The organism is Pseudocolwellia sp. AS88 (genome assembly GCF_030551755.1).
GTDB lineage: Bacteria > Pseudomonadota > Gammaproteobacteria > Enterobacterales > Alteromonadaceae > Pseudocolwellia.
The window spans coordinates 1-115,343 of sequence record NZ_JAUPEC010000009.1 but is presented as its reverse complement, the minus strand read 5'-3'; the positions used below and the strand labels follow the sequence as shown (position 1 = coordinate 115,343).

The window sequence follows — 115,343 nt, the reverse complement described above, 5'->3', positions numbered from 1 at the left end:
TAACTTCTTCATCATCTTTGAGTTGTAAATTCTCGGCAATATCGCCAGTAGCAAGTTCAATTTTTCGAGATAAAGTCTCTGATTTAGGTAATTCAGGCTTATTACCATCAGCTACAATAGGGAAGAATTTATACAAAGCACTTTGGCTAGTGCGTTCTGAAACAAAAGTACCAACACCTTGCTTTCTCTCTAAAATCTTGTCTGCAGTTAATATGTTTAATGCTTTGCGCACTGTACCTTGGCTTACATTAAATTCATCAGCAAGTTGAAACTCATTAGGTAGCATTTCTCCTGGTTTCCAGCGTTGCTCTACGATCAGTTGAGTCACATATTCTTCAACTTGTTTATAAAGAGGCTGGTATGAAGGGCCATTTGAGCTAAGTTTACTTTCGAATTTATTTTTTTTCATTGGTTACTACAAATAGTCCTAGACTGAGTTTATCAAGATAACTTACGGCGATTATATAAACAAATACAATGGAACAATACTATTAAAGCATTATATTATAAATACTTGTTGTCTATTTATCCCTTAATAAAATAATTATTGATAGTTACTCGCTAAAATTACTATCTTTTATGTCTTATATAAGATATCTTTTTTCGAAATAAATTAATAATTGGAGTTTAGCGATGTCTGAATTTAATGTAAACAGTCCTCAATGGAATGATATGAAACAGCTTATCATTATAGGTAAAGCTAGCATCAGTAATAACGTTGTTGAATTCAATACAAATGAGGGAATGATCCGTATTTCTTTATCAAATGCTGGTGTGCGCTTTCAATTAGGCGAAGCAAGACAATACAATTATGAAATGATAAAAAATGCCCCCCTGGTTATCGAAACAGAGTTAGAAAGCTTTGATGATAAATCTATTATTTCAGCAGGTGACTATAAATTAATCATAGAACACTCTCCGTTTAATTTCGTATTAACTAAGCTTGATAAAGTTATTCAATCTACACCAAAAGATGGTCATTTTGTGCGTCAATACCGATTACCTCCTTTAACTAAAATTGAAGACAAATGGTTTATGTCATTTGAGTTAGGTTCTAGCGAGCCTGTTTATGGTTTAGGTGAAAAGTGGGGTAAGTTAGATAAAAGAGGGCAACTAATTCGCTCTTTTAATCATGATGCATTAGGTGTAAATGCTGAAATATCATATAAAAATGTGCCATTTGCATGGAGCCCTTCAGGTTGGGGACTTTTCGTTCATACACCTGCTCCCGTAACTCATGGGGTTGGATTCGCTCCTTGGTCCCAACGCTCATACGGTTTACTTGTAGAAGATAATTACGCAGATATTTTCTTATTACATGCAGACTCTAGTGCTGACATGCTAGATCTGTACACCCATATTACCGGTAAAGCGCCAACGCCTCCTGATTGGAGCTTCGGTGTTATTTTATCTAAAGCATATTACAAAGATGTTCCTGAACTAATGAGTACAGCAAAAGCTGTGCGTGAACATAATATGCCATGCGATGTGATCACCCTTGATGGCCGTGCATGGCAAGATACCGATACTCGCTTTGCCTTTGAATGGGATAAATCTAGATACGATAACCCAGCTAAAGTCATCAACGATTTAAAAGCGATGAATTTTAAAGTGTGTATTTGGGAATACCCAATGATTTCAGTCGAAAACGACTTATTCGATACTTTAGATAAGAAAGGTTGGTTGATTAAAGACAAACGAACTGGAAAATCATTTCAGTATGATTGGGATATGAGTGCGTTTGGTGAGGTACTTACGCCATTACCTAAGTCAGGTATTTTAGATTTTACTCACCCTGAAGCTTACGAGTTTTGGTGTGAAAGCCACAAGCCGTTATTTGATCTAGGTATCGATATGATCAAGGCCGATTTTGGTGAGCAAATAGAAGACGATAACATGCTTGCTCATAATGGAGAGTCAGGCCAAGCGTTACATAATATTTATACTTTACTTTATAACCGCTGTGTATATGAAGCGGCACAACGTTATAGCAAAAATGGTCCTTTCTTATTTAGTCGTTCTGCCTGGATTGGTTCTCAAAATTATCCAAGTCAGTGGGGCGGAGACCCTCAAGCTGATTGGGGTGGATTAGCTGCGAGTATTCGTGGTGGATTATCTTGGGGACTTTCAGGTTCACCATTTTATGCAACTGATGTTGGTGGCTTCTATAAAGATACACGTGATGCAGAACTCTTTGTACGTTGGATCCAGGCAAGTGTGTTTTCAGCTCACATGCGTTTGCATGGTATTGGTCAACGCGAACCATGGGCTTATGGAGAAGCTGCTGAAGTATGTGCAAACCAAGCATTAAAATTACGATATACATTATTACCTTATATTCAGAAAACAGCGCAACAATCTACAGCTTCAGGTTTACCAGTTCAAAGAGCTATGGTTTTAGCTTTTCCTGATGATAAAGCTGCATGGCATTTTGAAGATCAATATATGTTTGGTGATGATTTACTCGTTGTTCCTTGTTTACAGCCGGGTGGACAAGTAGAGTTTTATTTACCTGAAGGCGATTGGAAGATGATGAACGACAATCAAAACCGAAGCTTTACGGGTGGTAAAGTTCATCAACTCACATTAAAGCTTTCAGAAATTGCTGTTTTTGCATTAGTAGGTAAAACAATTCCTTTGGGTGCTGAAATTGAACATACGGATGAAGTAGATTCAATTGCAACTATTACCGAGTATTGGACGGTATAAAGTAAAAAAAATATAAAAATTATAAAAATTATAATAAAAGACACTAACAGCTACACGTTATAACTGTTCACTAAAACAAACATTAAAGAGCAATAAGCTCTAATAAATTTGAACATAAAAAGTTTTAACGGGCTTAGTTAGTGTCTTCACAAACGGGGATTTTTCAAAATGTCATCGATACAAATATTTTCGACACTGGCATCATGTATGTTTTTTATGGGGATAGTTGCATGGATCTCTTACCAAAAAACAAAAGGTGAAACCGATTCAAAAGACGGTTATTTTCTAGCAGGTAGGGGACTAACAGGTGTATTTATCGCTGGATCTATGTTGCTTACTAATTTATCCGCAGAGCAGCTTATAGGGCTTAACGGCTCAGCTTACAAGTTCAACTTAAGTGCTATGGCTTGGGAAGTAACCGCTGGGTTTGCTACTATTGTTATGGCGTTAGTTTTCCTACCTAAATACCTTGCCGGCGCTTTTACTACCTTACCTGAATTTTTAAAATCACGCTTTGATGATTCAGTAAGAAGAATGACCGTAGTCTTATTTATGGTGGGTTATGGGCTAATCACAATCCCTTCAGTGTTATATGCCGGTTCTGTAGCTGTTTTACGCTTATTTGATGTACCTGAATTACTTAATTTAAGTTATGAACTTAGTTTAGTTCTTACTATTGTAATGGTGGGCAGTGTCGGTGCGTTATATGCAATATTCGGTGGCTTAAAAGCTGTTGCTGTGTCAGACACTTTAAATGGTGTTGGTTTACTTATTATTGGTATTCTAGTTCCAGTGCTTGGTTTATCTTTATTAGGAGGGGGAGATATAGGTGCTGGTGTTGATACTATTTTAAATGACCACACCGAAAAGCTTAATGCCATAGGTGGTGAAAGTGATCCTGTTCCTTTTGGAACAATCTTTACCGGAATGATTTTCGCTAACTTATTTTATTGGTGTACTAATCAATATGTTATACAAAGAACATTAGGCGCAAAAAATTTAGCTGAAGGACAAAAAGGTGTTCTACTATCAGGCTACTTTAAATTGTTAGTACCATTTTTAATGATGTTACCAGGAGTTATTGCATTCCACTTATATCAAGGGAAAGAACTACCATCATTCGATTTAGCTTACCCACAATTAGTTAAAGATGTATTGCCAAATTATATGTCAGGTTTTTTCTTAGCCGTATTATTAGGCACTGTTTTTAGCTCATTCAATTCTTTATTAAACAGTGCAGCGACACTTTTCTGTTTAGATGTTTATATGCCATTTAAAAAAGATAAAGTCTCTGACAAACAACTGATTAAGGTCGCCAAAATTGCGAGTGTAGTTATCGCATTATTCTCTTTTATTGTCGCACCTTTATTGATGTTTGCTCCTGAAGGCTTATGGCAAATAATCCGTATATTTACAGGCTTTTATAATATTCCTGTGATTACGATTGTTTTAGTCGGTTTTTTCACTGCTAAAGTACCTGCAATAGCAGCCAAGGTAGTGATCATATTTCATGTAATAACTTATGGAATTTTAAAGTTTGTAATAGAAGTTGATATTAACTTCATCCATATATACGCAATTTTATTTGTTATTGAAGTTAGTATGATGTTGTTAATAGGTCATTTCTATCCACGTGAAGGGGAGATTATTTTCAAGTCCACAGGTTCTGTTAATCTTGTGCCATGGAAATATGCACAACCGGTCGCCATTACTTTAGCGGCTCTAATTGTTCAGTTATATCTACTATTTTCACCTATAGGCTTGGTTGATGGTTTTAGTGTGTATTACTTACCTTGTAGTTTAACTGTGCTACTTCTTAATATTGTTTTTTGCTCTATTGTTATTCAACGATGGAACAGAAAACATGCATTTACAAATAACCTTTCTGTAAACTAAATGATAGGATCTTATAAGAGTTAGCTAGTTATTTTACTTCTAGCTCTTGATATATATACATATTTTATGTGTTTAGTCTTATATAAGATATTAGTTGTTTTATCTATTATAAGCGTGTAATCTAAAATTACAGTGTTGATGATTTAACCAAAATTCAATCACTAGAAAATAATAATACAAATGCTCAAAAGAGCATGAATAACCAAATAAATATAACAATCTATAACAACAAGTAAATCGGGGAACTATATGAACAACAAAAAAAACAAGCTTTCATTAGCGATTGTTTCAGCATTAGCTATCACAAGTATCGCTATGCCAACATTAGCAGAAGAAAGTAAAAAAAATGAAGGTTTAGAAACAATTACCGTTACATCACAAAAGCGTGTTGAACGTGTTTCAGAAATTCCAGTAGCCGTTTCTGTTTTAAGTAGTGATCAAATAGACTCATCTTTTTCAAGCAGCTTCGAGGGCCTTCAAAATTTAGTGCCATCAGTAAGTTTTAAGAAAGGTACAACAAGTCGTAATTCTGCAATTACAATTCGTGGTATTGGTACTATATCATTCAGTGTTGCCGCAGAACCTAGTGTTTCAACTGTTGTAGATGGTGTTGTATTAGGGCGTTCAGGTCAGGCATTTACTGATTTATATGATTTAGAACGTATCGAAGTACTGAGAGGACCACAAGGAACTTTATTTGGTAAAAATGCTTCAGCAGGTGTTGTAAATATTACAACTAAACGACCTTCTGGTGCAACAGAGGGGATGGTTGAAGCAACCTTATTCCAAGGCAACGAATATAAAATCAAAGGTAAACTTCAAGGCGAAATTAATGACAGTGCAGCCGCGAGCATTGTTGTTACTAAATCAGGCTACGACGGTAACTTATACAACGTATATAATAACGAAAATGTAAACGGTTACGATAAACAGGGTTTTAGAGCGATGCTTGATCTAGAAGTCTCGTCTGATACAAAAGCCTTATTTATCTTTGAGAGTGCTGAATCAAATGATGATTGTTGTGCTGATGTGGAAGGATTACCAAGCGGACGTAATCCCGATTCAAAAGCAGCGCCTAATAGCAATGGTATAGTTGATGGTGTTGCTGACTTTGACCTAGACCAACGTTTAGTTGACCATGATTTTGAATCTCGTACTATTGATAATACCACAGCATTTTCAGTTCAAATTGATAAAGAGTTAGGGGATTATACGTTAACTTCAATTACAGCCTACAGAGAATGGGAAAACACTGAATATCGTGAAGGTGATTTTACTTCTATTGCTGGTGACTCAACAGACTTAGTTACTTTCGACAATACCCCTCCATTTCAACTTCATGATGTTGGACCACAAACTTGGCGTCAATTTTCACAAGAAGTACGTATAGCATCACCGTTAGGTGAGGCTGTAGATTGGCAAGCAGGTGCATTCTTTTGGAAAATGGATTCCGAGCGAAATTTTACACGTGATGCAAGTTGCCAGAATAATGGTGGTCAATTAAATGATGCAATTTCAAATTACTTGATGACAACACAAGGTGTTGATGCTCCAACAGATACTGAAGTTTCGGATTTTATCTCGGCTGAAGGTATTACTTGTAATGCTAATGACATTGTTAGTGCTACAGCTTACATGCGAACAGAATTTGTGAACTGGGCATTATTTGGGGATGGTAAATATCACGTGTCTGATGATTTTAGATTATTATTTGGTGCGCGTTATACAAATGACGAGATCGATTTTACTCACACTAGAATAAGTAATGATCAATACGGTCGTCGTGGTGTTGGTGTTAGACCTGCCACAGAAAACACAGATTTCGCTGGTGGCACAGATAACACTAATACTTCATTCAAGTTAGGTGCTCAATACGATATTAATGATGAGAGTATGGTTTATACTACTTGGTCGCAAGGTTATAAAGGTCCTGGTTTTAATGTGTTCTATAACATGGCTGAATCAGATACTGCTCCAATTGCAGAAGAAACGAATGATGCTTATGAAATTGGTTATAAGTATGCATCAAGTAATTTTGTATTTAATGCTGCTATCTTTAAGACTGAAATCGAAGGTTTCCAGGCGAATAACTTTGATAATTCAAGTGGCGTAACACTTACACGTTTAACAAACGCCGGTAATGTTTCGACTCAAGGTATTGAGGCTGACTTTGTTTGGCAAGCATCAGATAACTTAACTATTTCTGGTGGTTTAGCTAAAGTTGACGCTGAAATTGACGAGTTTTTCTGTCCTGTTGGTGAAAGCTGTACAGATCGTTCTGGCTTAGATGTTCCATTTTCACCTGATTTAAAATACTCTCTTGCAACTGAATATGTAACTGAGCTTGAAGGTATGAACATTATTTGGAATGCATCATATGTTTATACTGATGAGCAGGTTGCTACTTTACCTAGTAATATAGGTGAGTTTGGTCCAGAAGTTCAACTACCAGATTACGCCTTATTAAATGCAAGTGTTGCTTTCTCGTTTAACGACGATAAGTACCGTTTCACATTAATAGGTAAAAATCTGACAGATGAGCAGTTCTTCACGAGTTACAGTGGCGATGGTTTCAGGTATCAAGTACCACGTGATGCTGATAGATACTTTGGTGTTCAATTCAGATCGAATTTTTAATGGTTGATCTTTCATCTTAACTAAGCCTGCGAAAGCAGGCTTTTTTTGTTTAAATTGTAATTATTGTTCAGTTAATAATATAGAAAATGTAGTACAGCACTTTTACATAAAGTAAGTAGGAGATTTAAAGCTTTGCTGAGATTAGAAAGATGATGAAGACAGAATTTTATTTATAAAAGATTATTATCTTACAACGTTAAATATTAGATTAGGTTGAGTAATAAAACCAACCGAGCTTAAGTGATGATTATCAGTTCAAGTATAGAGTTGAAAGACCTCAAATTAAGTTACAGAGTAAACAATTACTATAAATTTGGTGGGTACTAAGCCTTTCATCTCGCTCTTGATATTATGTTGATTTTGGAATGAACTCACCATGAAAATCATCGGGTGTTTTGCCATTTACTTGGGCCGATAACCATTCTAAATATGTTCGAATAGGCAAAGCTTCAGAGTAGTAATATCCTTGGCCTATATCACAACCAAAAGCTGATAATGTCGTTTCATCTTGTAACGTGGTTAGTCCCTCAGCAACAACTTCTAAGCCAACACCTTTTGCCATTTTTACGGTAGTTTCTGCTATTACACGGCGTTTTTCATCATTATGAATATTTTCAACAAATTGCTGATCTATCTTTAATTCCTGAAAGGGCAGTTTATCTAAATTGGCTAATGATGAATAACCTGTACCAAAGTCATCAATACTTACTTTTATCCCTAAAGCTGTAAATTTATCTATCACTTGTACAGCATGTTCATTTTTGGCAATGTTAGCGGATTCAGTTATTTCAAAAATAATTTTTTCTGTAGGAACGTTGAATTTGTCCACTATATCTAACATTTCTTGATAAAAGCCTTTAGATGTTAAATTGATGCCACTAATATTAATAGACACCATATGACTTCGGTAGTCTTCCATAATTAATGTATGTTGAGCTAGAGACTGTTCTAAAACCCATAAAGTGATCTTATTAATCAAACCCATATCTTCCGCTACCGGAATAAATATTGATGGAGAAATATAGCCTTTAGTTGGGTGATTCCAACGGATCAAACATTCACTACCACAGACTTTACTGGTTTTTAGATCGACTTGTGGTTGATGATATATCTGTAATTCATTATTACGTAAAGCATGTTGAATATCAGAAGCAAGTTCAAGTAAGAAAGTTGAATTATCTCGAGTATGCGTTTCATAAGTTGCCCATTTCTCAGGCGTGTTTTGGGCTTCTCTGATCGCTAAAATTGCATGTTTAATTAATTGTTTGCTTGTTGTTCCATGTTCTGGGTAATGAGCAATACCAATGACACCGGTTAATGATAAATTCAGATCTTTTATCGTATAGGCTTTACACAGAATGTTTTGTATCGATTGAATAAAAACTTCAGTTGATACTTTAAGCTCATCTAGGTTTACAATAAAACCAATACACTTTCCTTGAATATAACTAAGCTTTTCATTATCAAAGGTAATTGGGCTAATGGCTTTGTTATTATTAAAATATAAGCTTAAGCTCTGGTTAAATCGCTTAAATAAAGCAAATAAAGTTATGTCATCAACATAATGTTGCATGTTTTGAATATGCTCAGGTTGGATAACAATCACACTAAATTTTTCATTATTATCACTAAGTCTCTTTATGGTATTTGTTAAATTTAACTGTCGTGGTAAACCAGACTTAATATGATGACTGAGGTGATGTAACTTGTCTTGTTCATTCTTCCTCATTCTTTCTGTTAATGCTAAAGCGATAAAACCTATTTGTGTAATAACACCGAGAATAAAAGCATTTTTAGCAACAAATGAATACTCCACATAGCCAACTGAAATTAAATATTGAGTGACGGAACCCGCTAAATAAGGAAGCCATGAAATATAATAAAACTTCGCCCAAACAAATTTCTTATTAATGTTTCTAAAAACAACTAATATCCCGAATAGCCAAAGTATAGGTTGTAACCATAGGAAAATAGTTAAGTGGCTAGAGAAGACAAACTGCGCAGCTAAAACTAATACGATAAAAGTTGCGATAAGGGTATAAAACCTTATTTTAAATACCTTATTTGTCATTATTCTATCTTGTAAGAAATACAAAGAAAAAATGATCAAATAAATATTAAGAGCATATTGAAAATATAAACTCTGCTGATTTAGCCATAATTGAAAGTCATTTGAAAACAATAAATAACCAAAACCACTACTCGTTGAAAACACTAAGAAGGTGCAAATTAAGTAAGCTGCATAGGTAAAATTCACTCTATCTTTGAGAGATATATATAAAGCAATATTGTTTTTAGAAATCAGTAAAACTATACCTATAAAGGCACCAAATAGGGCGATAGAAGTATGAATATATCGGTCAAAGTATGCGTAGTCATATATTTTTACAGGAGCAACACGGTTAGTATTTGTTTTAAGTTGAATAAAAAAGGAAAGAGAATCATGTGCGGGTAAGTTAAAAGAAAAATGTGGAAACATGTGCTGAAAAATTGAATTTTCTAATGTTATTTTTTCTATAGGGGCTTTTTGTTTAGTGACTTTGTAATGCGAATGTATATTTTCTGAAAGAGCATCAATATGTAAAATTCTGTTTAGCTTATTGTCGGTTTTATTCGTTATAGTTAACTTAACCCAGTAAAAGTTGTCACTTATTTTATTTGAATCTAGGCGCTCTTTGTTAACAAACAAATGCATGCTCGAAATTGGTGGTTCTAAATCAGGCTGTTGTTCTGCTGTGAGTAAATATTCATATTCAATAGGCGTTTGTGTTGAAACAATACTTGGGTAATCGCCTAAGCCCCATAGATTTTTGGCAACTAACCATAAAACAAGACTTATCGAAGCAATGAAGAAAAATAGAAAGCCAACCTTTATTGTTTTATTGGCCTGTTCTAGAAAAGAGATAACTTGCATGAAAAAGGAAACCTAATACTTTAGAGTTCAATCTAAAAAGTACCTTTTGTAGTGTTTTTATTATTTTAACGATAATAGCGTTTAAAAAGAAATATTGCACGGTGAATTCATATTTATATCATAAAGAAATAGCTTTAGCTTTTAGTTGATAAATGTGGTTCTTGTATCATTTTTTTTAAATTTAGCTCTTCGGAAGGGTTACAGATTTATTGATAATTCTTACTCGTTAAAACGTTTAACAAGTACCTATCCTGAAACACCATGAAGTGATAGTTAAACAAAAACAGATGACTTGATATAAATAAAACGCCTTTATTTGGTAACGCGTATCTATCAAGTTGTTGTTTTTATGATGTTAAGTTTTATTAGGTGATTAGTTTAAGAATATTTACCTATTATATTAGCTTTAATACTAAAGCAGAGAGAAAAGCATCAGGCGAGTTTCTTCTCTGCATATATTTAACTGTCATCTTTGATAAGTATCTCGATTAAGATAAACGTTTAATAATCAAAGGGTGATTATCTATAAAGTGCTGTAGTTTGTTTTTCTCTGCTTCTGTTAAATATAAGCCTCGTTTACTACGTCGCCAAATAATGTCTTCTAACGTTAAAGCCCATTCACTTTCAATTAAATAGTTTACTTCAATCTCGTATAAATCTTTACCAAAACACTGCCCCAAAGATTCTATATTTTTGGCTTCTTTCAAAAATAAATAGGTATAGGTGCCATAACTTCTAACATAACGAGTAATTAAACTCGACGATAACCACGGATATTTATTTTCAATTTCAGCTTGTAAATCTGTTTTATCTTTAAAGTTTCCGCCGGGTAATGCTTTTAATGCTGTCCACTTATCGCCAATATTTCTAAAATAGGGGGCTACTTTATTTACAGCGGCTTCAGATAGTTTTCTGTATGTGGTAATTTTTCCACCAAAAATAGATAAAATAGGCGCTTTATCATCTTCATCACTTAACTCTAATGTGTAATCACGAGTAACGGCTTGGGCAGAGTCAGATTCGTCATCTAGTAAAGGTCTTACACCTGAATAAGTAGTGACAATGTCAGATCGTGAGATTTTCTTCTTAAAGTACTCATTGGTGATATTGATTAAGTAGTTAATTTCATCGTCAGAAATTTTAACGTCTCTTGGATTTTCGTCATATTCAACGTCGGTTGTACCGATAAGAGAAAATTCATCTTCAAACGGTATAACAAATACAATACGCTGATCAGCATTTTGTAGCATGTAAGCTTGCTCTTCATCATGTATACGAGGAACAACAATATGACTGCCTTTTACTAATCGAACTTTCTGAGGCGATTTAATCGTTAGAGCGTCACTAAATAGTTTAGCTACCCAAGGACCTGAAGCATTTACGATAGCTTTGCTTTTAACTGTTTTTTCTTTACCAGTTAAAACATCTTTGAGTACAACAACCCAAAGGTCATTCTCTCTGTATGCTTTAATACATTGAGTGCGCGTTAAAATAGCTGCGCCGTTTTCTTTTGCTGAGATCGCATTAAGAACAACTAATCGAGCATCGTCTACCCAACCATCTGAATATTCAAAGCCCTTTTTAATTGAAGGTACTAAAGCACTATCTTCTAAAAACTTTATGCCTTTAGAAGAAGGTAAGGTAACGCGCTTAGCTAAATTGTCGTACATGAACAAACCGATACGGATCATCCATGAAGGTCTTAAATGTCTTTGATGAGGTAAACGAAAAGCTAAAGGCTTTATAATATGAGGAGCATTCTTAATCAGTGTTTCGCGCTCGGCTAAAGCTTCTCTAACTAAACGGAACTCGTAATGCTCTAAGTAACGTAAACCGCCATGAATAAGTTTGCTGCTATTTGATGATGTTGCAGATGCTAAATCGTCTTGTTCACATAATAGAACATTCAAACCTCTACCTGCTGCATCAGCGGCTACACCTGTACCGTTTATACCACCGCCTATAACAACGATATCAAAGGTATTATCCATTTTGTTCACTCACTTATTTAAATGTGTTACTTAATAATTAAATCATCAAACTATCACTTAATGGCACTTAATGATTTTCGTTAGTGAGTATTTTAATGTTCGTTTGTGTTCGAATGCAAGTAATAAAGAAAATAAATAATATTTAGACATAAAAAATGCAGAACAACTGCATTAATTATAAAGAATAGCTGTGCTCTTACTGGGTTTAATTAAACAACATAAGTTTGAACATTATTAGTTTCTAAAATCTCATTCAAATCACCCGGCGGTACTTCATCGGTAAAGAAGTGATCTATTTGTGAAATATTACCTTGTTTGACCATAGCGTTTCGACCAAACTTTGAATGATCCGTCGCTAATATAACGGTCGTTGAATTTTGTATTATAGCTTGTGCAACTTTAACTTCTCTAAAATCAAAGTCGAGTAAAGAACCATCATTACTGATACCACTAATCCCGATAATGCCGAAATCCATATGAAACTGACTGATGAAATCACATGTGGCTTCACCAATAATACCACCATCTTTATGGCGTACTTCTCCAGCAGCAATAATCACAGTAAAGTCTTCTTTAGCCGATAGAATGGTCGCTACATGAATGTTATTCGTTACTATATTTAAGTTGGAGTGATTAAGCAGAGCTTTAGCAATAGTCTCTGTTGTTGTACCAATGTTAATAAAAACTGATGCGCCATTGGGTATCATACTCGCAACTTGTTTTGCTATTTTTTCTTTAGCATCTAAGTTCATTATTTTACGTGATTGATAAGATGTATTTGCACTACTTGATGCTGCTTCCGCGCCACCATGATGTCTAATAATATTGCCATTTTCAGCAAGTTTATTTAAATCTCTTCTGATGGTTTGCGGTGTAACGTCAAAATGTTGAACTAGGGTATCAATATTCACAAACCCATTATTATGTACAAATTCTACCAACTCAGTTTGGCGTTGATTTAAACTCATTTTGATAGCCTTAATTTGGTCTTTTTAATCGACTATTTATCTATAAATAATCTGTATATTTATTAGTTAATGTATAAGTTAATTACACGCTTAATCACTTAAATAATCATATTCATAAGCAGGTGGCTAAGCGTATTTATCTAACAATAATTATCACATATAAGTATTTTTGTTCACAATTGGTAAATCTTTATAAATGTTCGATATAGAAAATTAATTATTGCTTTAGCGATTTTTTATGTGCATTATCGAATAAATATAACCTATTTACTCAATAAAAGTTATCACAATGTCTAAATATATTTTATCGATAGATCAAGGGACAACAAGTTCTAGAGCCATTTTATTCACTACAAAAGGTCAAGTTTTTGCAGTTGCACAAGCAGAGTTTGAACAACACTTTCCGAAAAATGGTTGGGTTGAACATAAACCTGAAGATATATGGAACACAGTTGTTGATGTTTGTCAGCGTGTTTTAAGTGAGAACAACATCGCTGCTAGCCAAGTGATCTCAATAGGTATAACTAATCAGCGCGAAACTACTTTAGTGTGGGACAAAAAAACAGGTAAGCCGGTATATAACGCGATTGTTTGGCAAGACAGAAGAACTGCAGAATATTGTGATTCTATAAATAGTCCTGAAACCGCTGAATTGATTAATAGTAAAACGGGTTTGTTATTAGACCCTTATTTTTCTGCGACTAAAATTAAATGGATATTAGATAACGTAGAAGGCGCTAGAGAAAAGGCAGATAAAGGAGAATTAGCTTTTGGTACCGTTGACAGCTTTCTTCTATGGCATTTAACCTCAGGTGAAGTACATAGAACTGACGCTACAAATGCTTCTCGTACTATGATTTTCAATATTCATAGTCAAGAGTGGGATGAAGAACTATTAGCTTTGTTTAATATTCCAAATTCATTATTACCTGAAGTGATGGATTCATCGTGTGAGTTTGGACTTTCTTCTCCTGAAATATTAGGTGAAGCCATTCCAATTCAAGGTATAGCAGGGGATCAACAAGCAGCCTTATTCGGACAAGCTTGTTTTGAACAAGGTATGGCGAAAAGTACTTACGGTACCGGCTGTTTTTTAATGTTGAATACAGGAGATAAACCTCTTGTTTCAAAACACCGTTTACTCACTACCGTTGCATATCGACTAAATGGTAAACCTACCTATGCTATTGAAGGTAGTATTTTTATGGCAGGTGCTACCATCCAATGGATTCGAGATGGTTTAAAATTTATAGGTAATGCGAGTGAAGCTGAAGGTATTGTTGAAGGTGTGCCTTTCGACCATGGTGTTGTGTTAGTGCCTGCATTTACTGGTTTAGGTGCTCCTTATTGGGATCCTAATGCTAGAGGTGCAATTTTAGGTTTAACGCGTGATTCAGGTATTAAAGAAATAGTTACAGCAGCATTACAGTCAGTTTGTTATCAAACGAAAGACTTACAAAAAGCCATGGAAAGTGACGGTTTACGTTTAACCAAGTTACGAGTTGATGGCGGTATGGTTGCTAACAACTGGGTATTATCTTTCTTAGCGAATATTTTAGGTGCTGAAGTTGATCGACCTGAAATTATCGAAACTACGGCTTTAGGTGTCGCGTATTTAGCTGGTTTGCAGGCTGGTGTGTTTTCTTCTACTGAAGAGTTAGCCAGTATGTGGCATTGTGAGCGAAAGTTTGAACCAAGTATGTTGCCTAAGCAAAGAAACGATTTGTATAACCATTGGTTAGCGGCTATCAAAAAAGTGCAGAGCTAACCAATGAGTAAAATCATGTAGTCTCTAAAATAGGTTAACTCAATTGTTAACTAAAATTTGAGCGAAATCCTATTTTATCAAAATGAAGCATAAACAAAAAAGCCGTTTTTCCTTACGAAAAACGGCTTTTTAATATTTTCTGACTTAGACTAATTAAAACCAGTTCTATGCGAATAACGACATTACGTCTTCTATTTTGATCATAGATTTTTCGCCAGTTATTCTGTTCTTAACTTCAAGTTCTTGGTTATCTAAATTACGTTCACCAATAACTAATAGCAAAGGTGTTCCGATTAATTCATGATCTGCGAACATTACACCAGGTCTTTCTTTTCTGTCATCAAATATTACTTCAATACCTGCTTGTTGTAATTGTTCGTACATAGCTTCAGCGGTTTCTTTAACTCGTGCTGATTTTGCCATGTTCATTGGAACAATCGCCACTTGGTAAGGTGCGATAGCTGCAGGCCATTTGATACCATATTTGTCATGGTTCTGTTCAATAGCGGCAGCAACAATTCTTGAAACACCAATACCGTAACAACCCATAGTTAATGTTTGGTTTTTACCTTGTTCAGTTAAAACACCACAGTTCATTGCTTCTGCGTATTTTTGACCTAATTGGAAAATATGACCTACTTCAATACCACGCTTGATAATAATGTTACCTGAACCACATGGGCTAGGATCACCTTCAACAACGTTACGAATGTCAGCAACCGTGTATTCTGCACAGTCACGATCCCAGTTGGCGCCAGTAAAGTGAACATCGTTTTTGTTAGCGCCACATACAAAGTCAGCTAAATGAGCTGCACTTCTATCGACAATAACAGGAATGTTTAAACCAACAGGACCAATTGACCCTGCATCACAACCAGCTGCTGCTAATATTTGCTCATCTGAAGCAAAAGTAAGCGGAGACGCAACTAAAGGTAAATGCTCTGCTTTAATTTCGTTTAACTGATGATCGCCTCTTAATACAAGTGCGATAACTGGAGTAGGTTGACCTTTAACTTCTTCACCTAAAACTAGTAATGTTTTAGCCGTTGCCTTAACGTCAACTTTTAAGAAATTAGCTACATCTTCAATAGTTTTAACACTTGGTGTTGAAACCTCAGTTAAATCTTGCGTAGCAGCAGGGCGTTCACCTGTAGGTGCTAAAGCTTCTGCTTTTTCGATATTAGCAGCAAAATCGCTTGCGTCACTAAAGGCGATATCATCTTCACCAGATTCAGCTAAAACATGAAACTCATGCGAAGCTTCGCCACCGATAGAGCCCGTATCAGCAATAACAGGACGGTAATCTAAACCTAAACGATCGAATATTCTGCAATAAGCATCAAACATGATTTGGTAGGTTTTTTCTAAACATTCATCAGTTAAATGAAAAGAGTAAGCATCTTTCATTAAAAATTCACGGCCACGCATAATACCGAAGCGAGGACGTATTTCATCACGGAACTTTGATTGAACTTGATACACGTTTAAAGGGAGTTGTTTGTAGCTGCTAATTTCATTAGCCACTAACTTAGTAATAACTTCTTCGTGGGTTGGACCTAAAACAAACGGACGATTATGACGATCTTTTAAACGTAATAACTCAGGACCATAGTCATCCCAACGTCCAGATTCTTCCCACAAGTCAGCAGGCTGAACCATAGGCATCAAAACCTCTAATGCGCCAGCACGTTCCATTTCTTCACGTACTATGTTTTCAACTTTTCTTAAAACTTTTAAACCAGTGGGAAGCCAAGTGTATAAACCTGAAGCTAAATTACGTACTAAACCTGCACGTAACATTAATTGATGGCTGATAACTTCAGCATTTGCTGGTGTTTCTTTTAGTGTAGAAAGTAAATATTGGCTAGTACGCATGGATTAAAGATTTCCGTTAAATAGACGTGTTAATTTCATAGTGGCGCTATTCTAGCAGGGCACTTTAGTTGGCAAAAGCTATAAATAAATTTTATTAATGTTTTTAATGCTAATACCACGAGTTACAGGGTTATATTCTGTAATGTATTACGTTACATTATTGAAAAATTAGGGGACAAAACAAGGAAAAAATTTATGCCTATAGAAGTAATACAAGCGGATTATCAGAACGAGCAACACACAACAGATTTACTCTTTTTGTTAATTGATTATGCGATGGATGTTATGGGCGGCGGTGAGCCACTTTCTGAGTACACGCAAAAACATTTAATTGGGAATTTAAAACAACAGAGTAATGTTTTTACCGTGTTAGCTTAAGTTGATGGTAAACCCGCTGGTATTGCTAATTGTGTTGTGGGTTTTTCAACGTTTGCCGCTAAACCTTTAGTTAATTTTCATGATGTGTCGGTTGTTAAAGCTTTTAGAAGACAAGGTATAACCCACTTATTGTTTAACAAGGTTGAACAAATCGCTAAAGACATGGGATGTTGTAAGTTAACATTAGAAGTATTGCAAGGTAATGAGGTGGCTAAAGCTGCTTATGAGAAAGAAGGTTTTGCCGGTTACGAATTAGATCCAAAAATGGGGCAAGCTGTTTTCTGGCAGAAGAAGTTATAAATCATTTAAGCTTTTTAGCTGATGCTAGCGTCAAGTTTATATAATAACTTAACGCTAAACCAGCATCAGTGTTCGTGTATGAATTTAGATTAGAAGGCTTTTGCTAGAATGAAATAGGTCTTCTTTTTGGGGGCTTGCCTGGTTCAGCAAAACTATCAATCAATTGTGGGGAATTTGTATTCTCAGGTTTCTTGTTTTGTGTTTTATTTTGAGCTTTGTTTTTACCATTTTTCTTAGCTTTTGTATTACCTTTAGCTTTGATGTTTTCTTGAAGAGATGCCGGTACTTTAACCGGTTTACTCGCAGACAAATTAGAACAAACTACCTGAACTATATCGCCATCAAACTCTATAACATCGTTATCGTATACTTTTTTTCTTTTTTGGAATTCAACTTCACCATTTAAATAAACATAACCTTCACTGATCACTATTTTGGCTTCGCCACCACCTGACACCATATTGGCTATTTTGAGTAATTTACATAGTTCAATGGGTTGATAAGAAATAGTAACAATAGGGTATTCATCAGACATTGGATTTTCTCTAAGATGCTAAATCAGCTTGGAATAAAAATAGCTGTAAAATAATTGCCGTTAGTTTACCACAAAAGCCTAAAACCCATATAAATTAAGATGGGTTATATTAACTGTGTGATTTGCCTTAAAGAAGTTCTTCTATTAAATGTTATAACGGATAATTTTGTGACTTTCACTCGTCTTTATTAAAAATACTTAACTCTCTAATATTCTCAGAGCAATAGCCGCAGCGGATGTTCTATTATCTACACCTAACTTTTTAAATATTTGTTCTAAGTGTTTGTTTACAGTACGTGGGCTCATTTCTAAAATTTGAGAAGTTTCCCAGCTTGTTTTACCGTAGGATACCCAATAAAGCACTTCTGATTCACGCTTGGTAATAGGCAGTTTTACTTTCAAATCTTCAGGTGTTTTTTGAGAACTGGTTTGAACAATTCGTAATAAATGTAGATCGTCCTGCTTACGTTCATACAAAATATTAAAAGGGGTGTTGAATGTTGAGATCATTAAATCTACATTGGTATCAGTATCTAACCAATCTTTTATCTCATCAGCTAATATACTCCAAGGTGTTGGATTGGCTCCCGCAAGCTCTTCTATTATTTCGTGAACTTGTGGTGTGGCCCAAGCTAATCGACCTTGGTTACTTACACAAAATACATTTTTACCTGCATGATCTAAAGCATCGTGAGCACTTAAGGCAAGTTTAGCTGTGTTTACATGGGTTTTTATACGCGCAATAACTTCATCGGGTGATATAGGCTTAGTCACATAATCAACACCGCCAGCGTTAAAACCTTTTACCACATCTTCAACATCGGTTAGTCCCGTCATAAAAATAATAGGTGTATGAGGCAGTATGGCTTTTAATTTTTTACAGGTTTCAAATCCGTCCATTTCAGGCATAACAGCGTCGAGCAAAATAACATCAGGTTCAACTTTTTCAACAATAGACAATGCCTGTAAACCGTTTAATGCCACTAATGCTGTATATCCTTGTGTATTAAGGGCTACATTTAACATCCCTAACGACTCAGGAGAATCGTCTACGACTAAAACCACATCACTCATTTTATTTTTCATCCCTGTTTCTTATTATTGGTTTGATTAATCAGTTCGTTTAAATACTGAGTAATTTTCGGAAAATTACATTGGGCAATATATTCATTTAGCTGAGATTTAACATTATTGGGCAAATGAAACTCATTATCTATTTTATCCATTTGCTCTTTAAAACCAGAAAGATAACCTATTTCAGATATAGCGATTAAAGTTTGATAATGGTCAGCTGTAACGCTCGATCTCGTTTCTACTTCTATCTTTTTAGTGGGTGTTGTACTGATATTATTAATGTTTTCATATTGCCATTCTATATGTAAAAACTGAGCGATTTTTCCTAACAAAGCATCAATATTTACAGGTTTAGCAATATAGCCATTATGAAAGCTTTTGGCTTGTAAGTTAGCATCGGCATCCCTGGCGTTAGCCGACACCATTAAAATAGGCATTACATAGTCAAGACCACGTATTTTTTTAGCCATTTGCCAACCATCCATATCAGGCATTCTTACATCTAATAATAATAAATCAGCCGAGTTGTTTGCCAACACTTGTAAACCAGTTTCAGCATTAGGGGCGAGTAACACCTTAAAACCTAAAGGATTCAATAAATCATTCATCAAGCGATGTTGGTTAGGATCATCATCTACCACTAATATCGTTTTTTCTGGACCTGTATAAGCAACAACTTTTGTTATCGCATATTCTGGCTCTTTAGGGGCTTCTTTAGTTTTTGATAACATTAAACGCAAAGTAAAGGTAGAGCCTTGGTCGATAACACTTTTTAACGTAATTTCACCCCCCATAAGCTCTGCTAACGATTGTGAAATAGTTAAGCCTAAACCTGTTCCACCTATACCTTGAGTATGAGTGTTTCTGATTTGTTCAAAGGGTTTAAATACCAACTCTTGATTTGCTTGCGATATACCGACACCTGTATCGGTAATACTAAATTGAGCCACGTTATTTCTGTAGGTTACATCAAAATTTACCGAGCCTTTTTCGGTATATTTAATCGCGTTTGATATTAAATTAATCAATATTTGTCTAAAGCGTTGTTTATCGGTAGCTACATAAGTCGGTAAATTTTTACTGATGTGGTAAGTAAATGCGATACCTTTTTGAGTAGCTTGCATTTGAAACATATTAACCAGCTGCATAAGGATGGAATTAAGGTTGATATCATCATTTTGCAGCGTAATTTTACCCGCTTCAATTTTAGAAATTTCTAACAAACCTTCAATTAAATCGGCTAAATGTTCACCATTCCTTTTTACTATCGATAAAGTTTCACGTTGCCTGCTTGGTATTGCATTATCTTGGCTAAGTAATTGTGCGTAACCTAAAAGTACGTTTAATGGTGTTCTTAATTCATGACTTAAGCCAGCTAAGTATCGGCTTTTAGCTTCGTTGGCAGATTCAGCCACTTCTTTAGAATTTTGTAAAGCGATTGAGGTCACTTCATGGGCATCAATTTCTATTGCCAAAGCATTGGTTTGTGAGCGTAATTCTTTTAGGGCAGAGCGGTTACTACTTCTTGCTAATATAAAAAGCCAACTCACCACACCAATAATAATTAACAATAAAAAGAATATTTTAATCAGCGTACTGGCGAAAACTTGTTTAATGGTGTCGTCTTCTAAAGGTACTTGTAGATAGATCAAAAACAAGATGCCGGCGCCAATAAAACTTAAACTTAAGGTTACTGCAACAAACTGCATTAAAGGCGTCGTTAAACGTCTTAACAATGCGGTAGTGAGAAATCGACTAAAAAAGTGGTGAGATTGTTTAGCTATAGTTGCCTTAGGTCGACATTTATCACCACATCTCACATCTAAACTACAACATAAAGAACAAATAGCGTTCTTGTAAGCGGGGCAGTAGGTCATATCTTCTTGCTCAAATTCGTTTTCACAAATATGACAAATGGTGGATTTTTTTATCTCAGGTAAGTTGTTATCAACAAGATAGAATTGTCCTTTAGTTAAGTAGCCTATGACTGGAACAAGAATAAAAGGTAAACCAAAGGCAATAAACGAAGCGAGTGCTTTAATGGTTTCTCCATACCAACCAAAATGAGCGGTAAAGCCAACAAAGGTGGCAATAATCATGGAGCCAACACCAACAGGGTTTATATCGTGTAAGCGCGAGCGTTTAAATTCAATGCCTTTTGGGCTGATACCTAATGGTTTGTTAATAATCAAATCAGCAACCACAGAACTCAACCAAGCTAATACAACCACAGAATAAACCGTTAACATTTTCTCAATGGTTTGGTAGATGCCGAGTTCCATTAATAGCAGGGCAATGCCTAAATTAAATAACATCCAAACAACACGACCAGGATGATTATGGGTAACACGTGAGAAGAAGTTAGACCAAGCTAAACTACCTGCATAAGCGTTAGCGACATTGATTTTTAATTGTGAGATCACCACAAAGGTACAAGCAACAATTAAGCTAACATTGGTATTGTCGAATACATAGCTAAAGGCTAAGTTGTACATATGAGCAGGATCTGCGGCTAACGCGTATTCAACACCTTGTTGTAAAGCAAAGTAAGCTAAAAATGATCCTAATAAGAGTTTTAAACCACCAAATATTATCCACCCAGGACCGCCAGCAACTAAAGCTAACCACCATTTCCATGGACTCTTTTTAGGTTTTTCAGGTAAAAAACGCAGAAAATCAACTTGTTCACCAATCTGTGCAACTAAAGCAAGCAACACAGCTGATGCAGAACCAAATAACAATAAGTTAAATGATGAGCCCGTTTCTCCAGCTTTACCTGTAAATTCGAACCATCCTTGTATGTCGGTATCGGCATGATTAAAGACAAAAAATAATGGTAAAACTTGTAATATTGCCCATATAGGCTGAGTCCATACTTGAAACTTACTGATATAAGCAATGCCGTGTGTTACTAGCGGGATCACTGCCACAGCGCTTATCACATAACCTATATATAACGGCATATCGAATAACAGATAAAGTGCCATCGACATAACGGCGGCTTCGAGGGCGAAAAAGATAAAAGTGAAGGAAGCATAAACTAAAGATGCAATGGTAGAGCCAATATAACCAAAACCAGCGCCTCGGCTAAGCAAATCGATGTCTACACCGTATTTAGCTGAATAATAACTAATAGGTAAACCGCTAACAAATATTACCAATACAACCGCTAATATTGCCCAAGCGGCATTAACAAAACCATAATTCAAGGTGACTGCACCGCCTATGGCTTCTAATACTAAAAAGGACACGATACCTAATGCGGTTATCGCTATTTTCCCCACAGAATGCTGGCGTGCTCGCTTAGCCGTAAAACGTAAGGCAAAGTCTTCCATCATCTCGTTAGCAACGAGCTTATTATAGGTTCGGCGTGTGGTTAGTATTTTTTGATTAGATTGCAACTTGTCTATCTTTTTAATAACTGATGAGCGGCACACTAGCATTCTACACAAAAATACAAAATTGAGATATGCGCAGAATTGCGTAGGTTTTTTATAAATTATTGCACTTATATGTATTTGTTGATTTATCTCATTGTTATAGATTGTTTGATATTGAAAATAGCTACGTGAATAAAAATTGTGTTTATGGCCTCTCAATTACTTGGATTTGCGCTTGAATTGGGTCTACAATTATTTTATTACTATAATTTTTTATACAAGCTGATGGGATAAGAATTACATGCAGAGTTTCTTTCGTTTAAAAATACAACACCAATTGTTAACTATTGTTTCCTTGTTGATTATTTTACTTGTTGCTGTCATAGCCGTTGTAAATTATCAATCTTCAAGTCAGCTAGTCATGGAAGATACGAAAAAACGGATGGAATCAGAATTACACAATAGTGCTAATTTACTGTCACCTTCATACAGCTTAAATTTAAGACTCACCCAAGGTGTTGCTGATAATTTAGTTAATAAATTAAGTCCATTATTAACGCTTAATCCTAATGAAACTAATAATATTTTGAAGCAACCATTACAAAACTTAATGCTCAGTAATAACTTATTGGTTGACAACTTTACTGTGATTGATCAGCTAACCGCTGAATACAAAATGCCGATCACAGTGTTTCAAAGAACACAAGATGATGATTTTATTCGAGTGAGTACATCATTAAAAAAAGAAAATGGCGACCGAGCTTACGGAACACTTTTAGGAAAAGAGAAGCATCCAGGTTATCAAACACTCATCAGTGGTAAAAGTTATTATGGAATGGCCAGCTTGTTTGGAAAAAACTATGTTACGGCTTATGTTCCATTAAAAATAAACTCTGACCAATATAACGTTATCGTATTCTCTGGATTGGAAGTAATCGATACCCTAGCAGCAATTAAAGAAGCCACAAATACATTTAATGAGAGCTCTATCGGAACTATGTATTTACTAGATTCTAAATTGAAAATGCTTAACCAGTCTAATAAGCCTGAAAACTTTGAAGAAATTCAGCAACAAGTCAAAAATGGTAACTCAGGACAGTTCTTAGTTAACGACTCTCAATATTTTTATGAAAAAATAGCAGGATACAATTGGACTTATGTAATTGAAGTGCCAATTGCAAGTATGACTAGTATGGCCGAAGTTATTCGTAATAATACAGCGCTTGTGGGTATAGTTGCTGTTTTCCTTACCTTAATTGTTTTAAGCATTCTCACTAAAGCTATATTTAAAGATATAAAACCTACCGTTGAAGCTTTAAAGGAGGTGGGAGATGGTGCCGTCTCAAGTGTTTCTTTAAACTTCAATGAAAACTCTAAAAAAGAAACAGATATTTTAATGGAATCTGTTACATCAATGGCAAATAAAATTCATGCCTTAGTGAGTGAGGTGCAACATCTCACCTCTGAAACAGACAAAACAGCTTCCGCTGTATTAGATAAGTCTAATGAGCAAATTAATATCAGCAGCGATGTCGAAAACCGTGTGCATTCAGTGGTTGTTGCAGTTGAAGAATTGACAGCATCCTTTAGTGATGTGGTTGAGCGTACAAATTCTGCATCACTGGCGGCGAATGAAATTAACAACACATCAAAACAAGCATCACTTACTATGAATAACCTTTCTTCTTATATAAGTAGCACCAAGAAAAATATAGAAGATTCATCTGCTGCTATTCATGAGTTATCTAATAGTGCCAATGAAATATCAACAGTTGCTGAACAAATAGATAGTATAGCTGAACAAACCAATTTGCTTGCCCTTAACGCTGCCATTGAAGCTGCTAGAGCTGGTGATGCAGGGAGAGGATTTTCTGTTGTAGCTGACGAAGTTCGTCAATTAGCCCAAAGAACTCAACAGAACGTTGTTGATATTAAAAATGTTATCGGCAATTTGCAGCAGCAATCTGGCAAAACGGTAAACAGTATAGAGCTAGTTAATAATTCAATTTCAATGGTTGAAGAGGCAACAGAACAAACCTTGTCTGAAATATCAGCTGTATCTGAATCTATTAGTGGTATTAGTGGTCAATTAGAGTCTATAGCTACGGCGACAGAAGAACAGGGTAATGTGACAAATGAAATTGCTCAAATGCAAAATAACTTAGCTGAAAATATGCAGTCATCATCAGCTATAGCCAATGATGTGCAGGCGCTAGCTAGCAAGATCAAAGAAAACAGTGAAAACCTGAATTCAGCAACTAAAGTGTTTAGGTAAATTACTTTTAGGTTTAAATATATGATCTAAGCATTTATTTGTTCAGGTTATATATTTACAACATTATAAATTAAGCCCTTCAATATTTTAAAGTATTACAACTTAAAGCCTAAAATTAAAACTTTGAATTTATCAATTTCCTATAAAGGTTTTATCATATGAACTAATTCGGCTTTGAAACCTAGGTTCTGATAAAAGATATCTGCTTTCTTGTTATTAGCAAAAACTTCTAAGTGTAACAGTCTACAGCCTATGTCTTTTGCCCATTTCTCGCCATGGCCCATCAATAACTTGCCAACCCCTAATCCTTGTGACTTGGGAGATACAGCAAGAAGAGGGACTGTTCCACAAGTTTCGCCTGAAATACTATCTTCATGTGTTCGTACGTGAATAAAACCTAACTTCACTTTATTGCGCTCTGCTATAAGAGTGATATGAGGTTTAGATGTTTCTGCTAGCATTTCAATAATATAGTCATCTTGCATTTTTTGAATGGCTTCATCACTATGCCAATCCAACTGAGCTACTTCTGCCAAGTGAGGTGAAAGCCCCAATATAAATGGATGATCTTCTTCCTGAATTTCTCTTACTGTAATTAAATTTTCCATATTTCCTTTATCTATTTTGACTTTGATAATTAACTCCAGATATTCACAAATAACTGAGTTAATAGGTATTTATCCTTTATATCAGTTTTTTTATAGTTTACCCCTAAACTTTTATTAATACATTTTACTCAGTCTTCGAATTACATTCACACATAACTACGCAATTATGCGTATGCCTTTGCGCGCTTTTACTCATATTAACCCTTTACAAAATACTCAATACTTATCCCATCCTTATTGGGTAAATCAATTGAACAGCTAACGCTTATATTTTCTGGCTGAACAGCTTATTACTTATTTAAGGAGGGGAAACCAACCCGTGTTACTTGTTCAAACATAAGAACTATAGAACACGATATTGAAATACATTAAGGGACGGAAAATATGAACATTTTACAAAAATTAACACCTATCGCTGCAACGGTTTTATTGTCATTAGGTACAGTGTCTGCCGCACAAGCAGATGATTCAATATATACATCAGTAATGGATAACTTAAGCATTTCAGGCTTTATTGATATGTCTTACGTATATTCAGATCCAGATGGTGGTGATTCAGTTAGTGTGTCTGGTATTGACCAAGCAGAAATCGACATTTCTTACGACTTTGGTAACAAGTTAACAGCTACTGTTGATATTGAGTATCAAAACTCAGCTGAAGGTGTAGACCTTGAGCAAGCATTCATTACTTACGCAGTATCAGACAGCTTTAGTGTTAAAGCAGGTCGTTTCTTAAGTTACACAGGTTGGGAAACTGAAGAGCCTACAGGTTTATTTCAATATTCGGGTGCCGGTTATGCGCCTTATTTCTATGGTTACTACCAACAAGGTATTTCAGGTTTATACACGGGTGATGGTTTTAGTGCTGCTGTTTCGTTAGTTAACGATCTTGCGGGTCCTCAGTCAGTTGATTCCGAAGAGATTGGTGTTGAAACCATGTTAGCCATCATGCCATCAGATTCAGTAACCGTTAAAGGCTTTTACTCGTTTGAGAAGTTAGCAGGAACAGACGAAGACACCACATTAGTTAACTTATGGGCGAGCTATGCCAAAGATGCGTTAACTCTTGCTGCTGAATATAACATGTCAGAAAACGCGCCAGCTTATGTTTGGGCAGGTGCCGGTGTTGATGCTGAAGCAACAGGTTTCTTATTAATGGCAAATTACGGTTTTGAAAGCTTTGCATTAACTCTGCGTTACCACGATTGGGAAATTGAAGATGCATCTGGCGCAACCTTTGAAGATGCAAGTGGTTTCACAATTTCTCCAAGTTTCTCAGTTAATGAAAATCTATTAATGGTTTTTGAATACCGCATGGACGAAATCAACGACGTTGATATTAATACTTTCGCTGTTGAAGCCTTAATTACTTTCTAATGAATTTTTAACTAATCATTTCGATTAGCCCGCTTCTGAAACATATATTTGTGTGGGCTTTTAAAAAACATCTTTAACTATCAATAAAACAGGGTATTAAAATGAAATTGAAAAAACTTATCATCGCGAGTTCAATCGTAGCGAGTAGTTTAGTAACTAGCATCTCATATGCTGCCGACACTATCAAAGTGGGCGTACTTCACTCTTTGTCAGGCACGATGGCAATCAGTGAAACAACACTTAAAGATACCGTATTAATGATGATCGATAAGCAAAATAAAGCCGGTGGTATTTTAGGTAAGCAACTTGAAGCCGTAGTTGTAGATCCTGCGTCTAACTGGCCGCTATTTGCTGAGAAAACACGTGAATTATTAGCAAAAGAAAAGGTAGACGTTATTTTCGGTTGTTGGACATCAGTATCACGTAAGTCAGCTTTACCCGTATTAGAAGAGCTTAACGGTTTACTTTTTTACCCAGTTCAGTATGAAGGTGAAGAGTCATCTAAAAACGTTTTTTACACAGGTGCTGCGCCAAATCAACAAGCTATTCCTGCAATTGACTATTTAATGGATGACATTGGAGCACAACGTTGGGTATTAGCTGGTACAGATTATGTTTATCCACGTACAACAAACAAGGTTTTAAAAGCTTACTTAAAGTCTAAAGGCGTTAAAGACGAAGATATTATGGTGAACTACACACCATTTGGTCATTCAGACTGGCAGAGTATTGTTGCTGAAGTTAAAAAGTTTGGTTCAACAGGCAAGAAAACAGCTGTTGTTTCAACCATTAACGGTGATGCAAATATTCCATTTTATAAAGAGTTAGGTAACCAAGGTATTTCTGCTGAAGACATTCCTGTAGTGGCATTCTCGGTAGGTGAAGAAGAGCTTTCTGGTTTTGATACTAAGCCATTGGTTGGTCATTTAGCCGCTTGGAATTACTTTCAAAGTGTTGAGTCTGATGAAAATGAAACCTTTATTGCTGATTGGAAAAAATACATCGGTGATGACAAGCGTGTAACGAACGATCCTATGGAAGCAACTTACATAGGTTTCAACATGTGGGCAAAAGCAGTTGAGAAAGCTGGAACTACAGATGTTGATGCCGTTGAACAGGCGATGATTGGTATTGCTGTTCCTAACTTAACAGGTGGTACTGCGGTGATGAACTCAAACCATCATTTATCTAAGCCAGTATTAATTGGTGAGATTCAAGAAGACGGTCAATTTGAAGTGGTTTGGGAAACACCAGATACCGTTATTGGTGATGCTTGGTCAGACTTTTTACCTAGCTCTAAAAACCTAATTTCTGATTGGACTAGCCCTGTTAAATGCGGAAACTTCGATGTAACTACAGCCAAATGTTCTGGTCAAAACTTCGAATAAAAACGTAATTAAACGCTAATGGGAAGCCTAGCTTCCCATTTACTCAAAGGATTTTTGCTTAGTAACTCTAACCATCAATAAAGAATTTTTTGAGTAAAGTTTTGTCAGCTTATGCGGTTGTTATTTTCTCAACACAGTGCTTATAAAAATTGGCATATAAACATTACACCGTCTTAATTTCATGTTAACTCTTAAGGAAAACGCAATGTTGCGCATATTTTTACTTTTGATTTGTTGTTTCTTAGCTGGGCAAAGTGTTGCTAGCGAAGTAACGGCAAAAGTAAACGACAACGAAGTCGTTAGTGCAGAGGTTACAATAGCCGAACCACAATCAAACGAGCAAGCTCAGTTAATCGCTTTATTTAAAAAGCTACCTACCACTAAGCTTTCAAAAATGCCTTTATTAATTGAACAACTTTCACAAACAAAGGCACCTCAAATCAAAAAAACTTTTAACTCTTTAATGAACGGTGATTTGTATTACTTAAAAAGTAATAAGCAAATAGTGCATGCACAGCTTAACGCAGATAATAAATACGCATTAACTGATGTATTAACTAATACCAAACTTGAAGCTGTAGCAAAAAGCAAAATTAGAAAAGTTAAAACCAATAACCGATTACGTGGAAAAATACGCAGTTTACTCGCACAGTTAGATTTAACTTTCTCAGATAAAACGGTACGCATTGAAGCGGTTAAGCAAATTCTCGACAAACCTAATGACATAGGTATCGAAACCATTAAAAAGTTGATTAACTCAGAGCAAGATGATGATGTTCGTGAGCTAATGTCAGTAACTTTATTGGTTCAACAATTGTTAGAAGGTGAGCACACAGAAAAATTAGCTGCTGTTAAACAATTAAAAACAAGTTTAGAGCCTTCAGTATTAAATGCGATGGCGACAGAACTTTCTAAAGTTGAAAAGCCAGCTTCACCAGAAGACAAAGCTTTAAAAGTCGCGCTAGAAAAAGCAATGGCAGATATCGATGGCAGAAAAGGACTTTTTGAATTTGCTGAAAATCTATTTTTTGGTATTAGCTTAGGTTCAGTATTGCTACTAGCTGCTATCGGCTTAGCTATTACTTTTGGTGTTATGGGTGTTATTAACATGGCACATGGCGAAATGATGATGCTGGGTGCGTACACCACTTATGTGATTCAACAAGCTTTCCCTCAACTAATCGAATATTCGTTATTAATGGCAATTCCTGCTGCTTTCTTAGTATCAGGCCTAGTGGGTGTTGCAATTGAACGTGGCGTTATACGTCATTTAAAAGGTCGCCCGTTAGAAACGCTACTAGCAACTTTTGGTATTAGTTTGATCTTACAACAACTGGTAAGAACCATTTTCTCTCCATTAAACCGTCAAGTACTCGCTCCTGAGTGGATGAGTGGTTCATGGCAAATTAATCCTATTTTCTCGTTAACCTTTAACCGTTTATACATCATCATTTTTTCATTAATGGTTTTTGTTGCCTTGTTGATGATTTTAAAGAAAACCTCATTAGGCTTACATGTACGTGCTGTATCTCAAAACCGCGACATGGCTAGAGCATTAAGTATTAAAAGTGATTGGGTAGATGCTATTACCTTTGGTTTAGGTTCAGGTATTGCGGGTATAGCAGGTGTGGTATTAAGTCAGTTAACTAACGTGGGCCCTAACTTAGGACAAGCTTATATTATCGATTCTTTCTTAGTGGTTGTATTCGGTGGTGTAGGTAACTTATGGGGAACTTTAGTCGCAGCTATGTCACTAGGTGCATTCAATAAATTCTTAGAACCTGTAACCGGCTCAGTACTTGCCAATATTATTGTATTAGTGGGCTTGGTGTTGTTCATCCAGAAAAAACCGAAAGGACTGTTTCCACAAAAAGGGAGATCAGCAGACTAATGAATATTTCAAATAACGCAAAACATTCAACAAGTGTAACGCAACCAATACGTCCATTAATTCAAAAGCTTGCTCAACTTGGGAGTTTACGTGTTGTTATTGGCTTTCTATTGATATCAGCGTTTTACGTAACTTTTTGTAATATCGCTTTTGCAGAAGGATCTTTCTTTCATGTAAGCGACTATACAGTAAGTTTATTCGGTAAATACTTATGTTATGCCTTACTTGCCTTAGCTGTAGACCTAGTATGGGGATATTGCGGAATACTTAGCTTAGGTCACGGAGCATTTTTCGCTTTAGGTGGCTACGCGATGGGTATGTACTTAATGCGTCAAATTGGCGACCGAGGTGTATACGGTAATCCAGACTTACCTGATTTTATGGTATTTCTTAACTTTACAGAATTACCTTGGTACTGGGCAGGATCAGACAGCGTAATTTGGATGATCGCTATGGTATTTATCGGCCCAGGTTTATTAGCTTATGTGTTTGGCTCTTTAGCGTTTCGTTCACGTGTCAGTGGTGTTTACTTATCGATAATGACGCAAGCGGTAACTTATGCATTAATGCTGGCGTTTTTCCGTAACGAAATGGGTTTTGGCGGTAATAACGGTTTAACAGATTTTAAAGAAATACTAGGATTCTCATTACAAGAACCCTCTACAAAACTTGGTTTATTTGTTGCTACCGCGATTGCTTTAGCGATTGGTTATGCCATTAGTGATTACATTGTTAAGTCTAAAATGGGGCGAGTTGTTACAGCCATTCGAGATGCTGAATCACGAGTACGTTTTGTTGGCTTTAAACCTGAACATTACAAACTTTGGATTTATATCGTTTCAGCTATGTTAGCGGGTGTTGCTGGCGCTTTGTATGTGCCGCAAGTAGGTATTATTAATCCAGGCGAATTCTCTCCACTAAATTCTATTGAAATGGTGGTATGGGTTGCAATTGGCGGTAGAGGAACATTATACGGCGCGTTAATTGGTGCCGTAGTTGTAAGTTACGCTAAAACTCGTTTTACTGCGATTATGCCAGAAGCATGGTTGTTCGCTTTAGGTGGTTTATTTGTATTAGTGACTTTGTATCTTCCAAAAGGTATTGCGGGATTATTACCACATTTATTAAGTAATAAAGATAACGAAGACGATAGTTCTAATAGCAAAGGTACGGATAGTAAAAATAATAGAAGCACAGACATTCAAAAAACGGAGGTTCAATCATGATAGTTGATAAAAATGGTTCTCCTTTGCTAGCAGACGAAAACATTAAACCTGATACTCGTCATGGTGTTATTTTATATGTTGAAGACGTGAGTGTCAGTTTTGACGGCTTCAAAGCATTAAACGATTTGAATCTTTACATAAACGATGGTGAATTACGTTGTTTAATTGGTGCTAACGGTGCGGGTAAAACCACCTTAATGGATGTTATTACGGGTAAAACGCGCCCTGATAAAGGTACGGTAAGTTTTGGTCAGCAAGTGGATTTACTGCAATTAAGTGAGGCTGAAATCGCCAGAGCAGGTATTGGACGTAAATTTCAAAAGCCAACGGTATTTGAAGAGTTATCTGTATTTGAAAATATCGAGTTAAGTTTAGCTGGCGACAAAGGAATATGGACGTCACTGTTTCACAAACTTAGTGGAGAGCAAAAAGACCGTATTGCCGAAATACTTTATACCATAGGACTAACTCAAGAATGTTATTACCCTGCTGGACGTTTGTCGCATGGCCAAAAACAATGGTTAGAGATAGGTATGCTTCTAGCGGCTGAACCGCGTGTATTACTTGTTGATGAACCTGTAGCAGGTATGACAGGACAAGAAACTGAACGTACAGCTGAATTACTAACATCGCTAGCAGGTAAGCATTCAGTTGTCGTAGTAGAACATGATATGGCATTTGTTCGCTCTATTGCTAAGCAAGTTACGGTATTACATCAAGGTTCAGTATTGGCAGAGGGCACTATGTCTGAAATCCAATCGAATAAAGATGTTATTCAAGTTTACTTGGGTGAAGACGATGGCGAAGCTAACGGTTCAGACGACATAGAAAAAGCAATGAGTAACACACAGGAGCAAACAGCATGATCGAGTTAACCTCTGTTAATCAACAATATGGCGGTACGCAAATACTGTGGGATTTGAACCTTAAAATAAAAAAAGGATCTCGTACCTGCATCATGGGGCGTAACGGTGTTGGTAAAACGACCTTACTTAAATCCATCATGGGTTTATTACCTATTAGTTCGGGGAGCTTGATCATCAACGATGTTGATGTGGTTAAAAAGGGCGTGGAAACACGACCTGAAATCGGGGTAGGTTATGTACCACAAGGACGTGATATATTTCCGCAACTTACCGTGGAAGAAAACCTAAAGCTTAGCTTAAATTGTAAACGTCAAAAAAGTAAAACCATACCCGAGCATATCTTTACGTTATTTCCTGTACTTAAAGAAATGTTACATCGCAGAGGTGGAGATTTATCAGGTGGTCAGCAACAGCAATTAGCCATAGGTAGGGCGTTAGTGCTTAATCCTGATATTCTGATCCTTGATGAGCCAAACGAAGGTATTCAACCGAATATCGTACAACTTATTCGTGACGTTCTACTTAAATTAAACAAAGAACACGGCATGACTATTGTACTCGTTGAACAAAAATTACCTTTTGCACGTGCAGTAGGCGAAGAATTTCATTTAATGGAAAAAGGCAATGTTATTGCGTCGGGTGAAATGGTAGAGTTGACGGATGAGTTAGTGAGTAAGTATTTATCTGTGTAAACGGGTAAAAATCAAGCGAATCATAAGTCTATAATGATTATAAAAGAAACAAGCAAGGTAGAACCTAGGCAATGGCTGGCTAAATTAGCATTAACGTTTAGTCACAATGCCTACGGTACTCAACTAAAAACAACATCGCGTAAAGGGCCATTATCGGTTCAAAAAGCTTTCTATCCAGAAGGGCAAGAATGCGCACATATCTATTTGCTTCATCCTCCAGCAGGTATTGTTTCGGGTGACGAGCTTAATGTTGAAATAAACATTGAAGAGCAAGGGCATGTTTTAGTTACCACACCAGGTGCTAATCGCTTTTATCGTGCACGTGAAGACCTATCAATCGGTGAAACAAAACAAACACAAATTACTTCATTACATTTAACTAATGAGGCAGTTGCTGAGAACTTCCCACAAGAAACAATCGTATACGAAGGTGCTGACGGTTTTAATACCGTTGATGTGCATATGTGTGACAACAGTACTTACTTTGGGTGGGATATTACTTGTTTAGGTTTACCGAGTTCAAACCAATATTTCGATAAAGGCCAATACACTCAGCTGAACCGTTTGTATTGTGGTGGTACGCTTATTTATCAAGACCGTATAGAAATATCACCTAAGAACCAATTACTTCACCATATGGCAGGGCTTGCCAGTAAATCTGTATTTGGTACATTCCTAATTTATGCACCTTTACAATTAAACGAACTAAAACAGCGTAAAGAAATTATCGAAGTATTACGCGATATTATAGATGCTGAAAATGCCCAAGAACTGATCAGCATTACAGATATTAGAGGTTTGTTTGTTATCCGTTATTTAGGTGAACAAGCACATCAATGTAAAAACTTATTTATTAAATTATGGCAGCATTTACGTCCTCTTGTTATTGAGGCGTCAGCCATTGAACCAAGAATTTGGCATACCTAATTCTTAGCTTACATTTACAAGAATTTAAGAGAAAATTATGGATTTATTACCTAGAGAAAAAGACAAACTCCTTTTGTTCACTGCAGCACTGTTAGCAGAACGTCGCTTAAATCGTGGTGTAAAACTTAATTACCCTGAAGCGATGGCGTATATTTCTATGGAAATTATGGAAGGCGCACGTGATGGGAAAACAGTTGCTCAAATGATGGATTACGGACGCACACTTTTAACCCGTGATCAGGTAATGGAAGGAATTCCTGAATTGTTAGCTGAAGTACAAGTAGAAGCAACGTTTCCTGATGGAACTAAGCTTGTAACGGTTCATAACCCTATAGTGTAAAGGAGCGTCAAATGTCTTCATCTTCACCTATTAATACATCAGGCAGATTAATTCCTGGTGAAATAAAAACGGATAGTGGTAACCGCGAACTTAATGTGGGTCGCGAACAACTTAAAGTGACTGTTGCCAACTCAGGCGATCGTCCGATTCAAATAGGATCTCATTATCACTTTTATGAAGTGAATCCAGCGTTAACATTTGATCGAGAATTAACTAAAGGCTATCGCCTCGATATTACTTCAGGCACTGCCGTTCGTTTTGAACCAGGACAAGAGCGCGAAGTAACACTGATTGCTTATCGTGGTAAACGCAGAGTATTTGGCTTTAGAGCAGAAGTGCAGGGAGATTTATAAATGGCAACTATTGATAAACATTCATATGCTCACATGTTTGGCCCAACCGTTGGCGACAGAGTTCGCTTAGCAGATACCGACTTATGGCTAGAAGTTGAAAAAGATTACACCGAATATGGCGAAGAAGTTAAGTTTGGTGGTGGTAAGGTTATTCGAGATGGTATGGGACAAAGCCAAGCGTCTTGTTACGAAACAGTCGATCTTGTTATTACCAACGCACTAATTGTTGATCATTGGGGCATAGTTAAAGCTGATGTGGGTGTTAAAGCTGGTCGTATTGCCATCATTGGTAAAGCGGGTAATCCAGACATTCAAGACAATATTGATATTGAAGTCGGTCCTGGCACTGAAGTTATTGCTGGCGAAGGTCAAATATTAACAGCTGGCGGCATAGACGCGCATATTCACTTTATTTGTCCGCAACAAATTGATGAAGCCTTAATGTCTGGCGTAACGACTATGATAGGTGGTGGAACAGGTCCTGCAACAGGTACAAACGCAACAACGTGTACACCCGGTCCTTGGTATATTCATAAAATGCTACAAGCGACAAATGATTTTCCAATGAACTTTGGCTTCTTAGGTAAAGGTAATGCTAGTTTACCGCTAGCGATTGAAGAGCAAATTGAAGCTGGCGTATGTGGTTTAAAACTGCATGAAGATTGGGGTACAACACCTGCCGCTATTGATAACTGTTTAACAGTTGCAGAAAGGTACGATGTGCAAGTGGCTATTCATACAGACACCTTAAACGAATCTGGTTTTGTTGAAGATACGATTGGCGCTTTCAAAGGCAGAACCATTCACACTTATCACACAGAAGGTGCTGGCGGTGGACATTCCCCTGATATTATTAAAGCGTGTGGCGAAGCCAATGTTTTACCTTCGTCAACCAACCCAACACGACCTTACACTATCAACACCATAGATGAACATTTAGACATGCTCATGGTATGTCATCATCTAGATCCTAATATTCCCGAAGATGTTGCTTTTGCTGACTCACGAATTCGTAAAGAAAGTATAGCTGCTGAAGACGTAATGCATGACTTAGGCGCTATCAGTATGATTTCGTCTGACTCGCAAGCGATGGGACGAGTTGGTGAAATGATCACACGTACTTGGCAAACCGCCCATAAAAATAAGCAACAACGTGGACCTTTGGCACCCGATACTGAGCGTAACGATAATTTCCGTATTAAGCGTTACATTGCTAAATACACTATTAATCCAGCAATAAGCCATGGTGTAAGCCATGAGGTAGGATCGATTGAAGTGGGTAAGCTAGCCGATATCGTTTTATGGAAACCTGCATTCTTTGGTATTAAGCCATCAATGATCATTAAATCAGGCTTTATTGCTGCAGCGCCAATGGGGGATGCCAATGCATCTATTCCTACACCGCAGCCTGTGTATTATCGTCCTATGTTTGGGTCTTACGGTTTAGCGACAGCTAAAATATCTATGACCTTTTTATCGCAAGCAGCGGTTGATAAAGGTGTACCTGAAAAAGTAGGCATGACACGTATGGTTGGGGTTTGTAAGAATACTCGAAATATTGGTAAAGACGATATGATTCATAATAGCTGGCAGCCGAAGATAGAAGTGGATGCGCAGACTTATGAGGTGAGGGCGAATGGGGAACTGCTGACTTGCGAACCGGCATCTATATTGCCTCTAGCCCAACGTTATACTTTGTTTTAGTTTTCGGCACAGAGAGCATTTATGCGGCATTGTCTGCACTTTTTATTTCAATCACATAGGTAAACTATGCTCATGAAATAAAAAGTTTGACGGCTTTGCCTAAAAGCTCTCTGTTATGAAAACGTACATCCATAGATGAATAACTTTAGTGAAGGGACGTTGATGGCTCATTGTAAGCACGGTTTATTTCAATCACATAGGTAAACTATGCTCATGAAATAAAAAGTTTGACGGCTTTGCCTAAAAGTTCTCTGTTGTGAAAACGTACATGCATAGATGAATAACTTTAGTGAAGTGACGTTGATGGATTATTGTAGGCACGGTTTATTTCAATCACATAGGTAAACTATGCTCATGAAATAAAAAGTTTGACGGCTTTGCTTAAAAGCTCTCTGTTATGAAAACATATATTGAATAGGTGCTAGTAATTTTTTTAATAATCAAACTAGTTATAAGCTGTTTTTAGTACAAAAGAAAAGCTGAGTTAGAAATAAATTAGGAATGTAGATGTTACAAGTATTTGAAAGACTCGATCACACGCACGATGAGATTGCTGATTCCATCACCTTAGATCAAGACACACGTAAAAAAGCGCGTATTAAAGGTGTAACTGATAAAGGTCAGGATGTTGGGATTTTTGTTGAACGTGGTCATCCATTATTGATCGGTCAGGTACTCAAAACTGAGTGCGGTTTATTGATTGAAGTAAAGGGTAAAGCAGAAGAAGTTTCTACTGCTGTTGCAACAGATTGGTTGTCATTTTGTAAAGTGTGTTATCACTTAGGTAATCGTCATACGTCTTTACAAATTGGTGAACTTTGGGTGCGATTTAAACCTGATTATGTGTTGGAAGAGTTAGCTGAAAACTATGGCTTGAAAATCAACCATACTCCAGCAATTTTTGAACCTGAAAGTGGTGCTTATGGTAAAGGTGGAGGGCATTCACATAGTCACTCACATAGTCATTCCCATGGTGATTCTGATAATCACACTCACGAACACTAGATTTGTTGTTATATGCTGGTTTTTGAAATAAATAGCTTTAAATCAATAGTTAATAAAGGTTTTGTGTTTTGATTAATCATAACGCGTTACAATTTAATCGTCTGTTGCAGTTGTGTAGTGCTAATCTGCCGGTTGGTGGTTTCTCATTTTCGCAAGGTTTAGAGTATGCCGTTGAGATGGGCTGGGTTAAAGATGTGGATTCAACCTTGAACTGGGTTGAATTAAACTTATCTCAGTCAATTGCACGTACAGATTTAGCGATAATTAAGCGACAATATGAAGCACTTCTAAATAATGATACTTCAGCTTTTATTAAATGGAATCAGCACCTAATTGCCTGTCGAGAAAGTAACGAATTACACCTTGCTGATGTAGCAATGGGGAAAGCACTTATTCGTTTATTGAAGCAATTAGATTCACCCGAAATTCAACAAGGTTTAGAGAAGTATGAAGCTTTAATTGAACCTGAAAATATCGGTAGTGATATCAGTTTTGTGAGTGCTTTTGTGTTAATTGGTTCGTTATTTAAATTAGATTTGATGTTGATTCAAAGTGGTTACTGTTGGACTTATATTGATAACCAAGTCGCTGCAGCAACTAAGCTTGTTCCTTTAGGGCAAACTCAGGCACAGAATTTATTATTTGATATTACCGAGAAAGTAGAAGCATCTATTCAACTCGCCAATAGTTTGCAAGATGAAGAGATTGGTGCAAGTTTACCGCGTTTAGCTATGGCAAGTGCATGGCATGAAACGCAATACACCCGATTGTTTAGATCTTAGTAGATACATATTTATTAAGTTTAAGTTAAAAAATTAAAGATTAAAAAAGAGAATATTATGAAAAAGAAACAAGTATTACGAATTGGCGTCGGCGGACCTGTTGGTTCTGGTAAAACAGCTCTATTAAGAGAGTTATGTATCGCTCTTCGCGACAAATACGATATGGCTGTGGTAACTAATGATATTTATACACGCGAAGATGCAGAGTTTCTTACTCGTCATAATGCTTTAGCAGAAGATCGTATTATGGGTGTTGAAACGGGTGGTTGTCCTCATACAGCTATTCGAGAAGATGCTTCAATGAATCTCGCTGCAATTGATGATCTTCACGCTTTACATCCGAATTTAGATTTTGTTCTCGTTGAGAGTGGTGGTGATAATTTAAGTGCAACTTTCAGTCCTGAACTTTCTGACCTGACTTTATATGTTATAGATGTATCAGCAGGTGATAAAATTCCACGTAAGGGTGGTCCAGGAATAACTAAGTCCGATCTTCTTATTATTAACAAAATCGATGTTGCTGAATTGGTTGGTGCATCTTTAGAGGTTATGGATCGCGACGCTAAGAAAATGCGTGGCGATAAGCCTTTTGTTTTTAGTAACATGAAAACAAAGCAGGGCTTACAAGACATTATCGACTTTATTGAAAGTGAAGGTATGTTGAAGATATAAGATTAAAGCTATTTAAATACCTATTTGAATTAATTGAGTAAAAAAGGAAATATAAATGAAAACTATCATGATTTTTTTAAGCGCACTAATCACAGTGTTTACAAGTACTGCAGCATTAGCACATACAGATCACGGCTTAGGTGAAGGTATGTTGCATGCTACCTTTCACATTGTATTTTGGTTTGTAATGTTCGCTGTTATTTATAAAGCAACTATGTGGTTTAAAGCTAAAAATAAGAAATAAATTGTGACTGAGTTAAGTTTTTTCTTGAATGAGACAATAACTTTATTTATGTAACTTGGTTATTTTGCTTTAGAGAGCTTTTTAGCTCTCTTTTTTATTTTAAATCAATGTAAAACTCCACTAAAAATTTGTATAGCTATTCTACTTAATATTCAAAAATACAATTACTTAGTTTGGCATGTTGCATGCAATTTTTATTATTAAAAAAATAATTATTTAAGCTTACATCGTTTGTAAATAAGATGTTATAATTTGTAACATAAATAATTGTTTAGTTTATAAATCAAACAATAAAGGACTCCACTGTTTTTCTCAAGGATCGATCTTGCTAATTAAACTTTTTAATTCGCTTTATAAAAACATTTTTGTTTTTATATGCCTTATATTTTCCTTAAATGTAAGCGCTGAAAATCACTCATCTCCAAAATCTATAGCTTTTTATTATCAGCACGTAGACTCCGTTCGTGAACTCTTAGTTTATGACCGTGTGGTTTTAACACCTTCAGCGATAACATCAAGACAACTTAAACAACTTCATAAAGGCGAAGTAGAAACTTTTGCCTATTTAAGTGTTGGAGAATTGCATGGAGATAAAATTTCCGAAGAGTTTAAACAACACATTATCTCTCATAACCATGACTGGGATAGTGCCATTATGGATATGGCGTCAGAGTTCTGGAAAAACTATTTATTAACTAAAACATCGGAATACAAAACCAAAGGTTTTACTGGTTTATTCTTAGACACTTTAGACAGCTATAAAATAGCAAATACAGATACAGAGTTTCAAAAACTACAACAACAGGGTTTAATTAATGCGTTAAACGAACTTAATCAATTAATACCTAACTTAATTTTAAATCGCGGCTTCGAAATTGTTTCTCAATTAAACTTTAAACCAAGTGGTGTTGTCGCTGAGTCTTTGTTTAAGGGTTATAACGTTGCTGAAAGTAGTTACTATGACACAGATCCTGCAGGACAAGCTTGGTTAATCGACCGATTAAATGAAGTTCGCGCACTAAATATTGAAGCGATTGTCATCGATTATCTTGATGGTAATAATAGAGTTGAACAAAGAAAAGCAGCTAAAGCACTCTTAAAGCATAACTTCACGCCATATATTAGTGATGGATTATTAGAACAGTTCGGCATTAGTACCATAGAGCCTATTAAACGAAGAGTTTTAACCTTTTACAGTAATCAAGACGTGCTCAGACATGAAAGTAATTGTAGTCGAATTCTATCAACCATTATTGAATACAATGGCTTTGTGCCTGAATGTGTAGCTATTGAAGAAGCAAATCTTAATAGTATTGATACCACGCGCTATCAAGCTATTGCTTTTTGGTTGGAGCCTGTTTCATATAACAAAGAAATTTTTAAGTGGATTGATACTTGGTTTGGAAAAACACGCCTTGTTCTTTTAGATTATTTACCTCAAAACTCCGTATTTCTAAGTAAACTAGGTATTGAACAAATGGGTACTGAGTTGTCAGGTAAATTAACCATAAAACAACAGAATCCAGCTCTTGAGAAATTACTACCTTTTAGTAACGCTTCCTTAAAGCATTTACCTATATATCAGGTTAAAAACTCTACAACAAAAGCTCAACTTACGCTAGAAGATGAAAAAGGCAATACTTCAGTTGCAGTTTTTACTGCTCCTTGGGGAGCTGTTGTCTTAAAGCCTGCTGTAGTACAGAGTTTAGATTTAGAGAAACGTTATTGGACTTTTGAACCTTTTAAATTTATTGATCTGATTTTTCAACTGCCTACAGTTCCAGTTCCAGATATTACCACTGAATCAGGTAACCGTATTTTAACAGCTCATATCGATGGCGATGGTTTTCCGTCACGTGCGTGGATGCCTAACAAACCATTTTCTGCCGATGTATTACTGCAGCGTATTTTCAAAAAATATACTATTCCACATACCGTATCTGTTATTGAAGCTGAGATAAGTGCTGATGGTTTACATCCTGAAAACAGCGCAGAAATGGAAAGTATTGCTAGAGAAACCTTTAGATTACCTCATGTTGAAATAGCTTCTCATACCTATAGCCATCCATTTTTTTGGGATGATCGCGTAGATCTAGGTGAAAAACAGTATGGAGATACGTTACCCATACCTAATTATACTGTTGATTATGATAAAGAAATATTTGGTAGTGTTGATTACATCAATGACAAGTTAGCTCCTAAAGACAAAAAAGTTAAAATGCTTTTATGGTCAGGAGTTGCTGATCCTACTGAAAATATTATAGAGAAAACTCTAAAATACGGTTTGTTAAACGTAAATGGTGGAAGTACATTTGTGGTTAACGGGGAAGATTCTATTGCTCAAGTATTCCCGCATTTAATGTGGCATGAAAATGCAGTGCAAGTTTATGCACCTGTTATTAACGAAAACCTTTATACAAATCTATGGACTGAAAACTATTCAGGATATGCACGTGTTATAGAAACTTTTGAACTACTTGGTTATCCAAAACGCCTTAAAACTATCAGTATTTATTATCATATGTATTCAGGTGTATATCCTTCATCTGTGGAAGCGTTAGAAAAAATTTATGACTGGGTATACACCCAAGAATCCACTCCGCTTTATTTAAGTGAATATGCAGAACGTGCACGTACTTTATATGAAACAGGAATAGGAAAACCGCTTAATAATGAATTTGATTTTTTGATCACATCTACAGGTATCAAAACCTTACGATTATCAGAAGCATTTGAACATGTGGATTTATCGTCAACACCCGTTGCTGGTTGGAATAAAGGGCCTGACGGACGTTACGTTTCTTTAGTGAAAACCAGAACACCTATTAGCTTTATATCAAATAAACCTAAATTACCTTACTTAAATAATGTGAATGGCGTAGTTAATAAATGGAAAATTTCACAACACAGTAAAAAATCTCAATCTATTGAAATGTCGGTAACAACACATATGCCATTAAACTTAATCATAAGCCAAGGAAAGCAATGTAAATTGGTAAAAAGCAACACCGACTTTACAGTTAAAGTTAAAGGTAGCAGTTTAAGCTTAACATCACCAAAAGCAGGTAAGTTCACAGCGACATTGGAGTGTAATAATGGTTGATGAAAACGCTCCACTAAAGCATACAAGCTTAGTTAACAAAAAAACTTTATTCACTTTAGGTGCCGTTGTTGTTGGACTTTTGGTCTTTTTACTTCCTGAAGATGGAGATTTACTTGGGCATCTTGATGAGTCTAAAGAACCTGAAATTGCTATTGCCTTTTTAAAAGCCTTAGAAGAAAAAGATGAAGGGGCACTTCCTGTTCAGCTTTCATTAGCAATTAACTATAACAAGGCAGGTAGGTATCAAGACGCTATTGATGCGGTTATACCTTTTACTAAATTCAAAGATGAAATAGAACAATGGCAGGCTAAACGCTTGTATGCTGATTCAAGTGTTAAATTGATCAGCCAAGCAACAGAGGAGCAACCAGATTTACATCAAGCGTTAAAAAATGATCTTGTTCTTTTTATTAACCAACTGCATTCAATACCTAGCGCAGACTTAGCACGACTATTTGCTGATATTGCTTTGCAAATTGGTGAACCAGTAACAGCGTTAGCTATACTTAAACAGTATAAAGACTCGGGCATAACCTCGAATAAAGAATTAATTAACATAGCTTTACAATCAAACAAGGTTGATTACGCCATTGAGTTACAAGAAGTTGAATACAAAGAAAATTCTACGGTTGATACCTTAACTGAATTACTCAATTTATATCTTATTCAAAGTGAGTGGGATAAAGGTAAATCAGCTATTTTATCATTTGATCAAGGGCAAGAGCTAACAGAGCAATATTATTCATCATCTATTAATTTTTTATTGTCAGGCGGGCGCTTAGGTTTAGCATCAAGCTTAGCATTAACTAAATCTGAGCTTTTTGAAACAGAGAAAAACTACGAACATGCTTCACGTTTGTTCGCCCAAAAAGGTGATATAGACAAAGCTGTTAAATTATTAGAAAAAGCACTTAGTTATAACGACAAAGAAGCTTATTTGGTTACTTTACATCAATATAATAGATGGTTAGGAGATCCAAAAGCCGCTTTAGAAATTACGCATAGATTAGAGCAGTTTGAATTAAACGAAAAACAATTACGTTCAGGTATTGAAGAAGCTTCAGCGGTTTCAAATTTAGCATCACTTAGCCATTTTTATCATCAATTAGGGCAAAAAGGTTTATTATTGGTTAATGAATATGACCTTTGGTTAGATAACGCTGAAAAAGCCATAGGCGCAAATAAGGTTATTACGCAACTTGAAGAACTTCTTGCCGATGCAAAAGAGTCGAGTCCATTATTACAAAAGCTGGTTAAGTTTTATTACAATGTAGGTAGTTACGAAGAAGTCAGTAATGTTTGGGACACTATAGCGAGTAAAACCCCTTTAAGTTTTAAAGATGTTAATTATTATGCTGATGCCTATAAGAAAATGTGGCAACCAGAAAAGTCACTTGAAGTACTAACATCAATAAATGATATAGAAAAGGCTGACGACGATTACTTACAAAAAGTTTCGTCTTTAGCTTGGTATGTGTCAGATAAACCGTCTCTTAAGCGCATTCAAAAATTACAGAAAGTTGAAAACATCGATCCATCTAAATTCATTAACGCTCATTCACCTATTGAAATGGCAGACAGTGAACTGTTTTACAACTTTTATAAAAAAACGGGTAACTTATCAGTATTAGAAGCTTTTGCAGCTCAAGCGATAAAAGAGAAAGACGAAAGCAAATTTTTAGAAGCCATAAACTTAGTACAACTTCATCAAGGCACTTTGCCTAATTCTTTTTTAATTCTTAAAGTTCAGTATGCAATTAAACATAAATTGTTTGATGAAGCCTCTGGTTATTTAGATGGTATGCTCGCGAGCAATAATACAGATGAATCGGCTATTGAGTCGTTGATTTGGTTAAATATTGAAAGAAAAGACACTGAAGCTTTAGATGAGATTTACCAAAAGTACAAATCAAACTTAGCTGATTCGCCACAGCTATGGTCTTCATTTGCTGCAGCATCAAATATGCTCGGTCGTTATGAAGAGGCAAAAATATGGTACATCAAAAAAATAAATAACGACAAAAACATACCTGCTGAATTATTAGATTTAGCCAATGTATTAGAAAAGTTAGACGATAGCTTTAGTGCCAATATCATTCGAAAACACGTTGCTAGCCATTTAACCAATGAACTTTTTAAGTTGCCTAACGGTGATAGAACTTACCGTTCTCTTGCCTCTATCTTTATTGGTGAATCAATCGCATCAAGTATGGTTGAAGCTGCCTTAAAGAATGAACCGAGTAAAGAAAAAGCCCATGAACTTTTATTTTATTACATTGATCAAGAAAATCATGAAAAAGCTCGTTTCCTGCTGAAATCATCGTGGTTAAAAAATTATGATTTACCTGATAGTGCAGAACTAAGACTTGCTTTACTAGAACGTAATCCATCTAAAGTACTTGAACTGGTTAAGTTTTCATTATTCTTAACTCCAGGTGAGCGTTTAGCTGCCTTGAATAATATTGGAGAAAAGAAACTTGCATGGGAGGTGGGTATTAATGCGATTGAAAACAAAGAAAGAACCGCTGAGCATTCTTTACTGTTAAATGGCTTATCAACTATTCATCAAGAAAGAGTGTATGCCTTACGTTTTCAACATAAAAGCTTCAGCCAATGGGACGTAACTGAAAATGAACTAGGCTATTACCAGCCTTTAGGCAATGGTTATGTTCGACTTTTTGCGCGTGATATTGATAGTGGCCCGCAACGACTGTTAACGACAAATATCGCCTTCGACGCACAGCAACTGGAAGGTAAATATGGTTTTTCTGTAGATAGTTTACAAACAGAAATAACAGCCTTACTTGATAACAGATTCAGTAAAACCTCATTAGGTATTCAGGTGGAAGCTCTATATAAGTTTTCAAAATATATATCTGTTGCCACTGATGTTGCTAAAAACATGGGGGCTACCACCAGCAAAAATATGATGATGCTGGGCAAGAAAGACGCTATTTCAGCCACTGTGTTTTTAAATCCAACTTACCGAGAAACCATAAGTGCTCAAGTAAGTTATCAAAAATATAAAAGCTTATTTGGTGAAGATATTGCCAACAACTTGTCTGTTTCTCTAAAAGCTCAAGAAGCGCTTTTTTATAATAATCCAAGCTGGTCAGTATATGCGCAATATGTTTATGAAAAATCAGACAAAAGCCCAGACCCATTAATAAAGCTTGCCAAAGAATTAAAAATTAATCGTCCCTTATTTGGACATGATTTTATTGCAGGAAAATACCAACAGTTTTCTTTAGGACAAAGGATAAGTAACGGTAATGTCGGGACTCCTGGTGCACTTTCTCAGTTCCCAAGTTACTGGCTTGATACAGCAGTAGGTTACAACTTTGTACAAGATCAAATGGTGTTTGATGTTCAAACCGGCATAGGGCTACCTGTGTTTGGTAACGACGAATTATATATGTCTGCTTTATGGCAGTCGGCAGATAAAAGAGGTGATAAAAATGTCAATTTATCACTGGGTTACTACTTAACATTTTAAAGGAAAACAAATGATTAAATATTTATTAGTAGGAGCCTCAGCATTAGTGCTAGCAGCATGCTCTTCATATAACTTACCTGACAGCCCAAAGTTAGACAGTAAAAAGCAATGGGTTGTTATGCCGTTTAATAACTATTCAGGTGCAGCATTTGCGTCTGAACAAGCTGAAGAAATCACAACATCAGTGTTTAAAGAAGAAGAAGTAAATATAAAAATCTATCAAGTATCAGACCTTAACTTGTTAGATACCGTACTCGATCCTTCTATCAAAACTACGGCTGCCAAAAAGTGGTTAGCAGATCAAAAAGCCGATTACATAGTTACTGCATCTGTTGCTGAATGGAAATATAAAAGTGGTTTAGATTCAGAACCATCTGTTGCTATAACGTTAAAAATAACAGATGCAAAAACTAATACTTTGTTATGGCAAGGTACTGGTGCAGGAAACGGTTGGGGTAGAGAAAATTTGGCTCAAACAGGTATGGAAGTTATCAGCGAAATGGTTGAAGAGTTAGATTTACACTAATGAAACAAAAGATAAAACCTAAAAAGCAACCAAACAAGTTTGGTCAAAACATACATAAACGTGTGCTTGTTGGATTGAAAAACGACAAAATGGCTTTTGTGGAAAGTCTAGTTGTTGCCATTTTATCGCTTCTTAGCTGGTTTTTTATAGATCGTGAATCAGGTAACACATCACACAATTATTTCTTTTGGCCTATGCTAGGACCTATTCTTATTTCTCTAAGATATGGATTCTCAAAAGGCTTTCAATGTTTTGCCTTTTTGACCGTAAGTATGTTTTTTCTTAAACAGCTAATGTTTGAAGATATAAACTTTAGTCTACCGATCCTTATTGGTAGTGGTCTTATCATTATGATTACAGGTGAGTTTACTGATTATTGGCGTAAATCAATTAAAGAGAACGAACTTAATTATATTTATATGGAGCAAAAACTACAAAGTTTTACTCAAAGTTATTACTTATTAAAAATATCCCACGATCAACTTGAGCAACGTGCTGCTAGTAAGATCATGAGTTTAAGAACCAGTATTCAAATTTTACAGAAAACCGCACTCACTAAAGTAGATAATCGTTTAGAAAGCCTTGGTGACGAGTGTTTGCATATTTTGTCTGATGTGGTTGGTATGTACGAAGCGGGTATTTATTTAGTCAAAGACGATCTGGTGCAAAACAACTGCATTAGCGCCATCGGTAAAGGTCATAGTCTAGTTCTAGATGATCCTATGTTACTTGAAATGTTGGACAAGAAACGTATTTTTACACCAGCTAATATTCATGATGTTCAAGATGAAGAACTTCATTATCAGTTAGTGATCCCACTGGTAGATTCATACAATAAATTACAAGGTGTTGTACTGGCCGAAAAAGTAAAATTTGTTGCTCTTACCGATGCCAATCTAGCGCTAATTTCATTAGTGGCTAGTTACATGGCTAATTTTATGTGTGAGAAATTATACACGCCAATTTTAAAGCCTGAACAAGGTAAAATCTTCAATCAGTATTTAGAACAACTGCACTTTAATAAACTGCATTATGGTGCAGATAGCGCTTTAGTTATTTTTGTTGATAAAAGCCCTGAACAAACTTTACCCATTAAAAAGTTTATCGACTACCGACGTGGTGCAGATATTTACTGGAATTGTTTCACCCCTAAAGGTGAACACGCCATGGTAGCTTTATTGCCTATGACAACTGTTTTCGAGGCAAAACAATTTATTGATAGATTACTCAGCGTCGTAAAAGATAAATATGATGCTGATGTTAGACAGCTCGAAATTCTAGGGCCATATGTTGCCTTTAGTCAATCTGATGAAGTTACCAAAGTATTATCAACTTTAGGTGAAGCGCCAGTGACGCAAGATGTAAAGGCTAAAATTAGCAAAACAGTTATACCTAACGACTTTCTTAATATTAAAGCGTAGAGAAGAGATTATTTAATGATATTTGCGCTTTCGTTATTAACTTTTATTTTAGAATCCTTAAGTCTTTATGTCATCAACTCTGATGTATTTAGTGAAGGTGGTTGGCTGTATTATTTTATTACTCATGGTTTAGCCGCTATATGTTTCACCTGTTTATGTTGGTTGTTTTTATCTAATAATCATAAGAAACATGGCATAACATCACTAAGTTTTGTTCTAGTTATCAGTTTATTTATGCCTATAATTGGCATGATAGGTCTAGTGTTTTCTCTAGTTTTAGCACTTAATTTGCCAAAACCTCAAAAGAATTATGAGTGGCGTAGTGTAGAACAATTAGCTTTACCTAAATCTCCTGATGCACCCAATAATTTAAGCTATGGAATGGGATCATTACGCGGAATTCTATCTTTTACCAATAACGAAACACAACGCTTAGCTGCCGTTAATGCTATTTGTTATTTACCTGATAAAGAAGCTATACCTTTATTCAAAATTGCGCTTAATGACTTGTCGGACGACGTGAGGTTATTAGCTTATTCGTCTCTCGACAAAATCGAATTTAAGATAAACGAAACCATAGAGCACTTACAAAAGAAACTTGCTGTCAAACCCAATGCAATTACAGCTCATCAAATTGCTCAAAATTACTGGGAGCTTTATTACTTGGGTTTAGCTGATTCACCTCTAAAAGATCATTATTTAGTTAAAGCACAAGAATATTTATTACTGGCTTGTAAACATGAATCTCTACCTAAAGTTAATCTTTTACTAGGAAAAGTTTTATTAGCTCAAGAAGATTATTCACAGGCAATATCCTCCTTAGAAGAAGCATTAAAAGGGGGCTTACTGATGAAGCAAGTCGCACCATATTTAGCTGAAGCTGCATTTATGATGAATAACTACACGAAAGTTCGCCAATACATGATGTATTTACCTAAAAACTACGGCAACTCATTAAGTGAGTTAAGGAGCTTTTGGAGTGAATAATTCTAAACCTGTCGATATATGCTTGTTACTTGAAGGTACTTACCCGTATATACGTGGCGGCGTTTCAAGTTGGGTACATCAAATTATTAGAGGATTACCCGAATACAATTTTTACTTAGTTTTTTTAGGTGGTGATGCCAGCGCATACAATGAAATGGTTTATGAATTACCTGATAATGTGGTTGGTATTCAAGTTAATTATTTACTGCAAAAGTCTAAAATAATGAAACCTAGCCCACGTAGGGGTAATTCATATGCATTTCAATTGTGGAAAGATATTTTAAGTTACTTTCAAAAAACTGATGAGCCTATTAATAATGGAATGCTACAAGATATTCTTAATAACTTAGCTGAAAATAAAAAAGTGAGTGTGGATGACTTTTTATACAGCGAAGCTTCTTGGGAAGTGATCACTGAAATTTATGAAAAATTTGGAGGTAATCACTCATTTGTTGATTTCTTTTGGACCTTTAGAAATATCTATTCACCGTTATTTGAACTAGCAAAAGTAGCGAGAAATTTACCTGAGTGTAAGGTGTTTCATAGTATATCCACTGGTTATGCTGGATTTTTAGGGGCTTTATGTCATCAACAAACTAAAAAGCCTTTTGTATTAACAGAGCATGGAATTTACACAAAAGAACGTAAAATTGATTTAAGCCAAGCCAGTTGGATCCCAAGTAGACACAGTGCCTTTGATGTTAGCCTACACAAGAAAATAGAAATGACACGAGGTACATGGATCAAGTTTTTTGAGCAACTGGGTCTTACCGCGTACCATCAAGCCGATAAAATTATTGCCTTGTACGAAGGTAATCGACAACGTCAAATTACCGATGGTGCACCTGCCAACAAAACCAATGTTATTGTTAATGGCATTAATTACGATCAATTTGTTCAAGCTTATGATTTACGACCAAAAGAGCCACCTAAAGTTGTTGGCTTAATTGGTCGGGTGGTTCCAATAAAAGATATAAAGACTTTTATACGAAGTATGCGTGTTGCTATTAATAATGATCCTACTCTTGAAGGTTGGGTCATTGGCCCTGCAGATGAAGATTTAGAATACTACGAAGAATGCAAAACCTTAGTCGATAGTTTGTCACTAACCGATCAAATTAAGTTTCTAGGTATGCAAAACATCAAAGAAATTTTACCTAAAGTGGGTGTTGTTATTTTAACCTCAATTAGTGAGGCTCAGCCGCTTGTTTTATTAGAAGGCATGGCTGCTGGAATTCCTTGTATTGCAACTGAAGTGGGTTCTTGTCGAGAAATTGTTTATGGCATGTCTAGTGACGATAGAGCTTTAGGTGCCTGTGGTGAAATTATTCAAATAGCTTCACCTAACGTAACCGCTGTAGCCATCAACAATATTTTATCTGATCCAAAACAATGGCGAAAAATGGGCGATATAGGACGTGAACGCGTTAAAAAATATTATGTTGAAAAGATGATGTACGAATCTTATCGAAATATTTATAAGGAACAAATTTCGTGGCAGGAATAGGATTTGAATTAAGGAAGATCCTTAAAAAGAACACACTTTTATCTATTTTTGAAGCCTATGGCTTAGCGGGTGTGGTTAGCTCAGGGCCTTGGGTTTTATCTATTGTCGCGCTAATGGTTATTGGCTTTTTAAGTATAGGGAAAGTATCCCAAGATGTTGTTATAGTTCAATTTTTGGTAATTGTTACTTATCTGATGGCAGGCTCCTTAATTTTAAGTGGTTTGTTTCAATTAATGTTAACCCGCTTTATTGCAGATCAATTTTTTAGTAAAAATCAAGAAGCCGTTACGCCAAACTTATTGGGCTGTATGGTAGTGAGCAGTATTTTGGCTGTTTTAGTTGGCGGGGCTGTTCTTAGTTTTAGTGAATTATCAGCAGCGATCAAAATTGCTATATTATCCTCCTTTGTAGTTTTGTGTAACTTATGGCTTATTATCATTTTTTTAAGTGGTATGAAGCAATATTATCGTATTTTAATCACGTTATTAGCAGGTTATGGTGTGATGATAGTGGGCAGTTTAATATTTGCTTCTTTTGGCTTAATTGGGTTGTTAAGTGTATTTGCTTTCAGCCAAGGCTTGATCACCTTCGTATTCTTGTTTTTTGTTTTACGTTACTTTCCATCAAAAAAATTGGTAGCTTTTGACTTTTTAAACCCAAATAAGATATTTTTCTCGTTAGTGTTATGTGGGCTTATATACAACGTTGGCGTGTGGATAGATAAGTTCTGTTTCTGGATGAATCCAGTATTAAATGTGCAAGTAATCGATATTTTCTATGCGTCGTTTATCTACGATTTACCTATATTTTTAGCCTACTTAGCTATCATTCCAGGTATGGCTGTTTTTATGTTACACATGGAAACAGACTTTGCTCAGTCGTGTGAAAAGTTTTACAAAACAGTGCGTGAGGGTGGTACTTTACAGTCTATTTATGTTCTAAAAGAACGCATGGTAGACGACTGCCAAAAGAGTATTTATCAAATATTCAAAGTCCAAGGTATTACGCTAGCGCTTTTACTTTTATGGGCAAAAGATATTCTTGAAGCTCTTGGGATAGATGCTGCTTATTTACATTTATTGTATGTAGATTTAGTTGGCGTAAGTTTACAAGTTTTAGTGATGGCTATTTTAAATGTGATGTTCTATTTAGATAAAAGGCATCAAGCTTTAGCTTTAGTTACCTGTATTGTGATCACCAATTATGTTTTTACTCAAATTAGCATTTATTTAGGTCCGGCATTTTATGGCTATGGATTTACTCTCGCTATGTTAACAACCACATTAATGGGATTAGTACAGCTAAATGGGCAGTTTAAAAATTTAGAATACCAAACCTTTATGCTACAAGATTAAAAGCAGAATATAGAATCTACACCGCTGATCAAAAAAGCCAGATCCCCCATATTATAAAAAGAGAATCTGGCTTTTTGACACATAAAAAACTTAGCTTTATCTTTGATTTTTGGCTTTTATTGCAGTAATTCTTTCTTTAAAACGTTCAACGTCTTTTGCTTTGCTCTGGGCAAGGTCTTTTGTCTCTGAAGGATCTTTTAAAACATTAAAAAGTTGAGGAATAGGCGATACACCTGACTCAATATTTTTTTCTTGTTTGATCCAATCAACTTTTTTCTTACTAGGAGCAATATACTTCCATTCTTGAGTTCTTAAAGCGAATGTTTGCGACTCAAGCAGTAATTCTGTTCTACCAGTACTTAGAGGATTGAACCAAGCTTTTAAATGATTCTCACTGTCTATCGCTTCATTTTTTGCAAGCTCTATGTTTAGCATATTAGCTAGAGAAGCATATATATCTACTTGGCTCATTAACGCATTACTAACACCTGGTTTGATTTTATTAGGGTAATGAATAATGGTTGGAACACGAGTACCTGCTTCAAACGCGCTGTACTTGCCACCTCTAAAGTCACCGGCAGGTTTGTGGTCACCTAGTAATTCATCTGCGCCATCTTTGTAACCATCCATCAGCACAGGACCATTGTCACTGGTAAAAATAATTAAGGTATTATCAAGTAAACCTTTTGCTTTCAGTTTGTTAACCACTTGGCCTGTGATCCAATCCATTTGTGCAATAGAGTCTCCACGGGGGCCCATGCTACTCGTTCCTTTAAACATCTCGTTAGGCATACGAGGAACATGAATATCATGAAATGAGAAAAATAAGAAAAAGGGGGCTTCTTGGTAATCTTCAATATAAAAGTCGGCCATATTAGTAAATATTTCTGAAAAATTGTCATCTTTCCATTCAGCGTCTTTACCACCTTTCATCCAACCAATCCGGCTTATTCCATTAATAATGCTACCACTATGTAATTCATCAGCTGGTTGCAATAAAAGCTCTGGATTTTCAGCACCTGTTGGTCTGTCTCCAATTTTTTTTTCTAAACTAATAGAAATAGGATCAGTTTCTTTTAAGTTAACTACATATTGATCTTCAAGATAAATAGTAGGAACTTTCTCTACCGCCCCAGGAATAATAAAACTGTAATCGAATCCTACTTCTGAAGGTCCTAAAGGTACTTTTTCGTTCCAATTAACATCAGATTTAGCATCTCCCAAACCTAATAACCATTTACCAATAACCGCTGTATTATATCCAGATCTTTTAAATAATTTAGGTAAGGTTGGTTTGTTGCTTGGGATAATTAATTCTGAATCTTCTTTTAATAACGTTACATTCTCACGAAAGCCATATTCACCTGTTAACAACGAATAGTGAGAAGGTGTACCTGTTGCAGAGTAACTGTGAGCATCAGTAAATCGAATGCCATTTTTAGCAAGCGCGTCAACATTTGGTGTTTTAACGTCTTTTGCTCCGTAAACACCTAAGTCGCCATAACCCAAATCATCAACGTAAAAAATAATAACATTGGGTTTATCAATTTTTGAATTTGAATTGTTTTCAGCTTGTGTACCTTCCTGGCTACAACCTGTAAGAATAACTGCAGAAAATGACATTATCAGTGATAAAGATAATAAGTGACGAATAGGGTTAGTTTTTACGAGTTTTGTTAAAGTAAACCTAGGTTTAGTTAACATAGTCATAATCTGCCTCCTTGCTTTATTTAAATAATGATAAAGAACGGTGATATTTCCTGAGTAAGTTAACAATAGCGTATTGTGAATAGCTTTTGGGATTTAAATTTAAAATGCTTACACAGAAATTAATAACCTTAAAGATATAGCGAATATATCTTTAAGGTCAAATTGTTTTTGATTGAGGCGACTAAGAAAGGTTTTCTTTTTGATCTTGAACAAGTTAGCTAACTAAAAATGAGTTTATAGTTAGCTTAATTTACTTTTTACTTTTTACTTTTTTGAGCGAGCAACGGTTACTGCATTCGCAAGTAAGTTAATAATGTCTTCACTTTCATCTAAATTAACACAAGCATCAGTAATACTTTGGCCATAAGTTAACGTATCAATTGATTCTACTTTTTGATTGCCTTCAACTAAAAAGCTTTCAACCATCAAACCAAAGATTGACTTTTCGCCATTTTCTATTTGATTCGCAATAGATTTAGCCACATCGATTTGTTTCTTATGATCTTTATAGCTATTACCGTGACTACAATCCACCATGATTTTAGTGCTTATATTGGCTTTAGTTAACGACTCTTGAGTTTGTTTAATATCTTCTGCGTGATAATTTGGTATTTTACCACCACGTAAAATTACATGAGAATGTGGATTACCATGTGTTTGATAAATACACATTTGGCCACTTTTATCTGGTGAATATAAAACATGAGGAACACTTGCTGCTTTAATCGCATCTAGCGCAATTTGGATATTACCATCGGTACCATTTTTAAAACCAACAGGGCATGAAAGTGCAGAAGCTAATTCTCTATGAACTTGGCTTTCAGTAGTACGTGCACCAATAGCTCCCCAGCTGATCAAGTCTGATATATATTGGCCAGTAACCATATCTAAAAATTCAGTACCAGCCGATAAACCTATTTTGTTAACTTCCATTAATAAGTTACGCGCAAGGTTTAAACCTTTAGCAACATTGAAAGATTTGTCTAAATTAGGATCACTAATTAAACCTTTCCAACCTACAGTGGTTCTAGGTTTTTCAAAATACACACGCATAACAATCAATAATTCATTTGCATGCTTATCACTTAATACTTTAAGTTTTTTAGCGTAATCGATAGCTGCTTCAGGATCATGAATTGAACAAGGACCAATAATAAGAAGTAGTCTGTCGTCTTCACCTGAAATGATCTTTTCAATGTTCTTTCTACTTTCAATAATAAAATCAGCAGTTTCTTGATCAAGAGGAATTTGATTAGCCAACTCTGCAGGAGATACTAAATTATCGATAAGGGTAGTGCGTAATTCATCAGTTTTAATTGTCATGGTATTTTCTAAAGAGTTGTACTCAGATAAATGAGAAAGTATTTAATGACTAAATTGTACAGGTAAACTCGTGCTGAGTTAATGGTTTATCTGATTAATATACGAATGGATAACGCTAAAATATGCTTATAAAGTACAGATACTTTTACACTTGTTAATGCAAAGACTCGATTGAACACTGAATTAATGCTTTAACAATGGTTGTTCTATCGTGTTTTTACTGCTCTGTTAGCTGATAAATTTATATCTTATAAACCAATAATCTACTACTTTTTTTCTACTTTTATGCATTAATTATCCATAACAGCGTGATATACTCAGAGCATAATAAACGTTGCCAAAATATAATAATATGTTACCTAGAATCGACCATATCGAAGTAGTAGAACCACTCTATCAAGAGTTTGCCCGCGTATTACAAACAAAGCCATATCAAGGTGATATTAGCTGTCAATATAGTGCTCGTTTGTCTGTGGCTACAGACAATAGTGTATATCAGCAATTACCGCAGTTGGTTCTAAATCCTCGCAATAAATTCGACGTACAAATTATTACTCAACTTGCTAATGAAGAAAAATTTAACAAAATTAAATTCAGTGCAAGAGGTGGCGGAACAGGTACTAACGGTCAAAGTTTAACACCAGGTATTGTTGTTGATTTATCTAAGTACATGAACCGTATATTAGAAATTAACGTAAAAGAGAATTGGGTAAGAGTTGAAGCAGGTGTTGTTAAAGACCAATTAAATGCTTATTTACGTCCTTTTGGTTTCTTTTTCGCACCAGATTTATCAACAAGTAACCGTGCAACCATTGGCGGCATGATCAATACAGATGCTTCCGGTCAAGGTTCTTTATATTACGGAAAAACTTCAGATCATGTTTTAGAGCTAGAATCGATCTTAGCCAACGGTGATTTTTTACATACAAAACCTATGAGTATGGAAGCAGCAGAAGAGCTTTCTCAAGAAGACTCAAGCTTAGGCAAAATACTTAAACAAGTGCTTGCAAGCGGTAAAGATAACCGTGAACAAATACTTGAGAAATTCCCACGTTTAAATCGCTTTTTAACAGGATACGATTTAGAAAACGTATTTAATGCTGATTTAACACAAGTTGACCTAAGCCGAATTATTACAGGCTCTGAAGGTTCTTTAGCTTTTGTATGTGAAGCCAAGCTCGACTTAAACGAAATTTTAAAAGCTAAAACAGTTATTAATATTAAATATGATAGCTTCGATTCAGCTTTAAGACATTCTCCAGCCTTAGTAGAAGCTAAAGCAACATCAGTTGAAACCATTGACAGCAAAGTACTTAACTTAGCAAAACAAGATATTGTATGGCATTCCGTTAGCGACCTTATTACCGATGTTGAAGGCAAGGTAATGGATGGCATTAACGTTGTTGAATACAACGGGAGAAGTGTTGAAGACTTAGCTGAACAAGTGGCTGAACTAACAGCACGTTTAGATAACGAAATTGAAAATAGCATTGGCGGTATTATTGGTTACCAAGTAACGAGTGATCTCGCTAGCATTAACAAACTTTATGCAATGCGTAAAAAAGCTGTTGGTTTATTAGGAAATACTAAAGGGCGTCAAAAACCAATAGCCTTTGCTGAAGATACAGCCGTACCACCAGAAAACTTAGCTGATTATATTGTTGAATTTAGAGCGCTACTTGATAGCCATAATTTACAATACGGAATGTTTGGCCATGTCGATGCTGGTGTTTTACATGTGCGTCCAGCATTAGATATGTGTGACCCAGAGCAAGAAGTTTTACTGCGTCAAATTTCAGATCAAGTGGTTGCCTTAACTGCAAAATATGGCGGTTTAATGTGGGGTGAACATGGTCGTGGTTATCGTAGTGAATATGGCCCAGAGTTTTTTGGTGAAGAGTTATTCTTAGAACTTCGTAAAGTGAAAGGGGCATTCGATCCCCTTAACAAAATGAACCCAGGTAAGATTTGTACACCGCTAGAATCTACTGAAAAACTGGTATCTGTTGATGCCATTAAACGTGGTTTTTACGACCGTCAAATCCCTATTGAAGTGAAAGACTCATTCAAGTCAGCATTAGACTGTAATGGTAACGGGTTATGTTTTAACTATGATGTAGATAGCCCAATGTGTCCTTCAAGTAAAGTAACGCGTGACCGACGTCATTCTCCGAAAGGTAGAGCTGGCTTAATGCGCGAATGGTTACGCTTATTAGAAGTAAAAGGCGTTGACGTTCTTAAGCTAGAGCAAGACGTAAGTGGTTGGTCTGTTAAACAACTACTTGAACAAACCTTATTTAAGATGAAAAGTCGCTTTTCTAACGATTATAAAAACGACTTTTCACACGAAGTTATGGAAGCTATGTCGGGTTGTTTGGCATGTAAATCTTGTGTTAGCCAGTGTCCGATTAAAGTAGATGTTCCTGATTTTAAATCGCGTTTTGTTAACTTATATCACACACGTTATTTCCGTCCGCTAAAAGATCACTTAGTGGCAAACGTTGAGATAATCACACCTATTTTGGCGAAAGCACCTAAGTTAGTGAATAGTGTTTTAGGTTCAAAAATTTATGACAAATTTTCTAGTGCAACTATCGGTTATGTGAATACACCATTGCTGTCTGTGCCAACACTTGAAAGCAGTGTTAACGAACAAATTAATGCCGGTGTATTTGAAGCCTTCGATTTAAGCAAACTAGAAGCACTATCTGAAGAAGAGCGTAAACAATACTTATTAATCGTTCAAGACCCGTTCACTTCTTATTACGACGCTGCTACGGTTGAGTCGATGATGTTGCTAGCCAAGAAGTGTGGTTATAAACCTGTATTATTGCCTTTCAAACCTAATGGTAAAGCTCAGCATGTTAAAGGCTTTTTATCACGCTTTGCTAGCACAGCTAAAAACAGCGCAGAGTTTTTAAATAAGCTGCAAGCCCTTAACTTATCTATGGTGGGTTTAGATGCTTCGTTAGTTTTATGTTACCGCGACGAATACAAACAAATATTAGGTGATAAGCGTGGCGATTTCTCTGTATTGTTAGCACATGAATGGTTAACACCGAAATTAGACGAGATTAAAGCCAATATTCAATTGTCCTCTGATATTGACTATCAACTGTTTTCCCACTGTACAGAGAAAACCGCCTTACCGAATAGTGAAGCACAATGGATCGCTATTTTTAAAGGTTTAGGTTTATCGCTACAAAAGCAAAGTGTGGGTTGTTGTGGCATGGCAGGAACATACGGTCATGAAAAAGTGAACTTAGAAAACTCTAAAGCTTTATTTGAATCAAGCTGGGAGCCGAAAGTAGAGCGCTTAAATTCTCAACAAATCGTGGTTACAGGTTTTTCTTGTAGAAGCCAAACGAAACGCTTTGCTGATTTAAAAGCAAGACATCCCGCACAAGTACTGGCTGAGCTTCTTTAAACTCAGTTGTTGTATTTAACTATAACTAGATCTAATAGTTTAAGTTTTATTTTTAATGGCAGATATAGTGATGGTATTTGAGCACTGATAAATTCTCAGTGCTATAGAGCTGTTGTATAAAACAGCTATTTAAAATTCGTACAGTTTATAAGTTGTATATTATTTTGTTTGTTTGGTGTGAATCAAATAAACAAAGCAGATAATAAGGTTAACTTTATGAAAAAGAACAAAGGTTTCACTTTAATAGAATTAGTTGTGGTGATTGTTATATTAGGGATTTTAGCAGCCACTGCAGCACCTAAATTTATCGATCTAACTTCTGACGCAACCGTGGCTAAACTTCAAGGTATGCTAGGTGCTATTCGTAGTGGTACCAATATGGTCCATGCTAAAGCTATTGTACAAGATAAAACATCAGACTTGGACTCAATGGCACTTGGTGATGTCACCATTGATGTACATAGCGGTTATCCTACAGCTCAATGGTCAGCTAGTCTTAAGTATGTAGTAAATTTAGATAACGTAGATTTTACATCAGTTCCTGATGAGGTTTGTGAGGATGAATGGTGCGCTAGAGGAAATCAACAAAGTATCCCAAGTGGCATTACAACTTCAGGTACAGGGGGCATAGCTAAAATTTACTCAAATGGGTATAGCTTTAACGATCAGTGTAGTGTGTATTACGTTAATCATCAAGATGGTCGAGAACCAGAAATAGGCTTAGAAACTGCTGATTGCTAACCTTCAATAAAGTCTAGTAAGTTAATTCCTTCATCAAAACAAAATCAATAACTTAACAAGAATATTCAGATATTCCTGCTAAGTTATTTTTTTGTCTGTTACTTTTAATGTATGCCTATATATCCATGTCAAACCACTATAAAAAAACAATAAGTTTGCTTAATGCCTGATTTGTTAAAGCATAGACCGTTTAACGCCTGACTCGTTTCATCTGTAGCTTCATTAACTTACTGCTCTTTTAAGCTTAACAAGCTTTGATGCCTTTCTATTTCTGTTTTTATACAAATATAAATACAGACCAGTAAACGCTAAGATAGAAGGGCTTAAACCTAAAACACACCAAATTATTTTACTTGGTAAACCGGCAAAGTGTCCAAAGTGTAGTTTTCTGAAGCTATCTACTGAAACATGGGCGGCACTTGATGTTCTTACATCTAAATAATCGATCATCTTGCCAGAGTTTTTATCGTAAGTGATGGTGCTTGAGTAGTCGCTATTCAAAGGATTAGGCGAATCTACTTTACCGTAAAATAGAATATTCATTTCAGGTTCGTAGGGCATAAGCAGGTAGGTTGCTTCAAAATCTTGAATCGTCTCTTTATTACGATCTAATAATGATTGAATTGATAAGTCTTGATTGTGTAAAGGCTTTGCCATTAAATACGGCTCTTCAATAATATGCTCAGATACTTCATGAATAACCTCTGATACATTCCACCAAGCACCCGTAAAAGCAAGAATGATAATAACAGGGGAGCTTGATATACCTATCATCTTATGTAAATCACTAAAGAAAATTCTACGGGCTAATTTAAAGCGTAAAGTAAAAAAGTTTACCCAAAATTTACGATATAAAACAATACCGCTAATGCCTAAGAACAACAGTAATATAGAAACAATTGCACCTAAAAACATACCGTTAGTTTCTAGTAGTAACTTGTAATGTAAATCTAATAACCAATCAGTTAAATCATCAGATAAACCAACAGGAGTAGACAACAATTCGCCAGTATATTGGTTTACATAAATTTTTGACCACTGTGTTGTATAATGTTTTATAAGATAAGCGGCATCGGTTCGGCTTTTATCGTCAAATATTTCCCAACTGCCTATTTCGTGCTCAGGGTATGTAGATTTTACCTTTGCCATCAAAAAATCTAACGACATTCTTTCACTCGCTCTTGTAACATCAGTCGCAGAATTGTTGCTAGTAACTTGCATCTTATCTGGCATTAGTAGAGTGTCTAACTCAACTTTAAAAACCAAAATGCTCCCGGTTAAAGAAATAAGAAGCAACGGCAACATAGCGAAAAGGGCACCAATAGAATGCCATTTGTAGAGTTTTTTTCTCATAATACTTAACAGTAAAGCGGTAAGTGAACCGCTTTATTTCCTTTGTTATTGGCTTTAACTGAACGTCGTTTGGTACAGATTCGATCTACATAAAACGTTTAATTTATGGCTATAGTTTTATATTTGATAATGCAAAACTCTTACGACCACTAAATGCAATTAGTGTGTATACGACGATAAATTTTATAATGTTATTTTCTGTGTTTATCTGAATCTATAATTGCGAAGATGATACATAATTGTTACCTGTATGTAAATGCGAATCAGTATCATTTGAGTATTTAATGGTTAATGGTTTTGTGGAAGTTTTTCGAGGAACATACAGGCATAAAAAAGCCTTGAACAATCAGGGCTTAATTTCAAAAGATTAGTATCAAAGAATTTTATCTTATCACTAGCACTTGCTTAAGTTGAGTGATGACAATCAACTTTACTTTTTATTAGCATATCTTCTATTAACGAATAATCCTGCAAATAATAAGGTTAACCAATGTATTGAACCGCCAGAACTTCCTGAATCACTTGTTGAAGCTGTTTCAGGTACCGTTATAACAGGTGTTTCAGTACCACCAGACGTATCAGTACCGCCGGATGTATCAGTGCCACCAGATGTATCGCTAGTGTTACTTAGCACTATCGAAGCAGTAGAACTGTCGCCAGCCTGAGTAATTACTTCAATATTAACACCTAGTTCTGGAAGAATAATACCCGACTTAGGTTGATCTGGTGATGTGTAATCATCACTATCATTGAATACAGAGTTATTAGTAAGTGCAGTATCGTTAGATCCTGTATTAATATTTAAACTTTGATCATACAAACTAAAAGCTGCATCACGTATTTGTATCTCGGTATTTCTAGGCGAACCATTTCGAGTGATCAAGTTCTGATCAGCATCAACCACACCAAGAAATAACTCACCAGCATGATCACTTACGTTGTTATTATCAACCGCTTCATCTCTATACCAAATTAAAACACCAGGATCGTAATCTAAACTAGCTAAAGATGAGTCCGTACCAGTATGATCACGTAATTGAACATAATAATAATGATTATCGCCTTCAACAGTATCGTCTATTCGAGAAAAGCCATCTAAACTCATAGAAGTAAGATTCTCAGCACCATTACTAAATGTTGTAGTTGTACCTGAAGTAACCGTAATATCATCTGCGACAAATCCATAACCTGAAATGCTAGTATCAGTTACATAAGTTATTGCTATATCAACATTTCGACCGCTGTAATTAGACAAATCAAAAGTTAAATCTACCCAACCCAAATCTACAGAAGCACCGCTAATATCTGCAGAATCACCACTTATAAAGTTTCTTATAAAGCTATAATATTCATTCGATGCTGAAGTATGATTACCAGAAACAACATTTCCATCAACACTTACAAGTACAAAATCGTAATCTTGCTCTATGTTCCAGCGAGCTTTCATAGATAAAGTAGGGCTGTTAGTTCCCAACGTGGTATTGAAACTTAAAGTGGTTTGTAAATCATTACCTTGATTAGAATAGTATTGATATTCACCTGTAAATGGTTCACCAAAACTTCTAGGAATTATTGGAAGATCCACTCTTATCTGATCAACACTATCGCCATGGGTAGATGCGCTAACTAACGACAATGTCTCGTTTGTAGAATCTGAGAAAGTAACTCTTTGTTGATTTACCCAGTTTCCACCATATTTGTTTTGAAAGAATTCTTTAGCATAAGGACTAAAAGAAACAGGTTCAGAGCCGCGAGGGCTTCCTAACCAGCTACCACTTCCCATAACAGACCAAGCTTGAACAGGAGCTCCCGTAGAATCATTTGTTAAGTCATATTCATCAGGCACACCTAACACATGACCAAATTCATGAACAACAACTCCCACAGAAGCATCAATTGGCGTAATCGTATAGCTATAAATTCTAAGATCAGAGCCTTCAACACTTACGGCAAAATCGTCAGAACTTTGTGGGTAATCTGCATTAAACACTGCTGATCTATGAGACCAAATAGCATTAGACCCTAAATCTCCACCACCTGACTCTTCACCAATACTCGAATGAAAAATCATAATGTGATCAACAATCCCATCAGGTTCATCAAGAATACCATCACCGTCATGGTCTTCTTCGCTAATTTTATCGTAATCATTTAAATCAATTTGACCTAACGCAATGGCTTTTTCTACAGCTTCAATAACAAGTTCATCAACATTTACATCATCTTGATTGAAATCGTTTCTTGGATCGTTATTATTCGCGCCATAATACTCAGCATTTTCTTCTGCTGTATACCAACCAAAGGTTTCACCACTAAAAGCAAATGTGTTGCCTGATTCTTGTTGATAATATTGATAAGCAGATTCAAGGTTCTGACCTGAAGGACCAGTAAAACCGGTAGGAGAGAACAATAAGTCCTGATAATGAGACATCGGATAGTCACTGTAGTACATATCTGTGTCAAAGGCAGATAAGCCATTATCGTTGTAACGTAAATCTGGGAAATCGATCATGATGGCTAATACTTTAATGGTATTATCAACATCTTCATTAACTTTTTGAATACTCGTGCTCTTTACTGATTGTTTTTCAATAATAGAAGCTTTAGCCGTTTTGTTTACCTTTGCTTGTTTGTTCATCAAGCTTTTAGGTAGCTTATTGTTTTGGTTACTCATTCTATCGGCTATGTAACTTTCAAAAGCCTGCTGTTTTTCTTCTTCAGAGGCGTTAGCAGAAAGCTCGCCACGTTTTTCTAACCAATACAAAATTCTATCTTTATTAACAACACCAAAGTCTGTAGAACCGGCATTAACAAAAGTGTCAGCATAAGACAGGCCACTACAAGTAACTAAACTGGTTAGCAGAGCTATTTTTGATAATTTAAACATGTATGTTCTCTAATGATGGAAAGTAACCGTTATTTTGATAACGGCTTACAAGGTACAGAAGACTTCTTCTTTATATACTCATCTACATAAGCTTTTATTTCGTCTTCAGACATATCGTTATTTAACTTTCCTTCTTTAAATAACATTTCTTTTAATTTAGTTTTATCTTTTAATAAAGGTGTTGATGATTTTTTACATACCGAATGCTTAGGCTTAATCCCTTCAGCTTTTTTATTCGTTATTGGATTATTATCGACTGCAATATGATTTGCATTAGGGTCAATCTCAACAGGAGTAAGCTCAACCTGACTTTGACATCCTAAAGCACTGATTGAAACAAGAGAAACGACTAAAGATTTGATTAAAAGCGAATTCATAAACATCCTAATTTATTATTATAACCTTGTTCAGGTTGATGGGTTTTATAACTTATTGACTCATATTGTTAATTCTAACTTATTACGGATAATGAACAGAATACAATATTAATATCTATTTAATGATGAAATTTATGTGATTATCAAAGTATTTTACAAACCAATAAGTAGGTATTGAATATCAAAATACAGCCTTTATATTTAAAATATAAACGAAGTACCTCAAGCAAAGATGATTAACACCTAAATAGTCATACAGAGTAAAACAACTTACCCCTAATTGTAGTTAATAGTTATAACTAAACTCTAGCGGTTATATTTCTATTGTAAACAGATACAGCATAAATAAAGTAAGTATTAATGTAATATTTTATTCAGCATTCAATGACAAGACACGTTATGTATGGTTTTTACTCATTGTTTACCTGTTTTTTACTCAACTAGTAAAAAAACACACTTTTCATAAAAAAAATACTTTACAAAGGTTTCAACTCTCTTTAATATTCGCCTCGCTTTAACGCAACGCGTTAATTGCATTCAGGTGAGATGGCTGAGTGGTCGAAAGCACCGGTCTTGAAAACCGGCAAGGGTTTGTAGCCCTTCTAGAGTTCAAATCTCTATCTCACCGCCACATTCCAAAAAAAACCGCTAATTATTTAGCGGTTTTTTTTCGTCTGGATTTTGATGTTTAGAATAGAGGGTTTGTAGCGCTAAACCTGATGTAGAGTTCAAATCATGGTGCTAATACCAAGTTGATTAATTAACTGCTCATTTTTAACGGTTAAAATTAATAATGACGGCGTTATAAAATTTATAAGTAGAATAACTACTTACTAAATTTTATGCCTTGTAATTATCCATTTTTCCTCATGAAAAAGTAGATCACTTCATTAATCAAATTGGTATAATATTCATCAATCAGCAACAATTTAAGATCAAATATTAGTTATTAACTTGCTCTTGATAACTAAATACCTCTGCAATCGATACACCAAATACATCAGCAATTTTAAAGGCAACTTCTAACGATGGTGAGTATTTGCCTTTTTCTATTGCAACAATCGTTTGCCTAGATATGCTAACCATTTATTGCGAGAAAGTAGGCTGGTTATTTAAGTGAAAAATTTATTTACTTAACTTATCTATTTAAATGTTAACAACAATAAGAAATGTTAGAATACGACCTTTAATATATCCAGCTCTTTTGCATACCTTACGCGGAACTTTAAATGAACTTAGATCAAACCTTATTGGCAATTAGTAACCCAAACGACGACAACTTAACTATTGCTGGTATATCCGCGGCAAAACAAAATTGGTCTGCATTTTATCTTGAGTTAGAAAGTCTCATCGATCAGTTCATCGCAGACGATACGTCATTAACTCAAGAACAAGAGCCTATTCTGTTTTTTGGAACATTATTATTAGCCGAATTAAAATATTCACCAGCGCTAGAAAAATGTTTACACCTATTTGCACGCAGCGATTCTATTTTAACTCCACTAGAAACTGTATTTGGTGAAACAATCACTGAATTAACACCTACTTTATTTTTCAATGTTGCAGATGGTAATACCCAAGCGTTATGTAATTTTATCTCTGATGGGCATCAATCTATGTATGGCAAAGGAGCCGCGATTGAAGCGGTATTTGCACAGTACGAAGTGGGGATTATTGATAAAAATGAGTTAGAAGATCATGTACGTCGCTGGTTGGCTTCATTCTTAGCTATTCCAAGTGCAATCAACAGCTTTTTAATGAGCGTATTAGCAGACTGTTGTGTTCAGTATCAATTAAATACTTTTAAAAGCCAATTTAACGAATTGTGTGACAAAGACCTACTTGATGAAGAGCGTTTTGAGTCCTCTGAAGTAAAGGCATGGAATAACAGCAATACACGCAAGTTCGTTGAATCAGGAATGGTTCAAACAGATTTTAATATGATTAACACATTACAAACCTGGATTGAAAATGACTATGAAGACGAAGAACTTGATGACATTGATTCGTTAATGGAGGAAGGCGGTTTATTAGATAGTATCTTGTACGATGAAAATACCATTCTAAAAAACAGTGTTCCAGTTAGTTCTTTAGCTACAGCGGGTCGCAATGATCCTTGTCCATGTGGCAGTGGTAAGAAATTCAAGAAATGTTGTTTACAGTAAATCACTAAGTTTAAATAAATAATTAACTTTATTACATTTGAAGAAACGCTAATTTATTAGCGTTTTTTTTGCCTAAATTTTATGTAATGAAGAAGCTTTAATGTGCAGAAGCGATCCCAAAATATCTCAATTTATAAGTTTAAAATGAGTCATAAATATAAGCTTTTTCCTAAAAGTGAGCTTAAGTTTCTCTATTTGTTAGTTATGTTTTTATCCGTTGTAATAAATAGATACAAAAATAGCATTTTGGATCGTCATGAAATTATTAGTTTTTCTGGTAAATCAAATAAAATAACGTAGGCTATATAACTGAGAGAACTGAATTCATTCACAGTTATACCAAGTTGATTAATTAACTGCTCATTTTTAACGGTTAAAATTAATAATGACTGCGTTATAAAATTTATAAGTAGAATAACTACTTACTAAATTTTATGCCTTGTAATTATCTATTTTTCCTCATGAAAAAGTAGATCACTTCATTAATCAAATTGGTATTAAAAATAGGACTTAAAAGTTCAAGTGATGAATCACTACAAAGCTAGCCTTGGCTTAATTAATATACAATTATAGCCTTCAATAGTGACAATCAATTAAGCAATGTAAGTAAGCGATTTAAAATCATTTACTTACTGCAATGGAGATAAAAAATGATTACGTTTACCGTTAACGGTGAAGTTCGTAAATTTTCGGGCGATCCAACGACTCCTGTACTTTGGTATTTACGAGATGAATTACAACTAACTGGTCCTAAATTTGGCTGTGGTATGGCGCAATGTGGCGCATGTACTGTGCATATTGACGGAGTTGCGCAGCGTTCTTGTGTATTGCCTCTTTCTGCCATTGCAGGTGGTAAAATAACCACTATTGAAGGTTTAAGTGAAAACGGTGAGCATCCAGTACAAAAGGCTTGGGTAGAACATAAAGTTCCTCAATGTGGTTTCTGTCAATGTGGTCAAATGATGCAAGCAGCTAGTTTACTAGCCACTAATCCTACGCCTAGCGATGACGAAATCGTACAAGGTATGTCAGGTAATATTTGTCGATGTGGTACTTATCCTCGTATTCATAAAGCGATCAAAGCTGCGTCTAAATCAATGGCGGGTGTTGCTTATTATGTTCCTGAAAAAGCAGGAGAAGAATCATGAGCAAATATTTTGATTTAAGCCGACGTAGCTTTTTAAAGTCTAGCGCAGCAGTAGGTGCTTTAGTTGTTGGTACCTATTTTACTGGTGCAGCTCCAAGAGCAATGGCAGGAGTACTTGCTAAACCATCAGCTACCTCTAAAGAAGCTAATTTATTTGTTGCTTTACGCCCAGATGGCGTTGTTGAAATTACCTGTCACCGTTCTGAAATGGGTCAACAAATTCGTACAGCGATAGCACAAATCGTAGCTGATGAAATGGAAGCGTCTTGGGACAAAGTCGTTGTTATCCAAGGTAAAGGTGATCCTAAATACGGTGACCAAAATACCGATGGTTCACGCAGTATTCGTTACAATATGCAGCGTTTACGTGAAATGGGCGCAAGTGTTCGTCATCTTATGCGACAAGCGGCTGCAACGCGCTGGGGTGTATCTATAGATTCATGTTCAGCTGTGCAGCACATTGTTACTCATACATCAGGTAAAACCCTAACTTATGCTGATTTAGTAAACGATGCGTTAAACATCACACCACCAGAAACAGACAAAGTCGCGCTTAAAAAACGTAGTGAGTGGCGTTACATTAATACCGCTATGGAACATATCGATTTAAAAGATATCGTAACAGGCAAAGCAACTTTTGCGGCTGATGTTCTAGAGCCTAAAGCGCTTATTGCAATGATTGTTCGTTCTCCAGTTGTTGGTGGCAAAGTTAAAAGTTTTGACGCAAAAGCCGCTAAATCAATAGAAGGTGTGGTAGACGTAGTAGAAATTCCAGCACCGAAAGGCGCACCTATGTTTCAACCTAAAGGTGGTATTGCCATTATTGCCAATAATACTTGGGCTGCAATGAAAGGCCGCAAAGCCTTAACAGTAACATGGGATGATGGTAAAAATGCCGACTACAATTCAGAAGCATTTAAGAAAAGCTTACTGGCTAAAGTCGCTACATCGCAAAAATCAATCCGCTCGATAGGTGATGCAGAAACTGTTCTAGCTAAAGCTAGCGATAAACTTGTAGCAGATTACTATGCGCCGCATTTAGCTCAAGCTCCAATGGAGCCACCTTGTGCTACCGCAATGTATTACAAAGACCGTGTAGACGTATGGGCTGCAACACAAAACCCACAAGCTGATATGGCAACTGTTGCTGCAATGGTTGGCATGCCACAAGAACAAATTAATGTTCACGTAACTATGTTAGGTGGTGGATTTGGACGTAAGTCTAAGCCTGATTTCTCAGCAGAAGCGGCTTACCTTTCAATGAAAACAGGTAAAGCGATCCGTGTTCAATGGACTCGTGAAGACGACATCCAACACGGTTTCTACCATGCGGTATCAGCTCAACACATTGAAGCATCATTAGATAAAAATGGTGCTATCGATGCGTATTTACACCGCACAGCGTTTTCACCTATTACCTCTACCTTTCAAGAAGGTGCAACCGTTGCGGGTAGCTTCGAGTTACGTTTAGGTTTTACCGATAATCCTATTAACACACCTAACATGAAGTTAGAAAACGGTGAAGCACCTGCAAAAGCTAGAATTGGTTGGATGAGATCTGTATCTAATATTTTCCATGCCTTTGCTATTCAGTCATTTATTGCTGAAGCTGCACACAAAGCGGGTCGTGATCAAAAAGACTACTTGCTAGACACCATAGGTCCTGATCGCATCTTAGACGTAACAGAAGAAAATGCTGATTACGATAACTACGGTGGCGATAAAACAGTTTACCCATTAGACACCAGCAGACTACGTCATGTTATTGAAAAAGTAGCTGAAATGAGTAAGTGGGGAAGAAAACTTCCTAAAGGTCGCGGTATGGGTATTGCTGCACACAGAAGCTTTTTAACTTACGTTGCAACAGTAGTTGAAGTAGAAGTTTCAGAAGAGGGCGATCTTAAAATCATTAAATCATGGGCAAGTATTGATGCTGGAACAGTAGTAAATACAGATACCGTGAAAAATCAGGTTCAAGGTGGTTCTATTTACGGAATTACTGCTGCAATCAGTGAAGGTATTACTTTCGACAATGGTCGTGTACAACAGAGTAACTTCCACGATTACCGAGTTCCACGCATGAATGATTCTCCGCTAGAAATAGAGGTAGAAATTGTTCCTAGTGAAGCGCCACCAGCAGGTGTTGGTGAGCCAGCAACTCCGGTTTACGCTCCAGCACTTTGTAATGCTATTTTTGCCGCATGTGGTAAACGCATTAGACAGTTACCGATTGGTAATCAACTAAAAGCTTAAACATCAAAAATACAACCGCTTACAAAGCTTAATATAAAGCACGTAAGCGGTTTTTTTATGTCCTGAATTTGGTGGTAGATTTAGTTATAGATTTCTTTATAAGTTCAGGTATAGGGTTATTTAGAGGTTTAGCTATAAGTTAAAATAATTCATTGATAATACAGTGATTTCTGCCTATTCATATACCTTACAATCATGTAAATTACTTATAAAACATCAGTAAACATATAACCAGGTGGATAATATCAATGAAAAAACTAGCCTTACAGCACGGACTTGATTGGCTAATCGCTACGTTTGCAGCCATCGCAATATTGGCAGTATTACAAACCTTTATTATCGGAAAACACTTTATTATTCCAACCATCATACTGATCATCGCTGTATTTTTAGGAAACTTAGCATGGTACGGATTCAAGCAAGCAAAATGGGCGCAATACCTAAACTTTTGGTGCGGTTTTATTCTTACCAATCATTGTTTTTACGCTTTGTTTTGGGCAAAGAAATATCGCGAGATACTCGGGAGTGCATTTGAACCAGTTGCAGTTGTAGTTACCTTATTGTTGTTTACGCTTACGTGGTTTTACGCAAGTAAAAACCAGTTATTCAGGTGTAATAAATAACAGGGCCGTTTTACCAAAGTTTAAAACTTAGAAACGCTAAATTGTTAGCGTTTTTTTATGTCTATATTTTTATGTTTAAGCTTTGATGATATAGATAGAGCGAATTTGCTTACAACCTTTGTATTTCAGCGCTAACCCCATGTTAGGATGATATTTATTCTGTTAATCCTAGTGTCGATAATCTAATAAGTTTTTATATCTGCTTGTAATTACTGCGTAAATAAACGATTCTTTGAAATAAGTTTTTAATACTTGGCTATTGTGTTCCCTAATTAGAGTTATATATGTCAATTTTAGATTTTAAAGAAATACCGATGGCACATAAAGGTGGTGGTGAACAAGATAAGTTCGAACTTTTTTCGAGGGATTTCTTCCAAAATATAGGTTATAGAATTAGTTCAGCACCTGGTAGAGGAGCTGATGGCGGAAAAGACCTGATATTGACCGAAGTTAGAAAAGGAATAGCGAGTAACACGGAAGTAAGGTGGCTTGTTAGTTGTAAACATAAAGCTCACTCTGGATCGTCAGTATCCAAAACAGACGAACCAGAAATATCTGATTCATTAAAGGCACATAATTGTACTGGTTTTATTGGGTTTTATTCTACACTACCTTCATCAGGGCTAGTTGATAAAGTAGAAGGTATGGCAGAGATCGAACATCAGTTTTTTGATTCCTCTAAAATTGAACAAGCGCTTCTTACTAATTCTAAATGCTTGGAGCTTGCAAAACGTTATTTCCCTAAATCATTTAAAAACTGGACTGATGAAAATCCAAAACCGGCAGTTATATTTTCTGATCATGAACCTTTTAGGTGCCATCACTGTGATACTATTTTGGATTATAATAGTTGGGGGAAATATGAAGAAACAGAAAATGGTCTAGTAAAAAAAATAAGAAATCAGTATGTTTGTTGTGGTGGTGATTGCGATCGAATATTAGCAAAGCGCTATTATACAGATGGTTACTCTGATGCTTGGACCGATTTAAAAGATTACTTTACACCTACTATTTATATTAAAGCTGTTATGAGCTTTTGTAACGAATTGAATGACGAAAAAATCATATACAGTCAAGAAGCATTCGAACAAAAAAAGTCTCTTTTGATAAGGGCATACCCATATATTTGTCGTAATCTAACGCAAAAAGAATCTGCTCAAGTAATGGACTTAGGAATGGTTCCTCAATTTCTAGGTGGTTTAGGTTAACGTGAATCACAGTCACTTTAAAGTGAATGAAATTGACTGTTCTCACTTCCAAATAGATGCTTTTAATTGGTGGATTTAATGAATACAGTTGAAAAAGGGGATAAATTAGAGCAAATAATACATGATGTTTTTTCTGAAGATATAGCTAATGGAAGCTTCTGGGCTAATAAGGACTGCTGTAAGATTTTCATAAAAAAAGGTTATTACTCTAAAGATAGAGAAAAGGATATAATCTTCGATATATCTATCGAAATATATTTACCAGGTCAAGAAAATTACTCTGTATTAGTACTCATTGAATGTAAGAATTACAATCATAAAGTTCCTGTCGATGATGTTGAAGAGTTTTATGCTAAAACACAGCAAATATCTGGTGCTAATATCAAAGCTATTGTTGCTTCAACAAACTCATTTCAAGACGGCACCTTTAAATTTTCTAAATCAAAAGGGATAGGTTTATTACGCTACTTCAGTAAAGAAAAACGTGAATGGGTCTTGACTCGTTCGCCTTCAGTTATTAACGGAAGAAGTAAAAGTAAAACTGAAAAATCAACAGTATCCATAGGGTTGACTCAGCAAGAACACATAAGCACTGGCTTTGACTTTTATTGTTATACTGGTAACTGTTATTCAAACTATACTCGAATTTTTTTTTCTGATTTGATTTTATCAGACTTAGATAATAGTGAAAAAAAAGCTTGGGATGCCGTAAGGCAAACTATTCCTAATAATTATCCATCTGTAAACTTTCTTGATATTAGCGTGATTGAATCTAAGTGCTCTAAACTCCTTCATGCCATCAAATATTTAAACGGACCTGTATCATTTGATAAGATTAAAACCTTTCTCCTAAATACGTATAGGTTCAAACTTAATTTAAATACCGATCTGGGGATTGGAGTGTTAGGAAATATAAACTTTAAAAGTTCAGTAATAAATATTGATAATTCACAATGTGAAACGGAAGCAAGAGTTAGATTTACTATAGCACATGAGTTAGGGCATTTTTTCCTTGAACATTCACAGTTTATGGTTGAAGAAAGTTGCTATGATTCTCATTTAGTAAGTGAAGAGCGTAAGGATTTATCTATACCAGATATAATGCGTATGGAATGGCAAGCGAACCAGTTTGCTTCATGCTTGTTATTACCTAAAAAAACTTTTATTAAAGCATTTGAAGCTGAGGCTAAGCGGAGAGGGATTATTAACAAAGGGTTTGGACCATTATTTGTGGATGGACAAAAATGTAATGTAACTTCGATGATTTTTATTACATCACATTTGATGAAAAAGTTTATGGTTTCAAAAACTGTCGTTATTATTCGTATGAAACAGTTAGGCATAATGCAATAGTTAATCCTAAACTGGTGATAATTGTATAACTTGCAAAATATTATCTAATTTATCATATCAGTAGAATGCCTTGAGAACATTAGTCTTGATATGTGAAAAACTAACAGCAGTTAGGAGCTTAAAGTAGATTGATCTTTTGATAGTTTTTCAAAAGCGATGCTTGCTTTAGCTCCCTAGATGACAAAAAATGATATTTATTATAGTTTGTAATCTGTGTTCCTAGCTACTTAAATTTAATTCCATTTTGAATAGCTAACTAATTATGAAAATGTATTTTAGGTCAAAATCTTCATTTAATAATACAAATAACAAATCATTAACTATCTTCAAATAAGATTACTGAATAACTTCCACATTCCCCGTATAATCCCCGAATCATCTTTAAAAGATCAACAGACCCAATCAAGGTATTCAAATTCAGTATGACTGAGCAAAATAAACATCCCGAAATAGCGGTTACACAGATTCATTCAACTGAAGAGAATACTACAGATCCATCTAGCACAACTTCGTCAGATTTAAACACGTCAAAATTTACTGAAGTTGCTACACAGCTTTCTTCTACGAGTGAAGATAACAACAGTAGTTTTGATGTAATTAAGTATGCCGAAAATGATGGTGCGCCTAAGATTGTACTTGCGACCCTTAACGCTCGGTATTTTCATACCAGCTTTGGTTTACGTTATTTGTACGCTAATTTAAAAGAGTTGCAGAGTAGTTGCGAGATTAAAGAGTTTATTATTCAAACGCGCGCTATTGATATTGTTGAACAAATTCTTGAGTCGAAACCTAGTATTGTTGGCTTTGGTGTTTATATTTGGAATATTGTTGAAACTACTGATGTTGTTAGTTTGTTAAAAGTTATCGCACCTGAAATTAAGGTGGTGTTAGGTGGCCCTGAAGTGAGTTATGAAACTGAAGAGCAGTTAATTGTTAAGTATGCTGATTATGTTTTAACGGGTCCTGCGGATATTAGTTTTTATGAATTGTGTAAAGACATTATCAACAAAACGCCGCCTGAGAAAAAAGTATTAAAGTCTAAACCTGTAGGGCTAGAAGAAATTGCTTTGCCTTATGAGTATTACACCGATGAAGATTTAACCAATCGTTTGCTTTATGTTGAAGCGTCGCGTGGTTGTCCGTTTAAGTGTGAGTTTTGTTTATCGTCTTTAGATAAAACCTCTACGCCATTTGAGCTAGAGCTATTTTTAGAGCAAATGGAAATTTTGTATGAGCGGGGCGCTCGTAACTTTAAGTTTATAGATAGAACTTTTAATTTAAACATTAAAACCACGATGCAAATTATGCAGTTTTTCTTAGATCGAATGACTGAGGATCTTTATCTGCATTTTGAAGTAGTGCCTGATCATCTTCCGAGAAAACTCAAAGAGTTGTTAGCGCAGTTTCCTGAGGGTAGTTTGCAATTTGAGATTGGAATTCAAACCTTTAACGTTGAAGTGCAAAAGAATATTAGTCGTAAGCAAAACAATGCTAAGTCGAAAGAGAACTTACTTTGGTTAAGAGATCATACTTCTGCGCATATTCATGCCGATTTGATTTTTGGTTTACCTGGCGAAACCTTTGATACGTTTAAAGATAGCTTTAACCAGCTTTATCATTGTCGACCTCACGAAATTCAAATGGGTATTTTAAAACGCTTGAAAGGTAGCCCAATTATCAGGCATACCGAAGCGTTCGATTTACGTTTTAATCCGTTACCACCGTTTAATATTTTAAGTACTGATCGCGTTAGTTTTCCTACGATGCAACGTATTAATCGCTTTGCTCGCTATTGGGATATGATAGGTAATTCAGGACGTTTTAAATATTCGTTACCACATATATTGTCGGACGAACCCTTTGATGATTTTATGGCGATTACTGAATGGATTTTTAACAAAACAGGGCAGATACATAAGATTAACTTGAAGAAGTTGTTTGAGTTGATTTCGCAATCGGTTGAAGCTTTATATCCTGAAAAGCATGAGTTAGTGATTGAAAAAATAGAGCAAGATTATGAGGCGGCTAAGTTAAAAAGTTTGTTCAGTAGTCTTAACCTTTATGCCGTTGAAAAACCTGAGTTGGTTGTTAAAAACAAATCACTACAACGCCAACAACGACACATGAGCTAACGGTTTTTGAATGAGTACAACAACTTTAGCGAGTCGTTATTTTGTTTATATGGTTAAAGCATTTGAAGTTGAAATCTTATAGCTAACATTATGATACGTAAGCAGTTGTAGATTACGATCTACAACTGCTTTTCAAGTAAAGTATTTATAACTCAAACAAAACATCACTGCGGATTATATATTTAACACCATCAGTAATGGGTACCGAGCTATGGATACAATGTAGAGGATGCATGCCGTGCGGAAAGCATAAAACGCCGCCAACAGGTGTTCTAATATCTACATTTTTAACATTGTCATTTCTTCGCGCTGGTTGAGTTGGATCATCAGCATTAACTAAGAAACGTGTTTCTCCACCTTCGAAGTCATCCGTTAAGTAAATTAAAAACGACATTTGGCTGAAACGATCAGGATAAGCGTTAGCAATTAAATCATCATTAATTATACGACTACCTGACCATGCGCCATCTGAATGTGGTTTAAAATAGTCTTCAGCTTTATAACGATAAAAACGAAAACGTGCATTAAGTCCTAATGCTTTACTGCCACCAAAAATAGCCTGTCTGTCATCCATTAGGTGCGCAATTCGGTCCCAAATAATACCATCTGTTTGTTCATCAACTATCCAGGTTAAACTATCGTTATGACGCACACTACGTGGAAGTGAAACTGCGGCATCAGGTAGAAAACCTAATTTTTCGCTAATATTAATTAGCTGTTCACATTCTTGTTTAGTTAATACATTCAATAACTGAAAAGCACCAGGTACTTGTGTTAATTCATGTCGCTCAATATTGCTTACATCAACGTTTGCTTCTAAGTTTGCTGGGTTTTCATTACGATTACCCCAAGCAGGTAAAGCAGGATGTTCAGCTCCTGGCTCTAAAGCCGCAACAAAAAAATCATTTGTTGTATCTGTAGTTTGGTTCATATCTTTCTCTATATTTGACCTAGAAGTCATTAAAATAACTTCTAGTTTTTATGATGATTACATTCGTTATTAAGGCTTATTTCTGGATAACTCTTACTTGGGCAAACTGACGATGGCCATCAGCAGTGCCATGAAAACCAAAGCCACTTTGTTTTGCGCCAACCCAAGGTCCTAGTCCACCAGCACCTTTATTTACCGCAACCATGCCAGCTTCCATTTGTTCAGCCACATCATTTGCTCCAGCGCCACCAAATACCACAGCTGCTAAGCCGTATGAACTTGCGTTAGCTCGTTCAACCGCTTCAGATACATGACTAAATCTGCTAATAGCGACTACTGGTCCAAAAGTTTCATGTTTCTCTAGTGTCATATCAGGTGTGATACCTGTTACAACTGTTGGTTGTATATAAGGTAAATCGTAATGAGGTTGCCCAAGTAAAAACTTTGCACCTTTAGCATAAGCATCTTCTAATTGAGACAATACATTCGCATGCTGTTTTGGGTTAACTATGGGGCCGATATTCACTTTAGGCTGATCCCATGGTCCGGCTTGATAGCGATTGGCTAACGCTACGACTTTCTGTTCGAACTCATCAGCAATACGTTCATCTACATAAACTCGTTCAGTTGATGTACACATTTGTCCTGTATTTTCAAAAGAGCTAGCTACAGCAAACTGAACAGCTCTATCTATATCTGCACTTGCCATAACGATCAGTGGATCGTTTCCACCCAATTCCATAACTAAGCGCTTAAGACCTGAAGCGGCACTTGCCATAATCTGTTTACCAGCGGCTTGCGAACCAGTAAAAGCCACCATATTAATATCTGCATTAACTAAGGCTTTACCTGTTTCAGCATCACCATGGGCTATTTGTAATACATTTTCAGGAAGTACTGTATTTAATGTGTTAACAAAAAGGTCAGCAACTAAAGGAGTTTCTTCTGAAGGTTTTAACACAACGGTGTTACCAGCAATAAGTGCAGGTAATAACAAGTTGTTTGCCATGGCAAGAGGGTAATTCCACGGAGAAATAACAGCAACTACGCCCAAAGGACGATATTGAATTTCACCACTGCGTCCTATTACTTCAGTTTGTAATGCTTGCACTATTTCTTGGGCAAAATAAGCCGTGTTTTGAATAGTTCCACCCACTTCATAACTTGCTCTGCGGTAGTCTTTACCCATTTCTTTGCTGATTAATAAAGTTAGGTCATCTTCTACTGCAGCAAGAGCATCGTAGGCTTTAACTATTTTTTGTTGGCGTTCATCAAGTGATAATGCAGACCAAGATTTTTGTGCATTCTTAGCGCGTAAAACAACCGTTGGTATATCAGTTGATTCGGTAACGGAAACTTCACCAACGGGGTTTCTATCAATTGGATTATAAGAGGTGAGTGTTGACATAATATGGTTTCCTAAAATGGCATTAATTTGTGTGAGCAATAAATTAGTCCGTTTGGTACTACATGCTCACAAAGTGTAAATTGGTTATATAGCGGTATTATGCTAGAGTGGTTAATTAAAGCAACCAGTATACTTTTAGTTACCACTAGTGTAAAAGTACAAAAAACATGAAAACCACAACAAAAACAGAAGGTAATGTGAAAAAAATAAATTCAGAAAGCTGTGAGCAACCATGCCTTATTGAACGTGGTATGCGAGTTTTAGGTGGAAAATGGAAAGCATCTATTTTGTGGCACCTAAAGGATGGACCTGTTCGTTTTAACGAATTATCGCGTATGTTAGGTGGTGCGAGTAAGAAGATGGTAGATCAGCGATTAAAGGAATTAGAAGCACAAGGCCTGGTTACTCGCGAAGTGATTAGCGATCGTCCTATTGCTGTTGCTTATGACATTACAGACTTTGGACGCTCCGCATTAGATATTTTAGAAAGACTTAAAGATTGGACTGAAGACAACAACATTTAGGGTGTGATTAATACGTGCTCATCTATTTGTTTCATCGTTAACATTAAAGCATTTAGTATTTTTAATAGCTGCCGATAATATGATAGACAGCTTCTACTTATAAAATCGACGAGTGCTTAAGAAAAGGATATCTATCAAATGAAATTTTATACCGAAAATATGCAGGTCAATATTCCTTTATCTCTCTCTAAAGAGCCTGTTTCTGTGTCTAAATTGAATGAGCTTAGCCAAAGTGCATCTGTTGAAATTAATCAATCAGCAAATTCTCAAACAGATCAAGTCAATATCTCTGAAGAAGGACGTCAAAAAAGCATTGATGATGAAAACCAAGCCGCTATGAGAAAAATGGCAGGCAATGAAGATGTTAATAGTGCCCAAGCTGACGGTGAACAAACATTAGATGAAAAAATCGCAGAATTACGGGAAGAAATAACTAAATTAACCGCAGACATAACTCAAGAACGTACAAACGGTAATGATGAAAAAGCTAAAACCATGGAAGCAGAACTTGTTATGTTAAATGCTCAACTACTACAACTGATTGAACAACAAATGGAAGGTGCGTAAGGCTAGTAATAGTTTTTAAAGTTAACGGTATAGTTATACTGTTTATATACATCCGCTACATTTAACTCTTCTCTATACCAAAATCCGGATAAGTTCCTGCTTTCAAAATCCAACCATTTATAACGAACTTTTAAGTAATTGATTTACTGAAAACAATCACGTAATCTCGATGTTAATTCTAAATTAAAGGGTATTGATGGCTTTTGTTGAAAGGCTAATTATATCCTTGTATTAAACCCTTAGGCATACGATGAATTCTGATGAGCTGATTTCAATTCTAAGTAAACACACTCTTAAAGAAGAGATAATTGAATCTGACTCTATTGTTATTGATTTAGACCTAAATGGTGACGACTTAGATGAATTATATTTCGATCTTATCGATAATTATGGAATTGATTTAAAAGATATAGGTAACATTGAAAGCTATTTTCATTCAGAAGGGGAACTGCTTGACCTGCTTTACCCATATAAGTGGATGATGAATAAAATTGGTTTACGTAAAGAGCCCGCGAGACGAATATTGCAACCATTGCTTGTTTCCGACTTAATTAAGTTTGTGAACTCTTAAAGGCGGAATGCTTAATAAGGATATATAGTGAAAATCATCAAGGATCTAATCATTGGTCTTCCAATAGGTATATTTTTAAGTGTTTTGTTATTAGAAGTTTTTACATCAGACGAGTATAAGGTTTATCATAAAGTGATGAGTGATTGCGACTTTAACGCTTCATCAATAACACCCGTAAATCTTGTATATGAATACTGGGGTATTCGTAATGTTCAAGTAAAAAGTATTGAAAATAAAAATGAACTCATAGAAGGTTTATTTTCAATTTTTCTTTATGAAGATGGTGGTTGTAATGCTAGCGCAATAAGAGAGCTAGAGTTAATTGCTACGCAGGGCTACAAATTTAATGAATATAAAGACCATAGAGGGTTAACATGGATTTTAAAGGAGACATTTATAAGTAATCCTTTAACAGTTGAGTGGTTAATTAATAATGGTGGTTTTGTTAATTCAAAAGTTGAAAATGAATCCAGTCCATATTTTGGACAAGATATATTTGAACTAGCTGTAAGCTTAGATAAATTTAAATCTACGGATAGAACTAAAAAAATATTATTTTTGCTCGAAAATAAGAAAGCATTTTGTGAACTATGCCTCTAACAAGGCAAATTATTAGCACTAAATAAAGCTTACCTCTTGCTCGTTCTTTACTATTTTAGTCTTTGAATGAGGTGCTATTGCTTCGTGATCAACTTATCAGTTATTAACAAGTAAAGTATATTCTATTCACACACATAATTGAGCAATGTCTCTTCCCAAGCCTCATCGATCTTAGGACAAATAATTTCTATACGACTTTCGATACATTCAGTTAATTTCACTTCGTTATTAGCGGTAGTGCCTTCTTTACCCGTCATGTTATAAGCAAAGTTACCTTCATTAGTGATGAAAATGGCTTTTAACCGAGTAACATCCAAACTGGCGATAAAGTTATTTAACTTAGCTCGGTTAAATGTTTTATCTGCAGCAAAGCGCCAGCCGATGCTTTGAAATCCTTCTCCTTTATTGATTGCTTTGATAACACCTGATTCAGGAAAAGGCTTTTCATTTAAAGATGTATTATTTGTAGTTTTTTTATTTAAAAGTAACGAAGATTTAAATTTATGGGGCTGTACTTTTGCTTGTTTAATTAAAGAGCTAGCTTGAGCCTTAACTTGAGGCATGTATTGAGTTTTACCTGCCAGCAAATTAATAGGTAGCTGGCCATGCTCTATAAAAACGATATCTTCAGGCTTTCTTGTTTGATCATTTCCATAATTCATTAATGCCTGTTTATCTTCAGTGCTATAAAGATCTGTTTTGCTACCGACAATGGTATCGGCAATCAGTAGTTGCTGATTAAAAATAACATGTTCGGTGTAGCGTTTGTCAGCTAAGTTTCTCGCATCTATTAAGGTGATGGTTTTCTCTAGGCTTAGTACGTCTTTATAGTATTGGTTTGAAAGTACTTTTAAAACTTCGATTGGATGGCCTAAACCTGTTGGTTCGATTAATAAACGGTGAGGTTTAGCTTCTTTTAGAAGTTTATTTAATGCTATTGGCATGGTTATGCCAGACGAACAACACATGCAGCCGCCTGATACTTCTTGTATAAATACGTTTTTGCTATCTAGAGCTTGTGCTTCAAGTAAGCTTCCGTCTACTCCTATTTCACCAAACTCATTAACGAGTATGGCCCAACGTTCATTGGCTGGTTTTTGTTTTAACAAATGTAAAATTGCAGATGTTTTACCTGCACCTAAAAAGCCAGTAACTATGTTTGTAGGAATGGAAGAGAGTTTTAAATTATTCATCTGATCAGTTTAACAGTAAGAGATATGACATCGTTATTTGTTTTTCTTATATATGTTACTGATCAGGTATTAGGATTAATGATGGCATTCGCAATCATCTTTATGCTGACACAATTTAAAGTTTTTAAAGTGAGAGAAAGCAATGATTATTGCGCCTATCACGGTAAGCATTTTTTCGCCTGTTTCACCAACTATATTTCCACCTAGTGCAAAGGCTAATAATAGACAGCTAAGTCCTAGAGCACCGATCAAAAATACTGATGTGTTAGCGTGTTTTTTACAGCCTAGAGCTAAAGCATAAATGCTACTTGGAATAACGGTAATTATCATCCAAAAGTGCATACTCTCAGATTCTAATCCTAAGGTAATAAAGCTGGGCATTAAAACCGCTAGTATCGGAAATACTAGACAGTGTGCAACACATAAGCTTGATACGAAGATTGCAAATTTATCAACTGTTTGAGACTTTAAGTTCATGGATTTAACCTGTATTTATTTTTCTTATGCCTGTTGAGACAAGTAATAAGAATTTGTTTGTGATCTAATGCTTTATGTAAGATCAAGATATTTAACAAGTGTTATAATATAACATAAGTGATTGTGATAATATAACAATATATTCTTTGTTACTTAATTTATAAATTTAATTGATTAAATATCTTGTGTAGAAAAAAAAGCGGAATATAATACCGCCAATCTTAGAATGGGTTGAATTTTTACATGTGGCGTAAATTAACAATTTTATTGTTTTTATTAGTTCTGGCTAAAACAGCTAGTGCTTTGCCGATCTCTAAGATTAACAGTGACGATTACTCTGTTGCACACAACACGTCACAAATAGCACTTCAAACAAATGTAGATGGCGATTTTGATTTCGACTCTAGTATCGATACAGATGAACCTGAAGTTTTATATAACTTGCCAAGAACAAGCAGGCTTAACGCTTCGTTATTTTCTGTTGAAGTTCAAAACAGTCCTGAATATTTACTTATTGTTGAGTTTTTCAAAATTAAACTTAACGCAGGTGTATTCAAGCATTTAGCGAATCCTCCTGTAATAACGCCATGGTTTGAGCAATTAAGCCATAGCAGTAATTCATCTCGACTTTCTGGTTGGAAAGACGGCAACTCTTTGTATTCTTCTAGAACTACTTACCACAGCTAATTCATAAAATTTCGTTTATGAAAGTACACCTGTATTTTCTGAACGACAAAATCAAAAAAGATAATTTTCCATGCTGATGTTAATCATCAGTGATTTACCGTATTTGCGATCTATAAATTTGGTTTTAGCCAGGTTTAATTCAATTGATTTAGCTAAGTACGGTGCTATTTGATTTATATCTGTTTCATTTCTTTATTAAGAATTTATGGAATAGGTGTTAGAGATTTTATGATGAATTCACGTAATAAAAAGCACGTTAAACAGACAAAATGGCAGAACATTGTCATTATCTTCGTATTGTTGTTTATGATAGTTAGCGCCTTACCTAACTTATATTCAGACAAGTTAACGGTTAATTTAGTTAACAATAACAGCCAAGCTGAACAAGTATCTGCACAAGAAATTAATACTTTGTTAGTTAAGAACAACCTCGCCATTGATGAGATAAGAACATCAGCATCAACAACGTCTATCACGCTATCGAACGAAGCGGATCAAAAAGCCATTGAAAAGCTTTTAAGCGCTGAACTTAGCGATAGTTTTTCTATTGAAAGCGTGACAGAAAACACTGCGCCTACTTGGTTAAAAATGTTACACGGACAACCCATTAAACTAGGTTTAGATTTAAGTGGTGGTGTGTTGTTTGTACTTGATGTAGATACAGAACGCGCATTATTCGATAAGTTAAAAGGTGTGGCTTTAGACGTTAAAACGTTAGCAATTGATAGCCGCATTCGTTTAAGCAAAGTAGCTCAGCCAGACAACCATTCAATTGTCATTAACTTCTCTTCTGCAAAGCAGTTAAGTGAAGGCACATTATTGTCTGAAATTAAGAAAATGTACCCTGAGTTGAACCAAAAGAAAGTTGATGATAATCAGGTTGTTCTAACTTATTCAGAGCAAGAACAAGTGCTGTTTCGTCAAGAAACAATGAACCAAACTCTGAAAACTATGCGTGGCAGAATAGAAGAGTTAGGCATTACAGAAGCGGTAACTCAGAAGCAGGGTAAAAATAGAATTCGCATTGAATTACCGGGTGTACATGATCCTGAAGAAGCGAAAAGAATTATTGGTGCAACAGCTTCGTTAGACTTCTACCAACTGGCTGAAAACTCAAAAGCAGCTGGTATTATTCAAATGACAGATAAAAATGGTCAACGTCTTCGTATGAACAGCCAAGTGGTTTTTTCTGGTAGCCATATTAAAAATGCTCGTTCAGGTGTTGGTGAAATGGGAATGCCACTAGTTAACTTAACCTTAGATGATGTAGGCGGTAAGCAAATGTCTAACTTTTCTAAGAAGAATATTGGCAAGCCAATGGTGACTGTGTTTTCTGAGTTTTACCGTGATGCAAACGACCAGATGGTGAAGAAGAGCAAGGTAATTAACGTTGCTACGATTCAACAACATCTAGGTTCGCAATTCAGCATTACTAATATGTCGAGCCCACAAGAAGCGCAAGAGTTAGCATTATTACTACGTGCAGGCTCTTTAACTGCTCCTGTAACGATTGTTGAGCAACGCAGTATTGAAGCGACTTTAGGTGCAGACAACATAGACAACGGTATTAAAGCCTTAAGTATAGGCATAGGTATTACTTTAATCTTTATGTTTGTTTGGTATCGCAGTTTAGGTTTGATCGCTAACGTGGCTTTAGCTTTAAATTTGGTGAGCTTACTTGGCTTAATGTCTTTATTACCAGGCACGGTATTAACACTTCCTGGTATTGCTGGCTTGGTGTTAACGGTAGGCATGGCAGTTGATACTAACGTACTTATTTTTGAAAGGATAAAAGAGGAATTGAAACGCGGTCGTAAAGTACTTTCAGCGATTGAATATGGCTATAACAATGCTTTTTCAACGATTTTAGATGCAAACATTACCACAATGATCACAGGCATTATTTTATATGCTATTGGTTATGGCGCGGTAAAAGGTTTCGCCATTATTTTATGTTTAGGTATTTTAACAAGCATGTTTACTGGCGTATTCGTATCAAAAGCATTAACTAACTTTTCTATTCGTGAAAACAAGTCTCAGTTACTTGGAGTAAAACTATGAACAACTTCCTTTTAAATCAAACAGAAACCTTAAGTAAATTTCGGGTTATCAGCTTATATTTTGCCACAGCGTTAGTTATTTTTTCTCTAGCAGGCGTATTTAGTAAAGGTTTGAATTTAGGTTTAGACTTTACCGGTGGTTATTTAACAGAATTTACCACTCAAGAGTCTGTGAATAAAGCAGACATGGAAACCTTATTAACTGACTATCTACCCGATACATTTGGCTTAGCTTCAGCCGACAATGGTACCCATTGGAGCGTACAGCAAGCAGATAACGACATTAGTTTAAAAGGTAAAACTTGGTTAACTGACTTTTCACAACAAAGTGGCTTAAACATTACCCCGCAAGATTCTATCTACATTGGTAGCCAAGTAGGTGATGAGTTAATTGATCAAGGTGGATTAGCTTTGATAACCGCTGTAATAGTTATATTGCTTTATCTGTCGTTCAGATTTGAATGGCGTTTAGCTGCTGGGTCGGTTATTGCTCTGTGTCATGATGTGATCGTAGTTCTAGGATTATTCGCTTGGCTTGGTATTGAGTTTGATTTAACTATTGTGGCTAGTTTACTGGCGATTATTGGTTATTCGTTGAATGACTCGATTATTGTTGGCGATAAAATTCGTGAAATTATGAAACGTAATTCAGGTGCAAGTATCGAAAACATTGTTAACTTAGCGATTAAGTCGACTATTGTAAGAACATTGATTACATCAGGTACAACCCTTGCGACTATTATGGCGATATGGATATTTGCAGGTGAGTCGTTATCTGGTTTTGCAATTTCATTGTTTACTGGGATTTTGATTGGTACTTTTTCATCAATTACCATTTCAGCAACTGTACCTCAATTAATCGGATTGTCTGCTGATTATTACAATAAAAAAGACGAAGAGGTTTGTGCCTTACCTTAGTAACTTAAGTTTATTATTAGACAAATCTAATGAATTAAAGGTGTTAAATTAGCACAACACCTTTTAACAAATGACTGAGCTTTTATCATTTCATTGCTCAGTCATTTATCTTTTTTGGTATTGGTGCTAATAAGTTTTTTAACCAGTTTTGGTAAGTCTTATTGGTCATATCTATTTTTAGGCTAAAATCATTCCTTCTGTAACTTTTATGTACTCATCCTCGTGTTTTTTTATAGTTTTACCTGCTATTTATCTCGTTATATTTTAATTTATATGCTGCTATTACCAAATCGAAAGATTTACACTTTTTTGATTGGTATTTCTGTTTTTATTTATTATCTAACTGTTTTATATTTATTTTATCGAATCCTTCTTGTCCGTAATAAAGTAACGCGTTTCTTTTTGTTTAAGCGTCAGCCTAAGTACATAGGCAAATAATTTTTTTGTTTTCATTGTGTATACGATTTTACCAATAGTGATATATTGGTAAATCGTGTTTGATCTTTTTTGTAAAAATGCTAAGTTTTAAATGTTCGTTTTATCAACAAAAACAAAGTAATTGGTTAACCAATCGATAAATTTTCATCATAAATGGATAACAATAATGAAAACAAATAAGCAAACATTAACTAAAAAATTAGCATTGGGGATATTAGTTTGGTCGTTAAGTGCCTGTGGTGGCGGTGGAGATGACGCAGTTGACTCTGTTGTAGATCCAGTAGTAGACCCAGTCGTTCCACCTGAGGTTATTAATGTAGCTGCTGTTATTTCAGGTGGTATGTCCGGAACAGCAACTGAAGATGTAATGACTAATACAGCAGGTACATTAACCGTAGTCGATCCCGATTCTGGTGAAGCTGCCTTCAATATTCAAACTGATACATTAGGTGATTACGGCAGTTTTTCAATAGATGCTGCAGGTGCATGGACTTATTCATTAGATCATAGCAATACTGATCTTCAGGCGTTAACAGCGGTTGATACGGTAATAGATGCTTTTACTGTAACGACTATAGATTCAACCACGGCAACCATCACCATTACTATTACAGGAGCAGACGAAGCTGTTGTGATAGTTCCTCCACCAAGCAATAGTGCTAACGGTTTTTCTCAAGAGCAAGGTGGTAACTCTATTGATGGTTATACCGATGCCGTACCTGTGGTTAGTTGTGATACGACTTACGATTCAATTAGTGCTTTAACAAGTGCAGCATCAAACTCATTAGCTGCAGGTACAACTTTATGTTTAGCTGATGGTAATTACGATGATGATTTTGAGTTAGATTTTGGCGGTGTAGGTACCGCTGAAGCTAAAATTACCATTGCTGCTGAAAATCCCGGTCAAGCTATTATCTCAAATAGCCAAGTAGATATTGTAATGAGCGGTGAGCATGTTGTTCTTCAAGGTTTTGTATTTAGAGATGGCAGTGTCGATTTTAATTTAATAAAAACGTTTGGTAACAGCGTGCCATGTAATTTCTGTCGTATTACCGAAAATACCTTTGTAGATATGGATGACGGTGTTAACGATACTGACGACTCGAAAAAATGGTTTGAAATTTATGGTGCTCATACACGTTTCGATCACAACTGGGTTTCAGGCAAAACATCTCGTGGTGCTTTGTTAGTAGTTGACCGTTATTCAGATGGATGGAGTACAAGTATAGAAGCAGACTTTGAAGTAGATTACGCACAAATCGATTATAACTACTTTGGTGATAGACCGCCGATTGAAGGTAAAGCTTACGCTGGCAGTTCAGATAATGAATATGAAGGGATCCGCATTGGTGTAAGTACTTCACATTCAGGTGATTCATTTACTGTCGTTGAGAATAATTACTTCGAACGAATTCAAGGTGAAGCTGAAGTTATTTCAAACAAGGCATCAAACAATACTATTCGAAATAATACAGTGCGCGAAAGCTATGGCTCAATCGTAACTCGCCATGGTAATACAGCAACGATCAGTAATAACTTTGTATTAGGTGACGACCACCCATTTTCTGGCGGCATTCGTATTGTTGACGACAGCCACACGGTTACAAACAACTATATTCAAGGCGCTCGATATTTAGCGTCTAATTGGAATGGCGGTGTTGTACTTACAACAGGAGATGGTTCTGGTGACAGTGAAAATGGCTACCAAGATGTGTCTAATGTTTTAGTGGCGAACAATACTATTGTAGACAGTGTAAATAGTTTAAATGTGTACGGTGGCAATGAAAATACAGCTCCAGACAGTGTTTATTTTATCAATAACATTATTGCAGATGCAGTTGGCGCCATTATTCGCAATGCTAACGAAATGCCAACAAACTCTATTTATGCAGGGAACTATGTAGATGGTTTAGTGTTATCTGACGATGATGAAGATGCAACAATATCTGGTTTCAACATGGTTGATGCTATGTTAGCTGCAGATAGCGATGGTATTTTTAGACCTAGCGCTTCAAGTCCATCATTAACTGCAGAAAGTAATGTGGCTATTGGCAGTTTCACTTTACCAACCATTGATATGGATGGACAAACTCGTTCTGACACTACCACATCAGGCGCTGATGAAGTGTTAACAACTGATGTTACTTTAGCTTTACTAAGCTCAGCAGATGTTGGACCTAAAACGTATACAGCAACACCAGGTGAAGTTCATGTTGCTGTAGTGCCTTTAGCAAACCATGACTTTGATTCAGGCGACTTTACTGGTTGGACTAATAATGGTGGTGTTATAGAAACTGATCCTGAAGAGGTGTTTTCTCGTGGTGCTAGTTTAAAATTAGACACTAATGCTGGGGAAGTTAGCCAAACAGTATCACTTACCGCTAACACTAATTACACTTTATCTGCTTTTGTTAAAGGTACAGCAAAACTATCTGCACTGGTTGGTGGTGTAACTTACTATAGCGACCAAGATTCAAGCAGTTATAAGTTTACTTCAGTAACATTTAACTCAGGTAGTGCTACAACTGCAGTTATAAGCGGCTCAGTCGATGATTTTGTACTTAACGAAGCTGTTTCAGACTCTGATTTAGTTGAATTTAAAGCGGGTGATGGAGAATGGCAAACCATTGAAGGAACTAATGAAGGTGATGTAGCAGGATCAAGTAACTCAGCTTCAGGCGCTGATGGTTCAGCTAAGTTAGGTTACAACAGAGCAACTCACGAAAATACCTCGCCGGTATTATTTCAAGAAGTTGATGTTGATATAAATACTAACTACGATTTTGAATTTGCTATGCTAGTTAAAAATGGTTCAAGTTCTTCAGTTACAGTACGCATAGAAGGGGACTCAAGCATTATTCTAAACGATACGGTAGTAACAACCGCTGACTTAGTTGATACAGATTTAGATGATAGTTTTGAGCTGTTTTCGCTAAGTGGTTTGAATTCAGGTTCAAATGATTCAGCGACTATTTACATCACATACAATGCGCACACTATTATCGGAGATACTACGGTAGATTCAGATGGTAAGCTTTCAAGTGATGTTCAAAAAGCCAATGAGCTGCGTATTGATAATGTTTCGTTAACTTCGCAAGGCGCTCCTGCTGAAGGTACGGAAGCATACTTTGATAGTTTCCGTTTAGTTTCACATGCTGAAGCACCAGATGGTTATTCAAGTAATGATCAAATTTTGGAATAGATAATCTTTAGGCGAAACTTATCTGAATGGGCCTAGATAAATAGATCGTTAAATAGTACAGAGGAACCTACGGGTTCCTTTTTTATTTGTGTTAAAACCGTTTTGTAATTTTATATCTCAAATACATACCTTGTTATTTAAATGGCTTCCAAATAAAAAACTCAGTTAGCATAATAGATAATGAAATCTGTAACTTAATCACTTATATTGTCTGGCATTCATTGTTGCTTTCTTTTGATAGATAAAAGATTAACAGCAATATTAGAGACAATATTTTAACGTTTTAAAGTACTTTATAAGGAAATAATATGTCATTTCTTCAAAATGCCTTCAGAGATTTAAGGATTGCGAATTCTGAGATAGAAGGTGATCAAACTAAAATCCGAGCACATCAAAATGAAAGTCACCTTGATGTGTTATCTGAAAAGATTGATCAACTTTATGTAATGAATTTAGCCGCTTTAGAGCTATTGGGTGATTTAGGCGTTACTCAAACAGAAATCATGAACAAAATAGAGGAGATTGACCTAAGAGATGGTAAAGCTGATGGCAAACTCGCATTACCAACAGAATGCTCAGATTGTGGACATAGAATAGCTAAACGTCGTACCCATTGTTTTTACTGTGGTTCTAAAGTGAATCAAATAGGTTTTAAAAAGGTTTAGTTTCATATTTGTATAACAATTGCTTGAATTATAAAAAGCTCAAGTGCACCAAAAATACTATTACTCAAACGAGAACATGATTTAAATGTTAGAAATATATGCAGGTAAAACAGCTTTAAAAACCATAAAAGAACAAGGCTTCAAGCAAGAGTTGTTTACTTCATTTTTAGGTGCGTCTGGTGGGCCTAAATGGTTTGTATTGTACTGTTTGGATAGATATTTATTTGGTGAGTTTTTTAAAGACAGAACTCAAACTTTAAACTTGATAGGTTCGAGTGCTGGTAGCTTTAGAAGTTCTTGTTTTGCACAAAACGATCCTTTAGCTGCTATTGAGCGTTTAGCTACATCTTATTCAGAAACAACTTATTCGGCTAATGCTGATGCTGCTGAAATAACCGGAAAAGCACGAGAACTTTTAAATGGTGTTTTTGGCAGTACAGGTGGACAAGAAATTATTGATAATCCTGTCTTTAAAGCACATTTTATTGTCGCTAAATCTAAGGGCTTAACGGCAAGCGAAAACAAAATTATTCAAGGTGCTGGATTACTTAGTAGTTACTTGTTAAATCGCATTGATAGACGATTATTAAAGTCTCAATACGAACGTTTTATTTATCAACCGGCCAATAGCTCATTAAATATCAACGATAGTTATGGATTTAAAACCACTAAAATAGCGTTTACGCCTGAAAATATAAAAGATGCGTTACTCGCTTCTGGTTCTATACCTATGGTGATGGAAGGGATTAGAAACATCCAAAATTCGCCAAAAGGCATGTATCGAGATGGTGGAATTATTGATTACCATTTTGATTTTAACGTAAAAAATGAAGGGTTAATTTTATATCCACATTTTAGTTCCAATCCCAAAGCAGGGTGGTTTGATAAAAACTTAACACGAAAAGTATCGCCTGAAAATTATGATAAGATTGTGATGATTTGCCCATCGCAAGAGTTTGTGAATTCTTTACCGTACAATAAAATTCCCGACCGAACAGACTTCACTAAAATGGATTCAGATACCCGTATTCATTATTGGAAAAGTGTTTTAGCTGACACTGAAAAGCTAGCTGATGTTTTTTCATCTTTTGTTGATAACCAAGCAGTAAACGATATTAAGCGTTTTTAGTTACATATTTTTTATTCTATAAGCGCATAACATACGTTATAAATTAATAGTGTTATTGTTATTTTTAATTTTCTATTAGTTTCGGAAGCCTAATCAATTATCTATATGAAGTTAATCACACCGACAAACGAACATTTACTCGAAATGACCCACTGGTTTGCCGATCAAGCAGAGCTTCTTGATTGGTCTGGCACGGTACTAGATTATCCGCTAAGCCTTTCAAGCTTTGCTGCAGAGCTGAATATTACGCTTTTTAGTTCTTTTATTCTTGTTGGTGAAAGTGATGAGGTTCTCTCTTTTGGTCAATATTATTTAAGAAACCATAAGTGTCATTTAGCTCGTTTAATTGTTAACCCAAAGCATAGAGGTAAAGGGTTAGTAGCAAAACTTATCGAGTTACTTTCAATAGAAGGTTGTAGCGAACTTAATGTTAAAGAAACGTCGTTGTTTGTTCTAGAACATAATAAAAGTGCTATTAAAGCTTACAAAAAGTACGGCTTTACATTAGCTACCTACCCAGAAGAATTACAAGACGATCATTGTTTATATATGATAAAAAGCTAATATTTAGCTTCTTTTTCGAGGTTTAATGGTTTTTCAGCTTTTTTAACTTATGCCTGAAAGTATTCATGACAAACACGTGTCTAATATCCAAAGATTTTAACTATAGTTAATTAGAAAGAGTTAATCAGAAAGTTTTAATTCAAAAGCGATAAAAAAAATACCATGTAATATTTAACTTCGTGGCTTTATCATTCTTTTGTATAACATTTGTAAAAGCTAGGCATTCATAGGAATAACAATATATGTCAGATCCATCAACTAAGTTTATTACTTTAGCGCTATCTAACAAGGTGGTTTTTTCTGCACTAAAAGTATCGATTATTGTAGGAACATTGCTTGCTATGATTAACCACGGATCAACACTGCTAGAGATGAATTTATCGGGTGAAAAAATCACTCAAATTTTGCTAACTTATTTGGTGCCATACTGTGTTTCAACTTATTCATCAGTTAAAGCTATTCAAGGTCATCAAAAGCAAAACTAACTTAACTATAGTTAAAAAAACAATTAACTTAAAACGAATAAAACTGATTAATTACATAAGATTAACTCGGTTTTCATAAGAACAATACATAATTACTTGGAGAGAGTTTATGCGTGAGAAGATACAATTTACCAGCGGTGTTAATCAATTAAGTGGCTTGTTAGAAACGCCTGAGTCAGATATCAAATTTTATGCTTTATTTGCTCACTGTTTTACCTGTGGTAAAGATGTTGCTGCTGCTTCTCGCATAAGTAGAGCGTTAACCGCTAAAGGTATTGCGGTTTTACGTTTTGATTTTACAGGATTAGGTAATAGTGATGGTGATTTTGCTAATACAAACTTCTCTTCTAATATCCAAGATTTAGTCGCTGCTGCTGATTTTCTTCGTAAAGAATACAGCGCGCCAAAATTATTGATTGGCCATAGTTTAGGTGGAGCTGCTGTATTGGGTGTTGCACGCAAAGTAGAAGAGTCTGTCGCTGTTGTAACTATTGGTGCACCATCAGACGCAGCTCATGTTGCACATAATTTTGAAGCCCACATCGAAGATATTGAAGCGAATGGTGAAGCTGAAGTAAATCTTGCTGGAAGAAGCTTTAAAATACAAAAACAATTTTTAGACGATATTAAGAGTTACGGTAATAGTCATATTAGTAAACTTAAAAAAGCGTTATTAGTGATGCATTCGCCAATTGACGCTACGGTTAAAATTTCTGAAGCTGAAAAAATTTACCAATCAGCGCTACATCCTAAAAGTTTTGTTAGCTTAGATGATGCAGATCATTTACTTACTAACAAAAAAGACTCTGAATATGCTGCTGATGTTATTGCCGCTTGGGCAAGTCGTTATGTGCCAACTGATGTAGAAACGTATAAAGCGAATGTTGCACAAGGTCACGTTCTAGTAGAAGAGAAAAATCATAAATTTGCTCAGCATGTAAGCACAGCTAGCCATTACTGGTTAGCAGACGAACCTGTACGTGTTGGTGGCAATAATACCGGTCCAGATCCTTACGAACATGTTTTAGCTGGCTTAGGTGCTTGTACTGCTATGACTTTAAGAATGTATGCTGAACGTAAACAGCTTCCAATAAAACATATTAAAGTTGATTTGACTCATACTCGTGATTATCAAGATGATTGCGAAAACTGTGAACAGTTAAATGGTATGGAAGCTATCGTGAGAAATATTAGTTATACCGGTGAATTAGATGGGCAACAGCAACAACGGTTTTTAGAAATTGCTGATAAATGTCCTGTTCATAAAACTTTGCATAATAATGTGAGTGTTGTAAGTAAATTAGTGTAATCTTTAAATAGCTAATACGAACTTTGCTTCGTTAATTTTAATCAAGCCTCTTATGAGGCTTGTTTTATTTCAGAGGTAAGAATGGAATCTAAGCTGTTAAAAATAAAACTTAACTCAAATTCGCGAACTAAACTAGATGAGCTAATCTTGTACATGCAAGAAAACATCGAATTCCCAAAAAACGAGATGGATCAAAAAGGTTATTACTGGGATTCTGTTTTTTATGAAAAACACTCTGAATTTGAATATATTTATATTGTGATCAAATCTAACGACTTTTCTAAAATCATGATGGATGAAGTTGGTCTTATTGAGACTCCATTTAGAGATGTGTATAACAAATTTAGAAATGAATGTTGGGCACCTGAACTGTATTTAGATATAGAACCAATCTTCTGTTTTAATTCGTCAATGACGTTTTCTGTTTAAAGGTGAATATATGAAAGTTGTAGACATACGCGTATTTATTCCAAGTAAGGATTATGAAGTTTCAAAACGTTTTTATCAGTCTCTCGGCTTTGAAATGGAACGTGCATCTGACGACTTATCTATATTTGAAAACAATGGCTCTACATTTTTCTTAAGTCGTCATTACAATGAAGACGTTAAAACTAACTTAATGTTGCAACTAGCTGTATCTGATATTGATGCTGTGTATGAAAATCTCTCGACTTTAACTGATTTTGATATTAAATATCAGCCAATAATAGTAGAACCATGGGGAAGAGTTATTTATCTTACTGGGCCTTCAGGTGAGCTTTGGCATATTACACAATTTCACCCAATTGAAGAGGAGTCGTAGGTTCTTACTGGGTTATTTATTCTGAGTGTGTAGTTATTCTGGATATTCCACATCTTCATTTGGCCGAATACTAAAATCAGCTAACTTCCTTGCCTAATATGGTTTACTATTTGTTTATATTAACTCTTTGGTGAACCTTATGAAAAATTTCTCATTCTCTGCGATCTCAAAATCTGCACTTGTTCCATCTGTTCTTGCTTTAGGTTTATTGGCGGGTTGTTCAGACAACGTAGGTAAAGTGAGCTTAGGCTTATTTACTACAAAAGATGTTGTTATTGAAGCAAAGCAAGATCCTATTATTTCTGGTGTAACTTGTCATATTAGTCATGTTGAAGCGAATCTAGATTTTAGTGATCCGTCTGATATGTCTATCGCTTGTCGACAAACAGGACCAATCACGGAAGAACAACTTAATAAAATCGACCGCTCTAAAGACGGCGATATTGTTTTTAAACAATCTAAAAGTATTTTATTTAAAAGCTTAAAAGTACGTAGAATTTACGATGCTGAACACAAAACCTTAATTTACCTGTCTTATTCTACAAAGGAGTCGAGTGGTAGCCATCATCATTCACTTTCAACTATCGCATTATTTAATACACAAGGTTGGAATTGGGCACTACAGCAGGCTAAAACGTCCAGTTAATCGCATGTTATAAATTAAAGAGAAACAAACACACTTATGATTTTAGATTTATTTAAAAATAAACCCGTAGTAGAAGACAGTGTTCATAATTGGGTTGCTGACACATTTTCATGGGCAATTACCCATTTAAACGGCGATTTTTTGAAGCATGAAAGCCAACTAATTCTTCCAACAAATGAATTTTTCCCGGGAAGAGTAACCAGTGTTCATGAAATGGCACAGCAAGTATTTAGTCAAACGGTTAAACATGCCGGAATGGAAAATTGGCCGCTTGTTCTTGTGGAGCCGCATCGTGCTTCAGCTAATGTAATCCCTAAGTTATCTACCAGCCGTTTACTACGTGGTCCTTCTGCGCTTGTATCTGTTGCTAATACTGATGGTTATGGCAGTGGAAATGCAGTAGAGGTTAGTTACGGTGGCGAGAGTTTGTCGAAAGATAATGCTAATAATCAGGTTATTGAAATTAGCTATAACCCAGCTCAAGTTAATCAACCACAAGACTTAGTGTCTTCTTTTGCACAAATACTGGCTTCGTTGTTAGTGATGCATTCACCTGAGTTACCACCAGGTGGCAAAGAGTATGTTCCTCAAGCTGTGGATCTGGTTGCTTGTTTTATGGGCTTTGGTGTTATATTTTCTAATACAGCCTTTCAGTTTAAAGGTGGATGTGGATCTTGTAATAATAGACAAGCGAATAGGCAATCTACATTAACTGAACTTGAAACGGTTTACTGTTTAGCCATGTTTTGTAAGTTAAAAAACATCGATAAAAGTAAGGTTTTACCACATTTAAAGGGGCATTTAAAAAGTTCTTATAAAGGTGCCGTTAAGCAATTAAATCAGTCTAATTCAGAATGTGAAGCAACTGCGTTATTATCATTAATAAAACAGTGAAAAATTAGGAAGTTTGTACAAATAAGGTCTACAGTTAATATATAGATAAAAATACTTAAAGATAATAAAAACAATATAGGACAATCGGTATGGAATCATTACAAGTACAACATTATATGAATCACTATCCTGTAACTTTTACGCCTGATATGGTGGTTCAAGACGCGTCACTAAGGTTTTTAAAAACAAAGCAAATCGGTGGGCCCGTTATTGACTCAAATAACCAACTTGTTGGGTTTTTATCTGAAAATGATGTGTTATCGAAGATGATAGATAGCATTTATCATAATAAGCACTTTGCCTATGTTTCTGAGATGATGCGTAAAGATGTATTAACTGTAAAACCTTACGACAGTGTGATGGAGCTTGGTCAAAGTATGCTGCAAAACAAACCTAAAGTTTATCCTGTTGTTGATGATGACGGTAACTTGTTAGGCACTATTTGTCGTAACGATGTTTTACGAGCAATTGATAAGCATGTACGCTCTGGTGAGATCGCTGACAAACTTAGCCACAAATCGACTGCTTAATGGTTTGATTTTAAGATATTAACGGTATTTAAAGTCTGACACTACGTTAACACTGATTATTCTAAATCAGTGTTAACGTTTATGATCTTATATAAGTTATTTTAAAACTTACTAAATATCGGCATTTACTAACATTTAACAAAGCCTTGTTTCTGTAAAAACTCTAACATATGTTCTCGTTTTTTCTTCTGAACTGCTTTTGCTGTTTGTTCTGACCAATTGCTTGAACGTTGATTAGAACCTCTTTCTTTATAATAATGTTCAATTTGTTCATCGTATGCTGCGATATCGCTTGCTGTTCTATCTTTATCGTAAGATTCATCATGCAAGATCACGTCAACTGGCAATCTAGGTTTAAGCTCAGGAATTGCATCAGGCCAACCCAAACATAAACCAAAAACTGGATAAACTTGATCGGGAAGATCTAAAAGCTCAGAAACCTTTTCAGGGTCATTTCTAATTCCACCAATAAATACAGCACCTAAACCTTCAGATTCAGCACCCAACATTAAGTTTTGCGCCATTAATGCTGCATCAACTGTGGCACTGATAAAGTGCTCAGTATTTCCTTCCAGCGCACCAAGTTCTTGATTTACACAGGCCATTTCAACACGTCTTAGATCTGCACAAATAATAAGAAACTCTGCAGCTGACTTAACCCAATGTTGACCACCCGCTACCGATGCGATAGTTTGGCGACTTGTTTTGTTGTTTACTCGAATGATTGAGTAAGCCTGAATAAAGCTAGAAGAGGCTGCACCTTGAGCATGCCTGATCAGTTCGTGTAAAAGTGTTGCATCTATTGGTTTGTCTGTGTACGAACGAATAGAGCGATGATTTAACTGAGCTTCTAAAATAGGATTCATAGCGAGATACTTCTCTAATTATTGAAAGTAATAAATGTGGATAATAAAAATTTTTGTAGTACAAACGTAACATTACAAACAGATTTATTTATGACGTTATTTATCATAACAAATCACTTTGCAGGGTTACAGTTTAGTCAAAATTTTTAACACTGAATATAAGCTCTTTTAAACTCGCTGATGGAGCTGTAAGTTGATAACAAACAAAATGAAATTGCTATTAACTCCATCGCTAATATAACCATAAAAGATAAAACAAATAAGGTTAACTTACTGCCATTTAAGGTAGAAACTGATATTATACAGGCAATATAAATAAGTATTAGAGCCTGTTGTGTCGTTAGAAGTCAGTTCAAATCCCATCCCAGAAATTCAATCTCTTTTTAATCTCTTAACCAAAGTCAAAGGCTGCGATAGAGCACGTTTAAAAAATAGATTAATAAATGCTAAAAAGCTGAGTGAAGGCGATAAAAAAAATAACGCGTTACTACAGGTGGCTTCTCTTATAGAAAAGTCTTTAGTTAATAAACAGCATAAAATCAGTAAGTTGCCTAAAGTATCTTATAATGAATCTTTACCTGTTTCACAAAACGTAGATCACATCAGCGAAACCATCAAAAATAATCAAGTTACTATTATTGCTGGTGAAACAGGCTCGGGTAAAACCACTCAAATCCCTAAAATTTGTTTAGAATTGGGTCGTGGTATTGACGGCATTATTGGTCATACTCAACCTAGACGAATTGCAGCACGTACAGTAGCAACACGTATTGCTGAAGAGTTAAATACTAAGCTTGGGACTTCTGTTGGTTATAAAGTTCGTTTTAACGATATGGTTGATGAACACAGTCATATAAAGTTAATGACCGATGGTATTTTATTAGCTGAAATGCAAACGGATCGTTTGTTACGTCAATACGATACATTAATTATTGATGAAGCGCATGAGCGTAGTTTAAACATCGATTTTATTTTAGGTTACTTAAAGCAAATACTACCTAAACGCCCAGACTTAAAAGTTATTATTACCTCTGCGACGATAGATCCTCAACGCTTCTCAAAACACTTTGACGATGCACCCATTATTGAAGTATCAGGTAGAACATTTCCTGTAGATATCTTGTACCGACCATTAAATGAGCCGCGAAGCGATGATTCAAATGAAGGTAGCTCACAACGTGATGATGCCGATGTTATTACAGGTATTTTAGATGCGGTAGACGAATTAACTGATGTAAGTAACGGCGACATTCTTATATTTTTAAATGGTGAACGTGAAATTAGAGATACAGCAAGCGCATTAGAAAAAGCGAACTTACGCCACACCAGTATTCTTCCATTGTATTCGCGCCTAACCGTGCAAGAACAAAATAAAATATTTCAGCCACACAGCGGTAGAAATATTGTTTTAGCGACCAACGTTGCTGAAACCAGCTTAACCGTACCTGGCATTAAATATGTAATTGACCCAGGTACGGCGCGTATTTCACGATATAGCTACCGAACTAAAGTACAACGTTTACCTATTGAAGCAATTTCACAGGCGAGTGCAAATCAACGTTCAGGTCGTTGTGGTCGTGTATCTGCGGGTGTTTGTATTCGTTTATATTCTGAAGAAGACTTTTTAGGGCGTCCTGAGTTTACTGATCCTGAAATTGTAAGAACAAACTTAGCAACCGTTATTCTACAAATGCTTGCGCTCGATTTAGGCGATATTTCTGACTTTCCATTTGTTCAACCACCAGATAGCCGTAACATAAACGACGGTGTTAAATTATTAGAAGAGCTCGCGGCTATTTCTTATCAAGGACGGGCGCAAGGTAAAGGTCAAAACACTAAAGGTCCGGTATTAACCAAAATAGGGCGCTTGCTTTCAAAGTTCTCTATTGATCCTCGACTTTCAAAAATGATTCTCACTGCAATCGACTTAGGTTGTATTGAACAAGTCCTGATTATCGTTAGTGCGTTAAGTATTCAAGATCCACGTGAACGTCCACATGAGAAACAACAAGCGGCTGATGAAAAGCATAATCGCTTTAAAGATCCCGAGTCTGATTTTATTAGTTTACTTAATTTATGGAATTATATTACCGATCAGCAAAAAGAATTAAGCAGTAACCAATTTAGACGTATGTGCCAAAAAGACTTTATCGCCTATATGCGTGTTCGAGAATGGCAGGATATATTCACACAATTAAAGTCTACCTTTAGAGATTTGAAAATACCGTTAACACGCATTGATTATGAAGCTGAAGGTAATCAAGACATTATTCATCAAGCTATACTTTCAGGGTTATTAAGTCATATAGGTCAGCTTGACGAAAACCGAGAATACAAAGGCGCGCGTGGCAGTAAGTTTTATATATTCCCAGGTTCTGGTGTCGCTAAAAAATCACCTAAGTGGATTATGGGGGCTGAACTTGTTGAAACTAGTCGTCTATTCGCCCGTATGGTGGGTAAAATTGATGCACAATGGATTGAACCTTTAGCGGATCACCTAGTTAAAAAGAGCTATAGCGAACCCCATTGGGAGAAGAAGCAGGGTGCTGTTATGGCATCTGAGCAAGTATCTCTTTATGGCTTGATTTTAGTGGCAAATCGAAAAGTTAATTTTAACAAAATTGAACCCGATACTTGTCGTGAGATCTTTATCAGAGAAGCCTTAGTTAACGGTGATTGCACCATTCAAGAAAACTTCTTCAAGGCAAACAAAGCACTTGTTGAAGAAATTGAAAACTTAGAGAAAAAAGCTCGACGCAAAGATTTCTTAATTGACGAGCAACACCTTGTAGATTTTTACTCATCTATATTGCCTGAACACATTAACTGTCAACGAAGTTTCTTATCGTGGTGGAAAAAAGAAAAGCAAACAAACGGTAAGCTACTGCATTTTACTCGAGAGTTTTTGTTAAACGAAAGTTCTGAAGAACTATCTAAAACTGAATACCCTGATACTTGGCAGCAAGACAATCTAACCTTGCCATTACAATATCACTTTACACCAGGCGATATAGACGATGGAATTAGCGTTATTATCCCTATCGGTATTCTTAACCAAGTTCACGACCATGGTTTTGATTGGTTAATTCCTGCTTTACGTTTTGATTTAGTGGTTGCGTTAATTAAAGGCTTACCTAAATCGCTACGCAGAAACTTTGTACCAGCACCTAATTATGCTGAAGCTTGTGTAATGGCGATGACTGACACTAATAAACCTTTAGTTGAAGTGCTTGAAAAACAATTACTGAGAATGACAGGCGTAAGATTACCTGAAAATTCTTGGGATCATATTGAATTGCCTGTGAATTTAACTATGAACTTCAAAGTATTAAATGAAAAAGGTAAGTTAGTTAAACAAGGTCGCGATCTTGATTTATTAAAAGCTGAATTGCAAGGCAAAGTAAAAGCTTCTATCAAGCAAGTCGCTGATAAAGGTATTGAACGAACAGATATCGAAACTTGGGACTTTAAAGACTTACCAACAGGCTACGAGAAGAAAGTTGCCAATATCACCATCAAAGCATTTCCAGCTTTAGTTGATAAAAACAAAAGTGTTTCAATTGAGTTATTCGAGCAACAAGAAATTGCCGAGCAAGCAATGTTGAAAGGTGCAAGTCGATTAATTTTACTTAACATTCCTTCGCCGATTAAATACTTACAAGAAAAGCTTCCAAATAAAGCTAAGCTGGGCTTGTACTTTAATCCGTTTGGCTCGATCACTGATTTACTACAAGATTGTATTGTGGCGGCTTGTCAGCATTTATTGCTTACTCATGGACCTTTACCACGCAGTGAACAAGAATTTACTAAAGCTAAAGATTACATACGTGCAGAAATAGCTGATTGCGTTTTAGACAGTGCAATTAAAGTTGAGAAAGCCCTAAGCACCGCGCACGATATTCGTAAAAAGCTTAAAGGTAATGTGAGCCTAAACATCATTCAATCTCATGGTGACATTAAGCAGCATTTAGAATCCCTTGTGTTTAAAGGTTTTGTTACCGAATCAGGGCACGACAAACTCGATGATATAAACAGATATTTACAAGCAATTATAAGACGTTTAGAAAAACTACCTATCGATCCTAATCAAGATAGATTAAAAATGATCGAAATTGAGAAAGCTCAAACGGCTTATCAAACGGTATTAAGTAAGCAGAAGAAAGGGCAGCCGTTATCAAAAGAGCTATCGGATGTTACTTGGATGTTGGAAGAATTAAAGGTGTCGTTATACGCACAAAACCTTAAAACACCTTATCCTATTTCTACTAAACGTGTGTTAAACCATTTAAAAGAGTTTTAAGCTAATACGATAAGTTTAAAATATAAAACCAAATACGAGAATAGATTAATGATGAACAGCACCGAATTACTTTTAACGCGTCAGTCTAACCCACATTTATGTGAACCAGCACCAGCAGGTGAAGATTTACATAATATTTTAAGTGCTGGTATGCGAGTGCCTGATCATGGTGGTCTTATGCCTTGGCACTTTACTGTTGTAGAAGGTGATGGTTTACATAAGCTTAGTGAGTATTTTGTTAATGCTGTGCAGTTAGAAAGTAATGATGAAGCCAAACTTGAAAAAACACGCAATATGCCTTTTAGAGCACCATTAATTATTATTGTAAGTACTAAATATCAAGAACATAAAGTTCCTAAACAAGAACAATTAGTTGCTGCTGGTTGTTGTGTACATGCAATGCAAATGATGGCATTTAGTTTAGGTTTTGGTGCAGTATGGCGAACTGGAGATTTAAGCTATAACAATTCAGTTAAATATGCGCTGAATGTTGATAGACAAGATGACATTGTTGGCTACTTATATATTGGAACAGAAAAAAAGGTTAGACCCGCTAAACCTGCTAAGCCTTACGAAGATTGTGTGACTTATTTGAAATAATCTCATTTGAGATAAGCTATTTTACTTTATAATTAGCTTTAAGCGTTTACTTGCAAGGATGCAGGTATCTGGTTTATATCTGCAATAAAAAATCCTTGTTAACCACATAGATTTTATCATCCCTACATTATGTTCTCATGTAAAATCCCTAACTGATCATAATACATTCATTAGTCAAAAATCGATTATTGTGATTTAAAGGTAAATAATTCAATTGTGCAAAGTAAAATACTTGTTAACATTTTTGTTTTACGTATTTTCTGCATTTTATTGCTAATAGCCAGCTATATCAGTAGCTGGCTTTTTTATGCCTATTACTTTCTCAACTCTGAGTTTTTTTGACCTTCCAAAGTGTGCGTCTCGGTAAGCTATGCGTGGTATGGCTTAGCGGGGTTTTGTTTTAATTTTATACAGTTTTTATTTTTTGTCTATTTGGTTAGTTAGATGAAAATTATTCATGTGACATAAAGACTGCATACAATTATAAAGTAGACTATATAGTCAGGTTTTTGTATTGTGTAATATATCAATAACATTAATGTAACAATTTTACGTCATTATTTACATCAATATGGAGTTTGTTTTCATACCTGGTTTTATTTTAATTAAGTTATCATTTGGAGTGTTCAATGTTTAAGAAAAAGACTGTTACAGTCGATACATTAGTACCAAGATCAACTCGGTTTATGCATACAAAAAGTAAAGTCGCTTTATGTATATCGTCTGCGTTATTAATTAGTTCATCTGCTTTCGCAGAAGACCTATGGAGCGAAAACTTTAATGATGCAGCATTAGATAACAAAGGTGCTGTTAATTCTACTATTGATATGTCTGGCGTTGATCGTTGGTCTATCGATATTAGTAATGCATCATTAACGGCAACTTCTGATTGGTTTAAAGTAACCAATGCAGTTATGGAAGCTAGAGATGTTGACGGTGTTGTAGAATGGATTTCTGAAACAATTGATATTTCAAATAAAACGGATATTAAATTATCTGTTTTAGCTGAAGAAGATGGAACACACGAAGCAGATGACTTTTTTGACTTATATTACTCTGTAGATGGCGGCGCATTTGTTCAAGTGACTAACTGGCAAGGTTTAGGTAGCACGGAACATACATTAATTGACGATTTTACTTCTACAACTGTAGAAGCCGATATTGCTGAAGGTTCTTCTTTAGTTATTAAAGTTGCGATGCAAAATGGTGCAGGTTCTGAGTACATCAGATTAGATGATGTGCTAGTAACTTCTCAGGGTGATAGCGATGGAAGTGAAGACGGTGACGATGGTATAGATGACGGAACAGGCGAAGTTGATGAGACTCCAGATTCAGACATTATTACTAATGCTTGTTTTAACTGTCCTGATTTAGAGAAAATAGCAGATGCTTCAGCTTTTGATGATTCTGCATATTATGCTCATGTATTTGATGCTGTTGACTCTGAACAATCACAAGAAATTATTAAAGAAAGAATTACTGCTGCAATTTCAGATAATCACAAAAATCTTACCTATTCAGAAGCATGGACTGCATTAACACAAACTGATGAAGATCCATTAAACAGTGAAAACGTTATTTTATTCTACCGTGGTATTTCACTAGCTAAGTTTTCAAATGGTAGTGGTTCACAATCTTCAGATCAAGATAACTGGAACCGTGAGCACGTTTGGGCTAAAAGCCATGGTTTCCCTGAAACAAGTGCTGAAGCTTATACAGATATCCATCATTTACGTCCTACCGATATTTCAGTTAACTCTTCTCGCGGTAACTTAGACTTTGACTTTAGTGACGGTGCTTTAGCTGAAGCACCGGAAAACAGAGTAGACAGTGATTCTTTTGAACCACGTGATGCTGTTAAAGGTGATGTAGCACGTATCGTTTTCTATATGGATACTCGTTACCAAGGTAATGACTCTGGAACACCTGATTTAGAAGTAGTTAATAGACTAACCTCTACTGGTGAAGCAAACTTAGGTAAGCTATGTGCTTTACTAAGCTGGAATGAAAGTGATCCTGTTGATGAGTTTGAACAAGAACGCAACAACCGAATTTACGAATTCCAAGGCAACAGAAACCCATTTATCGATCATCCAGAATGGATTTCAAAAATTTATACCCAAAGTTGTACTGACGAAGAAGTAACAGAGCCAACAGATCCTGAACCAGAACCAACAGATCCAGAGCCTACCGACCCAGCTCCAGGTGGTGCCGATTTATTCATTTCTGAATACGTAGAAGGTAGTAGCTTCAACAAAGCTGTTGAAATTTACAATCCAACACTAACAACAATCGATTTAACTGGTTACGAATTTAAACTGTATTCAAATGGTAGTGTAACGCCATCAACCACTGTTAGTTTAACAGGTGAGTTAGCTTCTGGTGATGTACTCGTTTTAGGTAACAGCCAAGCGACTGAAGAGTTAGCAAGTAAAATAGATGTATTTACTGGTGCTGCTAACTTTAACGGTGATGATTACATTGAATTAACTAATGGCGATAATATTATCGATTCAGTAGGTGTATTTGGTGTAAGAGAAAGCTGGGGTGGTAACGTTACGTTAATCAGAAAATCTTCAATCACTCAAGGTGATTCAGACAGAACTGATACATTCTCAGTTGATACTGAGTGGGATTCTGAACCAAGTGATACCTTTACTTTCATCGGTTCACATAATGTACTTCCAGGTGAAGTAACAGACCCAACTGATCCGACAGATCCTGAAGAACCAACTGAACCTACATTACCATTAGGTTCATGTAGTGACACAGCCGATTACATTAACGTAATTCAAGGTTCTGGCGACGCTTCACTATTCGCGGGCGAAACTAAAGTTATTGAAGGTGTTGTTACTCTTGTTGATAACTCACTAAATGGTTACTTTGTTCAAGAAGAAGCCGCAGACCAAGATGGATTATCTGAAACTTCTGAAGGTTTATTTGTTTTAGACGAAAACTCATCGGCAATGCCAACAGTAGGTAACAGAATTCGAGTACAAGGTGTTGTTGAAGAATCTTTCGCAAGAACTCAATTAACAGCTTCTACTACTTACACTGATTGTGGTGTAGGCGAATCTATTTCTTCTCAATCAATTAGCTTACCTGTAGATAGCTTTGCTGATTGGGAAAAAGTTGAAGGCATGTTAATTACTGTTTCTCATGATTTAAGTGTATCAGATTCATTCACATTAACTCGCTTTGGTGAACTTACTTTATCAAATGGTCGTTTACTTAAACCAACGAATGTTTACGCAGCAGATAGTACTGAAGCCATTGCTTTAACTGACAGAAACAGCCGTAACAGACTTATATTAGATGATATGAATAGCTCGCAAAACCCTGAGGTTGTGCCTTTTCCTTCATCTCCTTTAAGTTACACAAATACTGTACGTTTAGGCGATACAGTGAGTAATTTAACTGCTGTTATTGATTACAGTTTTGGTAGCTACCGTGCATTGCCTGTAGGTGCTCCTCAATTTATCGCAACTAACAATCGTACTAACGAACCAGAGTTTTCAAACGTTGGTTCTTTAAAAATTGCTAGCTTTAACGTATTAAACTACTTTAATGGCGATGGTTTAGGTGGAGGTTTCCCAACTGAACGTGGTGCTGATACTGCAGAAGAATTTACACGTCAAAGTGATAAAATCGTTGCCGCATTAGTTGCTATAAACGCTGATATTGTTGGTTTAATGGAAATCGAAAACGATGGCTATGAAGCGAACAGTGCAATTAGTGATTTAGTAACTAAATTAAACTCACAAATGGGTGAAGGTACTTATAGCTATGTTAACCCTAACATGTCGACTTTAGGTACAGATGCTATTGCGGTTGGTTTAATTTATAAACCTGCAAACGTATCACTTGAAGGTTCTGCAGTAACAACAACAGAAACTCCATTTAATACCAGTAACCGTCAACCATTAGTTCAAACGTTTAAAGAAATAGCGAGCAATGAAGTATTAACTGTTGCTGTTAACCACTTTAAATCGAAAGGTAGCTGTGGCAGTGCAACAGGTGGTAATGCTGATTCAGGTGATGGCCAAGGCTGTTGGAATGAATTAAGAACACAAGCTGCATCTACATTAACTGCTTGGTTAGCAACACAGCCAACAGGTACTGCTGATACTGATGTGATCATCATGGGTGATTTAAATGCTTATGCTAAAGAAGACCCTATCCTTGAGATTGAAAATAACGGTTACCAAAACTTAGTTGAAAAATCATTAGGTCATAATGGTTATTCTTATAGCTTTGATGGTGAGTTAGGTTATTTAGATCACGCTCTTGCTTCAGATACATTAACAAGCCAAGTACTTGAAACAACGGTATGGCACATTAATGCTGATGAACCAGGTTCGTTTGATTACAACACTGAGTTCAAAACAGATAGTCAAATCACTAGTTACTATGGCAGTGACGCATACCGTGCTTCTGATCATGATCCAGTTGTTATTTCACTAGCGCTTAGCTCAGAACAAGCTTTAGTAGGTGACTTTGATGCTGATGGTGATATTGACCGTAATGACGTTGTAGCTTTCACCTTGTTAGTAAGACAAGGCGAAGCGACTGATATGGCGAACGATTTTAATAATGACGGTGTTGTTAATACATCAGACGCTCGTTCATTAATGTCGTTATGTACACGTAGCCGTTGTGCAACTGAATAAAAAATAAAAGTAAATATCCCCTCTGTTTTAGAGGGGATTTTAATAACAAAATATCCTTAGGAATATAAAATGAAAAAATTAATCGCGTTATTCGCAACAGCACTTATTTCTTTAAGTTCACAAGCAACATTATTAAGCATCGATCTTGATAATACTGACTATCAAGTAGGTGATACTTTACAAGCAAACGTAATAATTTCAGATATTGAACAAGACTCTTTAGGTTTTCAAAAACTATTAGGTTCGTTTGATTTCGACCTATTATTCGATAGCTCTATACTTGCTTACCAATCAACAACTTTTGGTAGCTTTTTAGATGTTGACCCTTCCTTTGCCAGTGATCAATTTGATGCTGATTTAGGTATGGGTGATTTGTATGTGTCTGAAATTAGTTATGCTTTTAGTGATGATTTATTTGCTGCTCAAGATGGTCAATCAAGCTTTCTTTTAGCTTCGGTAAGTTTTGATGTTTTAGCTGATGGTCTGAACACATTTAACTTTGCTGATATCCTTTTAGCTGATGACTTTGGTGATGATTTCTCTTCAGTATCTTCATCAGGCACAGAAGTTATTGTTGGTGGCGCTACATCTGTTCCAGAAATGCCTTCTTTAGCTATTTTTGCTTTAGGTTTAATTGCTCTTGTTGTTCGTCAACGTAAAGCATAAGACTTGTCAAGATGGATGCAGAATAGATAAATGGCTTAACGCATAAACTAGCCAAGCTATACAACAAAATATTAAAGCCCTTAAACTAATAATAGTTTAAGGGCTTTTTTGTTTTTCAGTGTAGTCTTAACATTAAATCTACATAATTTTACTCTTGGTTATCTCTAAGCGCTTTAATACGCACATCAAGCGGTGGATGACTTGCAAATAAACTTAAAAACTTAGCTTTATTATTAATACCAAATGCCATCATAGAGCCTTCAAGTTGACTTTCTTGGCTACGTTTTAATTTCTCTAAAGCACCAATCATAGCTTGTTTACCTGCAAGTTGAGCACCTCCAATGTCGGCTCTAAACTCACGTTTTCTTGAAAACCAAGCTACAACTATACTGGCTAAAACACCTAAAACCATTTCTAAAATAAACACTACAGCAAAATAAGCAATTCCGCCTAAGCCGCCACCTTGGTTATTATTGCTACGAGTTGCGTTATCAATAACGCCTGCTATTAAGCGCGCTAAAAATATAACAAAAGTGTTCATTACACCTTGCACTAAAGTTAGAGTAACCATATCACCATTAGCTACGTGGCTAATTTCATGACCGATCACCGCTTCAGCTTCAGCTTGGCTCATGTTTTCTAATAACCCAGTGCTTACAGCAACTAGCGCATTGTTTTTGTTAGCGCCCGTTGCGAATGCGTTCATATCTGGCGACTGATATAGCGCTACTTCAGGCATACCAATACCTGCTTTATCTGAATAGCGTTTAACCGTATCTAATAACCACTTTTCTGTATTATTTTGTGGTTGTTCGATCACATAAGCGCCTACAGAACGTTTTGCCATCCATTTAGACATAAGTAATGATATAAAAGCACCACCGAAGCCAAACACCATAGCGAGCATTAATAAGCCACCTAAACCTTGTCGGTCAATACCAAACACTGACATTAAGATACTAAGGGTAACGCTGAGCACTAACATTATCGCTAAGTTAGTTAATAAAAATAATACAATACGTTGCATTTTTTAACTCCGAATTAAATGATTCAAAGACATAATATGTCTTAATTAAGAGAAAACAACTGTTTTTCTAAAATAATTATAGATAGATCGTTATTAATTTAGCTAAAGCGTCAGTTGAGAGCCTAATAAGGTGAATAGGGCTGTGATATTAGATATAACGATAAAATAGATGGGTATGAGATAAATGCCTAGGATTATAAAAGCATTAGATTTTTAATTATAAAACAAAAAAAACGCCAATTAAGGCGTTTTTTTATTTTATAAAGTAGCTATTAAAAATTAAAATGCTGCGTTATTTGGTGTTCTTGGGAATGGGATAACGTCACGTACGTTCTGCATGCCTGTAGCATAAGCAACTAAACGCTCAAAGCCTAAACCAAAACCAGAATGAGGAACTGTGCCGTAACGACGTAAATCGCGATACCAGCCGTAATCAGAAATATCTAGGTTCATTTCTTCTAATCTAGCATCTAAAACGTCTAAACGTTCTTCACGTTGACTTCCGCCAATGATCTCGCCAATACCAGGAGCAAGAATGTCCATAGCAGCAACAGTTTTGCCATCGTCATTTAAACGCATGTAGAACGATTTAATATCTTTAGGGTAGTTTTGTAAAACTACTGGACCATTAAAGTGTTCTTCAGCTAAATAACGTTCATGTTCAGAGTTTAAATCAACACCCCATGAAACTGCGTTTTCAAACTTCTTCTCACAATTTTCTAAAATGGTAATTGCATCTGTATAATCAAGACGAACAAAGTCGGTATTGATTACAGAATTTAAACGGTCAATAACCGTCTTATCTACACGTTGTTGGAAGAATGCCATGTCGTCAGCACGTTCATCTAAAACGGCTTTGAACACATACTTCAACATTTCTTCAGCTAAATCAGCCGCGTCAGATAAATCAGCAAACGCGATTTCAGGTTCAACCATCCAAAATTCAGCTAAATGACGCGTAGTATTAGAGTTTTCTGCACGGAACGTAGGACCAAACGTATATACTTTAGATAAAGCACATGCGTAAGTTTCAACGTTTAATTGTCCTGAAACTGTTAAGAATGTTTCTTTACCGAAGAAGTCTTGTTTGTAATCAACTTCGCCTTTGTCAGTACGCGGTAAGTTTTCCATGTCTAATGTACTTACACGGAACATTTCACCAGCGCCTTCACAGTCACTACCTGTAATAAGTGGAGTGCTTATCCAGAAGTAACCTTTGCTATGTAAAAAGCGATGTACAGCTTGTGCTAAGGTATTACGAACACGAGTTACCGCGCCACCAATGTTAGTACGAGCACGTAAATGAGCTTGCTCACGTAAAAATTCAATACTATGACGTTTAGCTGCCATTGGGTAAGTATCTGGGTCTTCAACAAAACCGTATACTTCGATAGCTGTAGCTTGAATTTCAAATGCTTGGCCTTGGCCAGGAGATTCAACTAAAATACCGGTAACTTTAACGGCACAACCTGTAGTTAATTTTAAAACATCAGATTGGTAATTTTCTATGTCACTAGAAACAATCGCTTGAATCGCATCAAAACATGAACCGTCATGAATGGCTAAAAATGAAATACCTGCTTTTGAATCACGGCGTGTACGGATCCAACCATGTACTGAAACTGTTTCGTTAACAGGCGACTTTCCTGCTAAAACGTCAGTAATTGATATGAGTGACATTAATCGACCTCTTTGTCTGTCAAAATTGCTCTAAAGTTAAGGTGTGATATGTTACCGTGCATTATATGATTAACAAGTAAAAAATGTTAATACCTGCTATAAAATTGAATAAATAGCTAAAGAAATAGTTAATTTAGAGCATTTACGAGTAAATATGGATACTAAGCAAGAAAACAGAAGAAAATCACCCGACAAATGGGTGTTAGTTGTACGCACTTTAACCATAGTAAGTTGGGTGTTATTTATATTTGCATTGGGGATGTCTTATTACGCTGCACCCGAAAAAGACTATGGGCTTGTTCGTTATCATAGCTTAGAGATTCGTAAATTCTGGTTGATCCCTTTAACGGGATATTTGTATGCCGCACTTTGGTTAAGTGCTTTATTTAGTTATTTCAGTTTAATTGTTCACAAGTTTCGATCGAGAAGAGAAACAGATAGTAAAAACTTCAATCTACTATTATTGATGGTGATTTCGGTTGCTTGGGCTGTTTATATTTTAATTAATCTTAGGTAGCTTGGTAAGTAATCTTTGAACGGATTAAGCTATTTTACTTAATGCTTTTTAAGAACAGCATATTAAGTCCTTTAAAGGTAAAAGGTTTACCGCATAACGATTTGCAGTAAACCTTACTTTATTACCAGTTAAGCAAAACAAGCCTCTTCATTTAAAACTGTCGCAATAGCTCCAACTAGTTTTTTAAGATCTTCATTAGTAGAAATAAGTGGTGGCATTATATAAATAAGCTTACCAAAAGGGCGGATCCACACACCTAATTCAACAAAGCGTTTTTGAATGTTTGCCATATTTACTGGCGTTACCGCTTCTACAACACCAATACTACCTAGCACTCGAGTTGCATGAACACGCTTATTTTCACTAAGAGGTAATAGTTGTTCCTGCAAGCATTTTTCGATGCGGTTTATGTTAGATTTCCAATCACTACTTTCAAGTAAACCTATACTCGCATTAGCAACAGCACATGCTAATGGATTACCCATATAGGTTGGGCCATGCATAAAGCAGCCAGCTTCTGATTGGCTTATACCTTCAGCTATTTCGTTCGTACAAAGTGTGGCGGCTAATGTAATGTAACCACCAGTTAAGGTTTTACCTAAACACATAATGTCGGGACTAATTTCTGCCCATTCACAAGCAAATAGCTTTCCTGTTCTGCCTAATCCAGTGGCTATCTCGTCAGCAATAAAAAGCACTTGGTATTGATCACATAATGCGCGACAGGCTTTTAAATATTCTGGATGATAAAAACGCATACCGCCAGCGCCTTGAACAATCGGCTCTATAATAAAAGCGGCTATATTGCTGTGATTATCTTTAAATAACTGTTCTAGCTCAGCAATATCATCGTTATTGCCGTTGGCATTCCATTCTTCATCAATACTGGTTTGAGGCGCTGGAGCAAAATAATGCTTGGTGAGTACCTGATCAAACATATGATGCATGCCGTTAACAGGATCACAAACAGCCATGGTTGCAAAAGTATCACCGTGATAACCATTTTTAACAGTAAGCATTTTGTTTTTGTTAGGTTGTCCTTTAGCCCCCCAATATTGAATTGCCATTTTCATTGCTACTTCAACAGCTACCGAGCCACTGTCAGATAGAAATACCTTATCTAAACCTTCAGGCGATAAACGTATTAATTTTTTACAGAGTTCAATAGCAGGCTTATGGGTTAAACCGCCAAACATAACGTGAGACATGTTTTTACTTTGTTCAACTAATGCTTCATTAAGAACAGGGTGGTTGTAACCATGCAGAACAGACCACCAAGATGACATACCATCGGTAAGTTGCTCGCCTGACGCTAAATTAATGGTTACACCATTAGCTGATTCCACCATAAAACTTGGTAGGGGATTAGTCATGGATGTATAAGGGTGCCATATGTGATCTCGGTCGAAGATCAAATCATCTGTATATAAATTAGACATTTGTTAACTTAATTCTCGTTAGTATGTTTACAAGTAAAAATTGGTGGTAGACTACGCGCAAATAAAAAGAGATGCAATATGCGCTAGCGCATGGATTACACCTCACCATCAGCAATTTACTCGTAAGAAGAAAAGGTATTCTATGTCTGTACAGCTTAATTCGTTAAATATGTTAAAAGAGTCTGATCAAGTTGTCCGTCACGATTGGACTAAAGAAGAAGTTCAAGCCTTATTCGATATGCCTTTTAACGACCTAATGTTCGAAGCGCAAACAGTTCATCGCAAAAACTTTAACGCTAATGAAGTACAAGTGAGTACTTTGTTATCAATAAAAACCGGTGCTTGCCCAGAAGATTGTAAATACTGTTCGCAAAGTGCTCGTTACAAAACAGACATTGATAAAGAAAGATTAATGGCTGTTGAAAAAGTATTAGAAGCTGCTGAAAAAGCTAAACAACAAGGTTCAACCCGTTTTTGTATGGGGGCTGCATGGAGAAATCCAAAAGAGCGTGATATGCCATTAGTTGTTGAAATGGTTAAAGGCGTTAAAGCTATGGGTTTAGAAACTTGTATGACTTTAGGTATGTTATCTGAAGATCAAGCTGACGAATTACAAACTGCTGGCCTAGATTACTACAATCATAACTTAGATACCTCGCCAGAGCATTACAACCAAATTATAACTACCCGTACTTACCAAGATCGCTTAGATACTTTAGGCAACGTTCGTAAAGCCGGTATGAAAGTATGTAGTGGCGGTATAGTGGGTTTAGGTGAAGATGCTAAAGACCGTATTTCTTTGCTTATTCAATTAGCTAACCTTTCTCCACAACCTGAAAGTGTTCCAATTAACATGTTAGTTAAAGTTGAAGGTACACCTTTAGCGGATGTTGATGATTTAGATCATTTCGACTTTGTTCGTTGTATTGCTGTAGCACGTATTATTATGCCAAAAAGCCATGTACGTTTATCTGCTGGTCGTTCAGAAATGAATGAACAAATGCAAGCCATGTGTTTTTTAGCCGGTGCTAACTCAATCTTTTACGGATGTAAGCTATTAACGGCTGACAACCCTGAAACAAACTCTGACGTTGCCTTATTCAAAAAACTAGGTATTAACACTGAAACGATTGACAGCATTACTGAACAAGAGCAAATGCTGAAAGTTAAAACTGCTATAATTGATCAGCAAAATAGTGATTTATTTTATAACGCTAACTAATATTTAAGTTGTATTTATAGTGGCTTTTAGCTTTATTGAGCAAAAATTAGCGCAACAACGAGAACACGCTTTGTATAGAAGTACAAAGTGTGTTGAATCTCAAAACGCGAGAGAAGTGTCTATAGCAGGTAAAACCTACTTAAACTTTTCATCTAATGATTATTTAGGTTTAAATAATCACCCAGAAATCAATAAAGCCATGCAAGAGGGTGCTGATAGGTTTGGCACTTGTGCAAGTGCCTCAAGTTTGATTACTGGTTATCACTATGCGCATCAATCACTTGAGAACGACATATGTACTTGGTTAAACAAACCTAAATGTTTATTGTTTTCTAGTGGTTTTGCTGCAAATCAAGGTGTACTCGATGCGTTGGGTGAGCCTAATACCAACTATTGGTTAGATAAACTTAGCCATGCTTCGTTAATTGATGGTGCTTTAGCATCAAAAGCGCGCACTAAACGCTTCTTACACAACGACATGCAACAACTTGATACGTTTTTAAGCTCGTCTCCAGAAAAAGATAACGTCATAATCTCTGAAGGCGTTTTTAGCATGGATGGCGATCAAGCTAATTTAAGCAGCATTAGTCAACTCGCTAAAAAACATAAAGCGTTAACTTATATAGATGACGCCCATAGCATAGGTGTAAAAGGTAAATTTGGTGAAGGTAGTTTAAGCCAAGCACCAATAGACATGGTAATGGCAACATTTGGTAAAGCATTGGCGACCAGTGGCGCTTTTGTTGTTTGTAATGAAGACATTTACGAATACCTCGTAAACTTCTCTAGACATTACATATATTCAACAGCCATTTCGCCTGCCGTTGCTTGGGCAACTAAAGCCAGTATTAAGCTGGCTCAGCAAGAACAGTGGCGCAGAGACAAAATTAGTGAATTAAGTTATTTATTATCTACTACACTTAATAACGACATAGAATTAATAAAAACTGAATCTTCAATTCACGCGATTGTTTTAGGTTCAGCGAGCAAAACATTGAACACGAGTGAAAAACTGAAAGAAAATGGAATTTGGGTTACCGCAATTCGTCCTCCCACGGTTGCAAAAAACAGCTCTAGGTTACGTGTTACTATAACTGCATCTCATAATGCAAACGATATCAAATATTTAGCAAGTAATATTAACAAGGCCTTTTTAAATGGGAAATAACTTCAGTAGGACTAAGATTGCTCGTTCTTTCAGTTCAGCAACACACTCTTACGATGTTTCTGCACGTTTGCAACGTTACACAGGCAAACACTTAATGTCTAAACTACCTAAGCGAAGCGACTTAACGGTTGTTGATTTAGGCTGTGGTACAGGCTTTTTTACTAATATTTTAGCAAGTAAATACAAGCAAGTTATCGGTGTGGATATTTCAAAAGATATGCTTAAATTTGCTGAAGAAAAATCAACACATGAAATTAAATGGATAGAAGCGGATGCTTTTAAACTTCCTATTGAAGATGAAAGTGTTGATGTTATCTATTCAAATTTAATGATTCAATGGTGTAATCCATTAAGTGATTTACTTACCGAAATGACTCGTATACTAAAACCCGGTGGCCTGTTTGTTTTCAGCACACTTGTTGAAGGTACTTTATATGAGCTTAAATCTTCTTGGAAACAAGTTGATGACGAACCACACGTATTAGACTTTAAACCAAAAGATACACTTGTTAATACTTTTGATGGTTCTCAATTTAAATTATTAGACAGTCAGGTAAAAGACATTGCGTTAGAATATGAAAACGTAATGCACTTACTACACGAGTTAAAAGGTTTAGGTGCTAATCATGTACCTAATCAAAGAAAGAAAGGTTTATCAGGTAAAGATAAATGGAAGAAAATGACAGAACACTACGAAGACTTTAGAGAACCAAATGGCGTATATCCAGCCACTTATTCAGCATATTCAGGGGTTGCAGTAAAACTTAATGTCTAAATTTTTTATAACCGCCACAGATACCGATGCAGGAAAAACATTCGTAGCCACCGCCTTAGTTAAAGCTTTAGTAAACACAGGAAAAACTGTAGCTGTATACAAGCCTATTTCAGCAGGCTGTGAAGTTATTGATGGTGAGCTTATTAACGAAGATGCATTTTTATTACAGCAAGTGGCTAACAGTAATCAATCTATCTCGAATGTAAATCCCATTGCTTACGAAGAGCCTATTGCACCTCATATTGCCGCAGCGAAATCTAATCAAAGTATTACCGTTGAAGATGTATTACAACATTACACAAACGTTACCTCATTAAATGCCGATATTACCTTAACTGAAGGTGCTGGAGGGTGGCGCTTACCCTTAGGTAATGGCAAATATTTATCTGAATTTGTTCAACAATCAGAACAAAAAGTTATTCTAGTGGTAAATATGAAATTAGGTTGTTTAAATCACGCAATATTAACGTACGAAAGTATATTATCTGACGGACTAGAATGCGTTGGTTGGGTAGCGAATACTTTTGAGGGTATGAACTATTTAGAAGAAAATATCACTGAGCTAATGTCTTTAATCAAAGCCCCCATGATTGCAAGATTAAACAATGAAATAAGTACAGATATAGCCGCAACTAAGTTTGATTTAAGCTTATTAACTTAAAGAGTTATTAAAACGTTTAAATTGTTTAAATAACTTACCAAAGAAAAATTTTATAAACATCTACCCAAAATAAAGAAATGGGTAATTTTGAGAGAGAAAAGACAGATGGATTGGAAAATATTTTTAACTATATTTGCTTCCGTTTTTATCGCTGAGCTAGGAGACAAAACCCAACTTGCTACCATGCTATTTGCAGCAGATAAAGAAGTTAGCAAATATACTGTATTCTTAGCAGCATCAGCCGCATTAATTGTAGCGACAGCAGTAGGGGTGTTAGCTGGAAGCCTTTTATCTGAATACATCAATGAAAAATATTTAAATTATTTCGCAGGTGCAGGCTTTATTATTATAGGTGCTATTACACTTTATAAAGCGTAAAACACTCAGTTTAATCACCATAACGCAATAAAAGTATAGATATAAAGTTGATAGTTACTTAAAGCTCAAACGTTTTGTTAGAAATATCTGATTTTTAATTACAAGGTAACTGTAAATACATACAGATACCTTGTAATCCTTCTTTCTACAACAAAGCAGGATTACATCCTCCTTTCACACATCAACCAGTTACGATTGGATTTTTAACTAATTGATCTATAATTGATAATCGAGTAATGTTTATATTAATTATAAATTGTTGATGATTGTTGGCCTTTGTAGAAAGGCGGATGGCATCCTCATATTAAACTGTTATAAATCTCAAGGAGTTTCGGAGTATGGATTCAAATTATAGTGGAATTATAGGTGGCATTATTGCTGTAATTCTATGCACAATCGTTTCATCAAAAATCAGTCATAAAACATCAGATGGCCAATTAAAATTTGGAGTTTTGATTTCTGGTTTATTTTGGTGTTGTTTAGCTTTTTCGTTAGGCTGTTTATATGTTTTATTGTTTACTGAATATAACCATGAACGAGACTTTTACCCTTTAATTGGCTTAATCGTTGGTTTTGGTATCGGTGCAATTTATTCGTTTGGTGAAGCATTCAGGGTTCATGGTCGCTTTGATGAAACATCAATTCAATTTCATACTCCTTGGACTGGATCAAAAGATGAATTGTGGGTTAATTTAAAACAAGTAAAGTTTCACTCAACCCCTAATTGGTATACTTTAACTTTTGAAAGTGGCGCCAAAATAAGGTTGTCTGCATTATTAGGTGGTCATGGTTTAGTTATCGACCACGTTAAGTCATTAGGTCACGATTTATAAATCGGGTAGCCGGAGGTATCTAACCTCCAGCCCCCACACCACCCTGCATGCGGCTCCGCACAGGGCGGTTCA

At 35.8% G+C, this 115,343-nt stretch carries 87 protein-coding genes, 1 tRNA gene and 2 pseudogenes (1 of these 90 running past the window's edge); 67 read left to right on the top strand and 23 right to left on the bottom strand.

Annotated elements, in window-relative coordinates:
• Positions 1–409, bottom strand: partial view of a GntR family transcriptional regulator gene (locus Q5N69_RS08615; protein WP_304368471.1) — the 5' portion only. The gene continues 341 nt to the left of window position 1, outside the view; only the first 409 of its 750 coding nucleotides appear in the window; it begins with the start codon at positions 407–409; its stop codon lies beyond the left edge, outside the window.
• A 224-nt stretch (positions 410–633) separates the two neighbouring features.
• Between Q5N69_RS08615 and Q5N69_RS08610 the strand changes: the two genes are divergently transcribed.
• From Q5N69_RS08610 to Q5N69_RS08600, 3 genes are all read left to right on the top strand, one after another.
• On the top strand, positions 634–2,709 hold the full coding sequence (locus Q5N69_RS08610; protein WP_304368470.1) for an alpha-xylosidase: 2,076 nt from the start codon (positions 634–636) through the stop codon (positions 2,707–2,709).
• Positions 2,710–2,877: 168 nt separating this feature from the next.
• Positions 2,878–4,605, top strand: coding sequence for a solute:sodium symporter family transporter (locus tag Q5N69_RS08605; protein ID WP_304368469.1), 1,728 nt, complete (start codon positions 2,878–2,880; stop codon positions 4,603–4,605).
• Between the two features lie 249 nt (positions 4,606–4,854).
• Positions 4,855–7,242, top strand: coding sequence for a TonB-dependent receptor (locus Q5N69_RS08600; RefSeq protein ID WP_304368468.1), 2,388 nt, complete (start codon positions 4,855–4,857; stop codon positions 7,240–7,242).
• 349 nt (positions 7,243–7,591) lie between these two features.
• Here Q5N69_RS08600 and Q5N69_RS08595 read toward each other — a convergent pair whose 3' ends face one another.
• The 3 genes from Q5N69_RS08595 to Q5N69_RS08585 all read right to left on the bottom strand — a co-directional run bounded on the left by Q5N69_RS08595 (position 7,592) and on the right by Q5N69_RS08585 (position 13,115).
• Positions 7,592–10,156 (bottom strand): EAL domain-containing protein, encoded by a 2,565-nt coding sequence (locus Q5N69_RS08595; RefSeq protein ID WP_304368467.1) that lies wholly within the window; start codon positions 10,154–10,156, stop codon positions 7,592–7,594.
• 488 nt (positions 10,157–10,644) lie between these two features.
• Positions 10,645–12,156: a glycerol-3-phosphate dehydrogenase gene (glpD, locus tag Q5N69_RS08590; RefSeq protein ID WP_304368466.1), complete on the bottom strand. Its 1,512-nt coding sequence runs from the start codon at positions 12,154–12,156 to the stop codon at positions 10,645–10,647.
• A 200-nt stretch (positions 12,157–12,356) separates the two neighbouring features.
• On the bottom strand, positions 12,357–13,115 hold the full coding sequence (locus Q5N69_RS08585; protein WP_304368465.1) for a DeoR/GlpR family transcriptional regulator: 759 nt from the start codon (positions 13,113–13,115) through the stop codon (positions 12,357–12,359).
• 289 nt (positions 13,116–13,404) lie between these two features.
• Between Q5N69_RS08585 and glpK the strand changes: the two genes are divergently transcribed.
• Positions 13,405–14,883, top strand: coding sequence for a glycerol kinase GlpK (gene glpK, locus Q5N69_RS08580; protein WP_304368464.1), 1,479 nt, complete (start codon positions 13,405–13,407; stop codon positions 14,881–14,883).
• Positions 14,884–15,048: 165 nt separating this feature from the next.
• Here the strand turns inward: glpK and Q5N69_RS08575 are convergent, their stop codons facing one another.
• The gene (locus Q5N69_RS08575) at positions 15,049–16,758 is read right to left on the bottom strand and encodes a proline--tRNA ligase (protein WP_304368463.1); all 1,710 of its coding nucleotides are present in this window, start codon (positions 16,756–16,758) and stop codon (positions 15,049–15,051) included.
• A gap of 195 nt (positions 16,759–16,953) precedes the next feature.
• Here Q5N69_RS08575 and Q5N69_RS18365 point away from each other — a divergent pair, with 195 nt between their 5' ends.
• Together Q5N69_RS18365 and Q5N69_RS18360 are read left to right on the top strand one after the other, a co-directional pair.
• The gene (locus tag Q5N69_RS18365; RefSeq protein WP_342866480.1) at positions 16,954–17,136 is read left to right on the top strand and encodes a hypothetical protein; all 183 of its coding nucleotides are present in this window, start codon (positions 16,954–16,956) and stop codon (positions 17,134–17,136) included.
• A gap of 15 nt (positions 17,137–17,151) precedes the next feature.
• Positions 17,152–17,436 (top strand): annotated as a pseudogene (locus tag Q5N69_RS18360) (GNAT family N-acetyltransferase); the annotation flags it as partial.
• Between the two features lie 103 nt (positions 17,437–17,539).
• On the opposite strand, the gene Q5N69_RS08565 reads toward Q5N69_RS18360, so the two are convergent.
• The 3 genes from Q5N69_RS08565 to Q5N69_RS08555 form a co-directional block, all read right to left on the bottom strand.
• Positions 17,540–17,971 (bottom strand): RNA-binding S4 domain-containing protein, encoded by a 432-nt coding sequence (locus tag Q5N69_RS08565; RefSeq protein ID WP_304368462.1) that lies wholly within the window; start codon positions 17,969–17,971, stop codon positions 17,540–17,542.
• A gap of 198 nt (positions 17,972–18,169) precedes the next feature.
• A complete protein-coding gene (locus Q5N69_RS08560; protein ID WP_304368461.1) occupies positions 18,170–19,057 on the bottom strand; it encodes a DNA-binding response regulator in 888 nt (295 codons plus the stop codon).
• Positions 19,054–22,446: an ATP-binding protein gene (locus Q5N69_RS08555; RefSeq protein ID WP_304368460.1), complete on the bottom strand. Its 3,393-nt coding sequence runs from the start codon at positions 22,444–22,446 to the stop codon at positions 19,054–19,056. The genes Q5N69_RS08560 and Q5N69_RS08555 overlap by 4 nt, the downstream gene beginning before the upstream one ends.
• A 280-nt stretch (positions 22,447–22,726) precedes the next feature.
• On the opposite strand from Q5N69_RS08555, the gene Q5N69_RS08550 reads away from it, so the two are divergent.
• The gene (locus tag Q5N69_RS08550) at positions 22,727–24,700 is read left to right on the top strand and encodes a methyl-accepting chemotaxis protein (RefSeq protein WP_304368459.1); all 1,974 of its coding nucleotides are present in this window, start codon (positions 22,727–22,729) and stop codon (positions 24,698–24,700) included.
• Between the two features lie 140 nt (positions 24,701–24,840).
• Here the strand turns inward: Q5N69_RS08550 and Q5N69_RS08545 are convergent, their stop codons facing one another.
• Complete coding sequence (locus Q5N69_RS08545; RefSeq protein WP_304368458.1) at positions 24,841–25,308, bottom strand: N-acetyltransferase; 468 nt, start codon at positions 25,306–25,308, stop codon at positions 24,841–24,843.
• A gap of 384 nt (positions 25,309–25,692) precedes the next feature.
• Between Q5N69_RS08545 and Q5N69_RS08540 the strand changes: the two genes are divergently transcribed.
• From Q5N69_RS08540 to pelG, 21 genes are all read left to right on the top strand, one after another.
• Positions 25,693–26,685 carry an outer membrane beta-barrel protein gene (locus Q5N69_RS08540; RefSeq protein WP_304368457.1) on the top strand — a complete coding sequence of 331 codons (993 nt, stop codon included), beginning with the start codon at positions 25,693–25,695 and terminating at the stop codon, positions 26,683–26,685.
• Between the two features lie 101 nt (positions 26,686–26,786).
• A complete protein-coding gene (gene urtA / locus Q5N69_RS08535; RefSeq protein WP_304368456.1) occupies positions 26,787–28,073 on the top strand; it encodes an urea ABC transporter substrate-binding protein in 1,287 nt (428 codons plus the stop codon).
• A 205-nt stretch (positions 28,074–28,278) separates the two neighbouring features.
• Positions 28,279–29,964 (top strand): urea ABC transporter permease subunit UrtB, encoded by a 1,686-nt coding sequence (gene urtB / locus Q5N69_RS08530; protein ID WP_304368454.1) that lies wholly within the window; start codon positions 28,279–28,281, stop codon positions 29,962–29,964.
• Positions 29,964–31,190 carry an urea ABC transporter permease subunit UrtC gene (gene urtC / locus Q5N69_RS08525; RefSeq protein ID WP_304368453.1) on the top strand — a complete coding sequence of 409 codons (1,227 nt, stop codon included), beginning with the start codon at positions 29,964–29,966 and terminating at the stop codon, positions 31,188–31,190. Before urtB ends, urtC begins: the two co-directional genes overlap by 1 nt.
• Positions 31,187–32,056: an urea ABC transporter ATP-binding protein UrtD gene (gene urtD / locus Q5N69_RS08520; protein ID WP_304368452.1), complete on the top strand. Its 870-nt coding sequence runs from the start codon at positions 31,187–31,189 to the stop codon at positions 32,054–32,056. The genes urtC and urtD overlap by 4 nt, the downstream gene beginning before the upstream one ends.
• Positions 32,053–32,748: an urea ABC transporter ATP-binding subunit UrtE gene (gene urtE / locus Q5N69_RS08515; RefSeq protein WP_304368451.1), complete on the top strand. Its 696-nt coding sequence runs from the start codon at positions 32,053–32,055 to the stop codon at positions 32,746–32,748. The genes urtD and urtE overlap by 4 nt, the downstream gene beginning before the upstream one ends.
• Before the next feature lie 33 nt (positions 32,749–32,781).
• On the top strand, positions 32,782–33,675 hold the full coding sequence (locus Q5N69_RS08510) for an urease accessory protein UreD (RefSeq protein ID WP_304368450.1): 894 nt from the start codon (positions 32,782–32,784) through the stop codon (positions 33,673–33,675).
• 37 nt (positions 33,676–33,712) lie between these two features.
• Positions 33,713–34,015, top strand: a complete 303-nt coding sequence (locus tag Q5N69_RS08505) for an urease subunit gamma (protein WP_304368449.1) — start codon at positions 33,713–33,715, stop codon at positions 34,013–34,015.
• An 11-nt stretch (positions 34,016–34,026) separates the two neighbouring features.
• Entirely contained in the window at positions 34,027–34,368 is a 342-nt protein-coding gene (locus tag Q5N69_RS08500) for an urease subunit beta (protein WP_304368448.1), read from the top strand.
• Positions 34,369–36,072 (top strand): urease subunit alpha, encoded by a 1,704-nt coding sequence (ureC, locus tag Q5N69_RS08495; protein ID WP_304368447.1) that lies wholly within the window; start codon positions 34,369–34,371, stop codon positions 36,070–36,072.
• A 507-nt stretch (positions 36,073–36,579) separates the two neighbouring features.
• Positions 36,580–37,077, top strand: coding sequence for an urease accessory protein UreE (gene ureE / locus Q5N69_RS08490; RefSeq protein ID WP_304368446.1), 498 nt, complete (start codon positions 36,580–36,582; stop codon positions 37,075–37,077).
• A 68-nt stretch (positions 37,078–37,145) separates the two neighbouring features.
• Positions 37,146–37,859 (top strand): urease accessory protein UreF, encoded by a 714-nt coding sequence (locus Q5N69_RS08485; RefSeq protein WP_304368444.1) that lies wholly within the window; start codon positions 37,146–37,148, stop codon positions 37,857–37,859.
• A gap of 57 nt (positions 37,860–37,916) precedes the next feature.
• Complete coding sequence (gene ureG / locus Q5N69_RS08480) at positions 37,917–38,531, top strand: urease accessory protein UreG (RefSeq protein ID WP_304368443.1); 615 nt, start codon at positions 37,917–37,919, stop codon at positions 38,529–38,531.
• Positions 38,532–38,586: 55 nt separating this feature from the next.
• The gene (locus tag Q5N69_RS08475; RefSeq protein WP_304368442.1) at positions 38,587–38,775 is read left to right on the top strand and encodes a hypothetical protein; all 189 of its coding nucleotides are present in this window, start codon (positions 38,587–38,589) and stop codon (positions 38,773–38,775) included.
• 325 nt (positions 38,776–39,100) lie between these two features.
• Positions 39,101–41,878 carry an endo alpha-1,4 polygalactosaminidase gene (locus tag Q5N69_RS08470; protein ID WP_304368441.1) on the top strand — a complete coding sequence of 926 codons (2,778 nt, stop codon included), beginning with the start codon at positions 39,101–39,103 and terminating at the stop codon, positions 41,876–41,878.
• The gene (locus tag Q5N69_RS08465; RefSeq protein ID WP_304368440.1) at positions 41,871–45,374 is read left to right on the top strand and encodes a tetratricopeptide repeat protein; all 3,504 of its coding nucleotides are present in this window, start codon (positions 41,871–41,873) and stop codon (positions 45,372–45,374) included. The genes Q5N69_RS08470 and Q5N69_RS08465 overlap by 8 nt, the downstream gene beginning before the upstream one ends.
• A gap of 10 nt (positions 45,375–45,384) precedes the next feature.
• Positions 45,385–45,900, top strand: coding sequence for a DUF4136 domain-containing protein (locus tag Q5N69_RS08460; protein ID WP_304368439.1), 516 nt, complete (start codon positions 45,385–45,387; stop codon positions 45,898–45,900).
• On the top strand, positions 45,900–47,321 hold the full coding sequence (locus tag Q5N69_RS08455; protein WP_304368438.1) for a PelD GGDEF domain-containing protein: 1,422 nt from the start codon (positions 45,900–45,902) through the stop codon (positions 47,319–47,321). The genes Q5N69_RS08460 and Q5N69_RS08455 overlap by 1 nt, the downstream gene beginning before the upstream one ends.
• Before the next feature lie 15 nt (positions 47,322–47,336).
• A complete protein-coding gene (locus Q5N69_RS08450) occupies positions 47,337–48,308 on the top strand; it encodes a lipopolysaccharide assembly protein LapB (RefSeq protein ID WP_304368437.1) in 972 nt (323 codons plus the stop codon).
• Complete coding sequence (gene pelF, locus Q5N69_RS08445) at positions 48,301–49,815, top strand: GT4 family glycosyltransferase PelF (protein ID WP_304368436.1); 1,515 nt, start codon at positions 48,301–48,303, stop codon at positions 49,813–49,815. Before Q5N69_RS08450 ends, pelF begins: the two co-directional genes overlap by 8 nt.
• Positions 49,803–51,170: an exopolysaccharide Pel transporter PelG gene (pelG, locus tag Q5N69_RS08440; RefSeq protein ID WP_304368435.1), complete on the top strand. Its 1,368-nt coding sequence runs from the start codon at positions 49,803–49,805 to the stop codon at positions 51,168–51,170. The genes pelF and pelG overlap by 13 nt, the downstream gene beginning before the upstream one ends.
• 96 nt (positions 51,171–51,266) lie before the next feature.
• On the opposite strand, the gene Q5N69_RS08435 is transcribed toward pelG, so the two are convergent.
• Positions 51,267–52,880, bottom strand: a complete 1,614-nt coding sequence (locus tag Q5N69_RS08435) for a sulfatase-like hydrolase/transferase (RefSeq protein WP_304368434.1) — start codon at positions 52,878–52,880, stop codon at positions 51,267–51,269.
• 264 nt (positions 52,881–53,144) lie between these two features.
• A complete protein-coding gene (locus tag Q5N69_RS08430; protein ID WP_304368433.1) occupies positions 53,145–54,203 on the bottom strand; it encodes a 3-deoxy-7-phosphoheptulonate synthase in 1,059 nt (352 codons plus the stop codon).
• A 352-nt stretch (positions 54,204–54,555) separates the two neighbouring features.
• On the opposite strand from Q5N69_RS08430, the gene Q5N69_RS08425 reads away from it, so the two are divergent.
• The gene (locus Q5N69_RS08425) at positions 54,556–57,630 is read left to right on the top strand and encodes an FAD-binding and (Fe-S)-binding domain-containing protein (RefSeq protein WP_304368513.1); all 3,075 of its coding nucleotides are present in this window, start codon (positions 54,556–54,558) and stop codon (positions 57,628–57,630) included.
• A gap of 216 nt (positions 57,631–57,846) precedes the next feature.
• Positions 57,847–58,371, top strand: a complete 525-nt coding sequence (locus Q5N69_RS08420; protein ID WP_304368432.1) for a type II secretion system protein — start codon at positions 57,847–57,849, stop codon at positions 58,369–58,371.
• A 222-nt stretch (positions 58,372–58,593) separates the two neighbouring features.
• On the opposite strand, the gene Q5N69_RS08415 is transcribed toward Q5N69_RS08420, so the two are convergent.
• From Q5N69_RS08415 to Q5N69_RS08405, 3 genes are all read right to left on the bottom strand, one after another.
• Positions 58,594–59,724 (bottom strand): PepSY domain-containing protein, encoded by a 1,131-nt coding sequence (locus Q5N69_RS08415; protein WP_304368431.1) that lies wholly within the window; start codon positions 59,722–59,724, stop codon positions 58,594–58,596.
• A 430-nt stretch (positions 59,725–60,154) separates the two neighbouring features.
• A complete protein-coding gene (locus Q5N69_RS08410) occupies positions 60,155–62,611 on the bottom strand; it encodes an immune inhibitor A domain-containing protein (RefSeq protein WP_304368430.1) in 2,457 nt (818 codons plus the stop codon).
• Between the two features lie 29 nt (positions 62,612–62,640).
• On the bottom strand, positions 62,641–62,988 hold the full coding sequence (locus Q5N69_RS08405) for a hypothetical protein (protein WP_304368429.1): 348 nt from the start codon (positions 62,986–62,988) through the stop codon (positions 62,641–62,643).
• 540 nt (positions 62,989–63,528) lie between these two features.
• On the opposite strand from Q5N69_RS08405, the gene Q5N69_RS08400 reads away from it, so the two are divergent.
• A tRNA-Ser gene (locus tag Q5N69_RS08400) sits at positions 63,529–63,619 on the top strand.
• Positions 63,620–63,930: 311 nt separating this feature from the next.
• On the opposite strand, the pseudogene Q5N69_RS08395 reads toward Q5N69_RS08400, so the two are convergent.
• Positions 63,931–64,074, bottom strand: a pseudogene (locus Q5N69_RS08395) (helix-turn-helix transcriptional regulator); the annotation flags it as partial.
• 143 nt (positions 64,075–64,217) lie between these two features.
• Between Q5N69_RS08395 and Q5N69_RS08390 the strand changes: the two are divergent.
• The 7 genes from Q5N69_RS08390 (at position 64,218) to Q5N69_RS08360 (ending at position 73,869) form a co-directional block, all read left to right on the top strand.
• A complete protein-coding gene (locus Q5N69_RS08390) occupies positions 64,218–65,153 on the top strand; it encodes a DUF1186 domain-containing protein (protein WP_304368428.1) in 936 nt (311 codons plus the stop codon).
• Between the two features lie 650 nt (positions 65,154–65,803).
• Entirely contained in the window at positions 65,804–66,301 is a 498-nt protein-coding gene (locus tag Q5N69_RS08385) for a (2Fe-2S)-binding protein (RefSeq protein WP_304368427.1), read from the top strand.
• Positions 66,298–68,553: a molybdopterin cofactor-binding domain-containing protein gene (locus Q5N69_RS08380; protein WP_304368426.1), complete on the top strand. Its 2,256-nt coding sequence runs from the start codon at positions 66,298–66,300 to the stop codon at positions 68,551–68,553. The genes Q5N69_RS08385 and Q5N69_RS08380 overlap by 4 nt, the downstream gene beginning before the upstream one ends.
• 248 nt (positions 68,554–68,801) lie before the next feature.
• Positions 68,802–69,176 (top strand): hypothetical protein, encoded by a 375-nt coding sequence (locus Q5N69_RS08375; RefSeq protein WP_304368424.1) that lies wholly within the window; start codon positions 68,802–68,804, stop codon positions 69,174–69,176.
• A 284-nt stretch (positions 69,177–69,460) separates the two neighbouring features.
• A complete protein-coding gene (locus Q5N69_RS08370; RefSeq protein WP_304368423.1) occupies positions 69,461–70,384 on the top strand; it encodes a restriction endonuclease in 924 nt (307 codons plus the stop codon).
• A gap of 78 nt (positions 70,385–70,462) precedes the next feature.
• On the top strand, positions 70,463–71,737 hold the full coding sequence (locus tag Q5N69_RS08365) for an ImmA/IrrE family metallo-endopeptidase (protein WP_304368422.1): 1,275 nt from the start codon (positions 70,463–70,465) through the stop codon (positions 71,735–71,737).
• A 422-nt stretch (positions 71,738–72,159) separates the two neighbouring features.
• Positions 72,160–73,869: a B12-binding domain-containing radical SAM protein gene (locus Q5N69_RS08360; RefSeq protein WP_304368421.1), complete on the top strand. Its 1,710-nt coding sequence runs from the start codon at positions 72,160–72,162 to the stop codon at positions 73,867–73,869.
• A gap of 145 nt (positions 73,870–74,014) precedes the next feature.
• Here Q5N69_RS08360 and Q5N69_RS08355 read toward each other — a convergent pair whose 3' ends face one another.
• Together Q5N69_RS08355 and Q5N69_RS08350 are read right to left on the bottom strand one after the other, a co-directional pair.
• Positions 74,015–74,800: a 2OG-Fe(II) oxygenase gene (locus Q5N69_RS08355; RefSeq protein ID WP_304368512.1), complete on the bottom strand. Its 786-nt coding sequence runs from the start codon at positions 74,798–74,800 to the stop codon at positions 74,015–74,017.
• Positions 74,801–74,876: 76 nt separating this feature from the next.
• On the bottom strand, positions 74,877–76,208 hold the full coding sequence (locus tag Q5N69_RS08350) for an aldehyde dehydrogenase (protein WP_304368420.1): 1,332 nt from the start codon (positions 76,206–76,208) through the stop codon (positions 74,877–74,879).
• 167 nt (positions 76,209–76,375) lie between these two features.
• Here Q5N69_RS08350 and Q5N69_RS08345 point away from each other — a divergent pair, with 167 nt between their 5' ends.
• The 4 genes from Q5N69_RS08345 to Q5N69_RS08330 all read left to right on the top strand — a co-directional run bounded on the left by Q5N69_RS08345 (position 76,376) and on the right by Q5N69_RS08330 (position 78,470).
• Positions 76,376–76,732 (top strand): helix-turn-helix domain-containing protein, encoded by a 357-nt coding sequence (locus Q5N69_RS08345; RefSeq protein ID WP_304368419.1) that lies wholly within the window; start codon positions 76,376–76,378, stop codon positions 76,730–76,732.
• Positions 76,733–76,870: 138 nt separating this feature from the next.
• Complete coding sequence (locus Q5N69_RS08340) at positions 76,871–77,299, top strand: hypothetical protein (protein WP_304368418.1); 429 nt, start codon at positions 76,871–76,873, stop codon at positions 77,297–77,299.
• A gap of 250 nt (positions 77,300–77,549) precedes the next feature.
• Positions 77,550–77,870: a hypothetical protein gene (locus Q5N69_RS08335; protein ID WP_304368417.1), complete on the top strand. Its 321-nt coding sequence runs from the start codon at positions 77,550–77,552 to the stop codon at positions 77,868–77,870.
• Positions 77,871–77,897: 27 nt separating this feature from the next.
• Positions 77,898–78,470: a hypothetical protein gene (locus Q5N69_RS08330; RefSeq protein ID WP_304368416.1), complete on the top strand. Its 573-nt coding sequence runs from the start codon at positions 77,898–77,900 to the stop codon at positions 78,468–78,470.
• A gap of 122 nt (positions 78,471–78,592) precedes the next feature.
• On the opposite strand, the gene Q5N69_RS08325 is transcribed toward Q5N69_RS08330, so the two are convergent.
• A complete protein-coding gene (locus tag Q5N69_RS08325) occupies positions 78,593–79,663 on the bottom strand; it encodes a GTP-binding protein (RefSeq protein ID WP_304368415.1) in 1,071 nt (356 codons plus the stop codon).
• 75 nt (positions 79,664–79,738) lie between these two features.
• Positions 79,739–80,140, bottom strand: a complete 402-nt coding sequence (locus Q5N69_RS08320) for a MerC domain-containing protein (RefSeq protein WP_304368414.1) — start codon at positions 80,138–80,140, stop codon at positions 79,739–79,741.
• A 243-nt stretch (positions 80,141–80,383) separates the two neighbouring features.
• Between Q5N69_RS08320 and Q5N69_RS08315 the strand changes: the two genes are divergently transcribed.
• The 14 genes from Q5N69_RS08315 to Q5N69_RS08250 all read left to right on the top strand — a co-directional run bounded on the left by Q5N69_RS08315 (position 80,384) and on the right by Q5N69_RS08250 (position 94,469).
• Positions 80,384–80,827, top strand: coding sequence for a hypothetical protein (locus Q5N69_RS08315; RefSeq protein ID WP_304368413.1), 444 nt, complete (start codon positions 80,384–80,386; stop codon positions 80,825–80,827).
• Positions 80,828–81,055: 228 nt separating this feature from the next.
• Positions 81,056–82,888, top strand: coding sequence for a protein translocase subunit SecD (secD, locus tag Q5N69_RS08310; RefSeq protein WP_304368412.1), 1,833 nt, complete (start codon positions 81,056–81,058; stop codon positions 82,886–82,888).
• The gene (gene secF, locus Q5N69_RS08305; protein WP_304368411.1) at positions 82,885–83,805 is read left to right on the top strand and encodes a protein translocase subunit SecF; all 921 of its coding nucleotides are present in this window, start codon (positions 82,885–82,887) and stop codon (positions 83,803–83,805) included. Before secD ends, secF begins: the two co-directional genes overlap by 4 nt.
• Before the next feature lie 604 nt (positions 83,806–84,409).
• Positions 84,410–87,445: a chondroitinase-B domain-containing protein gene (locus Q5N69_RS08300; protein WP_304368410.1), complete on the top strand. Its 3,036-nt coding sequence runs from the start codon at positions 84,410–84,412 to the stop codon at positions 87,443–87,445.
• 308 nt (positions 87,446–87,753) lie between these two features.
• The gene (locus Q5N69_RS08295; protein WP_304368409.1) at positions 87,754–88,110 is read left to right on the top strand and encodes a hypothetical protein; all 357 of its coding nucleotides are present in this window, start codon (positions 87,754–87,756) and stop codon (positions 88,108–88,110) included.
• An 85-nt stretch (positions 88,111–88,195) separates the two neighbouring features.
• Positions 88,196–89,239 carry a patatin-like phospholipase family protein gene (locus tag Q5N69_RS08290; RefSeq protein WP_304368408.1) on the top strand — a complete coding sequence of 348 codons (1,044 nt, stop codon included), beginning with the start codon at positions 88,196–88,198 and terminating at the stop codon, positions 89,237–89,239.
• A 105-nt stretch (positions 89,240–89,344) separates the two neighbouring features.
• The gene (locus Q5N69_RS08285) at positions 89,345–89,803 is read left to right on the top strand and encodes an N-acetyltransferase (RefSeq protein ID WP_304368407.1); all 459 of its coding nucleotides are present in this window, start codon (positions 89,345–89,347) and stop codon (positions 89,801–89,803) included.
• 242 nt (positions 89,804–90,045) lie between these two features.
• Positions 90,046–90,288, top strand: a complete 243-nt coding sequence (nrtS, locus tag Q5N69_RS08280; RefSeq protein ID WP_304368406.1) for a nitrate/nitrite transporter NrtS — start codon at positions 90,046–90,048, stop codon at positions 90,286–90,288.
• Between the two features lie 109 nt (positions 90,289–90,397).
• The gene (locus Q5N69_RS08275) at positions 90,398–91,597 is read left to right on the top strand and encodes a bifunctional alpha/beta hydrolase/OsmC family protein (RefSeq protein WP_304368405.1); all 1,200 of its coding nucleotides are present in this window, start codon (positions 90,398–90,400) and stop codon (positions 91,595–91,597) included.
• 81 nt (positions 91,598–91,678) lie between these two features.
• Positions 91,679–92,026, top strand: coding sequence for a DUF6176 family protein (locus Q5N69_RS08270; protein ID WP_304368404.1), 348 nt, complete (start codon positions 91,679–91,681; stop codon positions 92,024–92,026).
• Positions 92,027–92,036: 10 nt separating this feature from the next.
• Positions 92,037–92,399 (top strand): VOC family protein, encoded by a 363-nt coding sequence (locus Q5N69_RS08265; protein WP_304368403.1) that lies wholly within the window; start codon positions 92,037–92,039, stop codon positions 92,397–92,399.
• 139 nt (positions 92,400–92,538) lie between these two features.
• Positions 92,539–93,045, top strand: coding sequence for a CreA family protein (locus Q5N69_RS08260; RefSeq protein WP_304368402.1), 507 nt, complete (start codon positions 92,539–92,541; stop codon positions 93,043–93,045).
• Between the two features lie 36 nt (positions 93,046–93,081).
• On the top strand, positions 93,082–93,939 hold the full coding sequence (locus Q5N69_RS08255) for a hypothetical protein (RefSeq protein WP_304368401.1): 858 nt from the start codon (positions 93,082–93,084) through the stop codon (positions 93,937–93,939).
• An 89-nt stretch (positions 93,940–94,028) separates the two neighbouring features.
• Positions 94,029–94,469 (top strand): CBS domain-containing protein, encoded by a 441-nt coding sequence (locus tag Q5N69_RS08250; protein WP_304368400.1) that lies wholly within the window; start codon positions 94,029–94,031, stop codon positions 94,467–94,469.
• Between the two features lie 128 nt (positions 94,470–94,597).
• Here the strand turns inward: Q5N69_RS08250 and nfsA are convergent, their stop codons facing one another.
• Complete coding sequence (gene nfsA, locus Q5N69_RS08245) at positions 94,598–95,335, bottom strand: oxygen-insensitive NADPH nitroreductase (protein ID WP_304368399.1); 738 nt, start codon at positions 95,333–95,335, stop codon at positions 94,598–94,600.
• A 334-nt stretch (positions 95,336–95,669) separates the two neighbouring features.
• Between nfsA and hrpA the strand changes: the two genes are divergently transcribed.
• The 4 genes from hrpA (at position 95,670) to Q5N69_RS08225 (ending at position 105,571) form a co-directional block, all read left to right on the top strand.
• Positions 95,670–99,635 (top strand): ATP-dependent RNA helicase HrpA, encoded by a 3,966-nt coding sequence (hrpA, locus tag Q5N69_RS08240; RefSeq protein ID WP_304368398.1) that lies wholly within the window; start codon positions 95,670–95,672, stop codon positions 99,633–99,635.
• A 48-nt stretch (positions 99,636–99,683) separates the two neighbouring features.
• A complete protein-coding gene (locus tag Q5N69_RS08235; protein WP_304368397.1) occupies positions 99,684–100,235 on the top strand; it encodes an NAD(P)H nitroreductase in 552 nt (183 codons plus the stop codon).
• Between the two features lie 629 nt (positions 100,236–100,864).
• Positions 100,865–104,905, top strand: a complete 4,041-nt coding sequence (locus tag Q5N69_RS08230) for an ExeM/NucH family extracellular endonuclease (protein ID WP_304368396.1) — start codon at positions 100,865–100,867, stop codon at positions 104,903–104,905.
• 69 nt (positions 104,906–104,974) lie between these two features.
• Positions 104,975–105,571 (top strand): cohesin domain-containing protein, encoded by a 597-nt coding sequence (locus tag Q5N69_RS08225; protein ID WP_304368395.1) that lies wholly within the window; start codon positions 104,975–104,977, stop codon positions 105,569–105,571.
• Between the two features lie 148 nt (positions 105,572–105,719).
• Here Q5N69_RS08225 and htpX read toward each other — a convergent pair whose 3' ends face one another.
• Together htpX and asnS are read right to left on the bottom strand one after the other, a co-directional pair.
• Positions 105,720–106,598, bottom strand: a complete 879-nt coding sequence (gene htpX / locus Q5N69_RS08220; protein ID WP_304368394.1) for a protease HtpX — start codon at positions 106,596–106,598, stop codon at positions 105,720–105,722.
• 279 nt (positions 106,599–106,877) lie between these two features.
• The gene (asnS, locus tag Q5N69_RS08215; RefSeq protein WP_304368393.1) at positions 106,878–108,278 is read right to left on the bottom strand and encodes an asparagine--tRNA ligase; all 1,401 of its coding nucleotides are present in this window, start codon (positions 108,276–108,278) and stop codon (positions 106,878–106,880) included.
• Between the two features lie 154 nt (positions 108,279–108,432).
• On the opposite strand from asnS, the gene Q5N69_RS08210 reads away from it, so the two are divergent.
• The gene (locus Q5N69_RS08210) at positions 108,433–108,795 is read left to right on the top strand and encodes a hypothetical protein (protein WP_304368392.1); all 363 of its coding nucleotides are present in this window, start codon (positions 108,433–108,435) and stop codon (positions 108,793–108,795) included.
• A gap of 128 nt (positions 108,796–108,923) precedes the next feature.
• On the opposite strand, the gene bioA is transcribed toward Q5N69_RS08210, so the two are convergent.
• A complete protein-coding gene (gene bioA, locus Q5N69_RS08205; protein WP_304368391.1) occupies positions 108,924–110,234 on the bottom strand; it encodes an adenosylmethionine--8-amino-7-oxononanoate transaminase in 1,311 nt (436 codons plus the stop codon).
• 142 nt (positions 110,235–110,376) lie between these two features.
• On the opposite strand from bioA, the gene bioB reads away from it, so the two are divergent.
• The 6 genes from bioB to Q5N69_RS08175 all read left to right on the top strand — a co-directional run bounded on the left by bioB (position 110,377) and on the right by Q5N69_RS08175 (position 115,271).
• Complete coding sequence (gene bioB / locus Q5N69_RS08200; protein WP_304368390.1) at positions 110,377–111,456, top strand: biotin synthase BioB; 1,080 nt, start codon at positions 110,377–110,379, stop codon at positions 111,454–111,456.
• Between the two features lie 19 nt (positions 111,457–111,475).
• Positions 111,476–112,624: an 8-amino-7-oxononanoate synthase gene (locus tag Q5N69_RS08195; protein ID WP_304368389.1), complete on the top strand. Its 1,149-nt coding sequence runs from the start codon at positions 111,476–111,478 to the stop codon at positions 112,622–112,624.
• Positions 112,614–113,399, top strand: coding sequence for a malonyl-ACP O-methyltransferase BioC (gene bioC / locus Q5N69_RS08190; RefSeq protein ID WP_304368388.1), 786 nt, complete (start codon positions 112,614–112,616; stop codon positions 113,397–113,399). The genes Q5N69_RS08195 and bioC overlap by 11 nt, the downstream gene beginning before the upstream one ends.
• Entirely contained in the window at positions 113,392–114,060 is a 669-nt protein-coding gene (bioD, locus tag Q5N69_RS08185; protein WP_304368387.1) for a dethiobiotin synthase, read from the top strand. The genes bioC and bioD overlap by 8 nt, the downstream gene beginning before the upstream one ends.
• Positions 114,061–114,165: 105 nt before the next feature.
• Entirely contained in the window at positions 114,166–114,438 is a 273-nt protein-coding gene (locus tag Q5N69_RS08180) for a TMEM165/GDT1 family protein (protein WP_304368386.1), read from the top strand.
• Between the two features lie 338 nt (positions 114,439–114,776).
• Positions 114,777–115,271: a hypothetical protein gene (locus Q5N69_RS08175; protein WP_304368385.1), complete on the top strand. Its 495-nt coding sequence runs from the start codon at positions 114,777–114,779 to the stop codon at positions 115,269–115,271.
• The last annotated feature ends 72 nt before the right edge of the window (positions 115,272–115,343 follow it).

Bases quoted from the DNA above. Each gene is read 5' to 3' on its own strand.
- Q5N69_RS08390 (WP_304368428.1), top strand. From the start codon at position 64,218: ATGAACTTAGATCAAACCTTATTGGCAATTAGTAACCCAAACGACGAC.
- Q5N69_RS08260 (WP_304368402.1), top strand. From the start codon at position 92,539: ATGAAAAATTTCTCATTCTCTGCGATCTCAAAATCTGCACTTGTTCCA.
- htpX (WP_304368394.1), bottom strand. From the start codon at position 106,598: ATGCAACGTATTGTATTATTTTTATTAACTAACTTAGCGATAATGTTA.
- Q5N69_RS08265 (WP_304368403.1), top strand. From the start codon at position 92,037: ATGAAAGTTGTAGACATACGCGTATTTATTCCAAGTAAGGATTATGAA.
- urtA (WP_304368456.1), top strand. From the start codon at position 26,787: ATGAAATTGAAAAAACTTATCATCGCGAGTTCAATCGTAGCGAGTAGT.
- urtC (WP_304368453.1), top strand. From the start codon at position 29,964: ATGAATATTTCAAATAACGCAAAACATTCAACAAGTGTAACGCAACCA.
- Q5N69_RS08290 (WP_304368408.1), top strand. From the start codon at position 88,196: ATGTTAGAAATATATGCAGGTAAAACAGCTTTAAAAACCATAAAAGAA.
- Q5N69_RS08235 (WP_304368397.1), top strand. From the start codon at position 99,684: ATGATGAACAGCACCGAATTACTTTTAACGCGTCAGTCTAACCCACAT.
- Q5N69_RS08420 (WP_304368432.1), top strand. From the start codon at position 57,847: ATGAAAAAGAACAAAGGTTTCACTTTAATAGAATTAGTTGTGGTGATT.
- Q5N69_RS08175 (WP_304368385.1), top strand. From the start codon at position 114,777: ATGGATTCAAATTATAGTGGAATTATAGGTGGCATTATTGCTGTAATT.
- Q5N69_RS08550 (WP_304368459.1), top strand. From the start codon at position 22,727: ATGCAGAGTTTCTTTCGTTTAAAAATACAACACCAATTGTTAACTATT.
- Q5N69_RS08300 (WP_304368410.1), top strand. From the start codon at position 84,410: ATGAAAACAAATAAGCAAACATTAACTAAAAAATTAGCATTGGGGATA.
- Q5N69_RS08545 (WP_304368458.1), bottom strand. From the start codon at position 25,308: ATGGAAAATTTAATTACAGTAAGAGAAATTCAGGAAGAAGATCATCCA.
- Q5N69_RS08505 (WP_304368449.1), top strand. From the start codon at position 33,713: ATGGATTTATTACCTAGAGAAAAAGACAAACTCCTTTTGTTCACTGCA.
- Q5N69_RS08285 (WP_304368407.1), top strand. From the start codon at position 89,345: ATGAAGTTAATCACACCGACAAACGAACATTTACTCGAAATGACCCAC.
- Q5N69_RS08275 (WP_304368405.1), top strand. From the start codon at position 90,398: ATGCGTGAGAAGATACAATTTACCAGCGGTGTTAATCAATTAAGTGGC.
- ureE (WP_304368446.1), top strand. From the start codon at position 36,580: ATGTTACAAGTATTTGAAAGACTCGATCACACGCACGATGAGATTGCT.
- nrtS (WP_304368406.1), top strand. From the start codon at position 90,046: ATGTCAGATCCATCAACTAAGTTTATTACTTTAGCGCTATCTAACAAG.
- Q5N69_RS08230 (WP_304368396.1), top strand. From the start codon at position 100,865: ATGTTTAAGAAAAAGACTGTTACAGTCGATACATTAGTACCAAGATCA.
- Q5N69_RS08560 (WP_304368461.1), bottom strand. From the start codon at position 19,057: ATGAAAAATAAAATGAGTGATGTGGTTTTAGTCGTAGACGATTCTCCT.
- Q5N69_RS08325 (WP_304368415.1), bottom strand. From the start codon at position 79,663: ATGAATAATTTAAAACTCTCTTCCATTCCTACAAACATAGTTACTGGC.
- Q5N69_RS08450 (WP_304368437.1), top strand. From the start codon at position 47,337: ATGATATTTGCGCTTTCGTTATTAACTTTTATTTTAGAATCCTTAAGT.
- Q5N69_RS08345 (WP_304368419.1), top strand. From the start codon at position 76,376: ATGAAAACCACAACAAAAACAGAAGGTAATGTGAAAAAAATAAATTCA.
- Q5N69_RS08380 (WP_304368426.1), top strand. From the start codon at position 66,298: ATGAGCAAATATTTTGATTTAAGCCGACGTAGCTTTTTAAAGTCTAGC.
- Q5N69_RS08270 (WP_304368404.1), top strand. From the start codon at position 91,679: ATGGAATCTAAGCTGTTAAAAATAAAACTTAACTCAAATTCGCGAACT.
- Q5N69_RS08415 (WP_304368431.1), bottom strand. From the start codon at position 59,724: ATGAGAAAAAAACTCTACAAATGGCATTCTATTGGTGCCCTTTTCGCT.
- Q5N69_RS08575 (WP_304368463.1), bottom strand. From the start codon at position 16,758: ATGCGTACTAGCCAATATTTACTTTCTACACTAAAAGAAACACCAGCA.
- Q5N69_RS08340 (WP_304368418.1), top strand. From the start codon at position 76,871: ATGAAATTTTATACCGAAAATATGCAGGTCAATATTCCTTTATCTCTC.
- Q5N69_RS08565 (WP_304368462.1), bottom strand. From the start codon at position 17,971: ATGTCTGATGAATACCCTATTGTTACTATTTCTTATCAACCCATTGAA.
- urtE (WP_304368451.1), top strand. From the start codon at position 32,053: ATGATCGAGTTAACCTCTGTTAATCAACAATATGGCGGTACGCAAATA.
- Q5N69_RS08180 (WP_304368386.1), top strand. From the start codon at position 114,166: ATGGATTGGAAAATATTTTTAACTATATTTGCTTCCGTTTTTATCGCT.
- Q5N69_RS08425 (WP_304368513.1), top strand. From the start codon at position 54,556: ATGTTACCTAGAATCGACCATATCGAAGTAGTAGAACCACTCTATCAA.
- ureC (WP_304368447.1), top strand. From the start codon at position 34,369: ATGGCAACTATTGATAAACATTCATATGCTCACATGTTTGGCCCAACC.
- bioD (WP_304368387.1), top strand. From the start codon at position 113,392: ATGTCTAAATTTTTTATAACCGCCACAGATACCGATGCAGGAAAAACA.
- Q5N69_RS08465 (WP_304368440.1), top strand. From the start codon at position 41,871: ATGGTTGATGAAAACGCTCCACTAAAGCATACAAGCTTAGTTAACAAA.
- ureG (WP_304368443.1), top strand. From the start codon at position 37,917: ATGAAAAAGAAACAAGTATTACGAATTGGCGTCGGCGGACCTGTTGGT.
- urtD (WP_304368452.1), top strand. From the start codon at position 31,187: ATGATAGTTGATAAAAATGGTTCTCCTTTGCTAGCAGACGAAAACATT.
- Q5N69_RS08600 (WP_304368468.1), top strand. From the start codon at position 4,855: ATGAACAACAAAAAAAACAAGCTTTCATTAGCGATTGTTTCAGCATTA.
- Q5N69_RS08385 (WP_304368427.1), top strand. From the start codon at position 65,804: ATGATTACGTTTACCGTTAACGGTGAAGTTCGTAAATTTTCGGGCGAT.
- Q5N69_RS08255 (WP_304368401.1), top strand. From the start codon at position 93,082: ATGATTTTAGATTTATTTAAAAATAAACCCGTAGTAGAAGACAGTGTT.
- nfsA (WP_304368399.1), bottom strand. From the start codon at position 95,335: ATGAATCCTATTTTAGAAGCTCAGTTAAATCATCGCTCTATTCGTTCG.
- glpK (WP_304368464.1), top strand. From the start codon at position 13,405: ATGTCTAAATATATTTTATCGATAGATCAAGGGACAACAAGTTCTAGA.
- Q5N69_RS08430 (WP_304368433.1), bottom strand. From the start codon at position 54,203: ATGACAATTAAAACTGATGAATTACGCACTACCCTTATCGATAATTTA.
- Q5N69_RS08510 (WP_304368450.1), top strand. From the start codon at position 32,782: ATGATTATAAAAGAAACAAGCAAGGTAGAACCTAGGCAATGGCTGGCT.
- secF (WP_304368411.1), top strand. From the start codon at position 82,885: ATGAACAACTTCCTTTTAAATCAAACAGAAACCTTAAGTAAATTTCGG.
- secD (WP_304368412.1), top strand. From the start codon at position 81,056: ATGATGAATTCACGTAATAAAAAGCACGTTAAACAGACAAAATGGCAG.
- Q5N69_RS08585 (WP_304368465.1), bottom strand. From the start codon at position 13,115: ATGAGTTTAAATCAACGCCAAACTGAGTTGGTAGAATTTGTACATAAT.
- Q5N69_RS08610 (WP_304368470.1), top strand. From the start codon at position 634: ATGTCTGAATTTAATGTAAACAGTCCTCAATGGAATGATATGAAACAG.
- Q5N69_RS08410 (WP_304368430.1), bottom strand. From the start codon at position 62,611: ATGTTTAAATTATCAAAAATAGCTCTGCTAACCAGTTTAGTTACTTGT.
- Q5N69_RS08225 (WP_304368395.1), top strand. From the start codon at position 104,975: ATGAAAAAATTAATCGCGTTATTCGCAACAGCACTTATTTCTTTAAGT.
- Q5N69_RS08360 (WP_304368421.1), top strand. From the start codon at position 72,160: ATGACTGAGCAAAATAAACATCCCGAAATAGCGGTTACACAGATTCAT.
- Q5N69_RS08500 (WP_304368448.1), top strand. From the start codon at position 34,027: ATGTCTTCATCTTCACCTATTAATACATCAGGCAGATTAATTCCTGGT.
- Q5N69_RS18365 (WP_342866480.1), top strand. From the start codon at position 16,954: ATGCCTATAGAAGTAATACAAGCGGATTATCAGAACGAGCAACACACA.
- Q5N69_RS08540 (WP_304368457.1), top strand. From the start codon at position 25,693: ATGAACATTTTACAAAAATTAACACCTATCGCTGCAACGGTTTTATTG.
- bioB (WP_304368390.1), top strand. From the start codon at position 110,377: ATGTCTGTACAGCTTAATTCGTTAAATATGTTAAAAGAGTCTGATCAA.
- Q5N69_RS08250 (WP_304368400.1), top strand. From the start codon at position 94,029: ATGGAATCATTACAAGTACAACATTATATGAATCACTATCCTGTAACT.
- Q5N69_RS08210 (WP_304368392.1), top strand. From the start codon at position 108,433: ATGGATACTAAGCAAGAAAACAGAAGAAAATCACCCGACAAATGGGTG.
- Q5N69_RS08605 (WP_304368469.1), top strand. From the start codon at position 2,878: ATGTCATCGATACAAATATTTTCGACACTGGCATCATGTATGTTTTTT.
- Q5N69_RS08375 (WP_304368424.1), top strand. From the start codon at position 68,802: ATGAAAAAACTAGCCTTACAGCACGGACTTGATTGGCTAATCGCTACG.
- bioC (WP_304368388.1), top strand. From the start codon at position 112,614: ATGGGAAATAACTTCAGTAGGACTAAGATTGCTCGTTCTTTCAGTTCA.
- Q5N69_RS08365 (WP_304368422.1), top strand. From the start codon at position 70,463: ATGAATACAGTTGAAAAAGGGGATAAATTAGAGCAAATAATACATGAT.
- Q5N69_RS08315 (WP_304368413.1), top strand. From the start codon at position 80,384: ATGTGGCGTAAATTAACAATTTTATTGTTTTTATTAGTTCTGGCTAAA.
- Q5N69_RS08295 (WP_304368409.1), top strand. From the start codon at position 87,754: ATGTCATTTCTTCAAAATGCCTTCAGAGATTTAAGGATTGCGAATTCT.
- Q5N69_RS08320 (WP_304368414.1), bottom strand. From the start codon at position 80,140: ATGAACTTAAAGTCTCAAACAGTTGATAAATTTGCAATCTTCGTATCA.
- Q5N69_RS08435 (WP_304368434.1), bottom strand. From the start codon at position 52,880: ATGACTATGTTAACTAAACCTAGGTTTACTTTAACAAAACTCGTAAAA.
- Q5N69_RS08455 (WP_304368438.1), top strand. From the start codon at position 45,900: ATGAAACAAAAGATAAAACCTAAAAAGCAACCAAACAAGTTTGGTCAA.
- Q5N69_RS08475 (WP_304368442.1), top strand. From the start codon at position 38,587: ATGAAAACTATCATGATTTTTTTAAGCGCACTAATCACAGTGTTTACA.
- Q5N69_RS08405 (WP_304368429.1), bottom strand. From the start codon at position 62,988: ATGAATTCGCTTTTAATCAAATCTTTAGTCGTTTCTCTTGTTTCAATC.
- Q5N69_RS08370 (WP_304368423.1), top strand. From the start codon at position 69,461: ATGTCAATTTTAGATTTTAAAGAAATACCGATGGCACATAAAGGTGGT.
- bioA (WP_304368391.1), bottom strand. From the start codon at position 110,234: ATGTCTAATTTATATACAGATGATTTGATCTTCGACCGAGATCACATA.
- asnS (WP_304368393.1), bottom strand. From the start codon at position 108,278: ATGTCACTCATATCAATTACTGACGTTTTAGCAGGAAAGTCGCCTGTT.
- Q5N69_RS08595 (WP_304368467.1), bottom strand. From the start codon at position 10,156: ATGCAAGTTATCTCTTTTCTAGAACAGGCCAATAAAACAATAAAGGTT.
- Q5N69_RS08355 (WP_304368512.1), bottom strand. From the start codon at position 74,800: ATGAACCAAACTACAGATACAACAAATGATTTTTTTGTTGCGGCTTTA.
- urtB (WP_304368454.1), top strand. From the start codon at position 28,279: ATGTTGCGCATATTTTTACTTTTGATTTGTTGTTTCTTAGCTGGGCAA.
- Q5N69_RS08350 (WP_304368420.1), bottom strand. From the start codon at position 76,208: ATGTCAACACTCACCTCTTATAATCCAATTGATAGAAACCCCGTTGGT.
- Q5N69_RS08460 (WP_304368439.1), top strand. From the start codon at position 45,385: ATGATTAAATATTTATTAGTAGGAGCCTCAGCATTAGTGCTAGCAGCA.
- Q5N69_RS08335 (WP_304368417.1), top strand. From the start codon at position 77,550: ATGAATTCTGATGAGCTGATTTCAATTCTAAGTAAACACACTCTTAAA.